Source organism: Rhodococcus sp. 105337, assembly GCF_012844225.1.
In the GTDB taxonomy this organism is placed as follows: Bacteria; Actinomycetota; Actinomycetes; order Mycobacteriales; family Mycobacteriaceae; genus Rhodococcus.
Genome location: NZ_JABAGQ010000007.1, coordinates 115,343 through 219,248 on the forward strand (window position 1 = coordinate 115,343; position 103,906 = coordinate 219,248).

Consider the following 103,906-nt stretch of genomic DNA (forward strand, 5'->3'; position numbering starts at 1 on the left):
GCGCAGACTCTCGAGGCCCCCACCGAAAACGCGACAATCCGAACCTCGCGACGGTGGTCTCCCGGGGCGTGCGTCTGGTGTGGCGGCACCGATTCGGTCGAGGAATACCGCAACGAACCCCGATGCGCGACTTGCCGACACCACGAAGCGGTGATCGAGGAAGCCCGTCGTTTCATGGGCATGTACGGTCTGCGTCCTATCGGAGGAACGCTCCAGTCGGATGACGACGAGGAATACGAGCATCGCGTCGGTGCCCGCGATTCCCGTCGCGTACTCAACGAGATCCGGCTCGAACACCAGCCCGATCCCGAGCTTGTCAGGAAGGCGCTGCGCCCACGTGCGGCCGCCGTCGTCGCCGAGGGCAAGCCTGCCACCAAGCGCGCCTCCGCTTCCTCGTCGTCCTCTTCCACCGCCGGCAGCGCCCGTCCCTCGTCGTCGTCGGCGAAGGCCCCGGCACCGGTGAAAAGCGGTGCGGTCGATATCGACGAGATTCAGACTCGCGCTCTCGCGTTGCTCGACCAGCTCACGTCGATCGACGCGCAACTCGCGCGCGTCGCCGAGCAGAGCGGTCTCGCCGCCCGAGCACGTCGCAGTGATCTCGAGAAGCAGAAGGCCACCGTCCTGCGCACTCTCGCCGCGCTGGAGAAGGCTCGCCTGAGCGCGACGTCGAAGTAACCCGAGTGCGGACAGGAAGCCACCCGCCCGTCTGCGCGTTACCCTTCGACCGATGAATTCTGTCCTCGGTCTCGTCACCGGCCTGGTCGTTCTCGTGGTCGGGGCCGAGGTGCTGGTGCGCGGTGGTTCGCGACTCGCAGCCCGGCTCGGCATCACTCCGATCGTGATCGGGGTGACTGTCGTGGCCCTCGGCACGAGCGCACCCGAACTGGCGGTGGGAATCGAATCCGCCGCAACGGGAAACGCGGGTCTCGCGCTCGGCACCATCGTCGGCACCAACATCGTCAACCTGCTGCTGATCTTGGGACTCAGTGCGCTCGTCCGCACGATCCACCTGGGCACACAGACGCTCCGCATCGACCTTCCTGCCATCACCGCGGCCGCGCTCCTGTTGTGGGCGACGTCCGCGGACGGCCTGATCTCACCGCTCGAAGGTGCCGGTCTCATCGCGTTCGGACTGCTGTATACCGTTCTCGTGATCCGCGCCGGCCGAGCCGAAGCCGCCGCCGTCCGTCTGGAATACGCCGACGAGTTCTCCCCCGACCCCGTCCCCTGGCGACTCGGCGCGACCCTCACCGAGGTGGCGATGCTGCTCGGCGGGATCGCTATCGTCGTACTCGGTGCGGACATCCTCGTCGACGCCGCGGTCGCGTCCGCGCAGGCCCTCGGCGTCTCGGACACGGTGATCGGGTTGACCGTCGTCGCGATCGGTACGTCCGCACCGGAACTGGTGACCACGATCGTGTCCACGATTCGCAACGAGCGCGACATCGCGATCGGCAACCTGCTCGGTTCCAGCGTCTACAACATCGTGTTCATCCTGGGCGCGACCGTGCTGGCGACCCCCGGGGGGGTGACGGTGCCCGACGAGATCGTCCGAGTCGACCTGCCGCTGATGGCTGCGGTCGCATTTCTGTGCATCCCTGCGTTTCTCACGGGCCGGCGGCTGTCGCGCGCCGAGGGTGCGCTGTTCATCGCGACCTACGGCGTCTATCTCACGTTCCTGCTCACGACCCGCACGTGACCGGTCACGTCAGCGCGAGGTCGGCGAGTTCCGCTACCAACGGCGCCAGACGACTGCAGTCGGTGCCGGCACTGGACACGGCGACCGTCGGTACGGTGCGCCCGCCCGTGCGCGCGGCCACCCGGTCGGTGTCGACGGCGTCCTCCACCGGTGTGGCTGCCGTGCACAGGTCGCCGTCGCGCCGGAGGACGATGCTGCGGCCCGCCACGGATGTCCCCTCGCGGTCCGGGCCCGCAACCGGTGCCCCCTCGGGTTCGAGCCCGAACCGCACGCTCCAGGTCTGGGCACCACCGCCGGGCAACAGCACCGAGTAGTCGCAGCGGTACGGGTCGGCGTCCACCGACCACTGGATGAGATTCTCGGGTGCGAACAATCCGACGACCTCGCACGGGTCGGCAGCGGCGAGACGGATCCTTCCCGGACCTCTCGTGGGGCGGGCCGGGAGTGCCCGGAGTCCGTCGACGGCAACATCGTGTGTCTCGTCGGCCGCCTCGCACGCGGTGCCGGTCTCCGGAACGACACCGGGCCGGAAGTGCTCGACCACGTGCACCGCCGCGGTCCGCACCGGCGGATCACCGTCGACGAAGGCGGTGACGGGCAGGTCGAGCGCGAACCACCGGGTGCACTCGGCGGTGGAGTCACCGACAACTCGAAGACGCTCGATCTCGGCGCCGCCGAATCGGACGGCCCGATCCTCCTCACCACGGGGCGGCGCCGACAGATCCAGAGTGATCGACAGATCGCGTTGCCGGTCCCCCGGCCGGCGCACGACGGCGGTGCACGTATCGAAACCTTTCTCCGGCCCGAACCTGCGTAGTTCGCCGTATTTCCCGACAACCGCTTCGGGCATCAGCGCACACGGGTCCAGGCGACGGAGGCGCTCGGCGAGTTCGAGCGCCACCTTGTCCGCGGCGGAGACCGGCTGGCTGTAGGTGTTGGGTTCGATGCGATCCGGCTCGCGGGGAGGTGGCACCGGAGAGGTACCGGCAACCACGGTCGCGCACGCCGCGAGCACGAAACACAGCACGGACGCGACGGTGACGGCAACCGCCGTCGTCGCTCTCCGACGATGCACCTCACCCTGCACACCGGCCCCCGAACCCCGAACGAATGGTCCGCGGATCATCCCACGACATCTCCTACCGGCGCCCCGCAACGGCGACCTGCACGAGACGGGGCATGGGAGACGTGCCCGCGCGCTGGTTGTCTCACACCGTTTCCCGGCCTGCCGCTCGGGTACTCGGTGAGTCCTCCGATCCGTTCCTACGAGGAGTGCGCATGAAGTTCGGGTACAAACTCGCCGCCGAAGCCTTCGGTCCCGCCGAACTGGTACGGCAAGCAGTCGCCGCGGAAGCCGCGGGCTTCGATTTCGTCGAGATCAGCGACCACTACCATCCGTGGCTCGACGTGCAGGGGCATTCGCCGTTCGCCTGGTCGGTGCTCGGCGCGATCGCAGCACGCACCGACACCGTCGGGCTCGCCACCGGCGTGACGTGCCCGACCATCCGGTACCACCCGGCGATCATCGCGCAGGCCGCCGCGACGGTCTCCCTGTTGTCCGACGGCCGGTTCAGTCTCGGCGTGGGTTCGGGTGAACGTCTCAACGAGCATGTCGTGGGCCTGGAGTACCCGTCCATCCGGCATCGTCAGGTGATGTTCCGGGAGTCGCTGGAGATCATCCGGCTGCTGTGGTCGGGCGGCTATCACAGCTACGACGGTGAGTACCTCCAGCTCGACGAGGCACGCGTCTTCGACCTCCCGGAGGTGTTGCCCGACATCGTCGTCGCCGCGGGCGGACCCGACGCTGCACGCCTGGCCGCCGAGTACGGGGACGGGCTCTTCACGACCGAACCGTCGTCCGAGCTGGTCGAGACGTATCGGAGCGCCGGCGGAACCGGGCCACGCTACGCGGAGATGTCGGTGGCGTGGGCACCGAATGCGGACGACGCCGCGGATGCGGCGCTGCGCACCAACCGGTGGGGTGTCACAGGATGGAAGGTGATGAGCGAACTTCCCAATCCGGTCAACTTCGCCGCGGCGACCGAGACGGTGCGTCGCGAAGACATGCTCGAGAACTTCGTATGCGGCAGTGAGCCCGAGGCCTACCTCGACCTCGCACGCACTCACGCCGACGCCGGCTACGACCATCTCGTGTTCATGAATGCCGGACCCGACCCCGACGGCTTCCTCTCGTTTTTCCGCACCGAACTCCTCGAATCGCTGCGCGCCCTCCCGGCATCCGGCTGATCGTCACGATTCACCGGGTCTTCACCACATCCGACCAGGTAGTCTTTTATCGATCAGGCCTGTCGGGGGTCTCGTTCGCAGCCTCGGCATCCAGCTGGGCAATCGTCGAAGGAGCTTGCGTGAGTATCCCCGCCGCCGGTCGCGTCGGCGTACCACAGTGGCGTGGTCTCACCTGTGCTCTCGCACGACCCCGGTTGTTCGCCGCACTGGACCGCGGTTCACCTCTGACGGTGCTCGATGCGCCTCCCGGTTTCGGCAAGCGCACCCTCGTCGCATCCTGGCTGCACGGTGGCGGCGCCGAGGGCCGGACGGTGGTGTGGGTCCCTCCCGACCACGCGAACCCTGGGCACCACGCGACATGGACGGCTGTCTTCGAGACTCTGCGGGCACACGGCGACGATGCGTTCCCGCACGCCTCCGGTCCGGACGAGCCGGGAGCCGACCCGTTCACCAAGGTCGTGCACGCGTTCCGGTCGTGTGAGGGGCCGGCTCTCCTGGTCCTTGCCGGCGTCTTCGATCCCGCGACCACGCTGCCCTGCGTCTACGAACTGCTGAACCGGTGTCCCTCCCTCGACGTCATCGTGTGTTCGCCGGGGACCACGGACACCGACCTCTCCGGCGCCACCGAGCAGGGGATCGACTGCACCTACATTCCCACCGAGCAGATGGCGTTCACGCCGGCCGAGACGGCGACGTTGTTCCACACGGCGGGTGTGCCGCGGACCGACGCCGAGTGCCATGCCCTCAACCGCGCGTTGGGCGGCGTCCCCGCACATCTCGCCGCGTCCGTCACCCTCGTCCGCTCCGCACCCGGGCGACTGGTCGACCCCGACGGCTCACCGGACCCGCGTCTTGCCCACATGGTGAAGCGCTACGCCGCGGCGCGTCTCTCCGAATTGGACGACGAGTCACGCGCTTTCGCGCTGACGATCGCGGCAGCGCGCAGCACCGACGCGACGACCGCCGTCGAACTCACCCGGCATCCGGATCCCACGACGGTGCTGAACCTCATGACGATGCGGGGGCTGCTCGTCCCGTCCCGGCCCAGCGGTGTCTGGCGGTGGACCGAGGCGGTCCGCTCCGCGGTCCTCGAGATTTCTCGCGCTTCACGACCGGGACACGTCGACGCACTGCTGGTGGAGTTGGCCAGGCGGCATCGAGGCGACGAGAATCCGGTCGATGCCGCTGTCTACGCCGTCGAAGCCGAGGATTGGGAGATGGCGAAGGAGATCGTCTTCTCGTCATGGGTCACCATGGTGGACAAGCACTTCGGTTCACTCGTGAGAATCCTGCGCCGCCTTCCGGTGAAGACACTCGACGAATACCCGTCGATCCTCGCGGGACGAGCGCTGTTCAGTCAGATGCTCGACGAGCACGCCATCTTGCACACGGCGCTACCGTCCGACCCTGCCGATCTCCGTGAACTCGGCAGGACGAAGGACGCTCCCCATGCGTTGTTCGTCGGGACGGTGCAGACGCTGGCGCTACGGGTGGGGGGCCGGGTCGACGATGCAGCAACGCGGACACTGAACCTCGAGCCGCTGGTCGAGTCCATCCTCGAGCATCAGCCCGACTCGATCGCAGCGCACCTTCCCGTACTTCGCCTGCAGTGGGCCATCACGCTTCAGCTCGCGGGAATGCTGGACCGGTCGACCACCGCATTCCGCCGCGCCTACCGGGGCGCGCACGCGTCGGGAATCACCTTTGCGGTCCAGAACGCGGCGGGCAGTTCGGCACTGAACTGGGCAGTGACGGGCGATAACCCGCGTGCTCGCGAATGGCTCGATATCGAGCAGCGCGCCGAACCCACCGAGGGGCACTGGGGGCCGGTAGTCCGCATGGGCGGCCGGGCAGCGACGGTATTGCTCCATCTCGACTCGCTCGATCTGGAGGCCGCGACCCACGCGCTCGATGTGCTCGGGACCCCCGGTGAGTCCGAAGAACTGTGGGCTTTCGTCGCGTACTGCCGGGCGTACCACTCTCTCGCCGGGGGCAATCCGTACGACGGACTGACCGGTGTGCACCAGCTGATCACGTCGCATCGCGACCGCCACAGGTCCGGCTCATTCTCCCGGGTGCTCCTCGGCGCGGCGGAAGTGGATCTGCAACTGGCTCTGGGTAACGGCAACCTCGCCCTCGCGCGCGCCGGAGAGGACTCCGCGGGCCACCCCGTGCTGATCGTCCCGTGCGCGCGGGCGGAACTTCTGACCGGCCATCCCGATGCAGCGCTGACGAAACTCCGCCACGTGCCGTGGCCGGAATGCGGTTTTCCTCGCGCACATCTCGAAGCACTGCTCATCGCAGCGGCGTGCCACCTCCACCTGGAGGATCATGCGGGCGCCGTGCGCGACTGGCAGCGCGCCTGCACTCTTGCACCGACTCTCCGGAACCGGCGCGCGTTCACCACGGTGCCGGCGCGCACCGTGGCCCGGTTGGAGGAGCTGAGCGGCATCGCGGTACCCGGAGGGCCGGTCGACGCGGTGTTTGCGGAAACGGTGCCGCGCGCGGAATTGTCGCCGCGCGAAACCGACGTCCTGGTCCTCCTCGCGCGCGGCTCGACGCACGCCGAGATCGCCAGGGAGTTGTTCGTCTCCGCCAATACGGTCAAGACCCAGCTGCGCACCGCCTACCGCAAGCTCGGGGCACACTCGCGCACCGAAGCTATCGGGCGCGCCCGCGAACTCCGGTTGCTGCCCCTCGACCGGGAGTCGTGACCGCGGAATCGGCTCCGGTCCGGTTTCCCTTCCCGGCGACCCGCATGTCGACTATCCACACCGCGGCGGTACACAGCGACAGGCCGACACCGAGCAGGAACACCGCCGTCCACCCGCCGAACGACCAGGCTGCGGCCCCCAGCGCCGATCCCGACGCCGCGCCGACGAAGTAGGTCGTCATGTACACCGAGTTGAGCCGCGAGCGCGCATCGGGATCGAGCGCGTAGACGATGTTCTGGTTGGTGATGTGCACCATGCTCACGGCAAGGTCGATCGTGACCATTCCGACCACGAACCACACCAGCGATACCGCACCCGCCGCAAGTGCCGCCCACGACATGACGAGCACCGCGATCCCGGCCGCGGTCGTCAGAGCGCCGAGGCCCCGGTCGACGAGCCGCCCGACCACGGAGGCTGCGACAGCGCCGACCACCCCGGCAAGTCCGACGAGACCGATCTCGAGTTCTCCGAGCCCGTGCTCCGGACCGGACAACAGGAACGCCATCGTCGAGAACATCGCGCTGATGGACGCGAAGCTGAGCCCACCCATCAGGGCACGGGTGCGCAGCCGTGGGTGCTCGAACACCAGCGTGCCGAGCGACCGCAGTGTCGCACCGTAGCCCTGGCGTGCCGTCGGCGTCGTCGCCGGCAGGACGCGCCACAGAGCGAGCGCGACGACCGCGGTGAGGACTGCGCCGATGCGGTACACGGTGGACCAGCCGCCGACTTCGGCGAGCATCCCTGCGACACTCCGCGCGAGCAGGATGCCCACCAGCAGGCCGCTCATCACGGTGCCCACCGCAGCGCCGCGTTTCTCGGGGGTCGCGAGGGTGGCCGCGAACGGCACGAGCACCTGCGCGGCGACGGAGAACAGCCCCGCCATGGCGGTCCCCACCATGAGCACACCGATGCCGGGTGCGAAACCGCTGATCCCCTGGCCGGCTGCGGCCGCGAGCATGAGCGTCACGGCGAGCCGCCGCTGGGGAAACACGTCCCCGAGCGGTACCAGGAAGATCAGCCCCAGTGCGTAGGCGACCTGCGCGACGGTGACCGTGGCGGCCGCTGCCGAGTGCGACGTGCCCAGCGCGGTCGCAATCGACTCGAGCAGAGGCTGGTTGAAGTAGTTGCCGCCTACGCACAACCCCGTCGCCACCGCCATGAGCAACAGCACGGGGGTGGTCAGCACGGGACGGGACTCCGAGGGCATACCCACCACAATCCCTCTCGCCGCGCGTGGCTGTCCAACCGATCAGCGGCGGGCGGCGCCCAGCACGACGAACCGGCCGTCGCGGTCGATCCATTCGCGGTGCACCACGAAGCCGGCGCGGTCGAGTTCCGCTCCGAGCCCGTCCAGCCGGAACTTCGCGGAGATCTCGGTGCGGATCTGCTCGCCCTTGTCCAGCGACACCTCGAGATCGAGTCCCGGCACCGACACCGTCATCGGCTCCGTCGCCTCGAGCCGCATCTCGATCCATTCGTTGTCCGGGTCCCACACGGCACGATGGACGAAGCGATCCGGGTCGAAATCGGCGCCCAGACGGTTGTTGAGCACTCGCAGTACGTTCCGGTCGAACTCCGCGGTGACTCCGGCAGCATCGTCGTAGGCCGGGATGAGCACCTCGGGATCCACCACCAGCCCCGCTCCGAGCAGAAGCCACTCGTCGCGGTCGAGGATCGACGCGAGTCCGGAGAGGAACGCGGCCCGTTCCTCGGGCACCAGGTTGCCGATCGTGCCCCCGAGGAAAGCCACCATCCGGCGTCCTCCCGAGGGAAGATGCTCGAGCGATTCGGTGAAGTCACCCACCACGCCGTGTACCGACAGCCGTGGGTACTCCACCGACAGCTGTGCCACCGCGGTGCGCAGAGCAGGCTCGGAGACGTCCTGGGGTACGTAGGTGTGGAGGTACGGTTCGAGCGCATCGAGCAGCACACGGGTCTTCTCCGAGGAGCCCGACCCCAGTTCGACGAGCATCTCCGGGCGCGCCGAGTCGGCGATCTCCCCCGCGAATTGCCGCAGCAAACCGAATTCGGTGCGGGTCGGGTAGTACTCGGGCAGCCGCGTGATCTCTTCGAAGAGTGTGCTGCCGCGCGCGTCGTACAGCCACGTGGGCGAGAGATATTTCGGGGTCGACGTCAACCCTCGGTAGGCATCGGCGCGGAGCTTCTCGTCGAACTGTTCGGGTTCGAGATAGACGTCGACTGTCATGGAGCCTTGACCTCCAGTGGGGAGACGATAAGTTTTCCGGGTATCGCATGGACGAGATGCCGGTCGGGCACCGGCTGCCAGCGCAGGTCGTCGTCGTACGGTTCCGAGGCGACGATGGCGACGTCTTCGTCCACAAGGGTCCACAACGAGTGGTACCACGCCGTCGCCCACATCTCGGACCCGTTGCACAACAACAGGTTCAGCCGGGATTCGGGAGCGGCACCGATGATGTCGCGCACCAGGGACATCAGAGCGATGTCGGGTGTCCCGGACCGAAGCCGGTGGCGCAACAACATCCACAGGGCCGCGGAGTCGGTCGGCGCGTCGAGTTGCAGCAAGTCTTCGACGGGCAGCGTGGACGCGAGAGAGGCGAGGGATCCGGGCCATCCTCGGACCACCCCGTTGAGGCTGAACCCCCAGCGCGCTTCACCGAACGGCGCCGCCGCGGACCGTTCCACCGGCATACCCTCGGTGGCCGATCGCAGCGCGACCATCAAGGCACTGCCGCGTATGCCCGACAGCCCCTCTCCCACAAAGGGATCGGACCAGATCGGTGAGGCCGACCGGTACCGGCCGAAAGTTCCGTCGTCACGCCACCAGCCCACTCCGAAACCGTCGGCGTTGATGGTGCCGCCCCCACGCATGTCGCGGGGCGCGAACGACTGGCGAATCAAGGAGTGCGGGCCGCGATGGACCAGCTCGGCAGCTCCCGTGGCCGGTCCGAGATAGCCCAGGTGCCTACACATCCGGCTCCCCGGCACCGGCCGGGTCGTATGCGAGGCGGAAACCCGCGAAGATCTGGCGTCGGACCGGAAGATCCCAGTTGCGGAAGGTTCCCCGGCACGCGACCGAGTCGGTTCCGAACGAACCGCCGCGCAGTACCCGGTAGTCGTTCCCGAAGAACACTTCCGAGTACTCCCGGTACGGGAACGCCCGGAAGCCCGGGTACGGCTCGAACGGTGAGGAGGTCCACTCCCACACGTCCCCGATGAGCTGGTGGACGCCGAGCGGTGACGCCCCCGCCGGATATGCCCCCACCACGGCCGGGCCGAGGTGACACTGTCCGAGGTTCGCATGCTGGGGGCCGGGCTCCTCGTCGCCCCACGGGTACGCGCGGCTGCGACCCGTGGCGGGATCCCACCGCGCTGCCTTCTCCCACTCGAACTCGGTCGGCAGGCGGCCACCCGCCCAGCGGCCGAACGCCTCGGCTTCGTAGAAGCACACGTGCACCACCGGTTCGTCCGGGTGCAGTTCCACGATCCGTCCGAACGACCGCCGTGCACGCCGGCCCGCAGGATCGTGGGTCCAGAACCGGGGCGCCTCGAGCTCGGCGTCACAGCGGTGTCTCCATCCCGGCTCGGACCAGAATTCGGGTCGCCGGTACCCGCCGTCCTCGACGAATTCGAGGTAACGCCGGTTCGACACCGGCACGGTGTCGATCGAGAACGCGGGCACGTGGACGCGCTGCGCGGGCTGTTCGTTGTCCAGCGCCCACGGATCGCTCGACGTCCCGATCTCGACCTCGCCGGCGGGCACGAGCACCCGGCTCTGCTCCGGCGGCGTTCCCCGCCGAGGCGCCTCCGGGGCGTCGAGCAGCGGTGGCCCCTCGCGCAACTGATGCGTGGCGAGCATCGTCTCGCCGTGTTGCTGCTCGTGCTGCGCGACCATGGCGAAAACGAACCCGTCACGCGTGAGTTCGGAATCGAAACTCCCCTGGTTCAGGGCATCCCAGCTGGCGGCACGGACCTCGTCGACGTAACGACGCGCCTCGTCCGGGCCGAGCAGCGGCAACTCGGGCCGTGTCGCGCGGGGATGCAGGAACGCGTCGTACAGGTCGTCGATGCCGCTTCGTAGCGGCGGCCGGCCCCCGACCTTCCGCACGAGCCACTGCTCTTCCTGGTTGGCGATGTGCACGAGATCCCAGACCAGCGGGCTCATCAACGGCGAGTGCTGCGCGGTGAGCTCGGAGTCGGGGAGATCGGTCAGCGATCTCGTCCGAGCGCGCGCACGCTCCAGGTGCTGACGGAGCCGGGTACGCGCGGCCGTCACCGCCCGGTCACCTCCGGTGCACGTCCCCGCAGACATCGGGCAGCGGCGGCGTCGAGAGCACTGGTGAAACGCATGTCGCGCGAGGATTCCGCGGCGAGCGAGAGCAATCCTGCTGCGGCGGCGCGCAATTCGACCGCCCCGAGCCCGACTCGTGCCGCCTCGCTCCACATCTCCCGAACCGGAGCTGCGACCGCAGTGGCTTCCTGCGTCACCGCCGGTGTACTGAGCAGCGCCTCGATGGCGGCCACCGGTACCTGCCACAGGTCACCGGGCTGGGCATCGATGTATCGCACCTCGAGGTGTCCGCGTGGCCGCACCGGAGGGAACAGCGTCGTCATGTGGTAATCGAGATCGCCGACGGTGGGGCGGCGGCCGATCTCGGCATCGAGACTCCCGTCGAGCCAGTCGGCGAACGTGGCGCCCGGTGGAGCATGCCACTCCGGTTCGCCGGAACGCACGCACGTCAACGGCGCATCGATCACCCATGCCGGATAGCCGGCCGGGTCGGGCACATCGGTGAGTTCGGGGTCGAGCGCCAGCCACGCGCGCATCCGTTGCGACACCCACTCACCGTCCGGAGCGCCCCGCATGCTCGGCGAGCACGCGAACGCGGCGATCATCGCCGGGCCCATGGCATGCAGCAGCTTCCAGCGGCGGTCGATCTCGTCGTCGTTCTCGCCGGCATCGACACTGACCTGCACAGCGGCGGTGTTGTTCATCATGAGCCGGCCCATCGGCCCGATCCGGTCGTAGCGCATTTCCATCGCCCCGTACCGGGGAGTGTGGAGCAGCCGCTGAGGGGGCCGGATCGCGTCGGAGGCGCCGTCGAGCATCGTCACCGAACGACGCGCGAGCAGCGCGCGGAGCATCCTCGCGTCGGCGCTGAGCCGATCGCATACCTGACGCGCGGAGGTGCAGGGCGCACTCGACAGTTCCACCTGACCACCGGGCTCGAGGCTCACCACACTGCCCGACGGCAGCGGTCTCTCCGACGACGGCGGCAGGACCGTCCGGGGCGCATGTGAGCCGAGCGCATCGACGAGCGAGGACAGTTGCGGGCGCGCGGCCGTGATGTCGGCACGCGCCGTGAGCCACTCGAGTTCGACGCCGATCAGGCGTGGTGGACCGGCACGGAAGCTCACGTCCCGGACGTGCTTTTCGGCAGCTCCGCGTGTCCCGAGTCCCGCCCGAGCGTGCGATACCGGAAAATTGATCGACATCACCACTCGATTCACCCCCCACGGCTGCCTGACAAGGTCTGCGAACGAGACTAACGCGCGTGGGCACGCAACGCGGGGAGATCGCCTCCGCGCGGCAGGCAACCCGGTGGGATTCCGGTGCGGCGGGATACTGTCCGAGACGACCACGCCGACGTGCGGGAGGGGATGTGCCGATGCTGGATCTCGAGCAGGCGCGCCGGGACACACCCGGATGCTTCGAACGCGTGTTCCTCGACAGCGCCGGTTCGTCGCTTCCGCCCACCCCGGTGGTCGACACTGTGGTGTCGCACCTGCGGCGGGAAGCCGAGGTGGGCGGATACGTCGCGGCGAACGAGCGGCGCGGCGATCTCGACGCGGTGAAGACCTCGCTCGGCCGTCTGCTCGGCGCGCCGGCGGAATCCATCGCGCTGTCGGACAGCGCGTCGCGTGCGTGGACATCGTTCTTCTACGCGGTGCCGTTGCGGCCCGGCGACAGGATCCTCCTCTCCCGGGCCGAATACGCCGCGAATGCGGTTGCGGCACTGCAGCGTGCACGAACGACCGGGGCTCACGTGGAGGTGGTTCCGTCCGATCCGTCCGGACGCATCGACCTCGATGCGCTGACCGGGATGCTCGACGAGCGTGTCCGGCTGGTGTCCGTCGTACACGCTCCCACCAACGGAGGGCTGGTCAATCCCGTGCGGGAGGTGGCCGATGCCGCCCACGCGGTGGGCGCACTCGTACTGCTCGACGCGTGCCAGTCCGTCGGCCAGTTGCGGGTCGACATTCCCGAACTCGACGTCGACGCGCTCTCCGGAACCGGCCGCAAGTGGCTACGGGGGCCTCGCGGCACGGGCTTCCTCTATGTCCGGCCGCGCCTGGTCACCCAACTCGAACCCGCGATGATCGATCTGCACAGTGCGGTGTGGACGGCGCCGGATCGCTTCGACTACGCGCCGGACGCCACCCGGTTCGAGATGTGGGAAGCCGACGTCGCCGCACGACTGGGGCTGGGCGCGGCCGTCGATTATCTGCTCGGTCTCGGGGTCGACGAGGTGGTCGACGCGCTCGGTTATCGCGCCCAGCACCTGCGCGACGGTCTCGATCGAATCCCCGGCGCGACCGTGCGAGATCTCGGTGACCGGCGCAGCGGAATCGTCTCGTTCACGCTGGACGGCTGGGAACCGGACGCGGTGCGGGACGCTCTGGCGCAACGGTCGGTGACGGTGACGGTGAGCCACCGCAGTTCGACGCTGCTCGACATGTCGGCCCGCCGTCTCGAGGCAGTCGTGCGGGCCTCCCCGCACTACTTCGTCTCTCCGGCAGACGTGGACCGGTTCCTGTCGGCCGTCCGCGACCTCGCAGCGCGCTAAACGGTCTCCACCTGCGCGGGTTCGCGTCCGAGGTGCCGATCCGGTAGAGTGGATCGAGTTGTCTCGGCGAGGGTGGACCGCATCTGTCGGATCACCGTGATCGACGCGGCCGCGGCTTTGATGAGCACCTGCTCCTGTCGCGCGTGCCGGCCCACTTGCCGAGAACACCCGACCACGAAGTGCCATCAGCGTAGGAGCCGTTACATCATGTCCGACGAGAACAATCTCGTAGCCAGCGTCCGCACCGAGTTCGGCAAGGGCGCCGCGCGCCGTGCCCGCCGCGACGGTCAGGTCCCCGCCGTGCTGTACGGCCACAACACCGACCCGCAGCACCTCGCGCTCCCCTCGCGTGAGTTCGCCGCCGTCCTGCGTGCCCACGGCACCAACGCCATCCTGACCCTGGACATCGACGGCACCGAGCAGCTCGCGCTGACGAAGTCCGTCGTCGTCCACCCGATCCGCCGCTACATCGAGCACGCCGACCTCCTCGTCGTGAAGCGCGGCGAGAAGGTCACCGTCGAGGTGCCCGTCGTGCTCGAGGGCGAGCCCGCCAGCGGCACGCTGGTCGTCAACGAGGTCAGCACCATCAAGATCGAAGCCGACGCGATGAAGCTCCCCGAGGAGATCAAGGTCTCCATCGAGGGCGTCGAGGCCGGTACCCAGATCCTCGCCGGCGGCATCGAGCTGCCGTCGGGCTCGAGCCTGCAGGACGATGCCGATCTGCTGATCGTGAACATCGTCGAGGCTCCGTCCGCCGATGAGCTCGAGGGCGAAGAGGGTGCCGACGAGGCTCCCGCCGCCGAAGAAGCAGCAGAAGAAGAGGCCTGAGTCTTCACCGGCTCCCTGTGAAGTCACTCGTGCGGCGCGTCATCCTCCGGGGTGGCGCGCCGCACGTGGTTGTAGATGCACGGAAGGAACTGCACGTGAGCGAGGACACCGCGCTCGTCGTCGGGCTGGGAAATCCCGGGCCGAAGTACGAAAACACCCGGCACAACATCGGTTTCATGGTGGCCGACGTGCTGGCAGGCCGGGTCGGTGGCAAGTTCGGTGCTCACAAGCGCAGCAATTCCGACATCGTGCAGGCACGGCTCGACGGTCGTCAGGTGATCATCGCCAAGCCCCGCACGTACATGAACCTCTCCGGGGGCCCGGTCGCGAGCCTCGCCAAGTTCTTCTCGGTCGACCCGTCGAACATCGTGGTGATCCACGACGAACTCGATCTGGACTTCGAGACGATCCGTCTCAAGCAGGGCGGCGGTGAGAACGGGCACAACGGCCTCCGGTCGACGTCCTCGGCACTGGGCACCAAGGACTACGTGCGTGTCCGGATGGGCATCGGGCGCCCTCCCGGCCGGCAGGACCCCGCCGACTACGTGCTCAAGCCGTTCTCCACCACGGAACGCAAAGAGCTCCCGGTGTGGTGTGAAGAAGGCGCCGACGCCGTGGAACTCGTGCTGCGACTGGGGCTCGAAGGCGCCCAGAACCGCGTGCACTGATACAGAACCGTCGGACGGGCGCAGTCGAATCCGCCCGAAACGACCCTACGAGTTGCCGAGTAACATGGACGAGTTGCCGGCGACAGCCGCACCAGTCCCGCTTCGAGAGGTTTCCGCGTTGAGCACCCCGCACGCTTCGGCCGTCAGCGAATCCACCGGAGTCCCGAAGCCCGGATCCGGTAAGGAAGTACGGGCCGAGGCTCAGCGCCGCCGTACGTTCGCCGTCATCTCCCACCCCGACGCCGGTAAGTCCACGCTCACCGAGGCCCTCGCTCTGCACGCGAAGGTGATCTCCGAGGCGGGCGCCGTGCACGGAAAGGCCGGCCGCAAATCGACCGTCTCCGACTGGATGGAGATGGAGAAGGCGCGCGGCATCTCCGTCAGCTCGACGGCACTGCAGTTCAACTACACCTCCTCCGAGTCGGCTCGCGGCGACGACGGAAGCGAGACGGTCAACGTCATCAACCTCGTCGATACGCCCGGTCACTCCGATTTCTCGGAGGACACCTATCGCGTGCTCACGGCTGTCGACGCGGCCGTGATGCTCATCGACGCCGCGAAGGGCCTCGAGCCGCAGACCCTCAAATTGTTCCAGGTGTGCCGTCACCGCGGCATCCCCGTGATCACCGTCATCAACAAGTGGGACCGGCCCGGTCGCGCACCGCTCGAACTGCTCGACGAGATCGACGAGCGCATCGGCCTGACCCCCACTCCCCTGTTCTGGCCGGTCGGGATCGCCGGTGATTTCCGCGGCCTGCTGCGTCGCGGCGAGGACGGCACCGCAACCGAGTACATCAAGTTCACCCGCACCGCGGGTGGCGCGAAGATCGCACCCGAAGAGCACCTGTCGGTGGACCAGGCGTCCGACCGCGAGGGCGATATCTGGACCGAAGCCGCCGAGGAGTCCGAACTTCTCTCGGCAAGCGGTCAGGACCACGACCAGGAGATGTTCCTCGCCGGACAGACGTCCCCGGTGATCTTCGCGTCGGCCATGCTCAACTTCGGTGTCCGGCAGATTCTCGACACGCTGGTGTCGCTGGCACCGCCGCCGCGCGCCCGGATCGACATCGAGGGCAACCCGCGCAACGTCGACGATCCGTTCAGCGCGGTGGTGTTCAAGGTTCAGGCCGGTATGGACACCGCACACCGCGACCGGCTCGCCTTCATGCGGATCGTCTCCGGTGTCTTCGAACGCGGCATGGTGGTCACGCACGCCCAGACCGGGAAGCCGTTCGCCACGAAGTACGCGCTCACCGTCTTCGGGCGTGAACGGACCACGGTGGAGAACGCCTACCCCGGGGACGTGGTGGGTCTGGTCAACGCAACCGCGCTCGCGCCGGGCCACACGCTGTACGTGGACAAGAAGGTGGAGTTCCCGCCGATTCCGTCGTTCGCCCCCGAGCACTTCGCGATCCTGCGCGCCGAGAGCGCGTCGAAGTACAAGCAGTTCCGCAAGGCGGTCGATCAACTCGACTCCGAAGGTGTCGTGCAGATTCTGCGCAACGACATCCGCGGTGACGCCTCGCCGGTCATGGCGGCAGTCGGTCCGATGCAGTTCGAGGTCGTCGCGGCGCGGATGAAGGCCGAATACAACGTGGACCCGAAGATCGAGCCGCTGGGATACGCGCTCGCCCGACGGACCGACACCGCGTCGGAAGACGAGCTCAACCGTCAGCGCGGGGTCGAGGTGTTCACACGGTCCGACGGTGTGCTGCTCGCACTCGTGAGCGACAAGTGGCGTCTGCAGTACATCGAGAAGGAACACCCGGACCTCACGCTCGAACCGCTCGTCGCCGCGACCGACTGACGGAATCCCGGCGGACGCACCCGGTGGGTGCAACCTGCGGACTTTACTGATACTTTCCCTTCCGTCGATCCGACGTATCGGGTGGAATCAGGAGCAACGATGAGCGACGACGCACCGGCCTCGGCTGGGGACGGACTGCCGTCCGGTAGGCCGGGGGACGCAACCGCACGGTCCGGAGGACCGAAACGGTCGGGCACCTTCGTCTACCCGTTGCCGAGCACCCCTCTGCCCAGCAGCACTCCGCTCACCGGCACGGTCCGGCCGGACTCGGCCGGGAAGTCCGCTCCGGGTGTGTCCGGAGCGAACACCGAGAGCGAGCGCGCGATCGACCGCGACCCGGCCGGCGGGGTGGACGCCGGCATCTTCGACGAAGGGACGACCCTGGTGAGCAGCACCAGCACGAACGGCACGGTCAACGGTGCGGGAACCGCAACCGACGGTGCCCGCACCACCACCGCGACGTCCTCCGTCACCGCGCCGACTCCGTCCCGGCGGAACTCGATGGGTGTGGCCTCGGTCCGGATCGCAGCCCGGCTCGCCCAGAACGAACTGGGAACCTCCGGTGGCCAGGGCGACCCGATCTCGGACAACGACGAACTGCTCACCCTGCTCGGCGAGTACCTCGTCGCCGGCGGACTCGAGAAGCCCGAACTCCACGTGACCCTCGGCGGTCAGACCATCGTGGTGGACCTGCAGACTCCGCAACGTCACGCCCGCTGACCGGATCCCCGGCGGCGCGGCACGACGCGCGCGCTGCCGGAACGCCGGTCAGTTGTCCAGCAACGCTACGATCGACGCCTGATCGACGTCCCCGAGCGTGGCAGGCGACCACTGCGGATTGCGATCCTTGTCGACGAGCACGGAGCGAACTCCCTCCGCGAAGTCGGGTGTGAGGGCGATCCGCACCGCGACCCCGAGTTCCCGGGTGAAGCACTCCTCCAAGGTGCTTTCGGCACCTCGCCGCAACAGTTCCGCGGTGACCCAGACACTCGTCGGCGACAGCGCCGTCAGCGCGTCGCGTGTCTTCTCCGCCCAGGCGGTGTCGATATCGGGGTCGTCGGAGAGACGAGCCAGCATGTCGAGTACGGTCCCGTCACCGAAGACCGCCTCGATGTCGGTGAAACGCCGCGCCAGATCCGATTCGGGGGCCGGTTCGACGTACTCGTCGAGCGCGTCCTGCCAGTGCCCCGCCCTGATCCGGTCGGCCAGTTCGCCGATGCGTGCGCTCGGCACATAGTGCGTCGCGAGTCCGACCGCGAGTGCGTCGCCCGCGTCGATCCGCGCGCCGGTGGTGCCCAGGTACATGCCGACGGCGTCGCAACGCGCCGTGGTTCCGCGCAGCCGGGGAAGGAAGTGGCTCGAACCGACGTCGGGAATGAAACCGATCGCCGTCTCCGGCATGGCGAAGGTCGACTTCTCGGTCGCGATGCGCACTGCTCCGTGCACCGAGATCCCCAGTCCCCCACCCATCGTCACGCCGTCGAGCAGCGCCAGGTAGGGCTTGGGGTAGGTCGCGACGAGCCGGTCGAGCCGGTATTCGTCCGAGAAGTAGCCGCGGACGGTGTCGGCGTCGCCCTGCACCGCCGCCTCCCGCACCGGCTTGATGTCACCCCCCGCACAGAACGCGCGATCGGACAGGCTGGTGACCAGGACGGCCGTGATCTCTGGATCGTCGCGCCATGCCTCCAGCGGGGCGTACATGTCGCGGATCATCGACCGGTCGAGCGCGTTGAGTGCAACCGCCCGATCGAGCTGCACCTCGCCGACACCATTGGCGACGCGTGTGCGGATGAAGGAGTCGTTCACGGGCCGGAGCCTACCGGTCGTCCGCCCGTAGTGCGGTATGCCCGGGCCGGTTCCCGCCCTACGGAAACAGCTGTTCGTGCGTCCACGTCGTACCGTCCCGGCCGTAGCGCAGCCGCCGGTGCCGGCGGCCCGGGTCGGCCTGCCAGAACTCGACGGTGGTGGCCTCGAGACACCACGCTCTCCAGTGGGGCGACACCCACGCCGGATCGGCGTCCAGCGCCTCGACCCGCTCACTCACCACACGGTCGTAGTCACGCGGGTCGTCGAGGATCTCACTCTGCAGACCGGTCGACGCGACCGCACGGGCCAGCGGCGACCGTTCGACGAAGTCGCGCCCACACACTTCGGAGCCGCCGGAACGCACCGGCCCCCGCACCCTGATCTGACGGCCGTGCTCACGCCAGTAGAACGTCAGTGCCGCAGCGGCCGTCGCGCCCAGGTGGCGTCCCTTCGGGGACCGGTTGTCGCCCGAGAACCACCAGCCGTCCGCGGTGACATCCTTGAGAAGCAGGGTCCGGGCATCGGGCACCCCGTCCTCGTCGACGGTCGACAGCGTCGTCGCATGCGGCTCTGCGATGCCGGCGTCCACGGCGTCCGTCAGCCACTGCAGAAACAGATCCTGGGGTCGCGGGGTCACCGGACGCTCCGGCGGTGGCTGCGTGGCGAACACCGGGATCGCCCTGACCCAGGCGCGTACGTCGGGGTACTTCTCGAGGTGCGGGATCTCGGCCACCCGGGAAGCGTAACGGCCCGAGGTCGGATAACGGCCCGAGTCACGGGGCGACGAGGTCAGTCCTCTCCCGTCGCCGCGTCGCCGGTGAGCGGACCCACCAGCATCCACCGGTGACCGAACGGGTCGAGCAGGGTCGCGTTGCGATGACCGTGGCTTTCGTTGATCCAGCGTTCCACCGACCCTCCGGCGGTGCGGGCGCGGGCGAGAACGGCGTCCGCGTCGCCGACCGGAAGCATCAAGCTCACCGAGGTGGCGCCGGACTGGGGCGCGGTCAGTCCCATCTCGGGAAACTCCTCGGCGAGGTACACCATCCCCGTCGGAAGGCTCAGTTCGGCGTGACCGATCCGCCCGTCCTCCATCACCACCGGGTCGCCGACGAGCGAGGCGCCGAAAACACCGGTGTACCAGTCGATTGCGTCACGCGCTCGGGAGACGGTGAGGTACGGGAGAGCGCCGGCGGCGGGAAAGTCGTCGTCAGGGTTGGTCGGCATCTCCGGATGATCTCCCTTTTCCGATGTGTTCGTCATGACCCCAGTCTTCGCGCCGGCGGCTCACTCGTCTTGGACGATTGGGAACACTTCCCAGACCGCTCACGAGGCGCGGGGCTGATTTGTCAGCATCGCCCACCGGTTGGTGGTCAGCCGGAAGTTCGGGAGGTCGGACAAGAAAGTCACCGTCTCCCAGTTACGTTCGTAACCGGTGTGGCAGATGCGCCAGTTCCCGTCGTCGCCCAGGATGTAGCGATCGAAGTAGTGCGCCGACCCCCGCATCATCATTCCGTCTTCGGGCACCATGATGGTGTCGGCCAGAAGCCACACGCCCGTTGCGGTGGTCCCGTCGGGTCCGATTTCGATCTCGGGATGACTGCAGTGATGTTCGGTGACAATGCGGGTGCCGAGCGTGTTCTCGAGGAACCCCAGAAAGGCGTCACGCGACTCGAAACTGAGATGCTCGCCGTACACCGCGGTGGCGTCGGGCATCAGGGTGGCGGACAGTTCGGTCCACGATTTGGTATCCAGCGCTCGCAGGTAGCGGTATTTCAAGCGCTCGATCGCCGCCACCGCCGCCAGATCCATCACGGGCCTCCCGTCACCATGTACCTGCAGGTACCGCTCCAAGGTTAGTCCGGAATTGTTTCGGCGGGCGTGCAATTCGGAGACTCGGAGACCGGCTCGATTGCGGTTCGGTCACAGCGCCGGGCCCGGATCACGGCGGAGGACGAAGCCCGCGAACGGTGGTCTCGACGACCAGCTCGGCGTACGCGTCGTCCTCCGCCGGCTCGGGTGTCGTCAGGGCGAACAGCGCGTGACTCAGGACGGCACCGGTCACCAATTCGAGAAGCAATGTCGCCGACGTGTCCGCCGGCAGATCGCCGCGCTCGACGGCCCGGTGCACGATGGTGCGCGCCGCGAGCAGACGGCTCTTGTTGAGGGTGTGGGTCAGGCGCGCGAGCAACTCGGGATTGACCCGGGCGTCGAGCGCGACGCGAAGACTGACCAGCCCGGGCGTCGTGCGATACCCCTGCAGCAATTGGCGGGCGAGCTCGACGAGATCCGAGCGGAGATCCCCGGTGTCGATGGGCACCGGGAGGGGGCTGCGTGCCTCGAGCGCCTGGACGAGCAAATCGTCCTTGCTCTCCCAGCGGCGGTACAGCGCGGCTCTGCCCACTCGTGCCCGCCTGCCCACGGCATCGAGGGTGAAGCCGCGCCAGCTCGTCTCCGAGTACACCTCGAGTACCGCGTCGAACACCCGGTCCTCGAGGTCGGCGTCGCGGGGCCGCCCGCGGCGGCGCGGGGCTGCTACATCTGTCACCACCCGAGTGTGCCAGACCTGGTCCACATATACAGACTGAAACAGTCCGTATTAGGCTGTGGACGTCCCTCCCCGACGAAGTACTCGAAGGAACGCCATGACAGACCCCACCCGGGTTCCCGTCGTGATCGGCGTCGGCGACCTGCGCTCCGGCCGCGCCGGTTCGCCCGCCGACCCACGCGAACCGCTCGACCTCATTCATGAGGCCACCGCGTCCGCGTTGACCGACACCGGTGTCGATCGCGACGCTCTCGTCTCGCGCATCGACACCATCCGGGCCATCAAGACGGCAAGCTGGTCCTACGACGATCTGCCCGGCCTTCTCGGCGAGCGACTCGGCGCGCGAGCCGTCCACACGTCGACGACCCCCATCGGTGGGCACTGGCCGGCGGCACTGCTCGACCGCATCGCGCACGACATCGCGCACGGCACGAGCGGTGTCGCGTTGCTCGTCGGCGGCGAAGCCCAGGCCTCGGTGACCAACGCCTTCAAGCAGGGCACCGATCCGGCATCGCTCGGCTGGACGACCGCTCCCGGCGGCCCGCCCGCGTTCGATCCCGGCGACCTCGGCAGCCCCGCCATGCAGCGGGCCGGAATGATCGCTCCCACCCGGGTCTACCCGCTCTTCGAGAACCGGCTCAGCCACGAATTGGGACACACGCGCGAGCAGTCGATCGACTGGTCCGCCGAGCTGTACGCGGCGTTCTCGGAGATCGCCGGCAACAACCCGGCTGCATGGAACCCGACCCTGCGCACCGCCGACGACATCCGCACCGCCGGACCCGGCAACCGCATGGTCACCGACCCGTACCCGCTGCTGTGCAACGCGATGCCGTTCGTCGACCAGGCAGCCGCCGTGGTCGTCACCTCGCTCGCGACGGCCCGGGAACTCGGCGTCGCCGACGACCATCTGCTCTACGTGTGGGGTGGCGCCGGAGCCACGGAGACCCCGGACGTCCTCGCCCGGGCAGAACTCGGCCGCTCCGCCGCGCTCGCGGATGCCCTGCGCCGCACCCTCGAGGCCACCGACCTTCGGCCCGCCGACTTCGACATCGTCGACGCGTACAGCTGCTTCCCGGTGGTACCGAAACTGCTCGTCGAGCACCTGGGTCTCCCGCGCGACACGGTGCCGTCGGTGACCGGTGGCCACTCGTTCTTCGGTGGACCGCTCAACAGCTACACGCTGCACTCGGTGGTCGCGGTCGCGCAGCGGCTCCGCCGGGACGGCGAACTCGCCCTCGTGCACGGCAACGGCGGCTACCTGACGTACCAGCACGTCGTGGTGCTCGGATGCGCGCCGCACACCGAAGGCTACGTCGGAAATCCCGAGCACGTGCAGATACCGCCGTCCGCACCCGACGCCGCACAGGACTACTCCGGTGAGGTCGAGATCGTGACCGCCACCGCGGAATACGGCCGCGACGGCGCGCCGTCCGTCGGATTCCTCGTCGGCACCACGACCGACGGCCGGCGGGTATCGGGACACACCGACGCGGAAGGGGCGCGGCTTCTTTCGGCAGGCGCGGACCTCATCGGCACCGTCGTCCACGTCACCGACCAGGGCGGGCAACTCACCGTGGCCCGCATCGACACCCCTTCCTCCGAGGAGCACCCGCAGTGACCGAACCGATCGTTCTCGTCGAGCAGCGCGACCACACGCTGATCGTCACCATCAACCGCCCCAAGGCCGCGAACAGCATCAACGCCGACGTGCACCGGGCGCTCGGAGAAGCATGGGAGCGGGCCGCCGACGACCGCACCGTGCGCGCCGTCGTGCTGACCGGTGCGGGTGACGCCGTGTTCTGCGGCGGCGCCGACCTCAAGGCACTCGGCACCGCCGGGCCCGACGGGGTCACCCCGCCCGAGACCGCACACTGGGGATTCGCCGGTGTCGTCAAGCACCACATCGCGAAGCCGATCATCGCCGCTGTCAACGGCACCGCACTCGGCGGCGGCACCGAACTCGCCCTCGCCAGCGATCTCGTGGTCGCCTCCGACACAGCCGAATTCGGTCTCCCCGAGGTGCACCGCGGGCTCATCGCCGGCGCGGGCGGCGTGTTCCGCATCGGACAGGCGATCCCGCGGGCGATCGCGATGGAACTCGTCCTCACCGGGAAGCCGATGCCGGCCGCCGACGCGCTGCGCTGGGGCCTCGTCAACCGGGTCGTGCCGCAAGCCGACGTGCTGACCACCGCGCTGGATCTCGCCGCACAGATCGCGGCGGGGGCACCGCTCGCCGTACAGGCGAGCAAGACGGTGGCACGCGGGATCGTCGACGGTCATGTCTCCGCGGAAGACCATTCGTGGGACCTGACCGAAAAGGCCCTCGCACGGCTCACCACCAGCGCCGACACCCTCGAAGGCGTCATGGCCTTCATGCAGAAGCGTGAACCCGTCTGGAAGGGCGAATGACGATGACCACCACCGAAGCGCTGCGCTGGGACACCGACGAGCAGAAGGCACTGCGGCAACTCGCCGCCGACTTCACCCGCAAGGAGATCCTCCCCCATCTCGACACGTGGGAGCGTGAGGGTTCCATCCCGCGCGAACTCCATCGCAAAGCCGCGGACGCCGGACTTCTCGGGGCCTCCGTCGCCGAAGAGCACGGCGGTTCCGGTGGCAACGCCCTCGACATGCTCACGATTCTCGAGCAGATCATCCTCTCGGGCGGATCGTCGGGCCTGATCTCCGCGCTGTTCAGCCACGGAATCGCGACCCCGCACATCATCGCCTCCGGCAACACCGACCTCATCGACCGGTACGCGCGGCCCGCGCTCGAAGGCAGGATGATCGGGTCGCTCGCCATCACCGAGCCCAGCGGTGGTTCCGATGTCGCGAACATCCGCACCACCGCTCGCCGCGAGGGCGACGAGTACGTCATCAACGGCGCCAAGCTGTACATCACCTCGGGCACCCGCGCGGACTTCGTCACCACCGCGGTCCGCACCGGCGACGCAGGCGCCGGCGGTATCTCGTTGATCGTCGTTCCCACCGACACACCGGGTTTCACGGTCTCGCGCAAGCTCGACAAGATGGGCTGGCTGTGCTCGGACACCGCCGAACTGTTCTACGACGACGTGCGTGTCCCCGTCTCGAACCTCATCGGTGCGGAGAACTCCGCCTTCGGCCAGATCGCCCAGCAGTTCCAGGGTGAGCGGCTGTCGCTGGCCTTCCAGGCCGTCGCCACCGCGCAGCGTTGCTTCGATCTCACCGTCGACTGGGTCAAGTCCCGCGAGACCATGGGACGGCCGCTGTCGAAGCGGCAGGTCGTGCGGCATCGCCTCGCAGAACTCGCCACCGAGATCACTGCGGCACAGACATTCTGCCGCTCGGTCGCGGAACGCTGGGCCAACGGCGAGGGCATGCTGCTCGAAACGTCCATGGCGAAGAACAACGCCGTGAAGGTGTGCGACACCGCCGTGATGGAAGCGGTTCAGCTCGCCGGCGGCATCGGTCTGATGCGCGAGAGCGAGGTCGAGCGCCACTTCCGCGACGCGCGCGTCCTCGGAATCGGTGGCGGCACAACCGAGATCATGAACGAGATCATCAGCAAGCTGCTGGGCTTGTAACCCTGCGGATGTGAACCGATATGCCGGCGGCCGAGGACTTCGGCCGTCGGCATATCGCTGTCAACGCAATGCCCGGCGGTGTCCCGCACGGCCACGGTGCCGCAGGACTTCGAGTCCCGCCACCGCTGCCACCGCGACGACCACGTGCATCGTCACCAGCGCGGCAGTGCTCGCGGTGTCGAAATCGGCCACGACGGTCCCCTGGATCGTGGCGAGGGGCAGCAGTGCCCCCACGACCTGCGCGATCCGCAGGAACCCGCTCCACCACAGACTCAGCAGTGCCGCGAGGGCAAGTCCGGCCGCGAGCGGGCCCGCGGTCATGAGCACGACACCACCGGGCGCCGCCGAAGCTACGGTCCCGGCGTCGGTGTGCTCGAACGAACCGCCGGCGGCGAGCCCGACGAGCCACACGACGAGATTGACCACGAGCGCAAGCAGCACGGTCGCCACCACGACGACGAGCCTGTCCGGAACGCGCACAGCGGCGGAGACAGAAGACGATCGAGAAGTTTCGGACGCAGTCATGAATCCTCCTGAAGGGTGCTGTCATTCGACGACACCCATCGTCCGACCTCGAGTCGGCTCGAGGTCAAGACCTCGACCGCGCCCGGTGACGGTGGAGGTCAGCCCACGTCTTCGGCGAGCTCCATCCACTGCTCCTCCGCGGCTTCCTTCTCCGCGACCACCTCACGAAGCTCGGCATCGAGCTTCTGCAGCTTGTCGGGATCGGTAGCGGCCTCGGCCAGACGGACGTGCAGCTTCGCCTCGCGCTCGTCGAGCTTGGCGATCGCCCGTTCGAGGCGCGAGAGTTCCTTGCGAGCCGCCCGCTCGGCTGCCCCGTCGCGCTTCGCCGGCGTCGCTCCCCCGGTGTCACCCGGCTTGGAGACGGTCGACGCCACTGACACCACGCCCTCGTCGCCCATGGCCGCGCGCCGGCGGAGATATTCCTCGATGCCGCCGGGAAGGTTGGTCAGCTTCCCGTCACCGAAGAGCGCCCACGTCGAATCACAGATGCGCTCGATCAGGAACCGGTCGTGGCTGATGACGACGAGCGTGCCGGCCCAGCCGTCGAGCAGGTCCTCGAGCTGCTGCAGCGTATCGATGTCGAGATCGTTGGTGGGCTCGTCGAGCAGGAGAACGTTGGGCTCGGCCATGAGTACCCGGGTGAGCTGCAGTCGGCGTCGCTCACCTCCGGACAGGTCGCCCACCGGTGTGCGCTGCCGTGCCGGTGTGAAGCCCAGACGCTCCGCGAGCTGGCCGGCCGAGACCTCCTTGTCGCCCAGCATGATCCGCTCGGCCACATCCTTGACCGCGTCGAGTACCCGCATGTCGGTGGGAAGGTCGTCGAGTTCCTGCCGCAGCCAGCCGATTTCGACCGTCTGCCCCTGGATACGCCGGCCCGACGACGGTTCGAGTTCCCCGGCGAGGGTGCGCAGCAGGGTCGTCTTGCCCGACCCGTTGACGCCGACCAGACCGATCCGCTCCCCCGGTCCGAGCCGCCACGTCAGGTCGTGCACGAGTTCGCGGCCGTCCGGGGTCGTCAGGGTCGCGTTCTCGAGTTCGATGACGACGCGGCCCAGCCGACGCTTGGCGAACGAGGCCAGCGCCACCGAGTCGCGCGGCGGCGGCACGTTCGCGATCAGCGCCTCCGCCGACTCGATGCGGTAGCGCGGCTTCGACGTACGGGCCGGCGCCCCGCGGCGCAACCACGCCAGTTCCTTGCGTGCGAGGTTCTGGCGCCTTTCCTCCATGGCGTCGGCCTGGCGCGACCGCTCGGCCCGCGCGAAGATCCAGTCGTTGTAGCCACCCTCGTAGGTTTCGACCTTGCCGCCCACGACCTCCCAGGTCCGGGTGGCCACGGTGTCGAGGAACCAGCGATCGTGGGTGACGACGACGAGGGCACTTCGCCGGGAGATCAGATGCTCGGCGAGCCACTGGACACCCTCGACGTCGAGGTGGTTGGTGGGCTCGTCGAGCACGAGCAGATCGAGATCCTGAACGAGGGCGGCCGCGAGCGCGACCCGGCGGCGCTCGCCACCCGACAGCCCGTCCACGACGGCGTCCAAGCCGAGCTTGTCGATGCCGATCCCGGTCAGCACGGACCGGATCCGCGAGTTGCCGGCCCACTCGTGGTCTGCGACGCCGAGCGGTCCGAGAACCACTTCCGCGACCGTCGATCCGGGGGGCAGCACACCGCGCTGCGTCACCACGGCCATGCGGAGTCCGCCGACCCGGCTCACGCGGCCGGAATCGGGCTCCTCCACGCCGGCGAGGACCTCGAGCATGGTGGTCTTTCCGCCGCCGTTGAGACCGACCACGCCGATGCGCTCGCCCTCCTGCACGCCCAGAGACACCGATTCGAGCAGCGGCTTGACGCCGAAGGACTTCGAGACCTGTTCGAGATTGATCAGATTCGCCACGTGGAGCATTGCCTTCCGGAGTGTTCAGTTCAGTGATGTGCGATATCGGTGTCGAGCACGACGCGGGCGCCCGGCACCGGGCCGGTTGCGAGGCGCACCGTGCGGCACACGCCCGCCCCCGCCAGTTCGGCGCTCACGGTGACCGCGGCGTGATGGTCGGCGACGAGGAACGCGCACGTGGGGCCCGAGCCGGACACCAGCCCGGCAAGAGCACCGGCGTCGACCCCGGCCCGCAGGGTGCGACGGAGTTTGGGGTCGAGCGACAATGCCGCGGCCTGCAGGTCGTTACCGAGCAACGGTGCGAGTTCGTGCGGGTCGCCGGACGCGAGCGCCGACAGTACGTCGTCGGAGTCCCCGACGCGCGCCGGATCGCCGCCCGCGCGCAGGCTGTCGAGCTCGCGGAAGACCACCGGCGTGGACAGGCCGCCCTTGGCCAGCGCCAGGACCCAGTGGAATGTTCCCCGCGTGAGCACCGGCACGAGCTGTTCGCCGCGCCCGGTGCCGAGTGCGGTGCCGCCGTGCAGGCAGAACGGCACGTCGCTGCCGAGCTGCGCGGCGAGCCCGTCGAGATCGTCGCGTGACGCGCCGAGCCCCCACAGGGCGTCGAGTGCGACGAGGGTCGCAGCCGCGTCTGCGCTGCCGCCCGCCATCCCGCCGGCGACCGGAATGCCTTTGGCGATGGTGATCGCCACCTCGGGCGCACGCCCGGCGCGTTCGGCGATCAGCTCTGCGGCGCGCCACGCAAGGTTGGTCGAGTCGGTGGGCACCGCCCCGGCGTCGGCGCCCGAGACGTGCACGCTGAGCCGGTCCGAACCCACCACCGAGACTTCGTCGTACAGCGACAGTGCCTGGAAGACGGTGTGCAGATCGTGGTAGCCGTCCGGGCGCAGATCGCCCACCGCCAGATGCAGATTGACCTTGGACGGGGCCCGCACGGTGACGGGAGCGGGAACGACAGAAAGCACGAGTACACAGCTTACCCGCGCGACGGCAAGGCCCCGGACCACGCGTGCGGTACCACACTCCGACTCTCAGATGCCGAGGACCACTTTCGCGATCATGAAGTACACGAGCAGACCCGTGGCGTCGACGAACGTCGTGATGAACGGGTTGGAGAACACCGCAGGATCGGCACGGACCGCGCGCGCCAGCATGGGCATCACTCCACCCACCGACGCGGCCATGGTGCAGATACTGAGCAGGGTCAGCCCGATCACCAGACCCAGCGACGGCTCGTAGAGCACGGTGACCAGGACGAAGCCCACCGTCCCGAGCAGCAAACCGAGCGACAAGCCCACACACAGTTCGCGAACGAACACCTTTCCCAGATCGCGCGGAGTCACGTCGTTGAGCGCGAGCGCACGCGTCACGGTGGTCGCCGCCTGGTTCCCCGTGTTGCCGCCCGTGCCGATGAGGAGGGGGATGAACAACGCCAGCGCGACCATCTGCCCCAGCGTGGCCTCGAAGACCTCCAGAACCTGCACGGTCAGCGACGCACCGATCGCCAGGACGAGGAGCCACACCACCCGGGAGCGCACGATGTTGAACACCGGAGTGGCCAGATACGGCTGGCGCAGCGGTTCGGTACCGCTGATGCGCGCCTGGTCTTCGCTGTCGGAGTCTTCGAGGATCCGCAGCGCGTCGTCGAACGTGAAGATTCCGACGAGCCGGGTCTCGCTGTCGACCACGGGCAGCGCGAGCCGCTTGAGGTCGGCGCAGCGCCGCGCAGCCTGTTCGCTGTCCTCGGTGGCATAGGCCCAGTCCGGCCGGCCCGCGATATCGGCGATCACGGCGTCGCGCGGCGCCTTGAGAAGGTCGCGCAAGCTCACCACTCCGACCAGGACCCGCGCCCGGTCGGTCACGGGCAGGGTGTAGATGGTCTCCGCGTCGTCCATCCGCTGTTCGAGTTTGTCCAGCGTCTCGGCGACGGTGAGATCGGGATGGGTGACGATGTACTCCGGGCTCATCCGCCGCCCGATGGATCCGCGCGGGTAACCGAGGATCTCGGCGGTGAGATCGCGCTGGTCGGGCGGCAGACCCTGGAGCAGCTTTCCCGCCACTGTCGCGGGCAGTTCGTCGAGCAGGCCCACCCGGTCGTCGGGCTCGAGTTCGGCGAACAGTGCCGCGACGTCGTCGTCCTGGAGCGCACCGACGAGGCTGCCCTGCAGCGCGGGGTCCAGGCCCTCGAAAACCGTCATGGCGCGATCCTTGGAGAGCAGCCGGTACACGATCGCGCGCTGCGTCGGGTCGAGTCGTTCCAGAATCTCCACGACCTGCCCGGTGGTCAGTTCACCGAGCACCGCGGTCAGTGCCGGCAGATCGGTGCGCGAAAGTGCCGTCTCCACCGCTCTGATCGACGACTCGCCACCTGCCACCCGGGACTCACTCACCGTTGCACCCTATCGAAGGAGCACGGATCCGTTTCTTCAACGAGGACAGCTTCGGTCCGCAATACGTGGGATCGTCGAGCCATGCGCGAAACCTCGGCCCGGTTGCTGCGATTGCTGTCGCTCCTGCAGATGCGACGGGAGTGGTCCGGCGCCGAACTCGCCGATCGACTCCGCATCACCACACGAACCGTCCGGCGGGACGTCGAGAAACTGCGGGAACTCGGCTACCCGGTGGACGCGACGGTGGGGGTCGGAGGCGGTTACCGGCTGGGAGCGGGTGCCGAGATGCCGCCACTGCTGCTCGACGACGACGAGGTCGTCGCTGTCGCGCTCGCGTTGCGGTCGGGCGCGTCACATGCGGTCACCGGGATCGGCGACGCCGAAATCCGGGCGCTCGTGAAACTGCGCCAGGTCATGCCGTCGCGTCTGCGGTATCGCCTCGAGGCTCTGCAGGTCGACGTGGTCGACCACGGCCCTGCCGAGTCGGCGGTGGACGCGGGACTGCTGTCGAGCGTGGCGTCGGTGTGCCACACCCACGAGAGACTGCGATTCGACTACCGCACGCACGACGGAATCTCGTCGCGGCGCGAGGTCGAACCTCACCGCGTGGTGCGCTCGGGACTGCGGTGGTATCTCGTCGGATGGGATCTCTCGCGGGACGGGTGGCGTTCGTTCCGCGTGGATCGGATGGAACCGAAGACTCCCACCGGTCCCCGTTTCACGCCTCGGGATCTACCACCCGGTGGCGCAACGGGATTCGTCTCCCGAGGGATCGTCAGCGGCACCTCGTCCGTCACAGCACGAGTGCTCATCCACGCGTCGTTCGGAACGGTCGCACCGATGATCGACGAGCGCTGGGGCACCGTCGAACCCGTGGACGACGATCACTGCGCCGTCGGTTTCGACGGAAGCTCGCTGGACTCGATCGCGGAGTGGCTCGCGGCATTCGATCTGGACTTCACCGTGCTCGACCCGCCGGAACTGCGGGAGGCGTGCGGCCGGGTCGCCCGGCATCACGCCGCGCTCGCCGAGCGGTATCTACGCGCGTGCGCCGATACGAGCCGAAACCCGTTGGGCCCATGACAAAAACGGCTGGGCCGGCACCCGAGAACGGGTGCCGGCCCAGCCGGAGAAAGTTGGTGTCAGCCGATAACGGTGACGCCGGTGGCCTGCGGGCCCTTCTGGCCCTGGCCGATCTCGAAGCTCACGCGCTGGTTCTCCTCGAGGGTGCGGAAGCCGCCGCCCTGGATCTCGGAGAAGTGCACGAAGACGTCAGCGGAGCCGTCGGCCGGGGCAATGAAGCCGAAGCCCTTTTCGCCGTTGAACCACTTCACGGTACCTTCAGTCATTCTGTATTCCTTAAAGCAGGCAGGACGCGTAAACACTGTCCTGTCTCGTCGGGAGACTGTGTGCCTCCCGGGCCTGTCACTACACGATTGAAACGATTCCGTGGTGGCTAATCGCATCCGCTCGCAACCAGAAATGTGCGAGGGGCTAACCACAAACACAATATCCAACGACCGAGATCAGTAGATCACATACGGGCGGCGCCCCACCAGCATCAGTGAGCTGGATCACATATTTATTCCACGGACGCGAGTCGCACGAACGCGGCGGCGTCGAGCTTCTCCCCCCGGGTGGACGGGTCGATTCCCGCCGTGACCAGGCGACGCTCCGCTTCCGCGGGAGAGCCCGCCCACGTGCTCAGTGCAGCACGTAATGTCTTGCGGCGCTGCGCAAATGCAGCATCGACCACAGAAAACACCTTCTTCCGATGCGCGGTGTCGGTCGGCCACGGCGGCTCGGCGTACCGATCGACGCGAACCAGTCCGGATTCGACCTTCGGCACCGGCCAGAAGACCGCACGCCCCACAGCGCCCGCTCTCCGGACGTCTCCGAAGAACCGCGCCTTCACACTCGGCACCCCGTAGATCCGGCCTCCCGGCTCGGCCGCGAGGCGATCAGCCACTTCGGACTGCACCATCACCAATGCCGTACGGATGGAAGGGAACTCGGAGAACAGGTGTAGAAGAACGGGCACTGCGACGTTGTACGGCAGGTTCGCCACCAACGCGGTCGGCGCCGCCGGCAGATCTCGGGGCAGCACCTTCATCGCGTCCATGTGCACGACGTCGAGCCGGTCCACCAGTTCGGGCGCACGCTCCGCGACCGTGCCCGGGAGGCGCTCGGCGAGCCTCGGATCGAGTTCGACGGCCACCACCCGATCGACGACGTCGAGCAGAGCGAGGGTGAGAGAACCCAGGCCCGGCCCGACCTCGAGCACCACATCGTCGCGGTCGACACCCGCGACGTTCACGATGCGTCGCACCGTGTTGGCGTCATGGACGAAGTTCTGTCCGAGTTGCTTTGTCGGACGCACCCCGAACTCCTCCGCGAGCGTGCGGACCTCTGCGGGTCCGAGCAAGGCGGCGAGGCCGCGGGGAGAAGCCGGGGTGGCGTCTGAAGAATCTGCTGGCACGAGGCGAACCTAGCGCACCTGTAGGCGCGTCATGCGCACCGCGAGGTCATCGGAAGGCCTCACCGCAGGCCGAGCTTGCTGGTGCACGAAGGCCATGCACCCCAGCCCTGACCGGCCTGAACCTTCTCGGCGACCGCGATCTGCTGCTCACGAGTCGCAAGGTCGGCGCGGGGAGCGTACTGGGTTCCGCCGAATGCCGCCCAGGTCTGCTGGGTGAACTGGAGACCGCCGTAGAACCCGTTACCGGTGTTGGCAGCCCAGTTGCCCGTGGCCTCGCACTGTGCGAGCGAATCCCAGGTCGAACCGCGTCCCGATGCGGGAGCGGCGGGCGGAGCCGGAGGCGCGGGCTTCGGCTTCGTGCCCACGCGCACCACGGCGGGTGCGGGCTCGGTCAGGACGTTCGATGCGGTTTCGGTGCGTCCGACCTCCACGCCGTTGACGGTGTGCACGTCGAAGGTGATCTCACGCTCGCCCGGAGTACCGGGGTTGTCGTGGGCGATCTCACCTTCGAACATGCCGGGATCGTCGACCCTGTTTTCGGGCTGACCGATGGGCATGCGCTCGGTGCGGGACTCGACGCGGTCGCGGGTCACCACCACTTCCATGCCTTCGGCAAGCGGGGCGTCGAGCGGGTGATTGACCGAGTCGGCCTGCTCGAGGGACAGGTTCTGGCTCTCGAGGAGATCGCCGACGGTGGGCGCGGCGACCCGGACCTCTGCGGCGGGAGCGCCGTTGTCGGCCAACCGCACATTCTTGGGGCTCACGACCTCGAGATCAGAACCTTCGAGGGGCAGACGATGCGAACGCGATGCCGACACGTAGACGTCGTCGCCCAGCCGGAACTGGTCGAGCGCCTCGTCGACAGTGAGTGCCGTCGTCCACACCGAGCGGCTCTCCCCGTCCACGGTCAGCTGGATCTCCCGGGCCCGACGCAGCACGAGCGTGTCGCCGTCGGAGACCTTCGCATCGACAGCGGGCGCGACGACATCGTGCTCGCCGACGGCGTAACCGGCGTCCTCGAGAATGTCGCCGACGGTGGAGCTCATGGTCCCGAAGGCCCTGGTCTCTCCGTCGATGTCGAGCGTCAAGTCTTTATGCTTGACGACCGCTGTTATCCCACCTGCCACAAGCGTCACAAGCAGTGCGGCGATCACGGCGAATAACACCGGGGATTTCGTAGAGTTGATCTTATTGAGAGGTGACACAACAATTCCAGTCAGAAGACGACGGTGATTACAGCACGGTAACGAACCGATATTGTTATGGCAACCCGATGCACTCTACCTGCGTTTATTACGAAATTCCCGAGGTTACATTTCGTGATTGGAAGCCGCATATAAACGATGTGCCGACAATGGTGTGAATGTCCGATATAGGAGGCATGTGACGCGTCTTACAGCTTTCCGATATGCCGATGCATTTCACGGAACATTCGACGGCAAAACCCGCCGAATCTGCGGGAATCGGACAGCAAAAGAGGCTGCGGGTGGTGCACCCGCAGCCTCTCGTCGCCCTCGCGGTTACGCGGCGCGGAGCAGCGGAATCTTCGGCGCGAGGAAGCGGTCCACGCTGAATGCACCCGCCCCGACGACGGCGAGCAGCAGCGCCCCGAGCCCGAGTGCGGTGACGAGTTCGAATCCACCGTCCGCGGCGTACACGCCGTTGTCGACGTGCGCGATGAAGAAGGCACCGGCCATGACGAGGAACAGCAGGACCCCGAACACCGGGACGAGGACGCCGAGGATCAGCGCGAGCCCGCCGAGCACCTCCACCCACGTGGCCACGAACGCGGTGACGGCAGGGATCGGCGCACCCATACCCTCGAAGCCGGCCTTGGTGCCCTCGTATCCCCAGACGTTGAGCTTCTGGAGGCCGTGGACCAACAAGATGATGCCGATGCCGAGACGGGCGACCAGGATTCCGATGTCGCGAGCGAGCGTGCTGTTCACAGGGGGCCTTTCGATGGGCGGAGCCGACGGCCCCAGCGCTTGACGCGACAAATAGTTGACGCGACAACCAAGCTAACAAAAGATGGTTGTAGGTTCAACTACAAGGAAAAGCCTCACTCCGGTCTGGTGCCCGCGAAGGCCTCTCCCAGCAGACGCCGCACACCCACACGGGTCACCTCACGCGGGTTGGGATAGGGCTTCTCCGTCGCCAGTCGCGCAGCCTCGTCGAGGTCCGCTTCGGCCATACCGAGTTCGGCCAAGGTCGTCGGGCCGCCTGCCGCGGCGATCAGGTCGTACACCCCAGCGGGTGCCGTCGGAGTGACCAGCGCGTCGGCGATCCGTTCCATCACGCGCGGGACCGACACCGCGTTGTACGCCATGACGTGCGGCAGCATCACGGTGTGCACCGCGGCGTGCGGCAGACCGAACGATCCGCCGAGGACGTGACAGATCTTGTGATGCAAGCCCATGCCCACGGAGGCGAGGCAGGTTCCGGCCAGCCACGCGGCGAGCAACAGATCCGACCGGCCCTCGCGGTCCGCGAGATCGGCCCCCAGCGCGGGCAGACCGCGACCGATCGCCGAGATCGACTCGACCGCGAGAGCGTCGACGACAGGGTTCGCATGCTCGGAATACAGTGCCTCCACCGCGTGTGCCAGAGCGTTGATCGCGCTGGTCACGGCCAGGGGAATCGGCATAGTTGCGGTGAAGTCGACGTCGTAGATCACCGTCTCCGGCAGAATCTCCCGAGACGAACGCGTGACCTTCACACCCTCGGACGTCTCGCCCAGTACCGGCGTCACCTCCGAACCGGCATAGGTGGTCGGCAGAATTACCTGGTCCAGCCCGCTACGAAGCGCGAGCGCTTTCGAGAGACCGGTGGTCGAGCCGCCGCCCACCGCGACGATCGCATCGACATAGTGCTCTGCCATGCTCACGATCACACGCTCGGTGACCACGACGGGCGTATGCATCTCCGCCCCGTCGAAGCGCGCAACCATCAGCGGACCGAGAATCTCTTCCACGAGGGTGGCCTGCGCATCCACATGGGCGCCTCCGAGCAGCAGCACCCGCGTGCCGCCGAGTCGCCGAACCTCGTCTGCGACACCCGCTGCGCTCCCCGCCCCGAAGATCACCCGAGAGGGGTGGGAGGTGTGGACGAATGCGCGCATGAACCCTACGGTCTCACGCGGTGGCTGCCCACGTGAGTGTCGTTCACGAAAGTCGGTATACCCGTTCGGCGTTCGCTGTGGTCGCGTGTGCGAGTTCCTCGGCGCTCTCGCCCCGCACCTCCGCGAGCGCCCGCACCGTGTACGGCAAGCAGTACGACTCGTTGGGCGCACCACGGAAGGGGTGCGGTGTCAGGAACGGCGCATCGGTCTCGACCAGCACGAGGTCGGCGGGCACGAGCGGTGCGGCCTCCCGCAGGGCCTTCGCGTTCTTGAAACTCACGGTGCCCGAGAAACTGAGCACGTACCCGGCGTCGACGCACTTGCGTGCCATGTCCGCGTCCGAGGAGAAGCAGTGGAAGATCACGGTCTCCGGTGCGCCCTCGGCGTGGAGCACACGCAGCAGGTCCGCGTCGGCCTCACGGTTGTGGATCATCAACGGCTTGCCCAGGCGCTTCGCAAGATCGATGTGCCAGCGGAACGCGTCTTCCTGTTCCGCGGGTTCGGCGCAGCCGTCGAGCTTGCCCGGCCAGTACAGATCCAGGCCCGTCTCCCCCACCGCGACACACCGCGGATCGGCGGCGAGCGTCTCGATGTCGGCGCGCATCGCGTCGTCGAGGCTGTTGGCACGGGTCGGATGGATCGCCACCGCGGCGAACACGCGCTCGTCCCAATGGGCGGCCTCGACCGCGAACTTCGCGGCATCGAGATCGTCGGCGACGGTGACCACCCGCCCGACTCCCACCGCGGCGGCCCGATCCAGGATGGCGGCGGTGGTCGCGGCGTCGTGCGCTCCGCACGCATCGAGATGCGTGTGGGCGTCCACGAGAGGCGCGAGCGGCTGCGGGGGTTCGGGGGCGGGACGGGCTTTGCTCACGCCCTATAAACTAGCGCCACCATGACTGCGCCTGATTCCTCCCGCCCGCCGTTCTATGTCACCACCGCGATCGCGTATCCGAACGGCGTCCCGCACATCGGGCACGCCTACGAGTACATCTCCACGGATGCGATCGCCCGGTTCAAGCGTCTCGACGGCTTCGACGTCCGCTTCCTCACCGGTACCGACGAGCACGGCCTGAAGATGCAGCAGACGGCGGCGAAAGAAGGAATCTCCGTCACCGACCTCGCGTCGCGCAACTCCGACGTCTTCGAGGCGATGGACAAGGCCCTGAAGATCTCGTACGACAGGTTCATCCGTACGACGGACCAGGACCACCTGGAGGCGAGCGCGGCGATCTGGCAGCGGATGGTCGATGCGGGCGACATCTATCTCGACACCTATGCGGGCTGGTACTCCGTCCGCGACGAGGCCTTCTACACCGACGCCGAGACGACGTTGCTCGAAGACGGGTCGCGCATCTCCACCGATACCGGCACGCCCGTCGAATGGACCGAGGAGTCCACGTACTTCTTCCGCTTGTCGGCGTATCAGGACCGGCTGCAGAAGCTGTACGAGGAACAGCCCGAGTTCATCGCCCCCGCGACCCGGCGCAACGAGATCGTCAGCTTCGTCGCCGGCGGGCTCAAGGATCTGTCGATCTCGCGCACCACGTTCGACTGGGGCGTTCCCGTCCCCGGCAATCCCGAGCACGTGATGTACGTCTGGGTCGATGCCCTCACCAACTACCTCACCGGTGCCGGGTTCCCCGATACCGAATCCGAGTCCTACCGGCGCTACTGGCCCGCCGACCTGCACATCATCGGCAAGGACATCACGCGGTTCCACACCGTCTACTGGCCCGCATTCCTGATGTCCGCGGGCCTCGAACTGCCCAAGCGGGTGTTCGTGCACGGGTTCCTGTTCAACAAGGGCGAGAAGATGTCCAAGTCGGTGGGCAACGTCGTCGATCCCCTCGAGATGGTCGAGCGCTTCGGTCTCGACCAGTTGCGCTTCTTCCTGCTGCGTGAGATCTCGTACGGCCAGGACGGCAGCTACAGCCACGACGCCATCGCGAGCCGCATCAACGCCGACCTCGCCAACGACCTCGGTAACCTCGCGCAGCGCTCGCTCACCATGGTCGCCAAGAACCTCGACGGTCAGGCTCCGACTCCGGGTGCTTTCACCGCGGAAGACGAGGCGATGCTCGCGCAGGCCGACGCACTGCTCGACGAGGTGCGCGCCGAGTTCGACGTGCAGGCACTGCACCTCGGCCTCGAGGCGATCTGGCGAGTGCTCGGCGAAACCAACCGCTACTTCTCCGCGCAGCAGCCGTGGGTGCTCCGCAAGACCGATCCCGAGCGCATGGCGACGGTTCTCTACGTCACGCTCGAGGTCGTGCGTATCGTCGGGATCCTCGTTCAGCCGGTGATGCCCGATTCCGGTGCCAAGATCCTCGATCTGCTCGGCCAGGACCCCGGCGCCCGGCAGTTCGCGGACATCGCCACGCGGCTCGTGCCGGGCACCGCGCTCCCCGCACCGTCCCCGGTGTTCCCGCGCTACGTCGACGAGGACTGAGCCCTCACCAGCAGGTTCGCGACGCCCCACCGGTTCTGTCGGTGGGGTGCGCCACACTCCGCTCATGCGGAGCGATAGAACATACATTCGAACAGACGAGCTGCACGCCGAGGTGCTCCTCGCCGAACTCGGGGATGTCTACGAGCGCGGCTGGCAACCCGCCGACATACTGCACCTGACCGCGAGGTCGGGCGACGACACCGACATCCCGCTCGCCGCGCTCACCGTGCTCTTCGATGCGCGCCGTAACCGGGCCGCCGAACGCGCTCCCGACGACTGGGTACGGCAAGTGCAGGCCATCGCCGAACGGCACCCGGTGCCCGCCCGGCTCGCCGCGCTCTCGCCCGACCTCGGGACGGGCCTGCGATACGCATGTCCCGAGATCTCCCGCTACCAGGTCGACGGGCTGGCCTTCACCTGGAAGTACCTACCGGCGTTCACCCGGCTCGATGCCCCACCCTCGCAGTGGCCACCCCTGCGCACTCCCGGCGACACCACAGAGGCCGCACCCGATCCACGCGTGCTCGACCGCATCCGCGGTCTGCTGTCGAAAGCGGAATCCACCGACTTCCCCGACGAGGCCGAGGCGCTCACTGCGAAAGCGCAGGAACTCGTGACGCGGTACGCGCTCGGCTCCGCACTGCTCACCGGTACCACTCGTCTCACCGATCCCGTGCGCGGCCGGCGTCTCCACCTCGACGGCCCGTATATCAAAGAGAAGGTGCTGCTGCTCACCGCGATCGGCGACGCCAATCGGGTCCGCACCGTGTGGTTCACCCGCGTGCAGATCGCGACCGTCGTCGGCACCGTGGCAGATCTTGCACAGGTCGAACTTCTCTTCACCTCACTCCTCGTACAGGCGACCCGCGCTCTCGGTGCCGCCGGAACCGCCGGCCGGCGCGGCGGGTCGGCAACGGCGTTCCGCCGCGCGTTCCTCACCGGCTACGCGAAGCGGGTCGGCGAGAGGCTGCGCGAGGCCGACGCTCGGGCCACGGCGGGTGCCGCCGCCGACGCGCACGTCCCGGTGACCTCCCTCGCGCCGATCCTGGCGCGCCGCTCGGAAGCGGTGGACACCGAGTTCCGGCGTCTCTTCCCCACTACCCGGGCGTCCCGAAGCCGCGGGATCGACGCCGACGGTTTCCACGCGGGGCGCGACGCGGCCGAGTCCGCGTCCCTCGAGGCCTGGCAGCACCGCATCGGGCGGTGACTTCGCGATCGGATGTCACACTCGGCGCTCCACCGGTGTCCCATCGGTGACACATCCGAACCGAGTGAAGGGCGATCGAGATGACAACGCAATTCGACGTGGTGGTGGTCGGCGCGGGGTACGCGGGCGTCACGGCGGCAAATCGGCTGGCACGCCACCCCGAGGTGGCAGTGACCGTGGTGAATCCGCGGCCGGTGTTCGTCGAACGAACCCGACTGCACCAGGTGGCCGCCGGTTCGGGGTCTGCCACCCACAACCTCGCCGACCTGCTGCATCCACGCGCCTCGCTGCGAGTGGGTACAGCGGAACGGATCGAGCCCGACGCGGTAACGCTCACCGACGGCACGGCACTGCGGTGCGACGTCGTCGTGTACGCCGTCGGAAGCGGCCCGGCAACGAGCGCCGTGCCCGGGATGGAAAGAGCGTTCTCCGTCTCCGACCTCGAATCTGCGACAGCGCTGCACACCGCGCTCGCCGAACTTCCCGCCCACGCGCCGGTTGTGGTCGTGGGTGGGGGCTTCACCGGCATCGAAGTCGCCGCCGAACTCGCGTCCGAACATCCCGGGGCCGACTACAGCCTCGTCGGTGATCCGGGCGCGGGCTTCCCGGACGGCACCCGGCAGTACGTGAACCGCACATTGGACAGCTTCGGTATCGACGTGCGGCCGCGCGTGCACACGACGCGCCTGACCGAGGACGCGGTACTCCTCGACGACGGCACCGCGATCCCCGCTGCGCTCGTCGTCTGGGCCGGCGGATTCTCGGTTCCCGACCTCGCCCGTCGCAGCGGGCTGCCGGTGGACGCCTCCGGCAGGCTGCGCGTCGACGCCGGCCTGCAGTCGGCGGACGGCACCGCCGTGGTGGGTGTCGGCGACGCAGTGACCGTCGCGGGCCGGGGCCATATCCGGATGAGCTGCCAGGCCGCGATGCCGCTCGGCGCGCACGGTGCCGACACCGTCTGGGAGATCCTGCAAGGCCGCTCGCCCTCGCCGCTGTCGCTGAGGTTCGTCGCCCAATGTCTCTCGCTCGGACGCGGCCGCGGCGCGGTGCAGTTCACCGCACGTGACGACAGCCCCTCCGCGTTCTCGCTGCGTGGCCGGGCCGTCGCACCGGTGAAGGAATCGATATTGCGTGGGACGATCCTGTCGATGCGACGACAGGCTCGGGGCCGCGACCTCCGATCAGGGGAAGGTCAGGGCGGCGGCCTCATTCGACCCGCGAGGAGTGCGCAGTGACGGCCGAGGACGTCTTCACCGAACACCGGGGGTTGTTGTTCTCGATCGCGTACGAGATCACCGGGAGCGTCGCCGACAGTGAAGACGTCCTCCAGGACAGTTTCATGCGCTGGGCCGGCACCGATCGGGCCGCGGTCGACAACCCGCGTGCATACGCGGCGCAGATCGTGACCCGGCAGGCGCTCAACAGTCTGCGCTCGGCGCGGCGTCGCCGCGAGGAATACGTGGGCCCGTGGCTTCCCGAGCCTGTGCTCACAGTGCCGGATGCCTCCGGGGCGATCGAACTCGCCGAGTCGGTGTCGCTGGCGATGCTGTTGGTCCTGGAAACGTTGAGTCCGCTCGAACGTGCAGTGTTCGTGATGCGTGAGGTGTTCGGATTCGACCACGTCCAGATCGCCGAGACCGTCGACCGCCGCGAGGACACCGTGCGACAGATTGCCCACCGAGCGCGCGAACACGTCCGTGCGCGCCGCCGTCGGTTCACCCCCGCGGGCGAGGAGACGAACCGGGTGGTCGTCGAATTCCTGGCCGCCGCCACCACCGGCAACGTCGACACCCTGTTGCAACTGCTGGCACCCGACGTCGTGTACATCGCGGACGGAGGAGGCAAGGCCACCGCAGCCAGGGTTCCGGTGATCGGCGCGGCCCGAGTGGCGCGGCTGTTCGGCGGGCTCGTGCGGCACCCGCTGCCGGACATGAGAATCGAGGCCGTCCCGGTCGGCAGCATGCCGGGACTGCTCGTGTACTCAGGTGAAAAACTCGATCTCGTCCTCCAGTTCGAGATCGACAACGACCTGATCACGGGCGTGTACGTGGTACGCAACCCCGACAAGCTCGCGCATCTCGGGGCTCACCCGGGGGCTGCCGGGGCGATCTGACAAGCTCGAGCCATGCGGATGGAACGGCTCGGGCGCGGTGGCACTCCCGCTCAGGTTCTCGCCTCCCTCGCGGAACGCGCGCGGAACCTCGGGGTGCCGCCTCCCGCGGCGGTGACGGGCGACTGGTTCGGCTCGGCCGCCCTGATCGCACCGTCCCTGGCCACCGGCGCGGTCGACCCGTCCGACGCCTTCGCGTGCCCGGATATCCGGGAGGCGCGTACGCCCGGGGGCCCGGTCGTCGGCGGCGGCTGGATCGGTTATCTCGCCTACCCGGACGGGTCTGCGTCCGGTCCGTCGCCGGAACACTCCGGGCTGCCCGCCGCGGCGGGCGGCTGGACCGACACCGTGCTCAGGCTCGATGCCGACGGGTGCTGGTGGTACGAGACCCTCGGTGCTGCTCCGTGCCCGTCCGACCTGGCTGCCGCCGTCGTGGAACCTCGGGTCCGGGAGAGGTTCTGGCACATCGATTGGTCGCCGCCGCACCGCGAGACGCACCGACGCGGTGTGGAGCAGTGCCTCGACGCGATCCGCGCCGGCGAGGTGTACCAGGCCTGCGTCTGCACGCGCTTCACCGGTACGTGGACCGGAGACCCGTTGGCGTTCTTCACCGCCGCAGTCGCGCGGACCGCACCCGCGCGCGCCGCATATCTGCAAGGACCATGGGGCGCCGTCGCGTCGCTCTCGCCCGAACTGTTCGTCTCCCGTCACGGCGACGCCCTGCGCTCGAGCCCCATCAAGGGCACGCTCCCGCTGTCCGCCGACCCGGCACTGCTGCGGGCATCGGTCAAGGACGTGGCGGAGAACATCATGATCGTCGACCTGGTTCGCAACGACCTGGGCCGGGTCGCGGAGACCGGCAGTGTCACCGTCGAAGAACTGCTCGCGGTCCGGCCGGCGCCCGGGGTGTGGCACCTGGTCTCGACGGTGGCGGCCCGGTCGCGGCCCGGCGTCACCACCGCGGATCTTCTCGACGCGGCGTTCCCGCCGGCGTCGGTCACCGGATGTCCCAAGATCCGCGCTCGTGACCTGCTCCGGCAGTGGGAACCGCACTCCCGCGGCGTCTACTGCGGCACCGTCGGCATGTCGAGTCCGCTCGCCGGCACCGAATTGAACGTCGCGATCCGGACCGTGGAATTCGGCGCGGGAACCTGCGTGCTCGGCGTCGGCGGCGGGATCACGATCGATTCGGACCCCGACGCCGAATGGCAGGAATGCCTCGACAAGGCGGCGAGCATCCTCGCGCTCAGCACACCTCGCGAGCGGGTGCGGGCAGATCGAACCGCGGCAGGATGTCGCTGACCCGTCCGGACGTAGAGCGGCAGACCCGCTGCGCGACAGCGGCCGCGTCGAGATTCCACATCCGGAGCACCCCGTCGCCGCCCGCTGCCACAACCGTTCCGTTGGGCCGGAACACCACCTGCCAGCGTCCGACCCCGGTGTCGGTGATCGGGCCACCGACCTCCCGCATGCCCTCCGCGTCGGACACGTCCCACAACCGGATCGTCCCGTCGTCGCTGCCGCTGATCGCTTTGGTGCCGTCACGGGTGATCGATACCGAGTACACGGTGCCGGTGTGGCCGCGAAGCGCTTGGGGTCGCGCGGTGAAGTTTCCGGCGACGTCCCGATCCCACATCAGAACTCCGTGATCGTCGCTGCCGGTGACCAGCACGTCCCCTTCACGCCCGAATGCCGCGGCGTTGACTCCGGCATCGTGCCCGCCGGACACCGTGGTGGGGATGGGAGCCCGCGGGTCGGCGATATCCCACGCGTAGATGCTGCTGTCCGCGCTCGCTACGACGAGGCTCCGGCCGTCCGGGCTGATCACGGCGGTACGGACCAGATTCTCGGGACCGGTGAGCGGATCTCCCCACGGCACCGGCGCTGCGGGGTCGGCGATGTCCCACAACTGCACCGAGAAGTCGTCGGCACCGGTCACCAGAGTCGCGCCGTCCGGTGAGAACGCGAGAGACGAGGTGAACCGGGTGCCCAGCGGAACAGGATCGGCAAACGGTCGCGGGTCGGCGGGATCGCGGACATCCCAGAGTTGGACGCTCCCGCCGGAGGTGGGTGCCGTCGCGAGAACGGTGCCGGAGGGCGACAACGCGCACACGTAGGCACCGCCGAGCGGGCGGGGCAGGGTCACGCCTCCCGCGCGGTCCCAGTCTCCGGCATCGTCGACTCGCCACAACGACACCGTCGGGCCGTAGCTGCCGGTGGCGACGAGATCCCCGGCGCGGCTGACGGATGGCTTGGTCAATGCCGCATCGACGACGGAGATCCGTGTGTGCGGCATCGTCCAGACACGCAGATTGGCGTCCTGACCTCCGGTGATCACCGTGTCTCCGTCCGGAGTGATCGCGAGGGTGGCGACACCGCCGCCGTGACCGGTCAGCGCGGGACTGATTTCGTCGAGGTACCGCTCCTCGGGGTCGATGTCCCAGAGTTTCGCGGTGCCGTCCCAGGACGCACTGGCCAGCGTCCGGCCGTCCGGAAGGAACGCGATACTCCAGACACCGCCGGTGTGGGCGCGCACAGGAACCCCGACGGGATACGGGGCCCTCGGATCGCTGGTGTCGAACAGGCGCAACACGCCGTCGTCGCTGCTGGCCGCGAGGGTCCTGCCGTCGCCGCTGAACCCGACCGAGTGCGCGACGTCCTCGAATCCCCGCAGCGGCTCGCCCAGGGGAACCGGTGCTGCCCGGTCGGTGACGTCCCAGAGCCGCACGGTGCGATCGTCGCTGGATGTGGCCATCACGGCCCCGTCCGGCCGGAAGGCGACGGTCCGCACCGCGCCCTCGTGGCCGCGGACCGACGCCACCGGAAAACGCCCCGACGTCGGATCGGACGTGTCGAGGAGCGCGACCGTACCGTCGTCGTAGGGCACGGCGAGCACACGGCCCGACGGTCCGTACCTCACGTTGTGGACGGCGCCCGAGGCGAAGGTCTCCTGGTCCAGCACCGGCCTCGGTGCGGCGTGATCGGAGATATCGAAGATCCACACCGCACCGTCGCCGCCGCCCGCGGCGAGGTATCGGCCGTCCGGACTGAAGGACACCGACGCCATGTACTTCGAGGACAGCTGGAGCGGATCGCCGATCACCGCCGGCCCGGAGTCCTCCCCGAGCGACCAGAGACGGACGGTACCGTCGTCGCTCGCCGAGGCGAGCACCGAACCGTCCAGGGAGACGGCGGTGCTGTACACCGGCCCGGTATGCCCCCTGAGGGTGTTGGCGAGGGGAACCCCCTGGGTCGCGATGAGCCGCGAATACGCCACGTCGCTGTCGGGCCGCAGGTGAGCGGCCGCCAGCGCGAGGTGTGACGACGTGGTCGGGTCCTCGTCACGCATGGAGTCGGACAACGCGATGATCTGCTGGAACTGCGCGGTGCTGCGTTCTGCCTCCGCGCGCCCCTTCGCCACCCAGGCGACCCCGCTCATCACCAGCGCGACCAGCGCCGCGAGTGCCAGAACCGCGATGATGGCGCGTCGCCTTCTACCCAGCCAGGCGATCTGTCTCCTCGACGCATCGAGGAACTCCACGGCGTTCGGACTGAGTGCGACCACGTCGTCCGTGCGCGGCGCAGACCCCGGGTCGCCGAGACTGGGATTCTGTTCGGCCACGACGTCCATACGCCCGCGCTGATAGAGAAGCCCCTTGTTGCGACCGCTCTCGATCCAGGTCACCGCGTCGGCTTCGATCCTCTGCCGCAGCGCGGCATCGGCCCGGTCGTCCTGGATCCAGGATTTCAGGCGCGGCCACGCGTCGATCACCGCGTCGTGGATGAGTTCGACGCTTCCGGCATCCGCGACCAGCACGCGAGCAGACACGAAATGGTCGACGACGCGCGCCGCGGCGTCGCGGTTGCCACCCGCGACCGCAAGTAGTTCGGGCAGCGGGCGGGCGATCTTGACGTCGGTGCCCGTCGCCGTCACGTACACGAGGTGCACGAGCATGGCCCGGGCCAGCGCACGATCGGCTTCGTCGAGTTTCTCCCACGCACGTTCCGCACTCGCGGCGATGGAACCGCGTACACCGCCCGTCGCGCGATACGCCGCGACCGTCAGGGCCCCGCCGGAGCGTTTGTCCCACAGGGTGTCGAGCAGGTGCGAGAGCAACGGCAGTTCCTTGCCGCTGATCTCGCCGTCCGCCAGACCCCCGAGATCGTGCAGGATCAGGTCGACGAGGCCCGCCTCGAGTCGCACGCCCACCATCCGTGCGGGCACGGTGATGACTTCGACCAGGTCGGAGCGTTCGAGAGGCTGCACGGTCTTGGTGCGACGTTCGAGTGCGCGGGCAAGAACAGGGCAGGTGACGGCCTTGTCGTAGAAATCCGACCGCATCGTCGCGACGACGATGGCCGGGGCGTCACCGACGTGTCCGGTCGCGGCGATCTCGAGCAGTCGCAGGAACTCGGTGCGCTCGGCAGGGTCGGTGCACTGGGTGAACAGCTCTTCGATCTGGTCGACGACGATGAGCAGCGTGGACGCCGACATCCGCGCGAGTTCGGCGCGCAACGCCGCTTGCACGGCGGCGGGGTCGGTGCGGTCCTCGACCTCGGCGAGTCCCGGGAGCAGTTCCGTCAGCCGTGCGACGGGGTGGGTGCCCGGGGTCAGGACCAGTGATCGGCAGTCCGATCCTCCGCAGATCTGCGGGATCACGCCCGCACGCACGAGCGAGGACTTGCCGACGCCCGACGCGCCGGTGACGATGACCGGGCCCTGACCGTGCGCCGCGGTCACGACGTCGGCGAGTGCCCGCACGCTCTGGGTGCGGCCGAAGAACAGCCGGGCGTCCTTCTCCTGATACGACGCGAGCCCTTTGTAGGGGCGCATGCCCTGCGGCACCGACGGCGGCGTTTTCTCGGCGCGGGGTGCGCCGGACTGTCCCCGGGCGTTGGTCCACCAGGACTCCCACTGTTTCAGTGAGTACAACCCGGTGACGGGTGGCTCGGAGTTGAGGTCGCGAGCCGCGCGGATGAGGACGACCAGTACCGGGTGGACCGATTCGAAACTGGCGGGTAACCGGTTCCCGCTCCGCCAGTCGCTCACGCGCTGAACGGACACGACGCGGTCGGTGCCCATCGCTCTGGCCACCGCAGCAGCTTCCGACACGACCTTCTTCAGTGCGGGACGGCCGGCAGCGGCGAACAGCATGCGGAGTTGGTCGGCGAAGAACTGCCGCTGGGCTGCGCCAGGTTTTCGGCTGGTCTCCGACATCTTTTCCGCGCCCTTTCACCTCCCGTTTCCTCGCGGATCGGGTCCCATCTGTCCGCTGCGGAATAATTCCTCACCGCAGCTGAGCTGGGATGATACCCGTTCCGCGCGGTTGGGCCTTTGTACGACCCGCCGGGAGGCGGGCAAAGTGGATGCCACGCAAGGGGTCGCTCCCTTGCCGGGTGGGGTGGGGCCTCCGCGCTGATAGGGGCTGATGAGGGGTAGTCCCGGTCCGCGCGGAGGAAACCCCCCGAGGACACGCCGGTTACGCGCTGTCCGGCTTCTCGAGTGTTCGGTTCTCTCCGAGCAGATACGGATCGCGGTCGAGGTAGGCCTTCGTCTCCCGCGCGATCATCCCGGACAGGACCAGCAGTCCGATCAGGTTCGGCAGGGCCATGAGCCCGTTCATCACGTCGGAGAAGTTCCACACCACCTCGAGTTCGGTGGTCGCGCCGATGAACACCACCACCACGAAGACGGCGCGGTACGGCAGCACGCCCCGCGAACCCACGAGACGTTCGAGGCACCGCTCCCCGTAGTACGACCAACCGAGAATCGTCGAGAACGCGAAGAACACCACCGAGACGGCGACGATCCAGCCGCCCCACTCACCGCCGAGGCCGGTTTCGAACGCCGTGGACGTCATGGTCGAGCCGCGCTCTCCGGTGGTCCACGCGCCGGTCGTGATGATGACCATGCCGGTGAAGGTGACGACGACGATCGTGTCGATGAAGGTCTGCGTCATGGACACGAGACCCTGGCGCACGGGATGCGTGGTCTGGGCTGCGGCGGCCGCGATCGCCGCACTGCCCATCCCCGACTCGTTCGAGAAGATGCCGCGGGCGACGCCGTAGCGCAGAGCGACCATGAACACCGAGCCGATGAACCCGCCGGTGGCGGCGGTGCCGGTGAACGCGTCGGAGAAGACGAGAGCGAACGCCGACGGAAGCTCGCCGATGTTGATCGCCAGCACGAGGATGCCGGCGCCGACGTACAGAACGATCATCGCCGGCACGAAACCGGCGGTCACCTTGCCGATCGACTTGATGCCGCCGAGCAGCACCGCACCCGCGAGCACCGCCATCACGACACCACTGGTCCACGTGGGTACGCCGAACGTGTCGTCGAGCTGGGTGGCGACGGTGTTCGCCTGCGTCATGTTGCCGATTCCGAAGCTCGCCAGGACCGCGAACACCGCGAACATCAGACTGAGGATCAGGCCGAATCGGTTCGGAATCGCTCGCGCGAGGTAGTGCTGCGGTCCGCCGTTCTGTTCACCCCTGGCGTCCACGCGGCGGTACTTCACGCCGAGGAACGCTTCGGAGTACTTGCTGGCCATACCGACAAGGCCGGTGATCCACATCCAGAACAGGGCGCCCGGCCCGCCGAAGTAGATCGCGGTGGCCACACCGGCGATGTTGCCGACGCCGACCGTGGCCGCCAGGGCGGTGGTCAAGGCCTGGTACTGCGAGATGTCGCCTTCCGTGGCACCGGGATCGTGCCGGGTGATCAGTCCCAGCCGCAATGCGGGCCACAGCTTCCGGAACTGCACACCGCGCAGGCGGATGGTCAGCACCAGACCGGTGCCCAACAGAAGCGGAATCAGCAGGAACGGACCCCAGACCACCTCCGCTGTCTTGACGAAAAAGTCGTTCAGCGCGTTCATCTACTCCCCTGGTCCTCGATTCGACCGGGAAAGTGTAGGCCCACCCGCCGGGGTTGCCTCGTCTCAGGTGCGTCGCGCGTCGAGCACGGCGTCGTACAGTTCCCGCTTCGACACCCTGGTCCCCGCCACCTCGGCGCAGGCTTCCTTCAGTCGCATTCCGTCCGCGACGAGGCGTTCCACCTCGTCGACGAGGTCCTCGGGGTCGGTGTGCACGGGCGCGGCGCCTTCGAGCACGACCGTGATCTCACCGCGCGCACCTTCGACGGCCCAGTCGGCCAGTTCCGCCAAGGTCCCCCGCCGGACTTCCTCGTACGTCTTGGTCAGCTCACGGCAGACCGCCGCGCGCCGTTCCCCGCCCAGCACCTCGACCGCGTCGGCCAGACATGCGGCAAGCCGGTGCGGCGCCTCGAAGAAGACCACGGCACGGGCTTCGGTGGCGAGGGAGGCCAGCCAGGCACGGCGTTGTCCTGGTTTACGCGGTGGGAAGCCGTCGAAGCAGAACCGTTCGACCGGCAGCCCCGACAGTGCGAGCGCTGTCGTCACCGCGGACGGGCCCGGCAGGCACGTGACCGGCAGGCCCGCCTCGACGCAGGCCGCCACGAGCCGGTATCCGGGGTCGCTGACCGACGGCATGCCGGCATCGGTGACCAGAAGCACCGTCAGACCGGCTTCCACATCCGCGACCAGGCCCGGCAGTCGCGACACCTCGACCTGGTCGTAGAAACTGACCACCCGGCCCGTGATGGCGACACCGAGCGCGGCGGCAAGGGAACGGGTGCGGCGTGTGTCCTCGGCCGCGATGACGTCGGCGGTACCGAGGGCGTCGCAGAGTCGTTTCGATGCGTCCCCGATCTGGCCCATCGGTGTGGCTGCCAGCACGAGTCGTCCCTGTCCGGAGCTCTCGGCCTTCGCCGGATTTACTGCCTGCATGGGGTTCAGCCTACGATCGGGACGTGACCGTGACGGACCACCGCCCTTCCCCGGCCCCGGACCGTCGCCTCCTCAGCCCCGGGCCGCTCGTCCCGCCACCCGACCCCGGACCCACCGACCGGGCACGCGGATGGATAGTCACGGCGTTCGTCACCGCGCTCGCGGCGATCACCCGGTTCACCATGCTCCACTACCCGACCGACGCGAAGACACCCGTCTTCGACGAGAAGCATTACGCGCCGCAGGGGTGGCAGGTGCTCACCGGCGGGTGGATCGAAGACAACCCCGGTTACGGCCTGGTGGTGCATCCCCCGGTCGGAAAACAGCTGATCGCGGTGGGCGAAGCGCTGTTCGGCTACAACGGGTGGGGCTGGCGTTTCTCGTCGGCGGTCGCCGGTGTGGTGCTCGTCCTGCTGGTGGTGCGCATCGTGCGCCGCATGACCCGCTCGACGATGCTCGGCGGTGTCGCGGGGCTGCTCCTGGTCGTCGACGGCGTCACGTTCGTGTCGTCACGACTGGGAATGCTCGACATCTTCCAGGCGGTGTTCGTCGTCGCCGCGTTCGGTTGCCTGGTCGTCGATCGCGACGACATCCGGGCCCGCATCAGACGCGTGCAGGCGGAGGGCCGGATCGGCGACAGCGCGTGGGGACCTCGGTTCGGTGTGCGGTGGTGGCGGTTCGGGGCCGGCGTGATGCTGGGGCTCGCGATCGGCACCAAATGGTCCGGCCTGTACTTCATCGCGTTCTTCGGACTGATGTCCGTGGCGTTCGACCTTGCCGCACGCCGTTCCTACGGGGTGCGCCGTCCCTGGATCGGGACGACGCTGCGCGACATCCCGCCCGCTCTGTACGCGCTGGTGGTGGTGCCCCTGCTCGTGTACCTGTCGACCTACTGGTCGTGGTTCGCGAGCGAAACCGGCGTCGACCGGCACGCGGTCGGCAACCAGATCGGCCACGACAGCGCGTTCTGGTTCGTACCCGACGCGGTGCGGTCGCTGTGGTACTACAGCGCGAACGTTCTCCAGTTCCACTCCGGCCTCACGAATTCGGCGGGCAACCAGCATCCGTGGGAGTCGAAGCCGTGGACGTGGCCGATGGGCCTGCGTCCGATGCTGTACTACTTCGCCGACGGTGAGAACGTCTCCGGCTGCGGTGCCGAGCAGTGCGTCAAAGCGGTGATGCTGATCGGTACCCCGGCGTTGTGGTGGGTGTCGCTGCCCGTTCTCGGCTGGGGACTGTGGCAGATGTTCATCCGCCGCGACTGGCGCTGGGCAGCCGTCCTCACCGGGTACGGCGCCGGGCTGCTGCCGTGGTTCGCCTCGCTCGACCGTCAGATGTACTACTTCTACGCGGTCCCGATGGCGCCCTTCCTCGCGATGGCGGTGGCTCTCACCCTCGGCGACATCCTCGGGGGCCGGCACGCCTCACCGAAACGGCGCACCCTCGGCCTGCTGGCGGTGTGCCTCTACCTCGGGTTGGTGGTCGCGAACTTCGTGTGGTTGTGGCCCATCCTCACGGCGGTGCCCATCTCGATCGAGCAATGGAACTCCCAGCTGTGGTTGCCCAGCTGGCGCTGACCGGGATCATGACGGTGGTTCGTCCAGGACCGTCTCTTCGATGTCGGGATCGATGACATCGGGCTCCATGAGGTCGGGGTCCATGAGGTCCGAGTCCACCTCGCCGATGTAACGCATCCCGTCGAATCGGCGCGCGAACCGCGCATCCACGGTGCCGAGGAAGACCTTCAGCATTTCGAGAAGGTCGTTCAGATGACGGGGAACGAACGGATCGCCGAGCATGTCGACCGTCGCGACCAGCCGATCCTCCACCAGCACCACCTTGATGTGAGGCCAGTCCCGGTTGAGATCGACGAGGGCGTCGGCCGCACCGGACCGTTCGGCGATACCGTGCAGCAGCGGCGCCCACAACTGGACGCGGTGCGCGGGACGGTCGACGACGACGAACACGGCGTGCGAGTCGAGGACGAGCACGAAGTCACCGTCGGCGTCCACCGGCGCCGGGCGGCCCAGACGACGAGACAACGTGTCCTTCACCCGGTCGCGCAGGGCGCCGTCGGCGAGCGCGTCATCAGTGTGCAGGAAGATCGGATGCACCACGTTGCGGTGGCCTCGCAGCACGGACACGACGTGACGAGCGAGTTCGTCGGCGTGTGCCACCGAGCGAGTGACGGTATCGGCACCGGCGACAGCGACCTGCACACGACCGTCGGGCATCGGCTGGATCCGCGCGTAGGTCGCCGGTCCGTGCGCGGTGTCCATGCTGATTCCGATGGACCCGGTGCCGGCCAGAGCAACTATGCGGTCGGCCAGGTTCTCACCGAACCGGTTCCAGTCCCGGTCCAGGACCTCATCGAAACGGTCGTTCTCGGTCACGCGCACTCCTCTCGAAGAGCAAAGGCGGGCAGCGGTCACGGTACTGCGGGTCACGGACATGCCCGTGCAGGCGCGCGGATGATCTTGCAACTCGTTACTGCCGTCCGGTGCGCGGGACGGCAGTCGTTGTTCGGGGCGGAGCAGTCAGTCGATCTGGCGCAACGTGTGCCGTCGCGCCCGTTCACCCACGATGAGCGGATCGGTGGACAGGTCGCGATACAGGCACACGCACAAACCGATCATGACCACCACGAACGGCACCGCCGCGATGATGGTCATCGTCTGGAGGGCGTTGAGAGCATCGGCGCCTCCGGTCCACAGCAGCAGCGCCGCGACGGCACCGGTGAGTGCACCCCAGAAGGCGACTATCCAGGGACTCGGCCGCAAGGTGCCGCGTTGGGTGAGACTTCCCATCACCATCGACGCCGCGTCCGCGCCGGAGACGAAGAAGATGGACACGAGCACCATGACGACGACGGTGGAGACACCGACCAGCGGAAGGTTGCCGAGCATGCCGAACAACTGTCCTTCCACGTTCTCCGCTCCCGCGACGTCGAGTCCGTCCTCCTGCTGACTGATCGCCGCGCCTCCGAAGACCGCGAACCACAGCAGACTCACGACGCTCGGGACGAGCATCACCCCGACGACGAATTCGCGGATGGTCCGGCCGCGGCTGATGCGGGCGAGGAACATCCCGACGAAGGGCGCCCACGACACCCACCACGCCCAATAGAAGATCGTCCAGCTCGACAGCCACTCCCCGGCCGGGCCGTTGGATGCGGCGGTCCGGGCCGACATCTGGGCGAAGTCTGCCGCATACGCCCCGAGGGTCGTCGGGATCAGATTGAGGATGAACACGGTCGGCCCGAACACGAAGACGAACAGCGCGAGGACGACCGCGAGGACCATGTTGATGTTCGACAACCACTGGATGCCCTTGGCGACTCCGGATACCGCCGAGGCGATGAAGGCCAGGGTCAGGATCGCGACGATCCCGACGAGCAGGGCAACGCCGGCCGTCTCGAGCCAGCCGGTGACCTCGAACCCCGACCCGATCTGCAACGCGCCGAGACCGAGCGACGCCGCGGTACCGAAAAGGGTCGCGTACAGGGCGAGGATGTCGATGAATTTCCCGAGCGGACCTTCCGCGCGATGACCCAGAAGAGGAATGAACGCAGCACTGATCAGCTGCTTGCGACCTCTCCGGAACGTTCCGTATGCGATGGCCAGCCCGACCACCGCATAGATCGCCCACGGGTGCAGGCCCCAGTGGAACATCGAGGTCGCCATTGCGGTGCCGGTGCCACCGACGGTGCCCGGTGGCTCGTCGATGTAGTGGCTCAGTGGCTCACCGACGCCGAAGAACATCAAGCCGATGCCCATGCCCGCACTGAACATCATGGCGATCCAGCTGACGGTGCGGAACTCGGGCGTCTCCCCGTCTTTGCCGAGGGGAATCCGGCCGTACTTGCTGAGCGCGAGCCACAGGACGAAGAACACGAACCCGCTCGCCGCGAGCACGAACAGCCAGCCCAGCTCGACGACGATCCAGTCGAGGGTGTTGCCGGTGATCGTGTCGAAGCTCTCGGTGTCCAGCAACCCCCACAGCACAATGGCCACTACCAGGCCGGCGGCGACTCCGAATATGACGCGGTCGGTTCGCGGCCGATCTCGGACCTCGGCAGAGGAAGTACCGACGCCCGGGTCCGGGGATTCTTCGGACACGCGCCGGTCGTGACGCAGACTCATTCGTCAAACCTTGCAATGTCCGCCGGGTTACGAGGCCTCTTTCGAAGAACTGTTCGGTACCGCAACACTCGAAACACGCTGACCAGGCACTTCTGCCGGGGTTTACCAACCCGACATCACGAAAGAAACGTCAGCCGGCGCGGAGCGCTGCGTGTACCAGCGCCAGGACTTCTTCGTCGGACACCCCGAGCGCACGGACGGTGGCCACGTATTCACTCGTCGCGCGCTGGGCTCCGATACGCGTGGGGTCTCCGTTCGCCGCGACGAATGTGCCGCCCCGGCCCTTCGTCTCCAGTACGCCGGATTGCTCGAGTTCACGGTAGGTCTTCGCCACCGTATTGGGCGCGATCCCGAGGGTCTCTGCGAAGCCGCGAACGGTGGGCAATTTCGTGCCGGAGATGAGGTCGCCGCGGTGAACGAGCTCGACGATCTGTCGGCGCAGTTGCTCGAAGGGCGGGACCGCCGAGTCGTGGTCGATGACGATATCGAGCATCTTGGCAGGTTAGCAGCGCTTCCCTGCCGTCACGGCCACAACGGAAAGCTAACCGGCGTTCACCCTCGTAGCGCCCCTCGGCGACGTGTTGCCGTCCTGCTCGAGCGAATCGTCACCACCCTGCCTGTACGTGCCCGTCTCGAGCAGGTCGCGGATCTGGATCAGCAGATCCGTCTCGCTCAGGGGTTCGTCCTCGGGTTCCTTGTCCGGCGCGAAGCGGGCCTTGGCAAGGTTGACCGGAAGAATCAGGACGAAGTACACGACCGCGGCGATGATGAAGAAGTTGATCCCCGCCGCGATCACCGCACCGATGTCGATGAAGGTGGCGTCGTTCGACGCGATGACCCGGAACCCGAAACCCATCTCGTTGTCGCCACCGACCGCTGCGATGAGCGGGTTGATGATGTTCGAGGTGAATGCGGTCACGATCGCGGTGAACGCGGCGCCCACCACCACCGCGACGGCGAGTTCGATGACGTTTCCGCGGAGCAGAAAGTCCTTGAAGCCTTTGAGCATGTGTCCCGCACGCCTTTCCGATGATCCCGTGTGGACGGGAGTGACCGCGGAATCGTAGAGCGCCGTGGCGACGGTCCCCAAACCGGCAGCTCCCGCGGACGGCCGGCAGTGCAGAATCGAGCCATGGCAACCCACGCGACGATCTATCACAATCCCCGGTGCAGCACGTCCCGGAACACCTTGAAGCTGTTGCAGGAATCGGGCATCGAGCCCACTGTGGTGAAGTACCTGGACACTCCGCCCTCACGCGAGGAACTGACGACGCTGCTCGCCGACGCCGGACTGAAGCCCAGCGAAGCGATCCGCTCCAAGGAAGCGCTGTACAAGGAACTCGGCCTCGCCGGCTCGAGCGAGGACGACCTGCTCACGGCGATGGTGGAGAATCCGATCCTCATCGAGCGGCCGCTGGTGGTCACCGACAAGGGCACCGTTCTGGCCCGCCCGGTGGACCGGGTACGCGACATCATCTGACGAGACGGCCGACGGCCGGCACGGGAACTACGCGGGGGCTCGCGACAGCGGGCACGACATGCATCGCGGGCCGCCGCGGCCGGATCCCAGCTCCGACCCGGCGATCCGCAGCACTTCGATGCCGGAATCCTCGAGCCGGGTGTTCGTCTCGACATTGCGTTCGTAGGCGACGACCACTCCCGGCGCCACGGCGAGGGTGTTGTTCCCGTCGTCCCACTGCTCGCGCTCGGCCACCACGGCGTCCAGACCGGTGTCGATCACCCGGATCTTCTCGATCCCCATCGCGTCGGCCGCAGCCTCGAGGAACGGCCGGGCGCCCGATATCCGGACTCCACCGTCGCCTGTGCTGCGAATCGTGAATGCCTGCAGAGATTCCCGAATCGCCGGATACATGACCACCGCGTCGACATCGACCATCGTGCACACGGTGTCGAGGTGCATCGACGCGCGCTGCTGCGCGATCGGCACCGCGAGCACAGTGTGCGCAATTCCGTCTTCGAAGGCGCTGCGCGCGAGAGCTTCCGCCCCCGCAGGGCTGGTGCGTTCCCCCACGCCCACGGCGATGACACCGGGTGCCGGTAACAGCACGTCCCCACCCTCGACCGGAGCGGTGTGCGATTCGTAGGCGCGGCGCACACCGAGGAATTTCGGATGGAACGCGTAGATGAGATCGGTGAGATTCGTTTCCCGTCGCCTCGCGGGCAGCGCGAGCGACGGGATTGCGACGCGCGGGCCGATCCAGAACGACGAATCGCGCGTGAAGAGCAGGTTGGGCAGCGGCTCGATCGCGAAGTCGGCGCCGTGATGCATCATCCGCACCAGCGACGGCGCGACGTCCATGCCTTCGGCGGGAAGCTCGTCGAACGTCATGCCGGCGATGAGTATCCGGGCGAGGTCCGGGGCCGGTACCCCTCGCAGATGCCCCGCGAGTTCTTCCGCCAGTGGGTGCCCGAGACGACGCGGGTCGACGGCACTGGAAATACTCTGGACCCGCGCGGCCCCGCTCACCTCGAGGGTCTCGGTGAGGAGGTCGGCCAGCAGCAGGACCTCGACACCGCGACTACGCAACAGTTCGGCGAATGCGTCGTGTTCTTCCTGCGCACGTGCCACCCACGGGAGGGCATCGAACAACAGCTGGTCATTGTTGCGAGGTGTGAGCCGCTCGAGTTCCGCGCCGGGCCGGTGCAACATCACCGCCCGGAGCGCACCGACTTCGGAATCGACACCCCACGGAGCATTCATGCTCCGAATCTAGCGAGTGCGGGCGGGTTCGGCTCGGCCGGTGAGAGGATCACACGAACGTGTCGTCGCAAGCAGGAGGCCAGCCCGTGTCAGAGTCCGCGTCCCCAGACTCCCCCGATCCGCTGGGTGAACTGGCACCGTTCGCCGGTCGGTGGACCGGTGCGGGGGAAGGCCACTACCCCACCGTCGACGACTTCGCCTACGTGGAGACGATCGAGCTGAATCCGTTGCCCGGCAAGCCTTTTCTGATGTATGTCAGCCGCACGAAACATCGCGACGACGGACGTCCGCTGCACACCGAAAACGGCTACCTCCGGCGGTCGGGCGGCGACATCGAGTTTCTCGTCTCGCAGCCCACAGGCTTCGTCGAAATCCAGCGTTCTCAGCTGTCACACGGGGTGCTCGACTTCACACCGGTGGTGTTCGAGCGGTCACCGGATGCGAAACCCGTCCGAGAGCTCAGGCGGAGGTTCGTACTCGACGGAGACACGCTGCGGTACGACCTCTGGATGGCACACGCCGACACTCCCCTCACCCACCATCTGCGCGCCGAGCTGCGGCGCGAGGGGTGACGACCCGCCGGAAGTAGTCGTCGGACACCTGTGATTCTCAGCGTGACGCCGCGCCGGCGTTCGAGCGACCAGAAACAGTTCAGCAATCGCGTCGTGGCCGACAACCTCGGTTTAGAAGAGAGTTGTGATTGGATTTGTCCTTTCACTACACGGGCTCGATCAACAGGTTTAAGAGATCGTTCTTTCCTTTCGGATCTGTCGATGTTTTCCCAGCGGCCAGCACTTTCTTGATCGCTGCTCGCAGATGGAGTGTTCGCACTACGCCGACTAGGTCTTCACCCAGTATTTCTTGCGGTCTGTCAATGATGCGGAACGCCTTGCCCCTTCCGAGCTCATTTATCAACCGATCCGCGATCGTGTCAACCCACTGAGCCTTGAGGCGCGCCTCTTCGGCCTTCCAATTGGCTTCCCAATCGCCGCCAAACAGAGTGCCGTCGGCAGCGATCTTCGCGTGATACTTTCGCCACTCCTGAAGTCCAAGCGATGCGGACTCACCGAATGCCAGCAGACCGTCAATATGACGCGTAGCGAACACCAGGTAGTACACGGGCTTCAAATCGGCACGCGGACGCACATCAATGACCCAGGTGCCTGCGCCGCCGATTCTCTCTGCAAGCCGTTGGGCATACCCCTCAACGACGGCCTGCTCAGCCGCCGCCTTGTCGTCTTCTGAAGCTACCTTGTTGGGGCACTTGTCGAGCCACGCGTACCGCCACCAGTCGCCTCCACAAACGTCGTCAATCCGTTTCAGCGAGTTCTCGACAGGTTTGTCGCTGGTCAACATGCCCGCAAAACGACGCAGGTGCGCTGTGAGGTTAATCAGGACCTCGGTCGGTGCGTTGCTACCAGGGCGGTTGAAGATACTGACAACCTCATCCATCGGGATGATTAGGCCGCACGGGTCCAGGTAGGCGAACAGTGGGATGCCGTCGACCGCATCCAAAAGGGCAGGGAGGTGTGTTGAGACATCGCCGTCAGACACTGTGACGGTCAATCCTGAGCCCTCGTCGGCTACCACGCTCCGCAGCCTGGCAACGGTATCGGGGTCCTGCTCCACAAAGTGAAGCTCGGCCCTTCGGGCAGACCTCATCGCAGCCAAGTCATGCGCGGTCTTTAGAAGCATGGCGCCGGAACCCTCGGCTCCATCATCGTATCGACCGGGCCCTGCGTACCCGTCGATGAAGGCAACCCGGTTGCCCGTAGAAGTACTGCCAGTTTTGCTCGCGAAGGGCATGGCGTACTGCTTGATGATGGCGTGCTTCAATACTGCCGCCGACTTCTTGCTCTTGTGAAACTGTTGACTCAATGCATGCCCCTGCCGAATTTGGATCGAGGAGGCCATGCTAATCGATTGAGTCACCAACGTCTTGCAACTTCCGCCTTGGCTACCAATCGGGGTCGGGACGCTTGGTTCGATGTGATGTGTATTTTAATTCCGGCCGCTGGAGCCTCGCGCTAGCGCTTCAATTCGTCGACGATGCTCGTAGTTCATCCGCGATCCCGATCTCGCGTTCCAACGGAGAGATACTAGGGCGCGGCAACAGCTGCCATCAAGGAGCAGGAGGGGTCAAGCCCGTGACGTGGTGTGCGAGGTCGTCGCGTGATTCCTCGTCGTCGGGCTATGCAGTTAACGCCGGTGTCACCTCCTCCGTCGGTTCGGTGACGGTCTCAGCAGGCTGGTTGTTGCTGCGGGAACGGGCGAGGACATCGAGTGCGAGATAGCGAGGTTTCGATCCGCTCGTCGCGCTGCTCGGCGAGCACCGCTCCGACCAGCCGGATCAATGCGGTCCGATCGGGAAAGTTCCCGACGCCGTCGGTGCGGCGCCGGATCTCCTTGTTCAGCCGCTCCTGCGGATTGTTGGACCAGATCTGTCGCCAGATCTGATTCGGAAACGCGTTGAATGCAGCAGATCTGCTCGCGCTGCGTCAAGATGTTCTGCGACTTTGGGCAGTTCGTCTCCAGGACGTCGATCACCCGTCGTATTGCGTGAACGGGGTCGGCGTCGGTTGGTCCTCGACCGAATGCAGCAGCGTCTTCACCCAAGGCAACGATGATTTCAGGGTCAGTGCCATCAGCCGGTCGAATAGTGCGTCCGGCATCGCTGACACGATGCGCCGGGCAGGGTCACGCCGACCGCGGGCACCAGGCGGGCATGCGCGTCGGAGGTCACCAACTGCACCCCCGGACAGGCCTCGGGCGACCAGTCCACGGAAGAAACCCAGCCAGCCGGTGCTGTCCTCGGCGGAGGTGAACTCGACATCCAGGATCTCACGGTTACCCTCGGCGTTGACGCCGACCTGCTCATCCAACTCTTTCGCCATGACGCGGACCTCCGACGTCGACAGCGAAGCCATCCCGGGAGTGTCGACGAGTTACTCCCTTCGCGGGTGGACACCCCGCGCAGATAGCATGTGGCGACCACCGAGGCCAGGGCCCTTCGGCCCGTCTGCGCCGTTGTAGCAACCAGTCGGAGAATACGATTCTTGCCGCAGTTTGGGGATCGCGACATCGAGGGTGCCAACTCTCGTATCGGAGCCCCGGTGCCGGTAATCGATGCTGACGTGACGCGTTCGTCACGACGCCGACCGAAGTCGGCGCCGCACAGGGTCGGCTTCGGCGCTCATCAGGGCGTCGATAAACGTCGACAGCAGGTCGCGCATAGGTCGGGGCTGGCGCCGGTCAGTGAGGTCTTCGACAAGGGGGCGCAGGTCGATATCGTGAGTAGTGGTCATCGCGTGGCCCTGTCCCGAGTGACTTTGGGCGGTCTCTTCGAGAATCACGCTGAACCGCCCCAGATCGAGTGGGGACCTCGTTCAGACCACCTCAATGCCAAGTTTTTCTAGGCGCTCATTTGATTGGGCATCTCGTTCCAGAGTTGCCCATCAAGCTGTCGTCCTAACGCCTTGGGTGTGCGGCCACCCCACTGCTTGAAGAAGAACGGGACGTCGGCCGATGTGCAAATGTCTCTGATACCACGAGCCCACGACAACTCCATCGGTCTGTAGTTCGGACCCGACTCGCCGCCGGCAATGACCCATCCAATGCCGTTGAGGTTGATGCCATCTAGCGGACCGAGCAATGGCTCGCAGGATAGGAAGCGGACCGTGGCAGGGACTTCGCGGAGGTGGTCAACTCGATTGAGCACGCTGTTGTCCTCGACCGAGACCCCCATCCACACGTTGTTGGGCCAGTCGAGCTTGTCCGCGATGCGCGCCAGTCGGAGCGACCTCTTTGTTAGCACCTGATACGTGTGCTGAGGAGTGTCAATCATGACGTCAAATACGTCACGAATGAACCCGATCGGGACTTGCGCGTGGAAGAGGTCGCTCATTGAGTTAACGAACACCACGCGCGGATTTCTCCATCGATACGGCTGGTCAAGCGACTGCGGATGGACCGTGACACCGAAGCCCGGACCGGACGTAATCGGATTGCCGTCGTTCTGGTACTTGTCGGCACCCATAGCCTTCAAACGCTTCGCGAGAGTCAGTGCGTAACAGTGGTCACACCCCGCGGAGACTCGATCGCATCCCGTGACAGGGTTCCACGTCGCTTCGGTCCACTCGATCGCCGAGTTGTCAGCCATAACTCCCACTAATCAACCGAATATTTGTTCGAACGATGGTCGTTCTATCGCACACTACTAGGTCATCCTTCGTCAAGTGCCCTCGGTCAAGAACGCCGGAGACCTCTGTGTCAACAGCAACTGAATTTTGGTTTCGCCCAAGACCCTTTGGGCGGGCCTTATGTGGGATAAGTGCACCGCTCCACGCACTTGTCTAACCTTCAACCGCGAATGATGTACGTCAGCCGCACGAAACATCGCGACGACGGACGTCCGCTGCACACCGAAAACGGCTACCTCCGGCGGTCGTGCGGCGACACCCTTCGGTACGACCTCTGGATGGCTCACGCCGACACTCCCCTCACCCACCATCTGCGCGCCGAGCTGCGGCGCGAGGGGTGACGACCCGCCGGAAGTAGTCGTTGGCCGCCTGCATGACCAGGTTGTAGGGGGCCGCGAACTTACGGGCCCACCAGTATCCGAATCGCGTGTCGAACGAGGTGTAGACGAGGAACCGGTTCTTCTTGATACCGGTGACGATGCACGCGGCCACCTTCTCGGGCGAGGCCGCGTGCTTGACGAAGCGTTGCGTGATCTTCCGGACCTCGGGACGGTCGCGATCGACACCCACGATCTGGACGCTGTCGACCAGAGGTGTGCGCACCGCGCCCGGGACCACGAGAGACACACCGATCCCGTTGCGCTTGAGGTCGAACCGCAGCACCTCCGACACCCCGCGCAGCCCGAATTTGCTCGCGCTGTACGCGGAATGCCACGGCAGCGCGAGCAGTCCGGCGGCGGAGGAGACGTTGACGAGATGCCCGCCCCGTCCAGCTTCCATCATCGGCGGCACGAAGCTCTCGATCACGTGGATGGGACCCATGAGATTGACGTCCACCATCAATTTCCAGTGCTTGTGCTCGAGCCGGTCGACGGTCCCCCACACGGACACCCCCGCCACGTTGGCGACGATGTCGAGCGCTCCGCACCGCGAGTGGACGTCGTCCGCGAAAGCGGCCACCGCGTCGTAATCCGCGATGTCGAGCGCAGCCGAATGAAGTACGACGCCTCCGTCGTCCCTGACCTGCCGGACCACTGCTTCGAGGCCGTCCGCGGCCACGTCGGTGAGGACGAGTTCGGCTCCCTCACCGGCGGCGTGGAGTGCCAGGGCGCGCCCGATTCCGCTCGCTGCGCCGGTTACCAGAAACTTGGTGCCGCGCAGGTCCTTGATCGCCATGGCGACACCCTAACGGCCATGGCGGCATTCGGTGCCGAGTCGATGATCAGAGGCGCTGTGCCATTTCCTCCTGGTACTGCTGGATGGTCCGTTCGATAGTCGTGCAGTCGTCGGTGCGACCTTCGCTGCGCGCGAGGTCTGCGCGTTCGCGCAGCACGCGGATGGCGCGGCGAAGCTCGTCATCACTCATCCTCTGGTCCATGGATCCAGTCTGAACGTTGGGGCACCACCACGCCAGCGGTCTGGCGCGCCGATTCGCCGGGTGTTCGGACGAGCCGGAGTGAATTCGTACGAGAAGGCGGCTCGCGACACACTAGATTCGGGGGCACCCCAGCAGAGGAGAGTCCTGTGGGAACGGTGGTCATGTACGGCTCGGTGTCGGTGGACGGTTTCGTCGCGGACGAGCACGACCAGCCCGGACCGCTGTTCACCTGGTTCTCCGGCGGCGACGTCCCTCTGGACGAGAGCGACGTCATCACCGTGTCGCAGACGTCCTACGACTACATCCGCCCGTACTGGGACGCGATAGGGGTGACGATCGTCGGCCGGCACGTCTTCGACATGACGGACGGCTGGGACGGGGTGCCTCCGAGCGGTGTCGACCACGTGGTCGTCGTGACCCATCGGGCGGCGCCCGAGGGTTGGGACCCCGCGGCGCCGTTTCGCTTCGTCGACAGCATCGAGGCCGCTGTGGCCGAGGCGCAGGAACTTGCGGGTGACCGCGTGGTCGAGGTTGCCGCCGGCGAGGTCGGTGGCCAGGTGTTTGCCGCGGGCCTGGTCGACGAGGTGCGCATGGACGTCGTCCCCGTCGTGTTCGGGACCGGCAAGCGTTACTTCGGGTCGGTCGACGCGCAGCGCCTTCTGGAAGATCCTGACGTGGTGATCCGGGGCAACGGGGTGCTCCACGTGCGCTATCGGGTGCGCCGCTGATCGATCCGAGCGAATGTGGGACGAGTCCCCTGCGGACCTGGGCACGGGGATACGAAAAAACCCTGCCCACCGATCACGGGAGCAGGGTTGGAACTTCGACCAAATGGTGGAGCTGAGGGGAATCGAACCCCTGACCTCTTCGATGCGAACGAAGCGCGCTACCAACTGCGCCACAGCCCCGTAGGTTCCTGACGGAACCGACTCGGAAACCTTAGCAAACCTCCCCACCCAAAACGAAATCGCGCCATCGGCACAGGTAGGGCACCTTTTCTTGCGCAACAGGCACACAGCGGAAGGCCCGCACCGACGCGGTGCGGGCCTTCTGTGCGTTCGGGTTACTGCCCCGCTGCGCGCGGGACGAAGTAGTCGCGGGGACGTTCGTCGTAACCGTGCTCGTCATAACCGTGCTCGGCGTAACGGGGCTCCTCGTAGCCCGGGTCGATGTGACCCGAGTCGTCCACGTAGTAGCCGAGGTGGTCGAAATCCGGGTCTTCGTCGTCGATTTCGAGGACCACGGCCCCCCGCCGGCGCAGACGCTCGGGGACCAGCCGGAGTTCTTCGTCGGTGCGCGACTCGACGCCGAGCCGTGACCGGTGCAGACGCGCCAGCCGGCGACGGCGGATCTCCTGCTCGAGCTGTACTTGGCGGCGGAGGTAGAAGAGGTAGCCGACGAGCGCCGCGGTCCCAGCGCCGCAGATCCACCACATCACCGACGACACGGTGAGCGCCAGCGCTGCGCTGAGGATCGCGGCGATCAGCAAGGCAAGGACCGTGCGCTGACGCGCGTCGTAGCGTTGCGCACTGGCCACGGCATCGGCGTGCGGGTCGAATCCGCCCCGGCCGCGGCGCTGCGGCACGAAGTCGCGTGCGGGCGCCCGTCCGGGACGGCGGGTACGTGCGAAATCGTCGTCCGAAGAGAAGTCTTCGTCGGTGTCTGTTCCGGGCCTGTCCTCGAGGTCTGTGTCCATGCGGTCCTCCGCTGGGTGTCCGTGCGCGTGATCACGACTCGGACGCCAGTTCGGGTCGCTGCGATGCCCGGCAGCCGGCCCACGGGGGGCGATCGGCTCGTCGTCACCGCGATGCAGAACCCTTGTCGCGAGCGCGGCGTCGGTCGTCTGCCGGATCCGTGGACGCTTGGTGACCAGCATGGGCACCAGAACGAACAACCACACGGCAACAAGCCCTATCCACAGGAGTGAATTCGGCATCCGGCGGCCCTCCTCCCAGTCGTCACCTGCTAGTCCGTCGGCGCCACCGACCTAACTCAGGCTAGCGGCATGTACACGATTACCCGTAGAGAAACGCCGACTCAGGCGACTACTGCTGCCACTCGAGTCACGCACTCCCACAGGACACATTGTTCACTCTAGTCACAGAATTCACCGGAAGCCTGAGGATTATCACTCAGGTTCGGAGTTACATTTGTTACACCGGTCGGAGGTTTCAAGACCACGTCGCGCGGCCACCCCGAACCAGGCGGTCGGACACCGAACCGGGAACCTCTTCGACGGTCATCGCCACCAGCATGTGGTCACGGAATCGGCCGTGCACGTCGAGATACCGCTGGAGCAGGCCTTCTTCGCGAAATCCGACGTTCTGGAGTACGGCGCGACTGGCAAGGTTCTCCGGACGGACGGTCGCCTCGACCCTGTGCAGACCCACGGGTCCGAAGCAGTGATCCAGCCCCAGCGCAACGGCCGCGGTGGCGACACCGAGACCGTTGACGTCCTTCTCCACCCAGTAGCCGATCCACGCAGAGCGCAGCGCCCCGCGCACGATGTTGCCGACCGTGATCTGTCCGCAGAAGCGCCCGTCGAGTTCGATGGCCATCGGGATCATGTGTCCCCGGTGCGCTTCGGCTCGCAGACTCCGGTACAGGCCGGGCCACACCGAGATGTGGTGCCGCATGTCCCACGGGGACTCTCCGGTGGGCTCCCACGGTTCGAGGTGCTCGCGGTCTCGCATCCTCAACCGACTCCACGCTGCCGCATCGCGCAGTTTGAGCGAGCGCACGGTGACGAGACCGCCCGCCACCCGCAACGGCCCCAGCCGGGCCGGCCACCCGGGATGTCGCGACATCAACCGCGCTGCCCGAGGAACGCCACGTCCACCCGGTCGCCGGCGCGCACCTCGGAGGTTTCGGGTTCCACGATCACCAGGCAGTTCGCCTCGGCGAGCGTCGCGAGGAGATGCGACGACGCGCCCGCAGCACCCCCGAGTGCCTGAACGAGATACTCCCCGGTCGCCTCGTCGCGCAGCAGTTGCCCGCGGAGGTACCCCTTCCTGCCGGGGATGGAGGTGATGGGGGCGACGGTGCGAGCCGCCACGATGCGGCGCATCGGCTGTCGCCGTCCGAGCGCGATACGAATGAGCGGCCGGACCATCACCTCGAAGACGACGAGCGCACTGACGGGGTTCGCCGGCAACAGGAACGTCGGGACCTCGTCGCGGCCGAGTCTGCCGAAGCCCTGGACCGACCCGGGGTGCATCGCAACCCGTTCCACTTCGAGGTCACCGAGATCGGACAGGGCCTCCCTGACGTCTTCGAGGGCACCGCCGCCCACCGCTCCGGCGATCACCACGATCTCGGCACGGATCAGCTGACCTTCGACCACTTCGCGGAGTCGCTTGGGGTCGGTACTCGCGATGCCGACCCGGTTCACGTCCGCCCCGGCGTCGCGTGCCGCGGCCGCCAGCGCATACGAGTTCACGTCGTATACCTGCCCGGGGCCGGGGGTGCGCTCGACGTCGACGAGTTCTCCGCCGACGGAGATCACCGAGAGCCGGGGCCGGGGATGGACGAGCACTTTGTCGCGGCCGACCGCGGCGAGCAATCCCACCTGCGCGGCACCGATGATCGTGCCGGCGCGCACCGCGACGTCACCGGGCTGCACGTCGTCGCCGGTGCGGCGGACGTAGTCGCCCGAGCGCACCGTTTTGAGCACCTTGATGCGGGCGGTCCCCTGGTCGGTGTAGTCGAGCGGCAGGACCGCGTCGGCCAGTGTCGGCAGCGGAGCACCGGTGTCCACGCGGACGGCCTGGCGGGGCTGCAACCGGATGGGCTGCCGCGACCCTGCGCGAACTTCGCCGACGACGGGCAACACCACGTCGTCGGGTCCGTCGTCGTCTCCCGACTCCGGGGACCGGCCCTCCGCGAGCCGCACATCGACACTCCGCACGGCGTAACCGTCGATCGCGGCCTGGTCGAAGCCGGGTAGCGGCCGCTCTGTGACCACTTCTTCTGCGCACAGCAAACCCTGCGCTTCCGAAATGGCCACTCGGACCGGCCGGGGTGCGACTGCTGCCGCCGTCACCCTGGCCTGTTGATCCTCAACCGACCGCATACCGCTTCTCGACCTCCAGCCAGGTGCCGCCTGTCACTGTTCCAGGCGCTCGATCAGCCACTCGCGGAGCGAGGGACCGTACTCGTCCGTGTTCAACGCAGAGTCAACCGCAGCGCGAAGGTACCCGCCGGGATTTCCGAGGTCGTGTCGGGTGCCGCGATGCACGACCACATGGACGGGGTGACCCTCGGCGATCAGCAGGGCAATGGCGTCCGTGAGCTGGAGTTCTCCGCCTGCGCCGGGCTCGATGCGACGCAGTGCGTCGAAGATCGCCCGGTCGAGCAGATAACGGCCGGCAGCGGCGAAGGTGGAGGGGGCGTCTGCGACATCCGGCTTCTCGACCATGCCGAGGACCTTGAGCACGTCGGGGTTGACGGCATCGGGAACGATCTCGACGTCGAAGACGCCGTACGCGCTCACCTGCTCCTTCGGCACGTCGATCGCGCACAGCACCGAACCGCCGCGCTTGGCACGCACACGCTGCATGATCTCGAGGACACCGACGGGCAGCACGAGATCGTCGGGCAGCAGCACGGCGATGGCTTCTTCGTCGTCGTCGAGCGCTGCTTCCGCGCACGCCACCGCGTGGCCCAGACCGAGCGGCTTCTCCTGGATCACCGACTCGACTTCGAGCAGGCCCTGCGCCTTGCGCACCTTCGCGAGCAGTTCGTACTTGCCCTTTTCTTCGAGCTTCGACTCGAGAACGAGGTCTTCGACGAAATGCGCGACGACACCGTCCTTACCGGGCGCGGTCACGATCAGCAGGCGCTCCGCGCCGGATTCGGCCGCTTCGCCCGCCACGAGCTCGATGCCCGGGGTGTCGACCACAGGAAGTAGCTCCTTGGGGACCGTCTTCGTTGCGGGGAGGAACCGCGTACCCATGCCCGCCGCCGGGACAACCGCGGTCTTGAAGCGCCACGCCGCGCCGTCCGTTTTGTTCGTCATAGACTCCCACCCTAACTTCGGCCAACCGATCGGTGGCCCCGTGATCTTAAGGCGACCCGCATGGCCCGCACTTCCAAAGCACTCTGGCGTACCCGGATTATCTCCGCGCGACACCGCGTAGAAAGCGATCTTCGCCACGTCGAAGACGAAGCACTCGCGCGCACGGCCGCATCCCTGGCCCCCGCAGGCTCGACGGTCTGCGCGTACGTTCCCGTGGGTTCGGAGCCCGGTTCGACAGCGCTTCTCGACGCGCTGGTCGCCGCCGGTGTCACCGTCCTCGTGCCGGTGACCCGTGAGGGGTCGGCGCTCTCGTGGGCGGAGTATCGCGGCGAGTCTTCGCTGGTCGCAGCGAGTTTCGGGCTACGGGAACCCGCCGGCGACGTGCTTCCGCCGGAGACGGTCGGCGACGCGCACACGGTGCTCGTACCCGCACTCGCTGTCGACGTCCGGGGCGTGCGACTGGGCCGGGGCGCGGGCTTCTACGACCGGACTCTCCACTTGGCGTCGCCCGATGCGAGGATCGTCGCCGTCGTACGCGACGACGAACTTGTCACAGAGTTGCCCGAGGATCCTCACGACATCCGCATGGGCTGGGCACTCACCCCGGAGAAAGGGCTGGTACGCCTCGGTGCGGGCAACCGTGCGGAACAACACACCCGCTAGCGTTGTTGGCACTGTCGGCGATAGAGTGCCAAAGCTGCGGTCTGACGAATACCGCGGTACGACGAACTGGCGGAGGATCAAGCGGTGCCCACCTACTCATATGCCTGCACGGCGTGCGACAACAAGTTCGACATTGTGCAGTCGTTCAGCGACGCTTCCCTGACCGAGTGCCCGGAGTGCAGCGGCAAGCTGCGCAAGCTGTTCAACTCGGTCGGGATCGTGTTCAAGGGCAGCGGCTTCTACCGCACCGACTCCCGCAGCGGCAGCACTGCAAGCGAGAGCGCGAAGAGCGACTCGAAGTCGAGCACCTCCGAGTCGGCACCGGCTGCCTCCTCGTCGAGCTCTTCCTCGACGAGCACGTCGTCGGCGAGCACGTCCTCGACCCCGGCCGCCGCAGCGAGCTGATCGGGGTTCTCCCCAGGCGCCCTGCACATCCCCAGGACGCCGGGCACACCTCTTCGCGAGACCGGCGGGCAGATCCGAACGCATAGCGTCGGCACATGCCCGTCGGTCCGTTGTCGTTTCCGCCCCGGTTCACTCCACCCGGGCGCGGCCGTCCGTCCGGCCCTTCCTCGCTCCAGCCGACCCTTCCCGACCGGATTGCCGAACGATTCCGGCCGGGCTGGGCACGTGCGGGTACCGCCCGGAAGGTGGGCGCAGGAGTTCTCGCCGTTCTCGCGACAGTCCTTGCGCTGCGCGGTGATCCGGATACCGAACGCGTGCCCGTGGTCGTGGCCGCACGGGACCTGAGCCCGGGGCGAGCACTCACCGCCGACGACCTCACCCTCTCCGAGCGCGACGCCTCCGGTCTCGCCGCAGGTTCACTCACCGACCTCGCGAATGCCGTGGGCCACACGCTCGCCGGCCCCGTGCCCGCCGGGGAAACCCTCGTCGACGCCCGTCTGGTGGGCCCACGCCTCGCGTCCGCGGCCACCGGCGTCCAGGACGCGCGCGTGGTCCCGATCCGCCTCGCGGACGCCGGAGTGGGCGAACTGCTCCGCGAAGGCGACCTCGTCGACGTCGTGACCGTCGCGGGTGCGACGGACGCCGCCGTGCCCGACGCGCACGTCCTCGCGAGGGGTGCGATCGTCGTGCTGGCCCAGCGCGCCGACTCGGCGGGCGACCGGAACGAGCGCGTGATTCTGGTTGCGCTCGAACCGGATCAGGCCACGGCCGTCGCCGCCGCGTCGCTGGTCAGTGCCTTGACGGTGACGCTGCACTGAGCCCGCGGGCCGGTCCCGGACTGTCGGCGCACCCGAGTGCGGTCGGCACCGAACTGCCTGAGACGGCCATACCGAACGCCCGGCCGGTTTATCGTCAGCCTGTGGATGTGATCCACCGCACGTGCCCGCGCTCGTCGCCGGAACCCTTGCACGAAGGAGAGCACCATGCTTAAAGGCTTCAAGGACTTCCTCCTCCGGGGTAACGTCCTCGACCTCGCCGTCGCGGTGGTGGTCGGAACAGCGTTCACCGCGATCGTCACCGCCTTCACGACATACGTCATCGAGCCGCTGATCGCCGCGCTGGGCGGCGACAACGAATTGGGTTGGGGCTTCCAGATCCTCGCCGACAATCCGACCACGTTCATCAACGTGGGTGCGGTGATCACGGCCGCGATCAACTTCATCATCATCGCCGCGGTCGTGTACTTCGTGCTCATCCTTCCCGCCAACGCGGCGAAGAAGAAGTTCGTCACCGAGGAGGCGGACAAAGAGGCGAGTGCCGAAGATTTGCTCATCCAGATCCGCGACATCCTCGAAGCGCAGGCCGGCACGCCGGGCCAGGGCGGCGGGCACACCCGGTCCACGCCGGATCTGTCGTAGACCTTCCGCACGAAAAAGGCTGGGCCCACTCGGATTTCCGAGTGGGCCCAGCCTGTGGTGCGGTTCGGCAGCTGCCGGACGTCTACTTAGACGGTCCAGACCTGACCGTAGGTGGTGACGTTGTCGCCGTTCGCGGTGATCGCGCGGACGAACGGACGCACCTGGACAGCGCCGAGGACGCCGGAAGCGGTGCCGTGGACGTTGGCGAACTGAACGGTCTTGAAGTCACCGTCGAACTCGCCCTCGGCGACGACGAGCTCCTCGATGCCCGGAGCCGGGGTCAGCTCGAGCTCGGCGTATGCCTGCGGGAGGATGTCGGTGACCGTAGCGTCGACCACAGTGGTCGGATCGAGGCCGAGCTCGAGGCCGGGAGTGGAGTAGGTGACGCCGATGGCGCCGTCGATGCTGCCGGCCCATGCGAACTGGTAACCGAACTGGAAGGTGGTGCCCTCCGCGTCGGCTGCACCCTCACCGAGGATGTTGGCGGTGCCGCGGCCGTTGTGGAAGAACTCGCGGTTGAACGGGCTTCCGCCGAGGGCCGGAACGCCCTGGATGAAGGTGTCTTCCTGCGTCACGACGACCTCGAGGCCGTCGGAGACGATGCGGTTCTGATCGTTGACCTCGGCCGAAGCGGCACCGGAGGCACCGAGGACCAGACCGAGAACGGCGGCACCGGCCACAGTGGCGTTACGGGCGGCCTTGAAGCCACGCGACTTGATTCCCATGATTACTCCGTTTTTGGTGGTGGGTACTACTGGTGGGATGGGCAGTGCAGGACTCAGAGGGTCCAGACCTGGCCGTAGGTCGTGACGTTGTCGCCGTTCGCGGTGATGGCGCGCACGAACGGACGCAGCGAGACCGGGCCGATGACGCCGGTGGCGGCACCGTGAACGTTGGCGATCTGAACTTCCTTGAAGTCGCCGTCGAATTCGCCTTCGGCGACCACGACTTCTTCGATCCCGGGTGCCGGGGTGAGCTCCACGGCCGCGGTGGCCTGCGGGAGGATGTCGCTGACCGTGGTGTCGATCGGGCCGACCTCGGGCGCGTAGACCTGAACGCCGTCGACCTCGACCGGGTTGCCTTCGTCATCCAGGACCGGCACGAACGTCGTGGTGGCCGAGGCCTCCAGCTGCGGGCTGCTCCAGCTGAAGCCGATCGAGCCGTCGATCGACGCCGACCATGCGACCTGGTAGCCGAACTGGAAGGTCGTGCCCTCGAAATCGGCGGCGTCGGGGCCGACGATGTTTGCGAGACCACGCCCGTTGTGGAACCACTCACGGCTCAGGGGGCTGCCACCGATCGGGGGCACACCCTGAATGAAGGTGTCCTCCTGAGTGACGATGACTTCGTTGCCGTCGGAGACGATCCGGTTCTGGTCGTTGACCTCTGCGCTCGCGGCGCCGGTCGATCCGAGAACCAGACCGGCCACGGCGGCCGCCGCCACCGTGGCGTTGCGGGCGGCTCTGAAACCGCGTCGCGTCTGAATCTTCATGAATGCCTCATCCGTTCTCTGAGTGCCGGGTGGCGCACCCGCGTCCGGCACTGCTGGTCGCCCTCGTCGCCCGCGAAGGCGTTCTCCACAGCGAACGCACCGCCGGAGTGCCCGCCGGTGCGTTCGGTGCGTCAATCGTCCACACGGTTTTGCGTTACCGATTCGAGATCGAAGAGCCGGTGTGTGAGACCTCTCCGCGACCTGATCGAACCTGAGAGGGAGATTAGACCGTGACCTTTCGCGGGGCAACGGCTAGAGATTCATGCGAGCCGGACATTCGGGGCTGTGAGCCCGTCGCTCCACGAGGCTGTCTGTACTCGCGCCCACAACGGGCGAATGTGACGGCGTTCTCGTGCCTCCCGGACAGACGAGTCCGGGCGAGAATGCGTTTCAGCAGGTGAGAGTGGGGATTCCCCGGGCAGGCGACGTAGAAACCTCTCGGGATTGTGTCGGGGGGCACAGGATCTGCCTGGTGGTGAACGAGGACGCGAACCGAACGGAATGTTTCGGGAACGTTTCGTTGCCGCCTATAACGGGTTCATCTCAGAGTAAGGTGAGCCTCACCAACGTGAGGTAGATCACACATGTCCGTGGTGTGGAGGCACTTGCTGACGCAGCCATTCGTCGGAATCGCGCCCACCTTCTCGCCTCTCCTCCCCTCCGCCCCGTTCGTCACGGGTGGTCTCGGGAAGCACGTCGCCGAAGATGCGCGCGAGCCGCGCCCGGTCGATCCGGGCGCGGCTCGGGGACGGTGACGCAGGCCGATCGGCTGCGTTGTCGGCGGGGGTCCCGCACGACTCGTCGTTCGAAATGGTCCTACTCCTCCACTCGCGAGAATTCCTGAATCACATGTGCCGCCAGCGGCAGCAACGTCGCCATGCCGTCCCTGATCGCGGCGCGCGACGACGGCAGGTTGGCGACCAGCGTCGAGCCGGACACCCCCACGAGCCCGCGCGACAATCCGGCATGCACATTGCCGGACGCCAGACCGGACGCACGTAGCGCCTCGGTGATGCCGCGGATCTCGTGATCGAGGACGTCGGCCGTGGCGTCGGGAGTCACATCACGGGGCATGACACCGGTGCCACCCACCGAGATCACCAGATCGACACCGCCGATCACGGCGGTATTGAGTGCATTGCGGATCTCGACCTCGTCTGCCGCGACCGTAACCACACCGTCCACCGCGTATCCGGCTTCCACCAGCAGCTCGGTGACGAGCGGACCGGCCGCGTCGGGGCTGTCCCCGTGGGAGACCCGGTCGTCGACGATGACGACCAGGGCGCGGCCGATTCTCAGGTCTTCGAGTTCCATGACACCCACGGTAGTTCGCGGCTGCGGCGGACGCGCTGCATGCGCAGAATTGTGAGCTATGTCCATTTTTCGGCTCCTCGCCGCTCTACCCCGACGTCGTTTCGACATCGACGGTGTTCTGGTTCCCGTTCGCATCCTGGTAGGTGATCTTCACCGTCTCGCCAGGAGCATGCGAACGGATCGCCGCGATCAGCGCATCACCGTCGGTGATGACCCGATCGTCGACCTTGACGATGAGAGAGCCGGCGGGAATTCCCGCACGCTCGGCAGGCCCGCCCGCGACCACTTCGGCGACACGCGCGCCGTTGTCCTGGCTCTGGGACGGCACCTGGACGCCGATGACGGCGTGCTGCGCCGTCCCGGTATCGATCAGTTGATCGGCGATACGACGAGCCTGGTTGACGGGGATGGCGAAGCCCAGCCCGATCGATCCGGACTGCGACCCGGCCGTGGCGATCGCGGTGTTGATCCCGACGAGACGCCCCTCCATGTCGACGAGCGCGCCGCCCGAGTTCCCCGGGTTGATCGCGGCGTCGGTCTGGATCGCGTCGATGACCGAACTCTGGTTACCCGTCTGCCCACTGGTGGACACCGGCCGTTCGAGTGCGGAGACGATGCCCGCGGTGACCGTGCTCTCCAGCCCGAGCGGTGAACCGACGGCGACGACTTCCTGTCCCACCTGGATGTTGTCGGAGTTGCCCAGTTCGATCGGGGTGAGATCGTTGCGGCCCTCGGTCCGGATCACGGCGATATCGGAGACGGCATCGGCCCCTTCGATCGTCGCGGGAGCCGAGGTGCCGTCGGAGAAGTACACCGTGAGCTGTCCTCCGCCGCCCGCACCCTCGACGACGTGGTTGTTCGTGAGGATCAACCCATCCGAGGAGAGAACGACGCCCGAGCCTTCACCGCTGCTGTTGCGACCCATCACCTCGATCCGCACCACACTCGGCACCACTTTCTGGGCGACCGCCTGGACGCTGCCCTCGGGTGCCTCGACGACCGTGACGTTCTCCTCCGCGGGCGTATCGAGCGAGTTGACCACCGCGGTACCGCCACCGGAATCCTTGACCGCCCACGCGCCTACTGCCCCACCGATGCCGCCACTGACGATCGCGAGTGCGATCGCGCCGACCGCCAGCGCCGAACGGCCGGGCATACGCCCCGTGCCCCGGGTCTGCTGTGGGTACGGCCCCTGTGGATACGGGCCGGTGGGCTGACCCGGGCCGTACGGCCCCGGCGACTGGCCCGGGCCGGTAGCGCCCGTCGGTTGCGCCGGCCCGTACGGACCGGTGGGCTGCCCTTGCCCATAGGGGTGCGGTTGCGGCGAACCTGCGCCGCGGGTGGGGTCATCGTTCATGGTCATCGCCTTCATCCGATTCGAGCACCAGGACGAGCGTCCGGTCGCCCGAAGCGCGGTGGCGCTTCGGCGTCCGCTTCCCAGGATGGACTGCTCATCTGAGAACCGGCTTAATATTCGGCTCCTAAATCCCTGTCAGTCCGCGACGGCCCGGTCCGCTACGCCCGGTCGGTCCCGGTGTCGTCACCGAGATCGGGGGTTCCCGGCAGCACAATGCGGATCAGCGCCCCACCTCGCTCCGAACGGTCGACGGCGATGGTGCCGCCGTGCTTCATGACGATCTGCCGGACGATGGCCAGGCCGAGGCCCGAGCCCGGCATCGAGCGAGCGCTCGTCGCGCGGTAGAAACGCTCGAAAACCAGTTCGCGTTCTTCTTCCGGGATGCCTGGGCCGGCGTCGTCCACAGTGATTTCCATCAGGCCGGGGCCGATCTGCCGCATCCGCACGAACACCTCTGCTCCGGCGGGACTCCATTTCGCCGCGTTGTCGAGGACGTTGACCATCGCTCGGGTGAGTGCGGCGTGGTCGCTGAACACGTACCACGGCTCGGTGACCGCGGTGAAGACCACGTCGGTCCGTCGTCGTCGTGCCCGCTCGAGACTCCGATCGACCACCTCCGCGATGTCCACGGCCTCGAACACCGCCTCCGGCGCGTCCTCGCGCGCAAGATCCACCAGGTCCCCGACCAGCGTGGACAACTCTTCGATCTGCCCGACGACGTCTTCGCGAAGCTCTGCCATGTCCTCGGGGGGCAGACTCCGCGCACCGGGTCTACTGGCCGCGATGAGCAGTTCCATGTTGGTGCGCAGCGAGGTCAGCGGCGTTTTCAGCTCGTGTCCCGCATCCGCGACCAGCCTGCTCTGCCGTTCGCGCGACTCGGCGAGCGCCCGCAACATCATGTTGAAACTCTCGGTGAGCCTCGCCAGCTCGTCGTGTCCGCTCACCCGGATCGGCCTCAGGTCGTCGGTGCGCGCGACCCGCTCGGCGGCGGCCGTCAGCCGCGCGACCGGTCTCAGGCCCGTCCGGCCCACGGTCGCTCCCACGGCCGCGGCCAGCACGACGCCACACCCACCGACGACGAAGAGCACGCTCGCCATCCGGTTCAGCACTTCCACGGTGGGCCGCAGCCGTTGTGCGATGACCACCGTGCTGCCGCCGGGCATGCGCTGGGCGAGGACGCGTTGCTGGTCGACCGTCCGTAACGACGACTCGCGCTCGCCCTCCGCCACGGCCAGCTCCGGTTCGCCGATCGGAACCGACGATCCGGGCGGGACGTACCGGCTCAGGTCGCTGTAGATCAGCGCAACGCTGATGTCGGAACTGTAGAGCTGGGCGCCACCGATGTATCGCGGGTCGTAGGTGATGAGCGTGCTCGACTCGACCAGCGCCTCGGCGCGGGCACGAAGTTGCTGATCGACGTCGGAATACAGCGCGCGGGCCACGACGGCATATGCGGCGATCGAGGTGACCGCCACGGCGAGGGCGACAGCGCCTGCCGCGAGCAGTGTGACGCGGGTGCGCAGGGGCACCGACCGCGTCAGCAGCATCGGCGGCCGCATCTTCGACTTCACGGTGCGGTCTCGCGCAACACGTACCCGACACCGCGCACGGTGTGGATCAGGCGGGGTTCACCCCCGGCCTCGGTTTTCCGGCGCAGGTAGCCGACGTAGACCTCGAGAGCATTACCTGAGGTGGGAAAGTCGTATCCCCACACCTCCTCGAGAATCCGGCTGCGCGACAACACTCGTCGCGGGTTCGCCATCAGCATTTCCATCAGGGCGAACTCCGTGCGGGTGAGACTGATCCGGCGGTCGCCCCGGGTGACCTCGCGGGTCGCGGCGTTGAGTGTGAGGTCCTCGAACCGCATCGTTTCTTCGGCGGACGCGTCGGGGTCCGGGGTGGCGCGGCGGAGCAGTGCCCGCAGGCGGGCGAGCAGTTCCTCGAGTGCGAACGGCTTGGGAAGGTAGTCGTCTGCTCCGGCGTCGAGTCCCGCCACCCGTTCGGAGACGGAATCGCGGGCGGTGAGGACGAGGATCGGCAGGTCGTCGCCGGTGCTGCGCAGACGCCTGCACACCTCGAGGCCGTCGACGCGCGGCATCATCACGTCCAGCACCATGGCGTCGGGCCGTGACGCCACGACGTGTTCGAGCGCCTCCTGTCCGTCCGACGCGAGGTCGACGGTGTATCCGTTGAAGCTGAGAGAGCGGCGCAGCGATTCCCGCACTGCCCGGTCGTCGTCGACCACCAAGATGCGCATGGTTCTCAGTGTGGACCGGACCGCTGAGAATTGACTGAGGGGCGTGCCGTGCGGCCGGAATCGTACTGCGGTCTGCCCTGCTCGTTGCGTCCGGTAAGATTGCTCAATCGAGACGCTGCGGACGGCCGCCCGCGCGGCCACCTGCGGAAGTTCGGGCTCTCACGAGGGCGTACGTGAAGTCGCCCACCGCGGGGAAATACCCGGCGTCCACAAAGTCGAGCTGGTGAGGAGCGAGATATGGCAGTCAAGCGAGGACCGTCCAAGAAGTCGCGTGCCGTAGAGGGACGCAAGCCCAAGAAGAATCCCCTCTTCGCGGCAAAGATCGATTACGTCGACTACAAGGATGTGAACCTGCTTCGCACGTTCATCTCCGACCGCGGCAAGATCCGCAGCCGTCGCGTGACCGGCCTGACCCCGCAGCAGCAGCGCCAGGTGGCCATCGCGGTGAAGAACGCGCGCGAGATGGCTCTCCTCCCCTACATCAGCAGCAAGTAGGCGCACGCCGCAGATTCCGACGACCGCCCCTTCCGTAGTCACGGGAGGGGCGGTCGTCGTATGCGCGGACGGTGTTCGGCGCCGACCCCACGTCCGAGCGGTAAATCGGGCAAACTGGGCATTATCATCGCCACACGGGTAAACCGCCTGCATTTCGCCCAAATTTCGGGAACTCCTGTTGGCACCTGGCCCGATTCCCGGATAGGTTTTTGTTCGCTGGAACGAATCGCACTGCCGGGGAGGACAGAGGATCGTTTCAGCGGAGTGCCCCCTATAGCGCGACGGCTCACCAGTCCCCACCGACACCGAGCCTTCCCGCGCATGACGACCGGGGGCATTCACCCCGTCCGCTGCCCCACTGGGGGCAGGCTGTCGGGGACACCCCGCCGACGGCGGGCTCACGCCCGCCGTCGGCGGCTCCACGTGCTCGCGCCCCCTGCCCCGGAGTTGCGGCAGCAGAACCGGACCGAACCGTTACCGGTGGTAACCTTTTTCGCCGGGCGTGACGCGCCCGGTGGAGAGCTTCGTACGAGTGGGTGAATCGGTGTCGGGCGTGGTCGCGGGGTTCACCGTCATCTTCGTCATCATCGCGATCGGATTCGTGCTGGGACGCCGGGGAACGCTGGGCGCCGAAGCGCAGACCGTACTCAGCCGGCTCGTATTCTTCGTGGCCACTCCCGCCCTCCTGTTCGACGCGCTCGCCACGTCCGACCTGGCGGTCATCTTCTCCCCGAACCTGTACGTCGCCGCGGCCACCGCGTTCGTCGTCGCCATCGCGTACTTCGTCATCGCAGCCCTGTGGCTGAAACGTTCCGTACCCGAACTCACCATCGGCGCACTCTGCGCCGGGTACGTCAATTCCGCGAACCTCGGAATCCCCATCGCGGTGTTCGTTCTCGGCGACGCCTCGTTCGTCGCTCCCCTGCTGCTCTTCCAGATCGTGGTGCTCTCCCCTATCGCCCTGACGATGCTGGATCTGTCGACGATGCGTGCCGGAGCGTCCAGACTCGACACACTCACGGCCCCGTTCAAGAACCCCATCGTTCTCGCGGGTGCCGCCGGACTCGCCGTCGCGGTCAGCGGCTGGACGGTGCCCGCGGCGATCCTGCAACCGTTCCACCTGCTCGGAGGAGCCTCGGTGCCCGGCGCGCTGCTCGCGTTCGGACTGTCGCTGCAGGGCGTGCGAGTGCTCGAGAAGGGTACGAGCCCGCGACGGGACGTCGCACTGGCGTCGGTGCTCAAGATCGTCGTGCAACCGCTGCTCGCGTACGCGATGGGCCGCTACCTGCTCGGACTCGACGGGCACGCGCTGTTCGCCGTCGTCGTGGTCGCGGCCCTCCCCACCGCCCAGAATGTCTTCGTCTACGCGAGCGCGTACGGGCGCGGAATGGTCCTCTCGCGCGACGCGGCGCTCGTCACCACCCTCGCCTCGATACCCGCGATCGGCATCGTCGCGAGCCTGCTGGCCTGAGTAGCGGCCGTCAGGAACGCCCGCGCGACCACGCCTCCCACAACCGGGCGTACCGACCGCCGCGGCGCACCAACTCGTCGTGGCTGCCCTCCTCGACGATGCGTCCGTCGTCCATGATCACGATCCGGTCCGCTGTGGCGGCGTGGCTGAGCCGGTGCGCGACGATCAGCGCCGAACGCCCCCGCAGCGCTTCCTCCGCCGACCGCTCCAGTTCGTCGGCTCCCGCCGATCCGGCGTCGGCGGTGGCCTCGTCGAGAATGACGAGGGCCGGATCGAGCAGGATCACTCGCGCGAGTGCGAGCTGTTGTTCCTGCATAGGGGTGAGGACGTGCCCGCCCGACCCGACTTCGGTATCGAGGCCGTCCGGAAGCCGCGACACCCAGCCCGCCGCGCCGATCCGTTCGAGCACCGCGGAGAGTCGCTCGTCCGATGCCTCCGGCGCAGCCATCCGCAGGTCGTCACGCACCGAGCCGGAGAACACGTGGACCTCCTGCGTCAGGAGAGCGATCTCGCGGGTGCGCCGGTCGTCACCGAGCCGGTCGATCGGGACACCGCCGAAGGTGACGCTCCCGGCCGTCGGGGGATGCACCCCGGCAACGACCGACGCGAACGTCGTCTTTCCTGCTCCGGATGCACCGACGAGAGCGACATGCTCGCCGTCGGCGATGGTCAGGTCGACGCCGTGCAGTATTTCCGGTCCCGACTCGTAGCCGAATCGCACTCCGCGGGCGACGACTTCGCGGCCCGTAGGCTGCGGCAGCTCCTGTCCCGTGGTGCCGGTCTTCTCGTACTCTTCGCACTCCTCGATGAGCCCCGCGATGCGCGAGAGCGACGCGAGGCCGCTCTGCAGGTCGTCCATGACGAGGAGCAACTGCCCCATGGGACCGAACAGCCGCAGGAAGAACAACATCGCGGTGGTGGTGACGCCGACGGTCACAGCATCCCGGTCGACGAGCACGAAACCAACCAGCAGGATGGACGCCATCCCGAGGAACTCGGCAAGATTGATGCGGCCGAACAGGCGGTTGACCACGATCCGCGCGCGCAACTCCCAGCGCGCGACCCACCACGAGTGCTCGTCGATCGGTCCCGCGAGACGAGGCCCGAGGTCGAACGCGTGCACGGTCGCCAGCCCACGGATGCCGCCGAGCACGTGGTGCGCACGCTCCCCCATGGCCACCCGCGACTCCCGGTACACCGGTGGCGCGTCGCGCGTGTACATCCGGGCACCGATGTAGTGGACGGGCAGCACAACGATCAGAACGAGGAGGAACCGCCAGTCGAGTGCGGCGAGGCCGAACATTGTCAGCACCACGGTGAACAGCGCACCCGAGATGGCAGGTGCGGCGGTACGGATGGCCGAGCCCACCTGGGAGACGTCGTCCGTGGCACGCGAGACCAGGTCGCCGCTGCCCGCCGACTCGATGCGCGAGAGCGGCAAGCGCATCGCAGCGGTGAGCATGCGTTCTCGCAACCGGGCCAGCCCGGTTTCGAACAACCGGGAGGTCAGGACGAGTCCGAATCCGCCGAGAGCCGCGGCGGCGACGGTCCCCGCGACCATGGCGGCTGCGAGCCACGCGATGTCGCCGAGGTCGCCGCCCTCGAGCACCACGTCGACCGAACGTCCCATCGCCCACGGGGTGACGAGCCCGGCCGCCGCCCCGAGGACCAGAACCACGAGGACAGCACAGGTCTCGCGGCCTTTCCCGGCGAACGACGCGCGGGCGATGCGTACCGTGCCACGGGCGTCGGACGTGCGGAAACGTTCGCCGGCGCGGGAGGTGGTTGCGGTCATGGCTGCTCCTGCTTCGGAACCGACGGCATCGCGGACCGGGCCGGCAGGCTCAGGATCTCGTCGGCGACGGCGGTGAACGCCGGTGATCGGGTGAACACGATCGTGGTGTGACCGCGCCGCGCTTCCGGCAGGCGTTCGGCGATCGTCGCCTCGGTGACGGAGTCGACGGCAGTCGTCGGATCGACGAGCACCAGCACGTCGACCGGGGACGCGAGCGCCCGTGCCAGGGCGACCCGCTGTCGCTGCCCGCCGGAGAGCAGCCTGCCGGCCTCCCCGACCGGAGTGTCGAGACCCGCGGGCAGCACCCGCGCGACGTCGTCGCACGCCGCGGCGAACACCGCCCGGGTCACGCGTGCATCGGCATCGGCCGCGTCCGGCGGGATCCCCGCGGCGATGTTCTCGAGGATTGTGCCTTCGAACAGGTGCGACGCGTGGGGCACGACACGCAGGCTGCGCCGCGCGGCGCCGGCTCCGAGTTCGGCCAGGTCCACACCCCCGACCAGCACCCGGCCCTGTTCGGGGAGGTGCACTCGCGACAGCACGGCGACGAGGTCCGCGGTGGCGTCGGCATCGGCCCGGACCACCACGAATGCTCCTTCCGGGACCGTGGCGGTCAGGGCGCGCACGTGTCCGGCGGTGAGGCAGTCGAATTCGACGGTGGCGCGGCCGTCGGTGTCGCGATCACCCACAACGACGGCGGCCGGAGCCTGGAGGATGCCGAGCACACGCTCGGCCGATGCGACCGCCGATGCCCACGCGGCGCCCATGCTGGTGCCGAGCGCCGCGAGTGGACCCATGATCACCTGAGTGACACCGACGACGGTGATGAGCTGGCCGACGGTCAGCGAACCGGTGACAGCCATCGCACCGGCCGCGATCGCAACCCCGGCGACGAGCATCCCGGAGACGAGTTCCATGGTCGCGACATAGGCCCCTTCGGCCCGTGCCGAGCGCAGCACACCGTCGAGCGCGCGCCTGCTGGCCGACAGGTAGCGGCGGGACGCCTCGCCGTCGGCTCCGATTCCTTTGACCACGCGGATACCGGAGACCAGGTCGGTGGCCGTCCCCGCTGCCGTACCCGCGACCTTCTGTTCTTCGAGGCTGCGCCGGCGCAGCGGACCGGAACCCTTGTCGAGCAACCAGAGGATCAGCGGTGCCCCGGTCAGGATCGCGACGCCCAGCATCCAGGAGGTGCTGAGCAGGACGACCCCACCGAAGAGGACCGCGGCGAGGTGACCCACGGGATACACCGCGACGGCGATCCCGCGGGCGAGTTGCTCGACGTCGGACGTCGCGATGTTGAGCGTCACGCCGGGCGCCTGCGGCGGCCCGCCCACACCGCGGACATCGAGGATGCGATCGGTGACCCGGGTCCGCAGGCGGTGCTGGACCGCGAGCATTCCGGCCTGCCCGATCCTGCCGCCGAAGCGGGCGGAGAACGACAGGACCACGAACACTGCCGCGAGCACGAGCAGCCACGCGACCAGAGCGCCGGCGTCGCGGGTGGCAACGGCGCGGTCGATGGCCTGCCCCATCACGACGGGCACGAGGGTCTCGCAGATCTGATGCACCGAGACGAGGACCGCGGCCGGGACGGTCCATTTCCGGGCGGCGAAGATCGTCCGCACCGTGAACTGCCGGGGCGTGGTCTGCGCGTCCACCCGGATCTCGGGCGTGGGCATGGCCTGCGCCGGCGGGTCGAACAGGACTGGCAGCCTCATGGTCCTCCGGGGAGTCGGTCGCGGCGAGGACCCGCCACGGGTGCGGGCTTAGGGTGACCGCATGCGTCTGATCGTCCTGCTCGCTTGTAGCGTTCTCGCCGTCGCCTGCGGATCCGGCAGCCATGACATTGAACCACTGCCGGAAATTGCTGTGCCGCAAGGGGCGACGGAGTTCACCGCGCGACCCGACATCGTCGACCCGCATCCGGTGCAGATCCAGGGATGGTCACGTGCCGGAGACGACCGCATCGCCCTGCACTTCGAGACGGGAACGCCGGAATGCTACGGCGTGCACGCCACGATCACGGAGACCACCGACGCAGTGGGTGTCACGGTGCTCGGCGGCACCCTGCCCGAGGCTCAGGACCGCATGTGCATCATGATCGCCGTGACCGGGACGCTCGAGGTTCCGCTGGAGTCGCCGCTCGGAGACCGAGTCGTCACGGCGGGTGAGCCGCACTGACCACGTATCTCGACGACGTGACGCACACATCCCGAACACCTTACGGACGGTCGCCCCGACCGGCCCGAGCCGTCTACGAGGTACGGTGCCGGGCCGCATACCGTAGCGGCATGGCGATGTCGCTCACCCCGTCTCCCGCGGCGGCAGGCATCTGACCGATGTCCCACGCTTCCCGGATCGGCGTACCTCGCCATTGGCTGCTGTACCTGTGCACCGCGACCGCGCTGTTGCACGCGGCCTTCCAGTCGGTTCGTGTGCTCGTGTCGTACCGGATCCTCGCGCTCGGCGGCGATGCGACGACCATCGGCCTGGTCACCGCCCTGTACGCGATCGTGCCGTTGATCGCGGCGGTCCGGATGGGTCGTGCCGTCGACCGCGGTCACGCCACGATGATTCTGCGGATCGGGATCGTGGTGTCCACGCTCGGTGTCGGGCTCATCGCGGCAAGTTCGGGTCTGCTGGTGCTCGGCGCGGGCAACATCGTCCTCGGCTTGGGGCAGTTGCTCGTCACGGTATCCGGCCAGGCATTCGTCTCGATCCTGTCGCCGCCCGACCGGCTCGACCGAGGATTCGCCGGCATCACGCTCGGAGTCTCCGTCGGTCAGGCCGTGGGTGTGCCGGTCGCGGGAATCATCGCCGCCGGCCACAGCGCGGACGACGGCTATGTGGAGACCACGGGCGCGCTACTGGTGATGACGGCGATCTGCGCGGTGGCATTGCCGTTCGTGCTCGGCCTGCGGGAGCCGCCCGGTTCGGGGCGCACCGCCGACGACGGTGCACCCCAGTCGGTGCTCTCGATGCTCTCCACTCCCGGCATGAAACCGGCGATGCTGTCGAGTCTGATCGTCCTCGCCGCCGTCGACCTCGTGGTGGTGTACCTGCCGCTGCTCGGGGAGCAGTTCGGGTTCGGGGTGCTGCTCGTGTCGGCGCTGCTCACCGCGAGGACGCTCACGTCGATCCTGTCCCGCGCGCTGTTGCCGTGGGCGTTGCGGCACGTCGGCCGGCGCCGGTTGCTCATCTCCGCCACTGCGGGCACCGTCGTGCCGGTCGCGCTCATTCCGTTCCTGCCGAACCCGTGGCTCATCGCCGCGATGCTCGCGGTCTGCGGCGCGTTCTGGGGAGTCGGTCAACCACTGACGATGACCTGGGTCGTCGAACTGGTTGCCCCCTCCGACCGAGCCTCCGCGCTGGCGGTCCGGCTCACCGGCAACCGCCTCGGCCAGGTGCTCGTCCCCGTCGCCGCCGGCGGGATAGCCGGAATCGCAGGGGTGGCGTCGGTGTTCTGGGTGACCGCAGCGCTGCTGTCCGCCGCGGCCACCTCGACGTGGCGGGCACTGCGAACCTGACCCGCTGCCCAGGTCAGCGGCGGCGCATCCGCACGTAGTCGCCCACCACCGCGGCGCCGAGGCCGTCGAGGTCGGGTGCCACGACCCGTCCCCCCACCCGGCGGGCCATCCGGTCGACGATCCGGGCCAGCCCGGGATCGTCGCCGAGCCGGAAGATCGTCACCTGGGCGCCGATCTTGCCGAGATGGTCGAGTTCGCGCACGGTCAGGCCGAGGGTCCTGGCGCTCGGCGGATAATCGAACGCCGCGTACCCCTCGGGTTCGAGGTGGGCGGTGGGCTCGCCGTCGGTCACGACCAGCACGACGGGCTGCGCGTTCGGATGACGACGCAGGTGCCGGCCCGCGAGCATCAGCGCGTGATGAAGATTGGTCCCCTGCTCGTACACACCGTCGAGGCCCGCCAGTTCCGGTGCGGTGACCACGCGCGCATGCCGCCCGAACGCGATCAACTGCAGCGCGTCGCCCCGGAACCGTGTGGACACCAGGTGGTTCAGTGCCAGAGCGGTGCGCTTCATCGGCACCCAGCGTCCGTCCATGACCATCGAGAACGACGTGTCCACGAGCAATGCGACCGCCGCCTGAGCTCGCTGCTCGGTATCGACCACCTCGACATCGCTCACCGACATCCGGACCGGCACGCCGGGGCTGCGCAGCGTCGCGTTGGTGAGGGTGCGCACGACGTCCCACGGCTCGGTGTCGCCGAACTCCCAGGCCTTCGTCGCACCGGTGGGCTCCCCCATCGCCCCGGCGCGGCGCGATTCACGCTGACCCGTGCGGGACGATATCCGGTTCATCACGTCCCGCAGCGCGGTCTGCCCGAGCTGACGCATCGCCTTGGGCGAGAGCCGCCACTTGCCGTCCGCGCCGCGGTCGAAGAATCCCTCTTTCTGCAGTTCCTTCTCGAGATCGGCGAGTGTGCGAGCGTCGGCCACGGCCTGCGGACCGAGGTGGCGCTCGAGTTCGTCGAGATCGATGTCGTCGAGAGAGGCCCCGGCGTACTGCTGGGACAACTGCTCCGCGAGCCGGTCGAGTTCCGCGATCTCCTGGAGCGCCGAGGTCGCCTCACCGAGTCCCATCCCCTCGTCACCACGGGTACGTTCGGATCCCGCCCAGTCCTCACCGGGCCGCGCGGCACGGAGATGTCCGTCGAGCCGGTCGAGCTGATTCGTCAACGACGGCGACCCGAACGCCTGCTGCGCGAGTGCGTCGAGTTCCTCCCGCTGTTCCGGCGTCAGCGAGTTCCGTAGCCGCTGCGCGGCGGCTGCCCGCTGCGCGAGCGAATCGAGCAGTTCCTCCACGTTCTGGGGATCGTCGGGAAAGAACTCGCCGTGCTCGGCCATGAACTGTTCGAAATCCTCGGGTGTGTCCTCCCCGCGCGCATGCTTGTCGAGGAGGTTGTTGAGGTCCTCGAGCATCTCGGAAATGCGCTGCCGGTCTTCCTCGGTGGCACCTTCCAGTGCCTGCTTCATTCCGGCGAACCGCTGGTCGAGCATTTCCCGGCCCAGCAGATCCCGGATCTTCTCGTAGTCCTGCCGCGCCTTGTCGCTGCGCCAGTCGTAGTCGGCGAGTTCCTGAACGGCTTGCGCTGTCGACGCCGGCAGTTCCTCGATCCGCATCTCGGCGAACCGGGCGTCGTCGTCGAGGGCGCGCGCGAGTTCCTTCCGTTCCTCGAGCACCGCCCGGTCGAGGAGTTCGCGCACCTCTCTCAGAGTGCCGTCGAGATCGGTGCGGTCGAGCAGTTCCCTCTTGCGCCGGTTGGCCTGCGCGGCAAGCTTGTCGAGTCCGCGCATGCTGCTGCTGCCGCGCCGCAGCAGTTCGCGCAGGGCGCGTTGCGGCGACGCCCCGCCGAGGACGTCGTCGCCGATCGCGGAGAGCGCGTCGCGCAGATCCACGGGTGGCGCGAGCGGGTCGCCCCCGTGGTACGGGCCGTACCTCGCGGAACGGTCCATCAGGAGTACACCGCCGCGCCGCGCGGGCCGGCGTCCTTTGCGATGCGCCGCGCCAGATACAGGCCCTCGAGTGCGAGTTCGATTGCGGCGGCGCGAGAGCCGCTGTCGGAAGCGCCGAGTCGTTCGGCGACCGTGTCGAGGACCGGCAGTTCGGGCAGCGCGTCGAGCAACGATTTCGCAGTGACGCGCTCGCCGGTGATCACCGGCTCACCCTGCTCGACCGCGGCGACGAGTGGGGCGAGATCGATCCCGGCCAGCCGCGTGCGCGCCGTGTCCGCGGTCGCACGACGCAGCAGGTGGTCGAGGATCTCGAATTCCCGTCCTTCCTCCCCTGATTCGAACTCCACCTTTCCGCGTAGTACCTCGACGACGGTGGCCAGGTCGACGGGCCGCGCCACGGGGTCGTCCTCACCGAGCACCGCGCCGCGGTGCACGGCAGCGGCCGCGACGGTTTCGGCGCCGGCCACGGCGAAGCGCGCGGAGACACCGGAGCGCTGGTCGACCGACGTCGACTCGCGCAGCAACCGCGTGAAGCGCGCGAGAATCTCGACGAGGAAATCGGGAACGCGGGCCTGCAGGTCGGCTTCCTGCTCGATCACCGCGACCTCGTCGTCGAGTTCCATGGGGTAATGGGTGCGGATCTCGGCACCGAACCGGTCCTTGAGCGGGGTGATGATCCGTCCGCGGTTGGTGTAGTCCTCCGGGTTCGCGCTCGCGACGAGCAGTACGTCCAGCGGGAGCCGGAGTGTGTAGCCGCGCACCTGGATGTCGCGCTCCTCCATGACGTTGAGCAACGACACCTGGATGCGCTCGGCGAGATCGGGAAGCTCGTTGATCGCGACGATTCCGCGGTGGGCGCGTGGGACCAGCCCGAAGTGGATCGTTTCGGGATCACCGAGGCTGCGTCCTTCCGCCACCTTCACCGGGTCCACGTCCCCGACGAGGTCGGCGACGGAGGTATCGGGAGTTGCCAGCTTCTCGGCGTAGCGCTCGCTGCGGTGTCGCCACGCGACCGGCAGATCGTCGCCGAGTTCGCCCGCGCGGCGGATCGAGACGGGCGTAATGGGTTCGTAGGGGTGCTCACCGAGTTCGGATCCCGCGATCACAGGGGTCCACTCGTCGAGCAGCAACGCGAGGGTACGCAGCAGGCGCGTCTTGCCCTGGCCTCGTTCGCCGAGAAGGACGACATCGTGACCGGCGAGCAGTGCCCGCTCGAGTTGGGGGACCACGGTCTCGTCGAATCCGACGATGCCGGGCCAGGGATCGGTGCCGTCGCGCAGCGCGGCGACGAGGTTCTGCCTCATCTCGTCCTTGACGGGACGATGTACGTGGCCGGAGGCGCGCAGCTCTCCGAGGGTGGACGGGCGCGGTGTGGGAGACGTCACCTCATCCAAGGTACGACCGTGCGGCGGTTTCGGCACCTGCAAGCCGAGGAACCTCTTCTTCCCGGACGACCTGGGCCGCCGGATCCGGTGGATCGTCGAGAAACCTGCCCGCTGTGCGTCGCCAGTAGGGGGATTCGCCTGCGGTGGTCGCGGTCTAGGCTGGCGGAAAGGCATCGCCACCGGGCCAGGCCGGACACCTCGGTTCGTCTCCGCGATGATGGGTAGTCCCACAGACGAAAGGGGGCCGCGTGGATGCGTTTCCGGACTCGACACCGGACGAGCTGACGGCTGTGTACGCCCGGATGTCCGGAGTGCTGCTGTCCGAACAGACCGTCGCCACAGCACTGCAATTGATCACCTCCCTGGCCGTGGACACCCTGCCCGGATCGATCGGATCCGGGGTCAGTGTCCGCGGTATCAACGGGGACGAGGTCACCTCCGCCGCGACCGATCGGATGGTCGAACGCGCCGACGCGTTGCAATACGAACTCGGCCAGGGACCGTGCCTCACCGCATGGCACGACGGGGTGATCGTGCGCGTCGACGACGTCGGCACCGATCCCCGGTGGCCGCTGTGGTCGGCACGGGTGGACTCGACCGGTATCCGGTCGGTGCTCAGCGCGCCGCTGGTCACCGCGGACCGGTCGTGGGGGGGCGATCAAGGTGTATTCCGACCGCGCCGGGGCCTACGACGAGACCGAGGTCGGCCTGCTGCGGCGGTTCGCGGCCCAGGCCGCCATTCTGGTCGCCAACGTGCACACCTTCCGCAGTGCCGAACGGCTCAGCGACAACCTCAAGCGCGCGCTGCACACCCGGGATCTGATCGCCACCGCGAAGGGCATCGTGATGTTGCGCGAACAACTGGACCCCGATCAGGCCATGCGGTGGCTGATCGAGCAGTCCAGCCTGTCGGGAACCACCCTGGCAACCCTGGCAGAGACGCTCGTCGAGGCGGCCGGTGACGAAGCGGGGTGAGCAGGTGATGCGTCTGTTTCCGTCCGGCGAGGCGCATCGCCGGTTCCTCGAGGCGCTCGCCGCGACCGGGCTGAGTCTCGACGAGTTGTGGTTGCGCTACTTCGCGCTCGGCGGGGATGCGGGCAAGGTCGAGATCGAGGCCTATCTCGACGGAATGGTGCCGTTGTCGGTTCTGCAGCACGACCTTCTCGCGCATGCCGTCAACGAGCGTCTCGCGGAGATCGCTCCACCGCGCGCGCCCTACGCGGAGGAACTGCCCGCCCCGGAGTCCGCAGACAACGACACCGAATCCGGCCGTATCGACGGCACGGCGGCCGGTGCCGAAGACGGTGACAGCAGGGGGCCGGACGTCGACGACGACGCACCCTGACGCCGCCGGGGCGAGACCTCCGTTCGGCGGCACTCCGCAGGTACGCACCCATGAGGTGCCTGAATACGGAACGTCGGGGGCTCTTCTGATAGACACGGTGTATGTCGGACACCGAGATCACCTTTTCCAGCGGCGACGTGACCCTGCACGGCAGCGTCCGGGTACCCGTGTCGATGAGGAGGGGTGTGGTGCCCGGAGTGCTCCTGCTCGCCGGCAGCGGTCCTACCGACCGCAACGGTGACAGCGCCCTGCTTCCGGGGCCGATCGGCACGCTGCGCCACCTCGCCGACGTCCTCGAACGGCACGGCTTCGCCAGCCTGCGCTACGACAAGCTCGGCAGCGGCGTGACCGGCCTCGGACCGTACGACGTCGAGGACGTCGCCGATCTCGGGTTCTCCACGTTCATCGACGCCGCGTCCGCAGGTCTCGATTTCCTCGCAGGCCGGCGCGGTGTCGACGCGAACCGTCTCTACGTCGTCGGACACAGCGAAGGTGCGCTGATCGCCCTGGCGCTGGCGCAGGACAACCCGCGGATCAGGGGTATCGGTCTGATCGAACCCCTCGCGGTACGCCTGCTCGACCTGCTGACCGCCCAGATCGACGCCCAGCTCGACGCGGTGGTCGTCGCCCAGAAGCTCCCCGTGCAGATTGCCGACGAACTCCGGCTGGCGCTGACCGGAGCGGTCGAATCGCTGCGGGCCGACGGAACCCTCAGCGACCACCTGCCCGAACCCCTCCGTAACGCCGGGCTCGTTCCCGCGAACGCCAAGGCTCTCGCGGAGGAGGACGCGCTCGATCCCCGGATGCTCGCCGCCCAGGTCGACGGCGACCTGCCGGTGCTCTCGAGCGCATCGACCAAGGACATCCAGGTGCGTATCGAGGACGTGGACGCTCTCGACGACGCGCTCGTCCACACCCGCCTGACATCGCTGCGCATGACCCGCACCAACCACGTCCTCAAGGACATCGGGGACCAGCAGTCCACGGGCGCCGACTACATCGCCGACCTGCCCTTCTCGGAGGAGTTCACGTCCGGTTTCGAGGCGTGGCTGAAGAGTCTGTGACCGGGTCCGCGAAATAACAAATGTCGCTTTCACGTTATTGGTGTATGGTTTCCCGTTAACCCGCTGGTACGCCCGAGAAAGGTACGGTTCGATGCGATTCAAGCACATGCACGTCATCGGCTGTTCCGTACCTTTTGCGCACCTTCATTCCCACTTCGCCGCAAGGCCACCCCGAGAATAGAAGTCACACGACGACTCCCTTCTCGGGCACCCGGGCACATCGCCCCGGGTGCCCTTTCTTATCCCCACAGCTTCATTCCCCGACAGGAGAAACAACATCATGAAACTTCGCATCGAACCCGGCGGATCCGTCCCGTCGGACCTGCCCGGCGACCTGACCGGCCACGCCATCACGATCGATCTCAGCCGCGTCGGTGGCACCGAAAGCGGCGCCGCCGCAGCAGATCTGATCCGTGAACTGCTCGACCGGGGTGCCGCGCGGCTCGTCATCTCCGAGGGCCGCGGATCGCGCGGAACCGAGTCCGCACACGACGACGCCGCCCACTCGCACGCTGCCTGACCCGCAGGCACGTGCGCCGTGGACGGCGCCGTCCGGTATCTGTCAGTGGGCGAAGTGGCGGGCACCCGTCAGGTACAGGGTGATCCCGGCTTCACGCGCTGCCTCGATGACCTCGTTGTCGCGCACCGATCCGCCGGGCTGAACGACGGCCTTCACTCCGGCCTCGGTAAGCACTTGGAGGCCGTCCGCGAACGGGAAGAACGCGTCCGAGGCGGCGACGGAACCGACGACCCGGTCGCCCGCGCGTGCCACAGCCAGACGCGACGAATCGACGCGGTTGACCTGCCCCATGCCGACTCCGACGGTCGCGCCACCCGAGACCAGGAGAATCGCATTGGACTTGACGGCGCGCACCGTCCGCCACGCGAACTCGAGATCGCGCAGGGTGGCTTCGTCGGCGGCCTCGCCGCACGCGAGCTGCCAGTTGGCCGGTGCATCGCCCTCGGCATCGAGCGCGTCGCGTTCCTGAAGCAGGAGCCCGCCGGAAATCTGGCGCATCTCGATCTGCGAGGACGACGGCGAGTCGGCCCGCAGGATGCGGATGTTCTTCTTGCGGGAGAGCACCTCTACCGCACCGTCCGCATACGACGGCGCGATGACGACCTCGGTGAAGATCTCGGCGACCTGCTCGGCCATCTTCACGCTCACCTCACGGTTCGCGGCGATCACACCACCGAATGCCGACACCGGGTCGCATTCGTGGGCATTGCGGTGAGCGGTCGCGATGTCATCGGCGATCGCGATCCCACAGGGGTTGGCGTGCTTGATGATCGCGACGCACGGCTCGCGATGATCGTGCGCGGCGCGCCATGCGGCGTCGGCGTCCTGATAGTTGTTGTAGGACATTTCCTTGCCGTGGAACTGCTCGGCCTGAGCGAGTCCCGGCTCGCCCGACCCGTCCACGTAGAGGGCAGCCGCCTGGTGCGGGTTCTCGCCGTAGCGCAGCACATTCGCACGGGTCCACGTGGCGCCGGTCCAGGCGGGGAACTTCGCATCGTCGTCCGGAGCCGCGTAGCCGCTGTTCATCCAGGTCGCCACCGCGACGTCGTAGGCCGCGGTGTGCTGGAACGCTTGCGCGGCAAGGCGCTTGCGCTGCTCGAGGGTGAAACCGCCGGCCGCAACGGATTCGAGGACATCGCCGTACGCGGCGGGATCCACGACCACGGCCACCGACGGATGGTTCTTCGCAGCGGCGCGCACCATGGACGGTCCGCCGATGTCGATCTGCTCGACGCACTCGTCGGGGCCGGCGCCGGAGGCAACCGTCTCCGTGAACGGGTAGAGGTTGACCACGACCAGTTCGAATGCCTCGATGCCCAGATCGGCGATCTGGTCGAGGTGGTCCTGCTTGCGGGTGTCCGCGAGGATGCCCGCGTGGACACGCGGGTGCAGCGTCTTCACGCGACCCTCGAGGCACTCCGGGAAGCCGGTGAGTTCCTCCACCTTCGTCACGGGCAGGCCCGCTCCGGCGATCGTCGCCGCGGTGGAGCCGGTCGAGACCAGCTCGACCCCCGCGTCGTGGAGTCCTGTCGCCAGTTCGACGAGTCCGCTCTTGTCGTACACGCTGACCAGCGCGCGGCGCACAGTCTTACGTTCGGTCACCGGGGATCACGGCCTTTCGTCCATCGGAAACAACTCCACGGGTCGCGACGGCGGCGACCACCTCTGCCAACAGCCGTCGCTCCACAACTTTGATTCGTTCGTGCAGGCTCGCCACGTCGTCGTCCTCGAGGACGGGCACCGCCTCCTGCGCGAGCACCGGGCCGGTGTCGACTCCGCCGTCGACGAGGTGCACGGTCGAACCGGTGACCTTCACGCCGTACGCGAGCGCATCGGGCACTGCGTGTGCGCCGGGGAACGACGGCAGCAATGCCGGGTGGGTATTGATGATGCGTCCACCGAAACGGTCGAGGAACGCCGGTCCCAGGATCTTCATGAATCCGGCGGTGACCACGAGATCGGGCTCGAATTCGGCGACGGCCTCGGTGAGTGCGCGATCCCAGGCAGCCCTGTCCGGATGCTCGCGCAGGGACACCCGGAACACGGGGATACCGGCTGCCGCCGAGTGCTCTTCGGCCGGGCACTCGCGGTCGACACCGACAGCGACGATGCGTGCGGGGTAGTCGTCGTCACGCGCCTGCTCGAGCAGTGATGCCAACAGGCTTCCCGTCCCGGACGCGAGTACGACGAGCCGCGCCGGTGCGGTGGGCGGCAACTGGTCACGCGAGGCAGTCAGGGCACTACTCCTGGAACTCGAGGGGGTCGGCCGACGAACCGGCCGTGTCAAAGCCTAGTCGGCGCCCTTCTTGCCCTTGCCCTTGCCCTCCGTGTCCGACTCCGCCTCCGACTCGGCGTCCGCCACGGCTTCTCGGCTTTCGTCCTCCCCGGACTCGTCCTCCCCGGACTCGTCCTCCGCAGACACGCCCTCCGACGTCTCGTCGGTGCGGGAGTCGGAGTCCGGGTCCGCGTCGTGATCGGAATCCTCGGCCGCGTCGCTGCGCTCCGCTGCCTCGTCATCCTCCCTCAGCTCGTCGTCGATCGGGTCATCGTCCAACTGCTCGTCGTCTGTCTGCTCGTGGTAGTCCTCGCGCAGGACTGCGGCGGTCAGGCGACCCTCGCGCCACATGAGCAACTGGGCGACGATGAGCCCGAGCAGTCCTGCCCACGCGAACAGGAGCACGCCGGCGAGCCACCATCTGGCCCCGACGACCCCGAAGATTCCCAGTGGGCCACCTGCCGCCCAGGTGATGCCTGCGGTGACCAGCCCGGCGAACCCTGCCGCGGCCAGAACCGTCCGAGCAGCGTCGAGGCTTCCCACCGGCGCCCCGTCGGCCTGCGCCTGGAGCGTGCGCTGCGCGGCAAACCGGCCGAGCAGAGCACCGACTGTGGCCGGCACAGCAAGCAGTACCGGCCACAGTGCGTGCGCCGGTCCCGCCGGGATCGCCGCGAGGATCGGGAGAGCAGGCAGATCGCCCCCCGACGCCTCGAACAAGCTCAACCGCACCTGCCCGAACTGTGCGGTGCTCCCGGCCAGCACCGCGGACGCACCGATCACCAGATTCGGCAGGTACAGGATCGACAGGACGGTGAGACCGAGGACGCCCGTCCAGGTTTCACCGCGTGCCAGCAGGTCGCCCAGTGTGGTCCACGACCACAGCAGTCCCGCGACGACGAGGACGCCGCCGACCGCGAACATGCCGAGCACCGCCCTCGCCGCGGGGCGGACCGACAGCACGAGCCATTCCGGCACCGCGTACCGGAGGACCAGCGGCCGCCACAGACGTGAGCCGATTCCGAGCAACGCGGCGAGCAGGTACAGGCCCGTCACCCACGCCAGAGCCGCAGCGGGGTTCGGCGACGCGACAGGAAGAACACCCGCCGCGTCCTGCATCACGACGAGCGCGACGACCGTGACGGTCAGCGGGCCGGCCAGTGTTGCCGCGGTGATGCGTGCGGCGTCGGGGCCTTCGAGTTGGTACCCGGTGTAGTCCATGACGGCGTCTGCCGCCGAGGCGGCCCCTCGCGCCGACAACCACACCAGGACCGCTGTGGGCAACAGGGGAAGCACACCGAGCGAGGTGCCGTCGATCGTGAGGGTCACCTGGTGCAGCGCGAGCCAGGTACCCGCGATGGCGGCGTAGATCCCCGCCAGGTCGCTGTTCGCGAGCACCATGGTGGTCACCACGATCGTGGCGACCACCGCGAGCGTCACCGCGGGAAGACGTGCCGCGGTACCGACCAGGATTCGGAACCGCTCCGGATCGAGGTGGCCGTCCTCGGGTGGAGTGTGCCGGGTCGACCGGCCGAGCGTGGAAGTCATCGAGTCGAGGGTGTCACCGACGTGTCGCGGAGGGTGTCAGGCGCGCCGATCACCGTTGGTCACCCGGTGAGCGGAACGCCTGGGTGGGGGCGGGCTCGCCGGGAGCGGAACCCTCGTTGTCTTCGGCGCGGTTCACGACGGCGCGCTCGGCATCGGACTCGGGCGCCGACGACGCATCCTCCTGCTCCGGGCGGCCCGGCGACTGCTGCGCGTCCGTGTGCTCCGACTCGGACCGGTCGTACTCGCCGCCGGTGTTCACCCCGGAATGCGACTGGGTGGCCTGGTCGGGCCCGCCGTACTGAGCGGGAGTGAAGCGCTGTGTGCGTTCCTGGTTGGTGCCCCCGTGTTCGCCCGAGTGCTGCTGGCCGAACTGCCCACCGTGCTGCTGTGCGCCCGCAAAAGGCTGGTCGCCCGCAAAAGGCTGGTCGCCCGGCTGCTGTCCGGCGGGGTACTGCGACTCCGGCGACGGCGACGCGGAGGAAGACGACCCACCGGGGTACTGCTGGCTACCGGAGTGCTGGCTACCGGACTGCTCGGACTGCCGGCCGGAGGCGGGCTGGCCCGGGTACTGCTGCGCCCCACCGTACTGCTGGCCCCCGTACTGACCGCCGTACTGCTGGCCCCCGTACTGCTGGGCATCGAACTGCTGACCCGGGAACTGCTGAGCACCGAACTGCTGACCGGGATACTGCTGAGCTCCGGCGGCCTGCCCGCCGTACTGCTGCTGGCCGCCGTACTGGCCGCCGTACTGCTGCTGGCCTGTGTACTGCTGCCCGCCGTACTGCTGGGCACCGAACTGCTGTCCCGGGTACTGCTGGGCACCGAACTGTCCGACACCCTGCTGCGCCGAACCCTGCTGCGGCGAACCCTGCGGATAGCCTTGTGCGCCACCGCTCTGCCGTGCCGAGCGTCCGGGCACCAGAATGCCCAGTCCGAACAGCAGAGTGACGACGGCGAGCGCGGCCTGCACGAAGCCGAAGACGAGGATCGTGACTCCGCCCCAGGCGATTCCCGTGTCTTCCGGCAGATGGAACAACTGGAAGAGCGAGGTCACGAAGCCGACTCCCGACGCGACCACTGCCACTGCCCGCAGGTCCTGGCCGGGCAGCAACGAGAGCGCTGCGCTGACGCCACCGAGCAACAGGAAAGCGAGGGGCACGACGGCGAATCCGAAATCGAACGACGACAGTGCGACGCGGGAACCGAACGTGATGCTCACATACGGCGCGAGACCGAGTAGAAAGTTCACGACACCGAGCGCGGCGACCACAAGTGGCAGCAGCAGCGGCACCACCTTGCTCGGGGTGGATTGCCCTGCGGGGAAATTCATCGGTCCTCCTGCTGTCGGTTCGGCTGTCGTCCGTCTCCTGCGTACCAGCCTAGGCACGACCCGCGAGAATGGGGCCATGCCGCACACTTTTGCCCCGGGCCCGGATGTCGTTGTGGAAACCGAGGTCAAACGTTCGCGATTTCTCGCCGCACTCCGGCGTGTCGAATCACCGGAGTCGGCGCTGGCCTTCGTCGAGGAACAACGGCGACTGTATCCCGATGCACGCCACCACTGCTGGGCGTTCGTCGTCGGCGACGAGCATGCGACGCGGGCCGAGCGGTCGAGCGACGACGGCGAACCGGGCGGAACCGCAGGTATCCCGATGTTGCAGGTCCTGCATCACCGTGACCTCGTGAACGTCGCTGTGGTGGTGACGCGGTGGTTCGGCGGCATCAAGCTGGGTGCGGGCGGACTCGTGCGCGCGTACTCGGGAGCGGTCACGACCGCGCTCGACTCGGCGCGCGTGGTCACGCGGGTCCGCCGGGAGCTGTTCGAACTCGGGGTCGATCATGCCGACGCCGGTCGCGTGGAAGCCGAGCTGAGACAGCGCGGGGTCAGCGTGCTCGGCGTCGCGTACGGCGAGCGTGCGGTACTGACCGTCGCGACGTCCGACCCGGTCGTTCTCACGGCGACGGTCGCGTCGGTCACGTCCGGTTCGGGTGACCTCACGCCGGTGGGGCACCAGTGGATCGACGAGTAGGCACCGAAAGCACACTGCCCCCGAAACACGCCTGCCTCCGAAAACACACTGCCCGTGTGTGTTCCGTCGGGAACACACACGGGCAGAGGTCGAACGGTGCGAAATTACAGCGACTGCAGGATTTCGCGCGCGAGAGCGGCGGTCTCGGACGGCGTCTTGCCGACCTTGACGCCGGCGGCCTCGAGGGCGTCCTTCTTGGCCTGGGCGGTGCCCGAGGAACCGGAGACGATGGCGCCGGCGTGGCCCATGGTCTTGCCCTCGGGTGCGGTGAAGCCCGCGACGTAGCCGACGACCGGCTTGGTCACATTGGCCTTGATGTAATCGGCTGCGCGCTCCTCGGCGTCGCCGCCGATCTCGCCGATCATCACGATGACCTTGGTCTCGGGATCCTTCTCGAACGCAGCAATCGCGTCGATGTGGGTGGTGCCGATGACCGGATCGCCGCCGATGCCGATGGCGGTCGAGAAACCGTACTCACGGAGTTCGAACATCATCTGGTAGGTCAGGGTGCCCGACTTCGACACCAGACCGACCGGACCCTTGCCGGCGATATTCGCCGGGGTGATGCCGACCAGCGCCTCACCGGGGGTGATGATGCCGGGGCAGTTGGGGCCGATGATCCGGGTCTTCTCGCCCTTGTCGACGTTGTAGGCCCACGCGTACGCGGAGTCCTGCACCGGGATGCCCTCGGTGATGACGACCAGCAGCGGGATCTCGGCGTCGATGGCCTCGACGATGGCGTCCTTCGCGAAGGCCGGCGGAACGAACGCGATGGAGACGTCCGCGCCGGTCTCCTTCATGGCCTCGGCGACGGTGCCGTAGACCGGCAGTTCGACGGCGTTGCCGTCCTTGTCGGTGTGCGAGACCGTGGTGCCGGCCTTGCGGGCGTTGACGCCGCCGACAACCTGGGTGCCGGCCTTGAGCATGAGAGCGGTGTGCTTGGTGCCCTCGCCGCCGGTGATGCCCTGGACGATGACCTTGGAATCCTTGGTAAGGAAGATTGCCATTGTTCTGTGTGTCCCTTTACTTCGCCGCGAAGGCGAGCTCGGCAGCCTTGTCGGCAGCCTCGTCCATGGTGGCGACGACCGTGACCAGCGGGTGGTTGGCCTCGGAGAGGATGCGGCGACCCTCCTCGACGTTGTTGCCGTCGAGGCGGACGACCAGCGGCTTGTTGGCCTCGTCGCCCAGCGTCTCGAGCGCGCCGACGATGCCGTTTGCCACGGCGTCACATGCGGTGATGCCACCGAAGACGTTGACGAACACGCTCTTGACCTGCTCGTCGTTGAGGATCACGTCCAGGCCGGCGGCCATGACGGCAGCCGAAGCGCCGCCACCGATATCGAGGAAGTTGGCGGGCTTGACTCCGCCGTGCTTCTCACCTGCGTAGGCAACGACGTCGAGAGTGGACATCACGAGTCCTGCGCCGTTACCGATGATGCCGACCTCGCCGTCGAGCTTGACGTAGTTGAGGTCGTTCTCCTTGGCCTTGAGCTCGAGCGGATCGGTGGCGTCCCGATCCTCGAATGCCTCGTGGCCGGGCTGACGGAACGCGGCGTTCTCGTCCAGCGTCACCTTGCCGTCGAGAGCCAGAATCTGGTCGTCCGGGGTGCGGACGAGCGGGTTCACCTCGACGAGGAGCGCGTCCTCCTTGATGAACACCTCCCACAGCTTCTGGATGGTGTTGGCGGCGGCATCGAGCACCTCTGCGGGCAGCTTGCCGGCCTCGGCGATCTCGCGGGCGAAGGCCAGGTCGACGCCCTTGACCGCGTTCACCGGGATCTTCGCGAGGGCGTCCGGGTTCTCCTCGGCGGTGACCTCGATCTCGACGCCACCCTCCACGGAGCACATCGCCAGGTAGGTGCGGTTGGTGCGGTCGAGCAGGAAGGAGATGTAGTACTCCTCGGCGATGTCACTCGCCTCTGCGACCAGCAGCTTCTTCACGACGTGGCCCTTGATGTCGAGGCCCAGGATGGCCTCGGCGTTGGCCACGGCGGCATCGACGTCGGCGGAGTACTTCACGCCGCCCGCCTTGCCACGGCCGCCGACCTTGACCTGCGCCTTGACCATCACGGGCTTGCCGATTTCCTCGGCGATCTCGCGGGCTCCGGCGACCGTGTCTGTAACACGTCCAGCCGACGTCGGCACGTCATGCTTGGCGAAAAGTTCCTTCGCCTGGTATTCGAAGAGATCCATCTGCTCACCGTCTCGTCTGCGTTCACGCCCGCTCGGGGGTATTGAGCGGGCCGGTTCGGACTCTAGTTACATGGACGCCCTGCGAAACGTCCGCGCTCCGGGCATGTGGCGCATGTCACGGATCCTGGACGCCGAGGGTTAGCTCACGGGTTTCCTCCCGGAATGTGAGAACGCCGCAACCAAGAGGAGCACCATCCCCAGGATGACAGGCGCCGCTCACGCGGCCGCGACCGGCTCCCCCGAGGCCGCCCGGCAGTCGGCCCCCGATTGCTCCGAGGCTCTTTCGCAATGCAAAAGTCATTGGATGTTTCATCCCGTGACATTCGGCCCATTCCCCGCTTTTCCCAGCACATAACTGTGATGCCGCTCACATAAGGGCTTTGGTTTGCGTTATAGGTTGCCCTGCTTGCGATCGTTTCGTTACCGTCGCTCAGGTCAAGTAACGATGAGGTCACGAAACGGAGGATGGCGATGCGCCCAGGCAGCCCGATTGCCGAAAGCCACGCCCGCCGGCCCGAAACGGCACCGGACGACTGGAACGCTTGGACCACAGCGACCATAGATTTCCGCACGACGGGCCTCGCCTCCGAGCCGACCTATTACGTCGACGCTCCCACCTCGGATTCCGCCGAATCTTCCGACACCGTCTCTCCTGTTCGCCGCAGCGGAGCGCACCGGGTGCCCACTCCCCCGACCGCGCTCAAGGGCCGTGCCGCGGTGTTCGCCGTCGCCGCCGGCGCAGTCGTCGCAGCGGGTCAGGCAGCGACCAACGGTGGCCCCGGCCAGAACGCCGACCACAGCCAGGTCGCACTCGCCGCAGACACCAGCGACTCCTCGGTCATCACGGCCACCGCGGTGCCGCAGGCAGCGCAGTTCACTTCCGACAGCACCGGTGCGGCACCCTCGCAGGCGCCCCAGGTGCTCAACATCGCCGACCCCAACGACCTGTCGCAGTTCTCCAACCTCCTCGCCAAGGGCGAACGCTTCAGCGAGGAGCGAGCGGCACGCGAGGCAGCGGCCCGACGGCCCCTGTTCGTCCTTCCCGCTGCGGGCGCGTTCACCTCGAACTTCGGTGCTCGCTGGGGCACTCTCCATGCCGGCATCGACATCGCCGGCCCGATCGGCACCCCGATCCTCGCGGTCGCCGACGGTGAAGTCATCGATTCCGGTCCCGCGTCGGGTTTCGGTATGTGGATCCGGTTGCTCCATGCCGACGGCACGGTCACCGTGTACGGGCACATCGATCAGTCCATGGTCAGCGTGGGACAGCAGGTCCTGGCCGGCGACCAGATCGCCACCATGGGTAACCGCGGATTCTCCACCGGTCCGCACCTCCACTTCGAGGTGCACCTCAACGGCGTCGACAAGATCGACCCGGTGCCGTGGCTCGCCACCCGGGGCATCGCCCCCGGCAGCAACCGCGTCTGACGAACTCCCACATCGCGCGCCCTTCCGCCGCGATACCGGTCGCCTCGCGACAGCCCGCGCGGGCAACCGCGGTGCGGGCGCCTAGAGCTTGATCATCGGCACGCCGCCGACCAGCATCAGCCGGACCTTACCGGCACTTCCGAAGTCGATGACGACCGTCGCGGTAGGCCCACTGCCCTTCGTCTCCAGAACCGTGCCCAGCCCGTACTTGTCGTGGCTGACGCGGTCGCCGACGGCGAGCACGAGGTGATTGTTTCGCCCGCGCGGCGCCCCGAAACTCGGCGAGGACGAACGCTCCTCCCTCGCACCGAACCGCGATCCCGTGCCCGAGCCGATGGCATGTCCGCGCCCCGGCCCCGGATCTGTCCGCTTCCATTCGACGAGGTGCTGCGGAATCTCCTGCAGGAAACGAGATTCCGGATTCGTGACGGGTTGTCCCCACGACGAGCGCAGCACTGCGCGGCTGACGTACAGACGACGGCGCGCTCGCGTGATGCCGACGTAAGCCAGACGCCGCTCTTCGGACAACTCGGCAGGATCACCGAGCGCACGCATGTGCGGGAACTGCCCGTCTTCCCAGCCCGTCACGAACACGACGGGGAACTCGAGTCCCTTGGCGGTGTGCAGCGTCATCAACGTGACGACACCGTCCTGGTTTTCGGGGATCTGGTCGGCGTCGGCGACGAGTGAGACCTTCTCCAGGAACGCCGCCAGCGAACCGGGATCCGGGTCGCCGTCTTCACGTCCCACATCTTCGATACCCGCGGCATTGCGCACGTCGGCGCTGAATTCCCGTGCGACACTGACGAGTTCGTTGAGGTTGTCGAGCCGGGCGCCGTCCTGCGGATCGTCGCTGGCGGCGAGTTCGGAGCTGTACCCGGTGCGTTCGAGAATCGCCTCGACCACGTCGCCGATGTCGACCGTGTCGTTGCCGTCGGCGTCGGAGACCACCAGCATCGCCCGCAGTTCGTCGAGAATCCCCACGAATCCGGCGATCGCCTTCTGCGCACGAGTGTTCAGCAGGGCAACTTTGCCCTCGGCCGCATCCCGCAGCGCCTGACCGAACCCGATGCCGAGACGCTCGGCATGCACCGCCACGCAGGCCTCGGCCCGGTCGCCGATGCCGCGTCGAGGCGTGTTGAGGATCCGGCGCAGGCTCACGGTGTCCTCGGGGTTCTCGAGGACCTTGAGGTACGCGACGATGTCGCGCACTTCCTTGCGCTCGTAGAACCGGACCCCGCCGACGACCTTGTACGGCACGCCGTGACGGATGAACACGTCCTCGAAGGCCCTGGACGCGTTGTTGGTGCGGTAGAACACCGCGATATCGGAGAACTTGATGCCCTCGTCGACGAGACGGTCGATCTCCGCCGCGACGAACCGCGCCTCGTCGTGCTCGTTGTCGGCCACGTACCCGACCACGAGATCGCCCTCACCGGAATCGGTCCACAACCGCTTCTCGCGACGACCGGTGTTGCGGGAGATCACCGCGTTTGCCGCGGACAGGATGTTCTGGGTGGACCGGTAGTTCTGCTCGAGCAGGATCGTGCGCGCCTGGGGATAGTCGCGCTCGAACTCCTCGATGTTGCGGATGGTCGCGCCGCGGAAGGCGTAGATCGACTGGTCGGCGTCGCCGACCACGCACAGTTCGCTCGGCTCGACGGTGGAGTCGTCGTCGGGGTCGCCCACCAGGGTGCGGACCAGCACGTACTGGGCGTGGTTCGTGTCCTGGTACTCGTCGACCAGCACGTGCCGGAAGCGCCGGCGGTAGTACTCGGCGATGTCCGGGTGAGCCTGCAGCAACGCGACGGTCTCGCCGATCAGGTCGTCGAAGTCGAAAGCGTTCGCGGCACGGAGGCGCTGCTGATACAGCGCGTACACGCGCGCGACGATCCGTTCCAGATCGCTGGCGTCGGCACCGACGGCGGCCGCTGCCTCTTCCGGGCCGATCAGTTCGTTCTTCAGATTGGAGATCTGGGTGGAGAGCAGCCGCGGAGAGTACTTCTTGATATCGAGTTCGAGGTCTTTCGCGATCATCGTCAGCAACCGGCGCGAATCGTCGGCGTCGTAGATCGTGAAGTTGGAGTTCATGCCGGGCAGGAGGCTCGCCTGGGCCCGCAGAATCCGGACGCAGCTCGAGTGGAAGGTCGACACCCACATCGACAGGGCACGTGGCCCGACCAGAGCGGCTACGCGCTCGCGCATCTCTGCGGCTGCTTTGTTGGTGAACGTGATGGCGAGCACCTGACCGGGTGCGACGCCTCGCTCGCCCAGCAGGTAGGCGATCCGCCGCGTGAGCACTGCCGTCTTGCCCGAGCCCGCACCCGCCACGATGAGCAGCGGCCCACCTTCGTGCGTGACCGCTTCCCGCTGTTGTGGATTGAGTCCCTCGAGGAGAGCGTCCGAATCGGGGGTCGTGTGGGCGGGAGCAACGGGAGTGTTCATCGTTCTACCAAACTACCGGACGCGTACGACAGCGAATCCCCGACTTGGCCGCGGATTGACACGGTGGCAAACTGGACGTTATGTCATGCGCCCTTCACCGGTCGGACGGCCAGCGCTGACGCGAGGAGATGACATTGAACGCCAACACCGACGCTGCTCTTTCCGGCGAAACCGCCGACGCAGTGCCCACCACCGAGGCCGAGATCGACGAACTCCGCAAGGAGATCGATCGCCTCGACGCCGAGATCCTCGCGGCCGTCAAGCGCCGCACCGAGGTCTCGCGCATCATCGGCCGGACCCGGATGGCGTCCGGCGGCACGAGGCTCGTGCACAGCCGCGAGATGAAGGTGCTCGAGCGTTTCAGCGAACTGGGCCAGGAAGGCCACACCCTCGCGATGCTGCTGCTGCGCCTCGGCCGCGGTCGCCTCGGCCACTAGCCCACGGGCAGTGCCGGCCTGAACACTGCGCCGGCCTGAACACTGCCGGCCCGTGGGCGTAGCGGCCGGGGCTCCCTCCCGTTACCGGAGCGCGATGTATTTCGTCTCGAGGTATTCCTCGATACCTTCGGTCCCGCCTTCGCGGCCGATGCCGGACGCCTTGATCCCGCCGAACGGTGCGGCGACATCCGACACCACTCCCCGGTTGACGCCGACGATGCCCGATTCCAGTGCATCCGACACCCGGAGCGCCCGATCCAGATCGTGCGTGAAGATGTACGCCGCCAGCCCGTACTCGGTGTCGTTGGCTGCGGCGACGGCCTCGTCCTCCGTGTCGAAACCGGTGACGGCGGCGACCGGCCCGAAGACCTCTTCCCGCAGGATGCGAGCAGTACGCGGCACGTCGTCGAGCACCGTGGCCGGATAGAACCAGCCCGGGCCCTCCGGGGTCTCGCCGCCGAGTCGCACCGTCGCGCCTCCCGCAACCGCGTCTTCGACCAGTTCGATCACCGTCTTCTTCTGGTTCTCGTTGATCAGCGGCCCGAGGGTCGTGTCGGGATCGGTCCCCGGCCCTTGCTTGTACGACGCCATGCGTTCGGTGAGCTTGGTGACGAATTCCTCCCGGACGGAGTTCGCGACGTGGAACCTGTTCGCGGCCGTGCACGCCTCACCGCCGTTCCGCAGTTTGGCCGCAACCGCACCCTCGACCGCTTCATCGAGGTCGGCGTCGTCGAACACGACGAACGGTGCGTTTCCGCCGAGTTCCAGGGAGGTGCGCAGGAGCGACCGGCCGGCGGTCTGCGCGAGCGACCGTCCTACCGCCGTCGATCCGGTGAAGGTGAGTTTGCGCAGCCGCGGATCCTCGAGCAGGGGGCCGGTCACATCCCCGGCGTGGGACGTCGGCAGCACCGACAACACGCCTGCGGGCAGACCGGCTTCGGCGAAGAACTGGGCAAGCATCAGCAGGGTCAGCGGCGTCTCCGACGCAGGCTTGACGAGCATCGTGCACCCCGCGGCCAGAGCGGGGGCGATCTTGCGGGTACCCATCGCGAGAGGGAAGTTCCACGGCGTGATCGCAAGGCACGGGCCGACCGGTTGCTTCGTGACGAGAATGCGGCCGTTGCCCGCCGGGGCGGGGGTGTAGCGGCCGGCGATCCGCACTGCTTCCTCGGAGAACCATCGCAGGAACTCGGTGCCGTACGCGACTTCGGACCTGCTCTCGGGCAATGCTTTACCCATTTCGAGGGTCATGAGCAGCGCGACGTCGTCGGCGCGTTCGCTGATCTTCGCCCACACCGCGCGAAGAAGTTCTGCTCGCTCACGCGGAGGCGTCGCGGCCCAGTCGCGGCCTGCGGTCACCGCAGCATCCAGGGCGCGCATGGCGTCGTCGGGAGTGGCGTCGGCCACCTCGGCCAGAACGTCACCCGTGGCGGGGTTGTGGACGGGAAAGGTCGCTCGATTTCCGGCAGGCACCCACTCGCCACCGAGAAAGAGGTCGGTGGGCACGGACCGGATCAGTTCTGATGTGTCCATGAACCCCATCATGCGCGTCCCGCGCCGCGGAGGGTGCAAACCCGGCGGTTCGGGGAGGTGGACACTACTGTCGATCGCATGAGCGACGTGACCCGATCCACCCCGTGGCAGAAGTTGGTCGATCATCGCGCGGAGGTCGAGGGGATGCATCTGCGGGAGATGTTCGCCGCCGATCCCGGCCGCGCCGACGCGATGACCGCTGCCGCCGGGGATCTGGTGGTCGACTACAGCAAACACCGGGTCACCGCCCGCACCATGGAGTTGCTGCTCGATCTGGCCCGGGCGGTCGGGCTCGAGGCGGCCCGCGAGGCGATGTTCACCGGCGAGCATGTCAACGTCACCGAGGACCGGGCGGTGCTGCACACCGCGTTGCGGTTGCCGCGGTCGGCGCGGTTGGTTGTCGACGGGCGTGAGGTCGTCGCCGATGTTCACGAGGTGCTCGACGCGATGGGGGAGTTCACCGATCGGGTGCGTGACGGCCGGTGGCGGGGGGCGACCGGGGAGAAGATCACCACGGTGGTCAACATCGGGATCGGGGGGTCGGATCTGGGGCCGGTGATGGTGACGCGGGCGTTGCGGCACTATCACGACGGTCCGCAGGTGCGGTTCGTGTCGAATGTGGATCCGGCGGATCTGACCGGGGTGCTGGCGGGGCTGGATCCGGCGTCGACGTTGTTCGTGGTGGCGTCGAAGACGTTCTCCACGCTCGAGACGTTGTGCAATGCGACGGCGGCGCGGCGGTGGGTGGTGGCGGCGCTCGGTGAGGAGGCGGTGGCGGCGCATTTCGTGGCGGTGTCGACGCATGCGGAGCGGGTGGCGCAGTTCGGGATCGATCCGGTGAACATGTTCGGGTTCTGGGAGTGGGTGGGGGGCCGGTATTCGGTGGATTCGGCGATCGGGTTGGCGGTGATGTGTGCGGTCGGGCGGGAGCGGTTCGGGGAGTTGCTGGCGGGGTTCCGGGTGATCGATGAGCATTTCCGGTCGGTGCCGCTCGAGCGCAATGTTCCGGTGTTGTTGGGGTTGTTGGGGGTGTGGAACACGTCGGTGTTGGGGGCGCAGTCGCGGGTGGTGTTGCCGTATGCGAATGATCTGGTGCGGTTTCCGGCGTATCTGCAGCAGTTGGCGATGGAGTCGAACGGTAAGTCGGTGCGGGTGGACGGGTCGGCGGTGTCGTGTCGGACGGGGGAGATTTTTTGGGGGGAGCCGGGGACGAACGGGCAGCACGCGTTTTTTCAGTTGTTGCATCAGGGGACGCATCTGGTGCCGGCGGATTTCATCGGGTTCGGTCGGTCGACCGATGATCTGCCGACCGTGGGTGGGTCGGGATCGATGCATGAGGTGTTGATGGCGAACATGTTTGCGCAGGCGAAGGTGTTGGCGTTCGGGAAGTCGGCGGCGGAGCT

Annotated in this window: 93 protein-coding genes, 1 tRNA gene and 4 pseudogenes (1 of these 98 only partly in view); 41 read left to right on the plus strand and 57 right to left on the minus strand. The window is 67.6% G+C overall.

Going from position 1 to position 103,906, the window contains the following annotated elements:
- Together HF886_RS13205 and HF886_RS13210 are read left to right on the plus strand one after the other, a co-directional pair.
- Positions 1-675 carry the 3' portion of a hypothetical protein gene (locus tag HF886_RS13205; protein ID WP_169621509.1) on the plus strand. The gene continues 9 nt to the left of window position 1, outside the view, so only the last 675 of its 684 coding nucleotides appear in the window; the start codon falls outside the window, past its left edge; the stop codon is at positions 673-675.
- 52 nt (positions 676-727) lie between these two features.
- Entirely contained in the window at positions 728-1,699 is a 972-nt protein-coding gene (locus tag HF886_RS13210) for a calcium/sodium antiporter (RefSeq protein WP_169621508.1), read from the plus strand.
- 4 nt (positions 1,700-1,703) lie between these two features.
- On the opposite strand, the gene HF886_RS13215 is transcribed toward HF886_RS13210, so the two are convergent.
- Positions 1,704-2,825 (minus strand): hypothetical protein, encoded by a 1,122-nt coding sequence (locus HF886_RS13215; protein ID WP_169621507.1) that lies wholly within the window; start codon positions 2,823-2,825, stop codon positions 1,704-1,706.
- Positions 2,826-2,977: 152 nt separating this feature from the next.
- Between HF886_RS13215 and HF886_RS13220 the strand changes: the two genes are divergently transcribed.
- Positions 2,978-3,946, plus strand: a complete 969-nt coding sequence (locus HF886_RS13220; protein WP_169621506.1) for a TIGR03557 family F420-dependent LLM class oxidoreductase — start codon at positions 2,978-2,980, stop codon at positions 3,944-3,946.
- Positions 3,947-4,065: 119 nt separating this feature from the next.
- On the plus strand, positions 4,066-6,660 hold the full coding sequence (locus HF886_RS21400) for a LuxR C-terminal-related transcriptional regulator (RefSeq protein WP_169652528.1): 2,595 nt from the start codon (positions 4,066-4,068) through the stop codon (positions 6,658-6,660).
- Here the strand turns inward: HF886_RS21400 and HF886_RS13230 are convergent.
- The 5 genes from HF886_RS13230 to egtA are packed head-to-tail and all read right to left on the minus strand — an operon-like array spanning position 6,608 to position 12,135.
- The gene (locus HF886_RS13230; RefSeq protein WP_169652529.1) at positions 6,608-7,867 is read right to left on the minus strand and encodes an MFS transporter; all 1,260 of its coding nucleotides are present in this window, start codon (positions 7,865-7,867) and stop codon (positions 6,608-6,610) included. The genes HF886_RS21400 and HF886_RS13230 overlap by 53 nt on opposite strands.
- Positions 7,868-7,909: 42 nt before the next feature.
- Positions 7,910-8,866, minus strand: a complete 957-nt coding sequence (egtD, locus tag HF886_RS13235) for an L-histidine N(alpha)-methyltransferase (protein ID WP_169621503.1) — start codon at positions 8,864-8,866, stop codon at positions 7,910-7,912.
- Entirely contained in the window at positions 8,863-9,612 is a 750-nt protein-coding gene (gene egtC, locus HF886_RS13240; RefSeq protein ID WP_169652530.1) for an ergothioneine biosynthesis protein EgtC, read from the minus strand. The genes egtD and egtC overlap by 4 nt, the downstream gene beginning before the upstream one ends.
- Positions 9,605-10,915: an ergothioneine biosynthesis protein EgtB gene (gene egtB / locus HF886_RS13245; protein WP_346765364.1), complete on the minus strand. Its 1,311-nt coding sequence runs from the start codon at positions 10,913-10,915 to the stop codon at positions 9,605-9,607. The genes egtC and egtB overlap by 8 nt, the downstream gene beginning before the upstream one ends.
- The gene (gene egtA, locus HF886_RS13250; RefSeq protein WP_169621500.1) at positions 10,912-12,135 is read right to left on the minus strand and encodes an ergothioneine biosynthesis glutamate--cysteine ligase EgtA; all 1,224 of its coding nucleotides are present in this window, start codon (positions 12,133-12,135) and stop codon (positions 10,912-10,914) included. Before egtA ends, egtB begins: the two co-directional genes overlap by 4 nt.
- A 173-nt stretch (positions 12,136-12,308) precedes the next feature.
- Between egtA and HF886_RS13255 the strand changes: the two genes are divergently transcribed.
- From HF886_RS13255 to HF886_RS13275, 5 genes are all read left to right on the plus strand, one after another.
- Positions 12,309-13,487, plus strand: coding sequence for an aminotransferase class V-fold PLP-dependent enzyme (locus HF886_RS13255; RefSeq protein WP_169621702.1), 1,179 nt, complete (start codon positions 12,309-12,311; stop codon positions 13,485-13,487).
- 207 nt (positions 13,488-13,694) lie between these two features.
- Positions 13,695-14,315 carry a 50S ribosomal protein L25/general stress protein Ctc gene (locus HF886_RS13260; RefSeq protein ID WP_169621499.1) on the plus strand — a complete coding sequence of 207 codons (621 nt, stop codon included), beginning with the start codon at positions 13,695-13,697 and terminating at the stop codon, positions 14,313-14,315.
- A gap of 95 nt (positions 14,316-14,410) precedes the next feature.
- Complete coding sequence (pth, locus tag HF886_RS13265) at positions 14,411-14,983, plus strand: aminoacyl-tRNA hydrolase (RefSeq protein ID WP_169621498.1); 573 nt, start codon at positions 14,411-14,413, stop codon at positions 14,981-14,983.
- A 118-nt stretch (positions 14,984-15,101) separates the two neighbouring features.
- Positions 15,102-16,790 (plus strand): peptide chain release factor 3, encoded by a 1,689-nt coding sequence (locus HF886_RS13270; RefSeq protein WP_169621497.1) that lies wholly within the window; start codon positions 15,102-15,104, stop codon positions 16,788-16,790.
- 99 nt (positions 16,791-16,889) lie between these two features.
- A complete protein-coding gene (locus HF886_RS13275; protein ID WP_169621496.1) occupies positions 16,890-17,510 on the plus strand; it encodes a hypothetical protein in 621 nt (206 codons plus the stop codon).
- A gap of 48 nt (positions 17,511-17,558) precedes the next feature.
- On the opposite strand, the gene HF886_RS13280 is transcribed toward HF886_RS13275, so the two are convergent.
- From HF886_RS13280 to HF886_RS13300, 5 genes are all read right to left on the minus strand, one after another.
- On the minus strand, positions 17,559-18,596 hold the full coding sequence (locus tag HF886_RS13280; protein ID WP_169652532.1) for an enoyl-CoA hydratase/isomerase family protein: 1,038 nt from the start codon (positions 18,594-18,596) through the stop codon (positions 17,559-17,561).
- Between the two features lie 58 nt (positions 18,597-18,654).
- Positions 18,655-19,329: a pyridoxal 5'-phosphate synthase gene (locus HF886_RS13285; RefSeq protein WP_169652533.1), complete on the minus strand. Its 675-nt coding sequence runs from the start codon at positions 19,327-19,329 to the stop codon at positions 18,655-18,657.
- Positions 19,330-19,385: 56 nt separating this feature from the next.
- A complete protein-coding gene (locus tag HF886_RS13290) occupies positions 19,386-19,820 on the minus strand; it encodes a VOC family protein (RefSeq protein ID WP_169621701.1) in 435 nt (144 codons plus the stop codon).
- A 99-nt stretch (positions 19,821-19,919) separates the two neighbouring features.
- Positions 19,920-20,405 carry a nuclear transport factor 2 family protein gene (locus tag HF886_RS13295; RefSeq protein ID WP_169621493.1) on the minus strand — a complete coding sequence of 162 codons (486 nt, stop codon included), beginning with the start codon at positions 20,403-20,405 and terminating at the stop codon, positions 19,920-19,922.
- 130 nt (positions 20,406-20,535) lie between these two features.
- On the minus strand, positions 20,536-21,141 hold the full coding sequence (locus HF886_RS13300; RefSeq protein ID WP_169621492.1) for a TetR/AcrR family transcriptional regulator: 606 nt from the start codon (positions 21,139-21,141) through the stop codon (positions 20,536-20,538).
- A 97-nt stretch (positions 21,142-21,238) separates the two neighbouring features.
- On the opposite strand from HF886_RS13300, the gene HF886_RS13305 reads away from it, so the two are divergent.
- From HF886_RS13305 to HF886_RS13315, 3 genes are read left to right on the plus strand one after another with little or no spacing between them, the layout of a single operon-like run.
- Entirely contained in the window at positions 21,239-22,762 is a 1,524-nt protein-coding gene (locus HF886_RS13305) for an acetyl-CoA acetyltransferase (protein WP_169652534.1), read from the plus strand.
- Positions 22,759-23,553, plus strand: coding sequence for an enoyl-CoA hydratase-related protein (locus tag HF886_RS13310; RefSeq protein WP_169621490.1), 795 nt, complete (start codon positions 22,759-22,761; stop codon positions 23,551-23,553). The genes HF886_RS13305 and HF886_RS13310 overlap by 4 nt, the downstream gene beginning before the upstream one ends.
- A 2-nt stretch (positions 23,554-23,555) precedes the next feature.
- Positions 23,556-24,710 carry an acyl-CoA dehydrogenase family protein gene (locus HF886_RS13315; RefSeq protein ID WP_169621489.1) on the plus strand — a complete coding sequence of 385 codons (1,155 nt, stop codon included), beginning with the start codon at positions 23,556-23,558 and terminating at the stop codon, positions 24,708-24,710.
- A 60-nt stretch (positions 24,711-24,770) separates the two neighbouring features.
- Here HF886_RS13315 and HF886_RS13320 read toward each other — a convergent pair whose 3' ends face one another.
- The 4 genes from HF886_RS13320 to mgtE all read right to left on the minus strand — a co-directional run bounded on the left by HF886_RS13320 (position 24,771) and on the right by mgtE (position 29,520).
- Positions 24,771-25,235 (minus strand): DUF6069 family protein, encoded by a 465-nt coding sequence (locus tag HF886_RS13320; RefSeq protein ID WP_169652535.1) that lies wholly within the window; start codon positions 25,233-25,235, stop codon positions 24,771-24,773.
- 98 nt (positions 25,236-25,333) lie between these two features.
- The gene (locus HF886_RS13325; RefSeq protein ID WP_169621487.1) at positions 25,334-27,130 is read right to left on the minus strand and encodes an ABC-F family ATP-binding cassette domain-containing protein; all 1,797 of its coding nucleotides are present in this window, start codon (positions 27,128-27,130) and stop codon (positions 25,334-25,336) included.
- Positions 27,131-27,159: 29 nt separating this feature from the next.
- Positions 27,160-28,095: a 4-(cytidine 5'-diphospho)-2-C-methyl-D-erythritol kinase gene (locus tag HF886_RS13330; RefSeq protein ID WP_169621486.1), complete on the minus strand. Its 936-nt coding sequence runs from the start codon at positions 28,093-28,095 to the stop codon at positions 27,160-27,162.
- A 66-nt stretch (positions 28,096-28,161) separates the two neighbouring features.
- A complete protein-coding gene (gene mgtE, locus HF886_RS13335; RefSeq protein ID WP_169621485.1) occupies positions 28,162-29,520 on the minus strand; it encodes a magnesium transporter in 1,359 nt (452 codons plus the stop codon).
- Positions 29,521-29,601: 81 nt separating this feature from the next.
- On the opposite strand from mgtE, the gene HF886_RS13340 reads away from it, so the two are divergent.
- Positions 29,602-30,603: a YafY family protein gene (locus tag HF886_RS13340; protein WP_169652536.1), complete on the plus strand. Its 1,002-nt coding sequence runs from the start codon at positions 29,602-29,604 to the stop codon at positions 30,601-30,603.
- A 59-nt stretch (positions 30,604-30,662) separates the two neighbouring features.
- Here HF886_RS13340 and HF886_RS13345 read toward each other — a convergent pair whose 3' ends face one another.
- The 6 genes from HF886_RS13345 to HF886_RS13370 form a co-directional block, all read right to left on the minus strand.
- Positions 30,663-30,869, minus strand: coding sequence for a cold-shock protein (locus HF886_RS13345; protein ID WP_072699748.1), 207 nt, complete (start codon positions 30,867-30,869; stop codon positions 30,663-30,665).
- A 233-nt stretch (positions 30,870-31,102) separates the two neighbouring features.
- Complete coding sequence (rsmA, locus tag HF886_RS13350) at positions 31,103-31,999, minus strand: 16S rRNA (adenine(1518)-N(6)/adenine(1519)-N(6))-dimethyltransferase RsmA (RefSeq protein ID WP_169652537.1); 897 nt, start codon at positions 31,997-31,999, stop codon at positions 31,103-31,105.
- 59 nt (positions 32,000-32,058) lie between these two features.
- Positions 32,059-33,204: a resuscitation-promoting factor gene (locus HF886_RS13355; RefSeq protein WP_169652538.1), complete on the minus strand. Its 1,146-nt coding sequence runs from the start codon at positions 33,202-33,204 to the stop codon at positions 32,059-32,061.
- Between the two features lie 315 nt (positions 33,205-33,519).
- The gene (locus HF886_RS13360) at positions 33,520-33,948 is read right to left on the minus strand and encodes a DoxX family protein (RefSeq protein ID WP_169652539.1); all 429 of its coding nucleotides are present in this window, start codon (positions 33,946-33,948) and stop codon (positions 33,520-33,522) included.
- Between the two features lie 113 nt (positions 33,949-34,061).
- Complete coding sequence (locus HF886_RS13365; RefSeq protein WP_169652540.1) at positions 34,062-35,120, minus strand: maleylacetate reductase; 1,059 nt, start codon at positions 35,118-35,120, stop codon at positions 34,062-34,064.
- Between the two features lie 43 nt (positions 35,121-35,163).
- The gene (locus HF886_RS13370) at positions 35,164-35,994 is read right to left on the minus strand and encodes a TatD family hydrolase (protein ID WP_169652541.1); all 831 of its coding nucleotides are present in this window, start codon (positions 35,992-35,994) and stop codon (positions 35,164-35,166) included.
- Positions 35,995-36,015: 21 nt separating this feature from the next.
- On the opposite strand from HF886_RS13370, the gene metG reads away from it, so the two are divergent.
- The 5 genes from metG (at position 36,016) to HF886_RS13395 (ending at position 42,191) form a co-directional block, all read left to right on the plus strand.
- Positions 36,016-37,572 (plus strand): methionine--tRNA ligase, encoded by a 1,557-nt coding sequence (gene metG, locus HF886_RS13375; RefSeq protein WP_169621477.1) that lies wholly within the window; start codon positions 36,016-36,018, stop codon positions 37,570-37,572.
- 64 nt (positions 37,573-37,636) lie between these two features.
- Positions 37,637-38,779: a DUF2786 domain-containing protein gene (locus HF886_RS13380; protein ID WP_169621476.1), complete on the plus strand. Its 1,143-nt coding sequence runs from the start codon at positions 37,637-37,639 to the stop codon at positions 38,777-38,779.
- A gap of 80 nt (positions 38,780-38,859) precedes the next feature.
- On the plus strand, positions 38,860-40,014 hold the full coding sequence (locus HF886_RS13385) for an FAD-dependent oxidoreductase (protein WP_206038765.1): 1,155 nt from the start codon (positions 38,860-38,862) through the stop codon (positions 40,012-40,014).
- Positions 40,011-40,892: an RNA polymerase sigma-70 factor gene (locus HF886_RS13390; protein WP_169652542.1), complete on the plus strand. Its 882-nt coding sequence runs from the start codon at positions 40,011-40,013 to the stop codon at positions 40,890-40,892. Before HF886_RS13385 ends, HF886_RS13390 begins: the two co-directional genes overlap by 4 nt.
- A 12-nt stretch (positions 40,893-40,904) precedes the next feature.
- Positions 40,905-42,191, plus strand: coding sequence for an aminodeoxychorismate synthase component I (locus tag HF886_RS13395; protein WP_169652543.1), 1,287 nt, complete (start codon positions 40,905-40,907; stop codon positions 42,189-42,191).
- On the opposite strand, the gene HF886_RS13400 is transcribed toward HF886_RS13395, so the two are convergent.
- The 3 genes from HF886_RS13400 to rsmI form a co-directional block, all read right to left on the minus strand.
- The gene (locus HF886_RS13400) at positions 42,136-46,107 is read right to left on the minus strand and encodes a WD40 repeat domain-containing protein (RefSeq protein WP_169652544.1); all 3,972 of its coding nucleotides are present in this window, start codon (positions 46,105-46,107) and stop codon (positions 42,136-42,138) included. The two genes, HF886_RS13395 and HF886_RS13400, sit on opposite strands and share 56 nt — an antisense overlap.
- A gap of 262 nt (positions 46,108-46,369) precedes the next feature.
- Complete coding sequence (locus HF886_RS13405) at positions 46,370-47,770, minus strand: sodium:alanine symporter family protein (protein ID WP_169621472.1); 1,401 nt, start codon at positions 47,768-47,770, stop codon at positions 46,370-46,372.
- Positions 47,771-47,833: 63 nt separating this feature from the next.
- Positions 47,834-48,700, minus strand: coding sequence for a 16S rRNA (cytidine(1402)-2'-O)-methyltransferase (gene rsmI, locus HF886_RS13410; protein ID WP_169621471.1), 867 nt, complete (start codon positions 48,698-48,700; stop codon positions 47,834-47,836).
- A gap of 23 nt (positions 48,701-48,723) precedes the next feature.
- Between rsmI and HF886_RS13415 the strand changes: the two genes are divergently transcribed.
- The gene (locus HF886_RS13415; RefSeq protein WP_346765365.1) at positions 48,724-50,277 is read left to right on the plus strand and encodes a phospholipid carrier-dependent glycosyltransferase; all 1,554 of its coding nucleotides are present in this window, start codon (positions 48,724-48,726) and stop codon (positions 50,275-50,277) included.
- A 6-nt stretch (positions 50,278-50,283) separates the two neighbouring features.
- Here HF886_RS13415 and HF886_RS13420 read toward each other — a convergent pair whose 3' ends face one another.
- From HF886_RS13420 to mscL (HF886_RS13435), 4 genes are all read right to left on the minus strand, one after another.
- Positions 50,284-51,093 carry a hypothetical protein gene (locus HF886_RS13420; protein ID WP_169652546.1) on the minus strand — a complete coding sequence of 270 codons (810 nt, stop codon included), beginning with the start codon at positions 51,091-51,093 and terminating at the stop codon, positions 50,284-50,286.
- A 144-nt stretch (positions 51,094-51,237) separates the two neighbouring features.
- Complete coding sequence (locus HF886_RS13425) at positions 51,238-52,842, minus strand: BCCT family transporter (protein WP_169652547.1); 1,605 nt, start codon at positions 52,840-52,842, stop codon at positions 51,238-51,240.
- A gap of 130 nt (positions 52,843-52,972) precedes the next feature.
- The gene (locus tag HF886_RS13430; RefSeq protein WP_169621468.1) at positions 52,973-53,335 is read right to left on the minus strand and encodes a GntR family transcriptional regulator; all 363 of its coding nucleotides are present in this window, start codon (positions 53,333-53,335) and stop codon (positions 52,973-52,975) included.
- A 48-nt stretch (positions 53,336-53,383) separates the two neighbouring features.
- The gene (gene mscL / locus HF886_RS13435) at positions 53,384-53,851 is read right to left on the minus strand and encodes a large conductance mechanosensitive channel protein MscL (protein WP_169621467.1); all 468 of its coding nucleotides are present in this window, start codon (positions 53,849-53,851) and stop codon (positions 53,384-53,386) included.
- Between the two features lie 123 nt (positions 53,852-53,974).
- Here mscL (HF886_RS13435) and arsC point away from each other — a divergent pair, with 123 nt between their 5' ends.
- A complete protein-coding gene (gene arsC / locus HF886_RS13440) occupies positions 53,975-54,322 on the plus strand; it encodes an arsenate reductase (glutaredoxin) (RefSeq protein WP_169652548.1) in 348 nt (115 codons plus the stop codon).
- 27 nt (positions 54,323-54,349) lie between these two features.
- On the opposite strand, the gene arcA is transcribed toward arsC, so the two are convergent.
- Positions 54,350-55,564: an arginine deiminase gene (arcA, locus tag HF886_RS13445; protein WP_169652549.1), complete on the minus strand. Its 1,215-nt coding sequence runs from the start codon at positions 55,562-55,564 to the stop codon at positions 54,350-54,352.
- An 86-nt stretch (positions 55,565-55,650) separates the two neighbouring features.
- Here arcA and HF886_RS13450 point away from each other — a divergent pair, with 86 nt between their 5' ends.
- Positions 55,651-56,136 carry an FABP family protein gene (locus tag HF886_RS13450; RefSeq protein ID WP_169621464.1) on the plus strand — a complete coding sequence of 162 codons (486 nt, stop codon included), beginning with the start codon at positions 55,651-55,653 and terminating at the stop codon, positions 56,134-56,136.
- Positions 56,137-56,281: 145 nt separating this feature from the next.
- Here the strand turns inward: HF886_RS13450 and tcmP are convergent, their stop codons facing one another.
- The 3 genes and pseudogenes from tcmP to HF886_RS13465 form a co-directional block, all read right to left on the minus strand.
- On the minus strand, positions 56,282-57,478 hold the full coding sequence (tcmP, locus tag HF886_RS13455; RefSeq protein WP_169652550.1) for a three-Cys-motif partner protein TcmP: 1,197 nt from the start codon (positions 57,476-57,478) through the stop codon (positions 56,282-56,284).
- A gap of 277 nt (positions 57,479-57,755) precedes the next feature.
- Positions 57,756-58,869 (minus strand): annotated as a pseudogene (locus tag HF886_RS13460) (transposase).
- A gap of 107 nt (positions 58,870-58,976) precedes the next feature.
- Positions 58,977-59,723 carry a phage Gp37/Gp68 family protein gene (locus HF886_RS13465; protein WP_169652551.1) on the minus strand — a complete coding sequence of 249 codons (747 nt, stop codon included), beginning with the start codon at positions 59,721-59,723 and terminating at the stop codon, positions 58,977-58,979.
- Positions 59,724-59,924: 201 nt separating this feature from the next.
- Here HF886_RS13465 and HF886_RS21405 point away from each other — a divergent pair.
- Positions 59,925-60,104: pseudogene (locus tag HF886_RS21405) on the plus strand (FABP family protein); the annotation flags it as partial.
- Here the strand turns inward: HF886_RS21405 and HF886_RS13475 are convergent.
- The gene (locus HF886_RS13475; protein ID WP_169621463.1) at positions 60,064-60,939 is read right to left on the minus strand and encodes an SDR family oxidoreductase; all 876 of its coding nucleotides are present in this window, start codon (positions 60,937-60,939) and stop codon (positions 60,064-60,066) included. The pseudogene HF886_RS21405 and the gene HF886_RS13475 overlap by 41 nt on opposite strands.
- A gap of 46 nt (positions 60,940-60,985) precedes the next feature.
- The gene (locus HF886_RS13480; RefSeq protein ID WP_169621429.1) at positions 60,986-61,129 is read right to left on the minus strand and encodes a hypothetical protein; all 144 of its coding nucleotides are present in this window, start codon (positions 61,127-61,129) and stop codon (positions 60,986-60,988) included.
- Between the two features lie 158 nt (positions 61,130-61,287).
- Here HF886_RS13480 and HF886_RS13485 point away from each other — a divergent pair, with 158 nt between their 5' ends.
- A complete protein-coding gene (locus HF886_RS13485; RefSeq protein WP_169652552.1) occupies positions 61,288-61,869 on the plus strand; it encodes a dihydrofolate reductase family protein in 582 nt (193 codons plus the stop codon).
- A gap of 104 nt (positions 61,870-61,973) precedes the next feature.
- Here the strand turns inward: HF886_RS13485 and HF886_RS13490 are convergent.
- The 5 genes from HF886_RS13490 to HF886_RS13510 all read right to left on the minus strand — a co-directional run bounded on the left by HF886_RS13490 (position 61,974) and on the right by HF886_RS13510 (position 66,158).
- Positions 61,974-62,049, minus strand: a tRNA-Ala gene (locus HF886_RS13490).
- A 155-nt stretch (positions 62,050-62,204) separates the two neighbouring features.
- A complete protein-coding gene (glpR, locus tag HF886_RS13495) occupies positions 62,205-63,077 on the minus strand; it encodes a gephyrin-like molybdotransferase receptor GlpR (RefSeq protein WP_169652553.1) in 873 nt (290 codons plus the stop codon).
- Between the two features lie 235 nt (positions 63,078-63,312).
- Positions 63,313-63,948: a GNAT family protein gene (locus tag HF886_RS13500; RefSeq protein ID WP_169621461.1), complete on the minus strand. Its 636-nt coding sequence runs from the start codon at positions 63,946-63,948 to the stop codon at positions 63,313-63,315.
- Complete coding sequence (gene glp, locus HF886_RS13505; RefSeq protein ID WP_169652554.1) at positions 63,948-65,213, minus strand: gephyrin-like molybdotransferase Glp; 1,266 nt, start codon at positions 65,211-65,213, stop codon at positions 63,948-63,950. Before glp ends, HF886_RS13500 begins: the two co-directional genes overlap by 1 nt.
- A 33-nt stretch (positions 65,214-65,246) precedes the next feature.
- Positions 65,247-66,158: a UTP--glucose-1-phosphate uridylyltransferase gene (locus HF886_RS13510; protein WP_169621459.1), complete on the minus strand. Its 912-nt coding sequence runs from the start codon at positions 66,156-66,158 to the stop codon at positions 65,247-65,249.
- 60 nt (positions 66,159-66,218) lie between these two features.
- On the opposite strand from HF886_RS13510, the gene HF886_RS13515 reads away from it, so the two are divergent.
- From HF886_RS13515 to mscL (HF886_RS13530), 4 genes are all read left to right on the plus strand, one after another.
- Positions 66,219-66,821 carry a 5-formyltetrahydrofolate cyclo-ligase gene (locus HF886_RS13515; RefSeq protein ID WP_169652555.1) on the plus strand — a complete coding sequence of 201 codons (603 nt, stop codon included), beginning with the start codon at positions 66,219-66,221 and terminating at the stop codon, positions 66,819-66,821.
- An 84-nt stretch (positions 66,822-66,905) separates the two neighbouring features.
- Entirely contained in the window at positions 66,906-67,226 is a 321-nt protein-coding gene (locus HF886_RS13520; RefSeq protein WP_169652556.1) for an FmdB family zinc ribbon protein, read from the plus strand.
- Positions 67,227-67,321: 95 nt separating this feature from the next.
- A complete protein-coding gene (locus HF886_RS13525) occupies positions 67,322-68,044 on the plus strand; it encodes an SAF domain-containing protein (protein WP_169652557.1) in 723 nt (240 codons plus the stop codon).
- Between the two features lie 165 nt (positions 68,045-68,209).
- Entirely contained in the window at positions 68,210-68,644 is a 435-nt protein-coding gene (gene mscL / locus HF886_RS13530) for a large conductance mechanosensitive channel protein MscL (protein ID WP_169652558.1), read from the plus strand.
- Positions 68,645-68,730: 86 nt separating this feature from the next.
- On the opposite strand, the gene HF886_RS13535 is transcribed toward mscL (HF886_RS13530), so the two are convergent.
- The 6 genes from HF886_RS13535 to HF886_RS13560 form a co-directional block, all read right to left on the minus strand.
- A complete protein-coding gene (locus tag HF886_RS13535; protein WP_169652559.1) occupies positions 68,731-69,369 on the minus strand; it encodes an MspA family porin in 639 nt (212 codons plus the stop codon).
- A 53-nt stretch (positions 69,370-69,422) separates the two neighbouring features.
- On the minus strand, positions 69,423-70,136 hold the full coding sequence (locus tag HF886_RS13540) for an MspA family porin (RefSeq protein ID WP_169652560.1): 714 nt from the start codon (positions 70,134-70,136) through the stop codon (positions 69,423-69,425).
- Between the two features lie 816 nt (positions 70,137-70,952).
- The gene (locus HF886_RS13545) at positions 70,953-71,450 is read right to left on the minus strand and encodes a MogA/MoaB family molybdenum cofactor biosynthesis protein (protein ID WP_206037042.1); all 498 of its coding nucleotides are present in this window, start codon (positions 71,448-71,450) and stop codon (positions 70,953-70,955) included.
- Between the two features lie 85 nt (positions 71,451-71,535).
- Positions 71,536-72,807, minus strand: a complete 1,272-nt coding sequence (locus HF886_RS13550) for a trypsin-like peptidase domain-containing protein (protein WP_169652579.1) — start codon at positions 72,805-72,807, stop codon at positions 71,536-71,538.
- Between the two features lie 158 nt (positions 72,808-72,965).
- Positions 72,966-74,366, minus strand: a complete 1,401-nt coding sequence (locus tag HF886_RS13555; RefSeq protein WP_169652580.1) for a HAMP domain-containing sensor histidine kinase — start codon at positions 74,364-74,366, stop codon at positions 72,966-72,968.
- Between the two features lie 8 nt (positions 74,367-74,374).
- The gene (locus HF886_RS13560; protein ID WP_169621450.1) at positions 74,375-75,064 is read right to left on the minus strand and encodes a response regulator transcription factor; all 690 of its coding nucleotides are present in this window, start codon (positions 75,062-75,064) and stop codon (positions 74,375-74,377) included.
- A gap of 90 nt (positions 75,065-75,154) precedes the next feature.
- On the opposite strand from HF886_RS13560, the pseudogene HF886_RS13565 reads away from it, so the two are divergent.
- The 3 genes and pseudogenes from HF886_RS13565 to HF886_RS13575 all read left to right on the plus strand — a co-directional run.
- Positions 75,155-75,344, plus strand: a pseudogene (locus tag HF886_RS13565) (hypothetical protein); the annotation flags it as partial.
- Positions 75,302-75,559, plus strand: coding sequence for a 30S ribosomal protein S18 (gene rpsR / locus HF886_RS13570; RefSeq protein WP_072699716.1), 258 nt, complete (start codon positions 75,302-75,304; stop codon positions 75,557-75,559). The pseudogene HF886_RS13565 and the gene rpsR, both read left to right, overlap by 43 nt.
- Positions 75,560-76,103: 544 nt before the next feature.
- Positions 76,104-77,030 (plus strand): AEC family transporter, encoded by a 927-nt coding sequence (locus HF886_RS13575; RefSeq protein WP_169652581.1) that lies wholly within the window; start codon positions 76,104-76,106, stop codon positions 77,028-77,030.
- A 10-nt stretch (positions 77,031-77,040) separates the two neighbouring features.
- Here HF886_RS13575 and HF886_RS13580 read toward each other — a convergent pair whose 3' ends face one another.
- Together HF886_RS13580 and HF886_RS13585 are read right to left on the minus strand one after the other, a co-directional pair.
- Positions 77,041-78,825, minus strand: coding sequence for an ABC transporter ATP-binding protein (locus HF886_RS13580; protein ID WP_169652561.1), 1,785 nt, complete (start codon positions 78,823-78,825; stop codon positions 77,041-77,043).
- Positions 78,822-80,546 (minus strand): ABC transporter ATP-binding protein, encoded by a 1,725-nt coding sequence (locus HF886_RS13585; RefSeq protein ID WP_169652562.1) that lies wholly within the window; start codon positions 80,544-80,546, stop codon positions 78,822-78,824. Before HF886_RS13585 ends, HF886_RS13580 begins: the two co-directional genes overlap by 4 nt.
- 61 nt (positions 80,547-80,607) lie before the next feature.
- Between HF886_RS13585 and HF886_RS13590 the strand changes: the two genes are divergently transcribed.
- On the plus strand, positions 80,608-81,009 hold the full coding sequence (locus tag HF886_RS13590) for a hypothetical protein (protein WP_169652563.1): 402 nt from the start codon (positions 80,608-80,610) through the stop codon (positions 81,007-81,009).
- A gap of 158 nt (positions 81,010-81,167) precedes the next feature.
- A complete protein-coding gene (locus HF886_RS13595) occupies positions 81,168-82,355 on the plus strand; it encodes an MFS transporter (RefSeq protein ID WP_169621446.1) in 1,188 nt (395 codons plus the stop codon).
- 13 nt (positions 82,356-82,368) lie between these two features.
- Here the strand turns inward: HF886_RS13595 and HF886_RS13600 are convergent, their stop codons facing one another.
- Entirely contained in the window at positions 82,369-84,303 is a 1,935-nt protein-coding gene (locus HF886_RS13600; protein WP_169652564.1) for a VWA domain-containing protein, read from the minus strand.
- A complete protein-coding gene (locus HF886_RS13605) occupies positions 84,303-85,688 on the minus strand; it encodes an ATP-binding protein (protein WP_169621444.1) in 1,386 nt (461 codons plus the stop codon). Before HF886_RS13605 ends, HF886_RS13600 begins: the two co-directional genes overlap by 1 nt.
- A 302-nt stretch (positions 85,689-85,990) precedes the next feature.
- Between HF886_RS13605 and HF886_RS21410 the strand changes: the two are divergent.
- The 5 genes and pseudogenes from HF886_RS21410 to HF886_RS13625 all read left to right on the plus strand — a co-directional run.
- A pseudogene (locus HF886_RS21410) lies at positions 85,991-86,281 on the plus strand (GAF domain-containing protein); the annotation flags it as partial.
- Between the two features lie 70 nt (positions 86,282-86,351).
- Entirely contained in the window at positions 86,352-86,663 is a 312-nt protein-coding gene (locus HF886_RS21415; RefSeq protein ID WP_346765366.1) for an ANTAR domain-containing protein, read from the plus strand.
- On the plus strand, positions 86,647-87,033 hold the full coding sequence (locus tag HF886_RS13615) for a hypothetical protein (RefSeq protein ID WP_296549573.1): 387 nt from the start codon (positions 86,647-86,649) through the stop codon (positions 87,031-87,033). Before HF886_RS21415 ends, HF886_RS13615 begins: the two co-directional genes overlap by 17 nt.
- Before the next feature lie 101 nt (positions 87,034-87,134).
- Positions 87,135-88,097, plus strand: coding sequence for an alpha/beta hydrolase (locus HF886_RS13620; protein ID WP_169652565.1), 963 nt, complete (start codon positions 87,135-87,137; stop codon positions 88,095-88,097).
- 280 nt (positions 88,098-88,377) lie between these two features.
- A complete protein-coding gene (locus HF886_RS13625; protein WP_169652566.1) occupies positions 88,378-88,617 on the plus strand; it encodes a hypothetical protein in 240 nt (79 codons plus the stop codon).
- Between the two features lie 42 nt (positions 88,618-88,659).
- On the opposite strand, the gene purH is transcribed toward HF886_RS13625, so the two are convergent.
- The 4 genes from purH to HF886_RS13645 are packed head-to-tail and all read right to left on the minus strand — an operon-like array spanning position 88,660 to position 93,767.
- Complete coding sequence (gene purH / locus HF886_RS13630; RefSeq protein WP_169621440.1) at positions 88,660-90,219, minus strand: bifunctional phosphoribosylaminoimidazolecarboxamide formyltransferase/IMP cyclohydrolase; 1,560 nt, start codon at positions 90,217-90,219, stop codon at positions 88,660-88,662.
- The gene (gene purN / locus HF886_RS13635; protein ID WP_206037059.1) at positions 90,206-90,853 is read right to left on the minus strand and encodes a phosphoribosylglycinamide formyltransferase; all 648 of its coding nucleotides are present in this window, start codon (positions 90,851-90,853) and stop codon (positions 90,206-90,208) included. Before purN ends, purH begins: the two co-directional genes overlap by 14 nt.
- A 54-nt stretch (positions 90,854-90,907) precedes the next feature.
- Positions 90,908-92,437, minus strand: coding sequence for a DUF6350 family protein (locus tag HF886_RS13640; protein WP_169652567.1), 1,530 nt, complete (start codon positions 92,435-92,437; stop codon positions 90,908-90,910).
- A 49-nt stretch (positions 92,438-92,486) separates the two neighbouring features.
- Positions 92,487-93,767: a DUF5336 domain-containing protein gene (locus HF886_RS13645; protein ID WP_169652568.1), complete on the minus strand. Its 1,281-nt coding sequence runs from the start codon at positions 93,765-93,767 to the stop codon at positions 92,487-92,489.
- Between the two features lie 76 nt (positions 93,768-93,843).
- Between HF886_RS13645 and HF886_RS13650 the strand changes: the two genes are divergently transcribed.
- Positions 93,844-94,467 carry a YigZ family protein gene (locus HF886_RS13650; protein WP_169621436.1) on the plus strand — a complete coding sequence of 208 codons (624 nt, stop codon included), beginning with the start codon at positions 93,844-93,846 and terminating at the stop codon, positions 94,465-94,467.
- A 104-nt stretch (positions 94,468-94,571) separates the two neighbouring features.
- Here the strand turns inward: HF886_RS13650 and sucD are convergent, their stop codons facing one another.
- Positions 94,572-95,474: a succinate--CoA ligase subunit alpha gene (gene sucD, locus HF886_RS13655; protein ID WP_169621435.1), complete on the minus strand. Its 903-nt coding sequence runs from the start codon at positions 95,472-95,474 to the stop codon at positions 94,572-94,574.
- 16 nt (positions 95,475-95,490) lie between these two features.
- The gene (gene sucC / locus HF886_RS13660; RefSeq protein ID WP_169621434.1) at positions 95,491-96,660 is read right to left on the minus strand and encodes an ADP-forming succinate--CoA ligase subunit beta; all 1,170 of its coding nucleotides are present in this window, start codon (positions 96,658-96,660) and stop codon (positions 95,491-95,493) included.
- A 465-nt stretch (positions 96,661-97,125) separates the two neighbouring features.
- Between sucC and HF886_RS13665 the strand changes: the two genes are divergently transcribed.
- A complete protein-coding gene (locus tag HF886_RS13665) occupies positions 97,126-98,088 on the plus strand; it encodes a M23 family metallopeptidase (RefSeq protein WP_169621433.1) in 963 nt (320 codons plus the stop codon).
- 81 nt (positions 98,089-98,169) lie between these two features.
- Here HF886_RS13665 and pcrA read toward each other — a convergent pair whose 3' ends face one another.
- On the minus strand, positions 98,170-100,533 hold the full coding sequence (gene pcrA / locus HF886_RS13670) for a DNA helicase PcrA (protein WP_169621432.1): 2,364 nt from the start codon (positions 100,531-100,533) through the stop codon (positions 98,170-98,172).
- Between the two features lie 128 nt (positions 100,534-100,661).
- Here pcrA and HF886_RS13675 point away from each other — a divergent pair, with 128 nt between their 5' ends.
- Positions 100,662-100,970, plus strand: coding sequence for a chorismate mutase (locus HF886_RS13675; RefSeq protein WP_240955119.1), 309 nt, complete (start codon positions 100,662-100,664; stop codon positions 100,968-100,970).
- An 81-nt stretch (positions 100,971-101,051) separates the two neighbouring features.
- Here the strand turns inward: HF886_RS13675 and HF886_RS13680 are convergent, their stop codons facing one another.
- Complete coding sequence (locus tag HF886_RS13680) at positions 101,052-102,503, minus strand: NAD-dependent succinate-semialdehyde dehydrogenase (protein WP_169621430.1); 1,452 nt, start codon at positions 102,501-102,503, stop codon at positions 101,052-101,054.
- A gap of 78 nt (positions 102,504-102,581) precedes the next feature.
- Here HF886_RS13680 and pgi point away from each other — a divergent pair.
- The coding region (gene pgi / locus HF886_RS13685; RefSeq protein ID WP_169652569.1) for a glucose-6-phosphate isomerase at positions 102,582-103,906 on the plus strand (1,325 nt) is incomplete at its 3' end.

Excerpts from the sequence above, each read along its gene's own strand:
- HF886_RS13210 (WP_169621508.1), top strand. The coding sequence starts at position 728 with ATGAATTCTGTCCTCGGTCTCGTCACCGGCCTGGTCGTTCTCGTGGTC.
- HF886_RS13215 (WP_169621507.1), bottom strand. The coding sequence starts at position 2,825 with ATGATCCGCGGACCATTCGTTCGGGGTTCGGGGGCCGGTGTGCAGGGT.
- HF886_RS13220 (WP_169621506.1), top strand. The coding sequence starts at position 2,978 with ATGAAGTTCGGGTACAAACTCGCCGCCGAAGCCTTCGGTCCCGCCGAA.
- HF886_RS13230 (WP_169652529.1), bottom strand. The coding sequence starts at position 7,867 with ATGCCCTCGGAGTCCCGTCCCGTGCTGACCACCCCCGTGCTGTTGCTC.
- egtD (WP_169621503.1), bottom strand. The coding sequence starts at position 8,866 with ATGACAGTCGACGTCTATCTCGAACCCGAACAGTTCGACGAGAAGCTC.
- egtC (WP_169652530.1), bottom strand. The coding sequence starts at position 9,612 with ATGTGTAGGCACCTGGGCTATCTCGGACCGGCCACGGGAGCTGCCGAG.
- egtA (WP_169621500.1), bottom strand. The coding sequence starts at position 12,135 with ATGTCGATCAATTTTCCGGTATCGCACGCTCGGGCGGGACTCGGGACA.
- HF886_RS13255 (WP_169621702.1), top strand. The coding sequence starts at position 12,309 with ATGCTGGATCTCGAGCAGGCGCGCCGGGACACACCCGGATGCTTCGAA.
- HF886_RS13260 (WP_169621499.1), top strand. The coding sequence starts at position 13,695 with ATGTCCGACGAGAACAATCTCGTAGCCAGCGTCCGCACCGAGTTCGGC.
- HF886_RS13275 (WP_169621496.1), top strand. The coding sequence starts at position 16,890 with ATGAGCGACGACGCACCGGCCTCGGCTGGGGACGGACTGCCGTCCGGT.
- HF886_RS13290 (WP_169621701.1), bottom strand. The coding sequence starts at position 19,820 with ATGCCGACCAACCCTGACGACGACTTTCCCGCCGCCGGCGCTCTCCCG.
- HF886_RS13295 (WP_169621493.1), bottom strand. The coding sequence starts at position 20,405 with ATGGATCTGGCGGCGGTGGCGGCGATCGAGCGCTTGAAATACCGCTAC.
- HF886_RS13305 (WP_169652534.1), top strand. The coding sequence starts at position 21,239 with ATGACAGACCCCACCCGGGTTCCCGTCGTGATCGGCGTCGGCGACCTG.
- HF886_RS13315 (WP_169621489.1), top strand. The coding sequence starts at position 23,556 with ATGACCACCACCGAAGCGCTGCGCTGGGACACCGACGAGCAGAAGGCA.
- HF886_RS13320 (WP_169652535.1), bottom strand. The coding sequence starts at position 25,235 with ATGACTGCGTCCGAAACTTCTCGATCGTCTTCTGTCTCCGCCGCTGTG.
- HF886_RS13340 (WP_169652536.1), top strand. The coding sequence starts at position 29,602 with ATGCGCGAAACCTCGGCCCGGTTGCTGCGATTGCTGTCGCTCCTGCAG.
- HF886_RS13345 (WP_072699748.1), bottom strand. The coding sequence starts at position 30,869 with ATGACTGAAGGTACCGTGAAGTGGTTCAACGGCGAAAAGGGCTTCGGC.
- HF886_RS13365 (WP_169652540.1), bottom strand. The coding sequence starts at position 35,120 with ATGCGCGCATTCGTCCACACCTCCCACCCCTCTCGGGTGATCTTCGGG.
- metG (WP_169621477.1), top strand. The coding sequence starts at position 36,016 with ATGACTGCGCCTGATTCCTCCCGCCCGCCGTTCTATGTCACCACCGCG.
- HF886_RS13380 (WP_169621476.1), top strand. The coding sequence starts at position 37,637 with ATGCGGAGCGATAGAACATACATTCGAACAGACGAGCTGCACGCCGAG.
- HF886_RS13385 (WP_206038765.1), top strand. The coding sequence starts at position 38,860 with ATGACAACGCAATTCGACGTGGTGGTGGTCGGCGCGGGGTACGCGGGC.
- HF886_RS13395 (WP_169652543.1), top strand. The coding sequence starts at position 40,905 with ATGCGGATGGAACGGCTCGGGCGCGGTGGCACTCCCGCTCAGGTTCTC.
- HF886_RS13400 (WP_169652544.1), bottom strand. The coding sequence starts at position 46,107 with ATGTCGGAGACCAGCCGAAAACCTGGCGCAGCCCAGCGGCAGTTCTTC.
- HF886_RS13405 (WP_169621472.1), bottom strand. The coding sequence starts at position 47,770 with ATGAACGCGCTGAACGACTTTTTCGTCAAGACAGCGGAGGTGGTCTGG.
- rsmI (WP_169621471.1), bottom strand. The coding sequence starts at position 48,700 with ATGCAGGCAGTAAATCCGGCGAAGGCCGAGAGCTCCGGACAGGGACGA.
- HF886_RS13425 (WP_169652547.1), bottom strand. The coding sequence starts at position 52,842 with ATGAGTCTGCGTCACGACCGGCGCGTGTCCGAAGAATCCCCGGACCCG.
- HF886_RS13430 (WP_169621468.1), bottom strand. The coding sequence starts at position 53,335 with ATGCTCGATATCGTCATCGACCACGACTCGGCGGTCCCGCCCTTCGAG.
- mscL (WP_169621467.1), bottom strand. The coding sequence starts at position 53,851 with ATGCTCAAAGGCTTCAAGGACTTTCTGCTCCGCGGAAACGTCATCGAA.
- arsC (WP_169652548.1), top strand. The coding sequence starts at position 53,975 with ATGGCAACCCACGCGACGATCTATCACAATCCCCGGTGCAGCACGTCC.
- arcA (WP_169652549.1), bottom strand. The coding sequence starts at position 55,564 with ATGAATGCTCCGTGGGGTGTCGATTCCGAAGTCGGTGCGCTCCGGGCG.
- tcmP (WP_169652550.1), bottom strand. The coding sequence starts at position 57,478 with ATGGCCTCCTCGATCCAAATTCGGCAGGGGCATGCATTGAGTCAACAG.
- HF886_RS13465 (WP_169652551.1), bottom strand. The coding sequence starts at position 59,723 with ATGGCTGACAACTCGGCGATCGAGTGGACCGAAGCGACGTGGAACCCT.
- HF886_RS13475 (WP_169621463.1), bottom strand. The coding sequence starts at position 60,939 with ATGGCGATCAAGGACCTGCGCGGCACCAAGTTTCTGGTAACCGGCGCA.
- HF886_RS13480 (WP_169621429.1), bottom strand. The coding sequence starts at position 61,129 with ATGAGTGATGACGAGCTTCGCCGCGCCATCCGCGTGCTGCGCGAACGC.
- glpR (WP_169652553.1), bottom strand. The coding sequence starts at position 63,077 with ATGCCGAATTCACTCCTGTGGATAGGGCTTGTTGCCGTGTGGTTGTTC.
- HF886_RS13500 (WP_169621461.1), bottom strand. The coding sequence starts at position 63,948 with ATGTCGCGACATCCCGGGTGGCCGGCCCGGCTGGGGCCGTTGCGGGTG.
- glp (WP_169652554.1), bottom strand. The coding sequence starts at position 65,213 with ATGCGGTCGGTTGAGGATCAACAGGCCAGGGTGACGGCGGCAGCAGTC.
- HF886_RS13510 (WP_169621459.1), bottom strand. The coding sequence starts at position 66,158 with ATGACGAACAAAACGGACGGCGCGGCGTGGCGCTTCAAGACCGCGGTT.
- HF886_RS13515 (WP_169652555.1), top strand. The coding sequence starts at position 66,219 with ATGGCCCGCACTTCCAAAGCACTCTGGCGTACCCGGATTATCTCCGCG.
- HF886_RS13525 (WP_169652557.1), top strand. The coding sequence starts at position 67,322 with ATGCCCGTCGGTCCGTTGTCGTTTCCGCCCCGGTTCACTCCACCCGGG.
- mscL (WP_169652558.1), top strand. The coding sequence starts at position 68,210 with ATGCTTAAAGGCTTCAAGGACTTCCTCCTCCGGGGTAACGTCCTCGAC.
- HF886_RS13535 (WP_169652559.1), bottom strand. The coding sequence starts at position 69,369 with ATGGGAATCAAGTCGCGTGGCTTCAAGGCCGCCCGTAACGCCACTGTG.
- HF886_RS13540 (WP_169652560.1), bottom strand. The coding sequence starts at position 70,136 with ATGAAGATTCAGACGCGACGCGGTTTCAGAGCCGCCCGCAACGCCACG.
- HF886_RS13545 (WP_206037042.1), bottom strand. The coding sequence starts at position 71,450 with ATGGAACTCGAAGACCTGAGAATCGGCCGCGCCCTGGTCGTCATCGTC.
- HF886_RS13550 (WP_169652579.1), bottom strand. The coding sequence starts at position 72,807 with ATGAACGATGACCCCACCCGCGGCGCAGGTTCGCCGCAACCGCACCCC.
- HF886_RS13555 (WP_169652580.1), bottom strand. The coding sequence starts at position 74,366 with ATGCGGCCGCCGATGCTGCTGACGCGGTCGGTGCCCCTGCGCACCCGC.
- HF886_RS13560 (WP_169621450.1), bottom strand. The coding sequence starts at position 75,064 with ATGCGCATCTTGGTGGTCGACGACGACCGGGCAGTGCGGGAATCGCTG.
- rpsR (WP_072699716.1), top strand. The coding sequence starts at position 75,302 with ATGGCAGTCAAGCGAGGACCGTCCAAGAAGTCGCGTGCCGTAGAGGGA.
- HF886_RS13580 (WP_169652561.1), bottom strand. The coding sequence starts at position 78,825 with ATGACCGCAACCACCTCCCGCGCCGGCGAACGTTTCCGCACGTCCGAC.
- HF886_RS13585 (WP_169652562.1), bottom strand. The coding sequence starts at position 80,546 with ATGAGGCTGCCAGTCCTGTTCGACCCGCCGGCGCAGGCCATGCCCACG.
- HF886_RS13590 (WP_169652563.1), top strand. The coding sequence starts at position 80,608 with ATGCGTCTGATCGTCCTGCTCGCTTGTAGCGTTCTCGCCGTCGCCTGC.
- HF886_RS13595 (WP_169621446.1), top strand. The coding sequence starts at position 81,168 with ATGTCCCACGCTTCCCGGATCGGCGTACCTCGCCATTGGCTGCTGTAC.
- HF886_RS13600 (WP_169652564.1), bottom strand. The coding sequence starts at position 84,303 with ATGGACCGTTCCGCGAGGTACGGCCCGTACCACGGGGGCGACCCGCTC.
- HF886_RS13620 (WP_169652565.1), top strand. The coding sequence starts at position 87,135 with ATGTCGGACACCGAGATCACCTTTTCCAGCGGCGACGTGACCCTGCAC.
- HF886_RS13625 (WP_169652566.1), top strand. The coding sequence starts at position 88,378 with ATGAAACTTCGCATCGAACCCGGCGGATCCGTCCCGTCGGACCTGCCC.
- HF886_RS13640 (WP_169652567.1), bottom strand. The coding sequence starts at position 92,437 with ATGACTTCCACGCTCGGCCGGTCGACCCGGCACACTCCACCCGAGGAC.
- HF886_RS13645 (WP_169652568.1), bottom strand. The coding sequence starts at position 93,767 with ATGAATTTCCCCGCAGGGCAATCCACCCCGAGCAAGGTGGTGCCGCTG.
- HF886_RS13650 (WP_169621436.1), top strand. The coding sequence starts at position 93,844 with ATGCCGCACACTTTTGCCCCGGGCCCGGATGTCGTTGTGGAAACCGAG.
- sucD (WP_169621435.1), bottom strand. The coding sequence starts at position 95,474 with ATGGCAATCTTCCTTACCAAGGATTCCAAGGTCATCGTCCAGGGCATC.
- sucC (WP_169621434.1), bottom strand. The coding sequence starts at position 96,660 with ATGGATCTCTTCGAATACCAGGCGAAGGAACTTTTCGCCAAGCATGAC.
- HF886_RS13665 (WP_169621433.1), top strand. The coding sequence starts at position 97,126 with ATGGCGATGCGCCCAGGCAGCCCGATTGCCGAAAGCCACGCCCGCCGG.
- pcrA (WP_169621432.1), bottom strand. The coding sequence starts at position 100,533 with ATGAACACTCCCGTTGCTCCCGCCCACACGACCCCCGATTCGGACGCT.
- HF886_RS13675 (WP_240955119.1), top strand. The coding sequence starts at position 100,662 with ATGACATTGAACGCCAACACCGACGCTGCTCTTTCCGGCGAAACCGCC.
- HF886_RS13680 (WP_169621430.1), bottom strand. The coding sequence starts at position 102,503 with ATGGACACATCAGAACTGATCCGGTCCGTGCCCACCGACCTCTTTCTC.